The following is a 115,343-nucleotide window of genomic DNA, read 5'->3' on the forward strand; positions in this document are numbered from 1 at the left end:
TTCGTGGCGATTGTGGCGCGTGTGCCCGTCCGCACCTCCAGCGAGTCGGTAAACTGCGCGCGGATAGCGGAGAAGGGCAGGAGTAAAGATATGGTTATTGCGATACCTGCCGGTTTCATAAATTGAGTATTCCTTATGTGGCAAGTTAACGCGCATACGGTTTGGCGCAGGCTACTTAAATCAGTATAAAACCACGCCAACAGCGATAAAAGGGTACTTATGGGAGGAAGGGGCGCTTAAACATCTTTACTGCCGTACTTTCTTGCAATCGTATAATACAATGGAGGAATGAACTTCCGCATCCACCACAGCCACTTTTCTTCTCCGGCAATCACCACATGCTTCCGCTGCCGTGAGATGGCTTGTATTATTTTACGGGCACAGGTTGCGGCAGGGATACCTTTCTCCTGTCCCTCATCCATCTGGCCATGCCGCGCACCATTACCATGAAGGGCATTAAGGGAAAGATTAGTGCGCACACGGCCCGGACTGATAATCGTTATACTAAAACCGGGAATATCATGTTCTGTCTGCAGGGATTCAAAATACCCCATGGCAGCATGTTTTGCAGCGGAATACGCAGTACGGCGCGGAACACCCATCAGGCCCGCCATGCTTCCGGTCACTACTACCTGTCCTCCGCCATTTTCACGAAAATGAGGAATAATTGCCTGCGTCAGTAAAACCGGTGCATAAAAATCAAGCTCCATTATCCGGCGCAGCACAGCTTCTGACGTAGCCTCCGCTGTAGCCCGCTGGCCAATACCGGCGTTGTTTATCAGGATATCAATTTTACCATATTCCGAAATAGCAGCCTGTACCAGATCGTGGAACGGTCCTGCGGAAAGATCTGCCGGTAAAACCGCAGCAGGCCCTGTGCATTGAGACTTTACCTGCTGAAGTGCATTTTCGTTCCGGGAAGTGAGGATCAACCGCGCGCCTGAGGCAGAAAGCTGTAATGCCAGCGCTTCACCAATTCCGGAAGAAGCACCCGTGATCCAGATGACTTTATCGCGGAAGTAATTCATATGACGAAAGGTATACTTTTTTAAGAACCTTTTCCTACTTTGGGTACATGAAACGTCTTTTTTGTATCATAACCGGCTGCCTAGGATGGGTGCACGCGGTAACTGCCCAGATAGATCCTGCTGCCCTTCAGCAGTGGCGCGACCGAAAATATTCCATGTTCATCCACTTTGGCGTATACAGTAAGCTGGGTGGCGTATGGGAAAACAAGCAGATCAGCCGTGGCCTCAGTGAACAGATCCGCGCACATGCCGCAGGATTATATAGCGATGCCTATGAAGAAGTGGCACAGGGCTTTAATCCCGACCGCTGGAACCCCGACAGCATCGCATCGCTCGCTAAGCGCGCAGGTATGGGCTCTGTAGTTATTACCTCCAAACATCACGATGGCTTCGCCCTGTGGGATTGTGCGTTTACGAAGTTCGATATCATGGATGCCACTCCTTACAAAAGGGATATCCTGAAGGAACTGTCTGACGCCTGCCGCCGCCAGGGCATCGCTTTCGGTTTATACTTTTCACTGATCGACTGGCATTTCCCTCCGGCCATGCCCATCTCCGGTCACAACTCAGACTCCATCACTCCTGCACACCACACTTACAACATGCAGCAGATGACGGAACTGCTGACAAAATATGGCCCTGTATCCGAACTATGGTTCGATATGGGACAGATGACCCGGCAGCAAAGTGAAGAGATGCGTGCGCTGGTGCATAAACTACAACCCAATTGCCTCATCGGCAGCCGTATCGGTAACAACCAGGGCGATTTCACCGTGATGGGCGATAACCAGGAACCCGACTACATCATTGGCGTACCCTGGCAAAGCCCCGCTTCTTTTTTCCATGAAACCTGGGGCTACCGTTCCTGGCAGGAGCGCGGAGACATCAATGCAAAGATCCGGGAGAAACTGACGAGCCTCGTAAAAGTTGCTTCGCGGGGTGGCAACTTCCTGCTGAACATAGGGCCCCGTGGCGATGGTACTGTTGTGGAGTTCGAACGGGATGTATTACTCACCATTGGCCAGTGGCTGAATCAGCACCGCGATGCTATTTATGGTACAGCCCCCGATCCCTTCCATGTTGCATTTGACTGGGGCAGCATCACCAGCAGGAATAACAAATTGTATCTCCACCTGATGAACCGGCCCGCTAACAACGCCATCCTCCTGCCCGGCCTGAAAGGCAACGTAACAATGGCACAATTGATGGGCAAGGGAACTAAATTGAAATACACAGCGGGGAAAGACGGACTGCAGATTCAGCTGCCAGAAAACCTCGACATGAGCGGGCTGTTCCAGGTAATTGAATTGACATTGCCCAACGGGTATACCGTGCCGCCGGCCAACATCCGTGCGCTTACCCCGGGCCTTACGCTGGATAATTCCAATGCGTTCCCCTACTTCAGCAATGCCACTATCGATTACAATACCAATTTCACCAGTACAATTAAAAATGCCTGGGCATTGGAGCCACAAAGGAGCGGCACAAACCGCCCCACTCTCACGTATTCAAAAGAAGAGCAGGGCCGTACCATCGACCTCCAGCTGGGCAGCACCTCAACCGCGGTACGTCTGGAAGGAGGAAAGGCGGTGCAGCTGAATAATGATATCGCCAGTCTGCAAACGGGCCCTATCCATGTGCTGGGACCATTGTATTCAGGTGTTGGCGGAACACATGGTTCCCTCACGGATGTAGACCTGTCCAAGCCCTGGCCGCGTCAGGATGGCAAGCGCTGGACGGCACACCCCGAATGGAAGAACGGTACGCAATATTCCCTGGAGGCACAGCGCCCTGCAGGGGCCATGACGGCGCATTACCTGTTGCAGGAAATTACTGCACCCACCGCCCGTAACGTGCTCGTTAAGATCACCAGCGGCGATGCCATCATGGTGTTCCTGAACGGGAAACAACTGCTGCTGCAGAATAACCCTCTGCGCGAACCCCGGATGGATCATTACATATTGTTGCCATTACAGGCAGGCAAAAACCAGCTCAGTGTGAAACTGTTCAATTACTTCCTGAACGCTGTTCCCTTCAATATTGATTTCAATGTGCCGCAGGAAGTGTATCAGCTTACGTTGCCGGAAGTACGCCTGCAGAAAGGAACTTACTTCCCTGTAAGCTGGCAACTGCACAACCCTTCCACACCACACGATGAAATGGGGTTGCCAAACCTGAAACTGACGTTTGAATAAATAAAATGAAGTGATAAAAAAGGCCTGTGCAGTAATGCCAGGCCTTTTATTTTTGCGTGTGATTTACAGACTATATTACCAGCTGAGCCAGCTTTTCTCCATACCTACATAAAGGCCGTCATCCCGCCGCTCAATAGGGTAGGTTTTTAAGTAAAACCCTTCCCCGCTGGAATTGTATCCGTTCCGAAGACTGAACTTATAGCGATGCAGGGGGCATACCACATTCCCGCGTTCATCGAGAAACCCGTCTGACATGATGCCTCCTGCATGGGGGCATTTATGTGCAAAAGCAAACAACTCGCCACCGTGCCGCGCCACGCAGATCTTCTTTCCGTTTACTTCCTGCTGGGTAATCTGTGATTCTCCCGCCACCGGATCGTCCGCATCCGCCAGCCGGTACCAGTTATATTGCTTCGCCATTAAAAGAAGAATTCGGTTTTGTAAGGGAAACGCTCCCTGTAAAGCTCCACTACCTTCTCCATGATTGTTTTCCGCAGCTCTTCGATGTTACGGCGTTCGGTAGCGGAAATAAACACACAGTTTCCATGTGTGCGGTGCTGCCAGCTTTCTTTCAGCTGATTGAGCATATCAGTTTTCACATCTTCCGTCAGCCATTCGTCGAAGGTCTGCGTTTCGTACAGGTCCATTTTATTGAAGATGAGAATAGTGGGCTTGTCGAGCGATTTCAGCTCGGTCAGCGTTCTGTTCACTACTTCAATCTGATCTTCATACTTGGGATGGCTGATATCCACCACATGCATGAGGATGTCGCTTTCGCGTACCTCATCGAGGGTAGACTTGAAGCTTTCCACCAGGTGGTGCGGCAACTTACGGATGAAACCTACGGTATCGCTGAGGAGGAAGGGTGTTTGCTCGAACACAACTTTGCGGGTGGTGGTATCGAGGGTAGCAAACAGTTTGTTCTCCGCGAACACATCGCTTTTGCTGAGCAGGTTCATGATGGTGCTTTTCCCCACGTTGGTATAGCCAACGAGGGCAACACGGATGTATTCACCACGCTCCTTCCGCTGGGTGAGGGATTGCTTATCGATTTCGGCAAGGCGCTTCCGGAGGAGGGCGATCTTGTCTTTTACGATACGACGGTCTGTCTCGATCTCAGTTTCACCCGGTCCCCTCATCCCGATACCGCCTTTCTGGCGTTCCAGGTGGGTCCACATACCCCGGAGGCGGGGCAGGATGTATTGATACTGGGCCAGCTCTACCTGCACCTTAGCCTGGGCTGTGCGGGCACGCCGTGCGAATATATCGAGGATGAGATCGCTCCGGTCAATAACCTTCACTTTCAGCTCTTTCTGGATATTGGAGATCTGTGAGCCGGTAAGCTCGTCATCGAAAATAACCAGCTGGATGTCTTTCCCGGCCACGTACTGCCGTACCTCTTCCAGCTTGCCTTTCCCGATAAAGGTGGCCCTGTCGGGGTGGGGCAGCCTTTGGGTAAAGCGCTTCACTGCCGTGGCTCCGGCAGTTTCCGCCAGAAATGCCAGCTCGTCCAGGTATTCCTGTACCTGGGGTTCCGATTGCTCTTTGTGGATCAGTCCGATCAGCACTGCCCTTTCGTCCTGGGCTACTGCCTGTGTTTTATCTATCAATGTTCTTGCAGAATTTGTGCAAAGTTAATGAATTAGCCCGGCGTCCGGCATGAGGCCAAATTTTCCTACATTTATGCCTCACCACAACAAAATCTGAACCAATGCGTAAAACATTCCTGTTAGCAGGTATTTTATTCATTCAACAAGGCATGGCACAGCAAACAATGACGCCCGAGCTGCTCTGGAAGCTCGGCAGGGTAAGCGGGGAAACAGTGCTGGAAGACGGAACGGTTATTTTCGGCGTGTCCCGTTTTAACCTCGCAAACAATAAAAGCGAACGCAACCTTTATGCCCTCCCGGTTACGGGCGGCGCTCCCCGGCAGCTTACTTCAGCCCCCGGAGGCGAATCTTTCGTGAAAGCCCTCCCCGGCGGCCGTATCCTTTACAGCCATAAAGGCCAGCTCTGGGAAATGGAGAAAGACGGAGCCAATCCCGTACAGAGAACGCATGTTGAAGGCAGTATAGCCAATGCCCGCATCTCTCCGGATGGTAAGCATATCCTGTTTTCCCGGGAGGTGGAAATGGAAAAAGTGCTGGCGAAAGATAAATACACCGATCTCCCCAAGGCTAACGCCCATATCTATACCAATCTGAACTACCGCCACTGGGATACCTGGGAAGACGGGAAGTATAACCACGTATTCTACGCGGATTTCGACCCTGCTACCGGCAACATCGGTACCCCGGTGGATATTATGGCCGGAGAACCGTTCGACTGCCCGCAGATGCCTTTCGGCGGTGCGGAAGACTTTATCTGGAGCCCCGATGGCAGCCAGATCATCTATGTATGCAAGAAAAAACACGGCCGTGAATATGCCGTAAGCACCAATACAGACATCTACCGTTATACGCTGGCTTCGCAAAAAACCGAAAACCTGTCTGAGGGCATGGCCGGGTACGATGTAGCCCCCCAGTTCAGCTCCGATGGCAAAAAGCTCCTGTGGCAGAGCATGGCTAATGACGGCTTTGAAGCGGATAAGAACGATGTAATAGTGCTGGACATCGCTTCCGGCAAAAAAAGCAATCTTACTGCAAACTGGGATGGTACCGTAGCATCCGCCCGTTTTGCGGCCGATGGTAAAACCATTCATTTCCTCGCTGTAGCCAAAGGCACAGAGCAACTCTTTACCGTACCTGTTGCAGGTGGTACCGTGAAGCAGCTCACCAAAGGGCAGCACGATATCAACGGTTTTGTGGGCCAGCACGGGCAAACGCTGGTGGTTACCCGAACCGATATGAACCATGCGGCCGAATTATTCACCGTGAACCTGAAAGATGGCGCGGTTGCTCCGCTTACACAGGTTAACAGCGACATTTACGGCAGCCTCAAAATGAGCAAAGTATCCGAACGCTGGATCAAAACTACAGATGGGAAAGACATGCTGGCATGGGTGATTTACCCGCCAGACTTTGACCCGAATAAAAAGTACCCCACACTCCTTTACTGCCAGGGAGGCCCGCAAAGCGCCCTCAGCCAGTATTACTCTTTCCGCTGGAACTTCCAGCTGATGGCTGCGCAGGGGTACATTGTAATAGCGCCCAACCGGCGTGGTATGCCCGGCCATGGTGTGAAATGGAATGCCGATATCAGCAAAGACTGGGGCGGCCAGCCCATCCGCGATTACCTCTCGGCAATCGACGATCTTTCCAAAGAATCCTATGTGGATAAAGCACGCCTTGGCGCAGTGGGAGCCAGCTATGGCGGATATTCCGTATTCATGCTGGCAGGGGTACACGAAAAAAGATTCAAATCCTTCATTGCGCACGACGGGCTGTTCGACCTCCGGAGCTGGTACGGCACCACGGAAGAGCTGTGGTTCGCCAACTGGGATATCGGCGCCTATTTCGATAATGCCAACGCCAAATCCTACGAGCAATTCAACCCCAGCAACTTCGTGAACAAGTGGGATGCCCCTATTATGATCGTGCAGGGCGGTATAGACTTCCGCGTAGGCATCGAGCAGGGCCTGCAGGCATTTCAGGCCGCGCAACTGAAAGGTATCAAAAGCAAGCTGGTGTACTTCCCTGAAGAAAACCACTGGGTATTGGGCGCACAAAATGCCATTACCTGGCAGCGCGAATTTTTCAGCTGGCTGAAAGAAACTTTGTAGAATAGTCAAACAATACAGCGGTCCTCCGGGGCCGCTGTTCTCATTTTTATCGCAAAAAACCATTCCATGTTCAACTCCTTACTGTACGAGGTTCACCAAAACATCGCTACCATTACCCTTAACCGTCCGGATGTTTATAACGCTTTTAACGACGAGCTCAGTTATGAATTGCAGGATGCCCTGAAGCAGGCAGACAAAGATGCTTCCGTACGCGCCGTGGTGCTTACCGGGGCTGGCAAAGCCTTTAGCAGCGGACAGGATCTGAAAGCCGCAATGGGGGCAGACGGGAAGCCCCGAAACCTGGGCGATTCCCTGCATAAGCGGTACAATCCCATCATCCGCGCCATCCGGAATATGCCCAAGCCGGTTATTTGCCGGCTGAATGGTGTGGCTGCCGGGGCCGGATGCTCGCTGGCACTTGCCTGCGATGTGATCATTGCTTCTGACCAGGCCTCTATGATAGAGATATTTATCAACATCGCGCTGGTGCTCGATTCCGGCTCTTCTTACTTTCTGCCACGGGCCGTGGGCTACCACCGTGCTTTTGAGCTGGCTACCAAAGCCACGAAGCTGACCGCCGCAGAAGCGAAGGAAATGGGCCTCCTCACCAAAGTGGTGCCCGCTGCTGAGCTGGATGCTGCCGTGGCGGCAGAAGCGGAATTTTACGCCAATGCCCCTACGAAAGCCATTGCCCTCATGAAAAAAATGCTGACCAAAGGCATGACCGAAAACCTGGATGCCGTACTCGAATATGAGGCATACTGTCAGGAAATCGCCGGAAATACGACCGATAACAAGGAAGGAGTAACCGCATTCCTTGAAAAGCGGAAACCGGTGTTTACGGGTAAATAAATACAACTGAGCTTCTCCACTATCAAAATAAAGGCCCCTACAATGGGGCCTTTTTGCTAAAATTCTACCTGGTTCCTTCATCGAACCTTCTACAATCCTTCTACCAACCTTCTACCAAACACCATCAAACCCCAGCAAAATCAAGGGTTCGATGAAGGATAGTAGAAGGTTGGTAGAAGGATGGCAGGTCAATTAATTGATTATAAACGCATTGTGATATAAAGAAAAAGACACATAAGACAACTGCTCTGATAGTAAATTAACTCAAACAATAAACTGTCGTTTGTTCCTGGCAGTTAATGTGGAAGTATAAGAAACACAGGGGGTAAAAACGATCAGGCATGAAAAAGGGCTGTCTCCAACATTAGAGACAGCCCTTATTGAAATATCTGATATCCGCCGGGATCTTAGAGGCCGCTGAGGGCAAGACCGATAGAGTAAGGTCTTACATCCAGGTTAGTGGCGTCTTTGAAGAGGGGGTTTAAGTTCATGGTGCCGAAAAGGGCGAAGTTACCGTACCCGATGCGTGCGGTACCAGCAAAGCGCCAGGGGTTGAAGAAGCGGCGGTTTTGTTCCTTGATGGTATTCTTTTCGCCGCCCAGGGTATTTTTCCCTTTGGTATGTGCATTCACCAGCATCCCTACACGGGCACCGATGGAAGCTTTGAACCCGGTGTTCGCGTTCTCGGAATTCTGGCGGTAGCGGAACTCGAGGGGAATTTCCAGGAAGTTGGTGGCTACTTTGTATTTTTTGTATGCTTCTGTTTTCACAAAGCGTACGGCGCTGGAGTTACCATTGCTCATATCAATCGCCTGATCGTCCAGGAAAATGCTGCTGGTGGAGAACCCAAGGCCCGCAGCTACACTGAAATGCTCTTTGGTAATAGGCATATCGTACATCAACGCGATGTTGAAACCACGGGATAACCCTTTCGTTTTCACGCTGTCCGGCGCGGAAGCCCAACCATCATAAGAAATACCGATCACCAGAAAGTCCCGGCTCTGCTTAACCTTGTTCACAGGCAACCCGGCCATATTCTGCGCAAACAGCGTTGCGGAAGACGCGAGAAAACCCAGCGTAAAAAGTAATTTTTTCATAATATGTTTAAATGCTTGGCAAAAAGAATATCTAGCAAATTTAATGGAATGCAAATAAATCAAATGGTTAAAATATTGCAAAAAAATACATGGTTCCCGGCTTGAATTCCGTAACGTTTATTTTCTGTAAATTGTAAAGATAGATGACCGTCAACCTAAAACATTAGATGTGTCGACCCCTTATACGCCCGATTTAACGCCCGTCTGATTGAAAATACCTTTCGCCAACGCGTAAGAAAAGAGCCAATTCATGAAAAGAATCAGTAGCCCCGTAATCATCGTATTTGTGGCCGCCATTGTGTCCGTAGCCTGGTTTACCTGGAGTGCATGGATGTCTGACACCGATTCCCGGCATACGAACGCCAGTATAAGGCAAACATCGGAAAAGATCCGTCTGCTGGAGCAGATAGCTTTCCAGACACGCGCCCTCGAATCGGCCGTTCGCGGATATGTAATTACGGGAGACACCGGGTTTCTTGGCCGGGAAGATTTGTCTGAAGCCCGTATGCGTGCCCCTGTAGAGAGCCTGGCCATCCTCACGGCCGGCGATGCTGAAGCTACCGCACAAGTAGATTCATTACGTACCGCGGTTTACGAAAGGATGGTTTTCAGCCATTATATCGTACGTACCGCCCGCGAATCTTCCGTGATGGCCGGCGCCATGATTCAATCACGCGTGCCCGTTAAAGCCGATCCTCTCAGCCTGCTTACCAGCCGCATGCTTAATACCCAATATGAGCAACTGGAAGCACTTACCGGTCCCGGCTGGTACGACCGGCTGCCTTTCCTGCTTTCCATAGGCGGTGGCATCGTTATCGTATTAATTCTAACCGGAGGCCTTTTCGGTATCATGCGCAATGTCCGTAAAACCAGGGAGGCTGATGCCATCCTCCGTGCCAGTGAAGAAAAATACCGCCAGTTAATCGAAGATGCGGGGGTTACTTTATTCACCTCTAACCGTGGCGGGTATTTTACCTACGTAAACTCCAAAGCCCTTGACCTCACAGGCTATACGCCCAAGGAACTGGAAAACAAACATTTCACTCATCTCCTTGATTTTCCTGAACAGCAGGAACTGGGGGCATTTTATATGAACCAGGCTTTTGACGGAGACCGGGAAACCACAAAACGCTTTCCTATTCGCCGCAAAAACGGAGAAAAGAGATGGGTGGAACAGCATGTGGTACTGCTCCGGAAAAACGGGATATTCAGTGGCTACCAGTGTATCGTGAAGGATATTACCTTCGAAAAGCAGAAAGAAGACGAGCTGAAGAAAGCGCAGAAAGAAATGGAAACCCTCCATGAAAGGTTCGAATCAGTGCTTTCCAACACACCGGATATCATTTTCATCAAAGATACTGCCGGCCGTTATGTACTGGTCAACAAGCGCTTCCAGACCACTTTTGCCATCCTCCCGGAACAGATACTCGGCCGTACCGACCGCGACTTCCCGGATAAGCTGAGCGCAGAAACCAGTCAGGAAACGGACAGGAAGGTGCTGTTAAAAGAAGAAATGGTGGAAGTGGAAGACATGATCGTTATCAATGGAGAAAACCGCTACTTCCACATCGCTAAATTTCCCCTCCGCGATCCGAATGGGCGTGTTTACGGGCTTTGCGGGGTGGCTACCGATATTTCACAGCGCATCATCCGCGAACACGAATTGATTGACGCACGCAGGAAAGCCGAAACCGCACACGGCAGAATGGAACATTTCATGGCCAACATGAGCCATGAGTTGCGCACACCACTCAATGGCATACTGGGCTTTACCAATCTGCTCAGCGAACAAAGCCTCATACCCGAGCAAAAGGAATACGTGAAGGATATTATGGACTCCGCACAAAACCTGCTTGTGCTGGTAAATTCCCTGCTCGATTTCTCCAGTATCCGCGCCGGGAAGCTGCACCTGGAGAAATCTACCTTCGACCCCACCGGGGTTATCCGGCAAACTGTAGATCAGTATGGTATTCGGGCCAGCGAAAAAGGCCTGCGGCTGGAATGCGAAATGGAAGAGACCCTAAAGGTTCCTTTGCTGGGAGACCCTACGCGACTGCAGCAAATCCTCCATCACCTGATCGATAATGCTATTAAGTTCACCGATCAGGGAGCCGTTAAACTGGCCGTAAAAACTGCAGGAACGCAAAATCAGAACGTTACCCTCCGCTTCTCCGTATCTGATACCGGCATTGGCATCCCCGAAAATATGAAAGACAAAGTAGGTCAGGTATTCACACAGCTCGATGAAGGCGACCTCCGTAAATACGGTGGCATCGGCCTGGGGCTTGCGCTCACCCGGGAACTTATTGCGCTTCATAATGGAACTATCGATGTGCTCGACAATCCCGGTGGTGGCACCCTTATAGAGTTCTCCATTTCCTACCCGCTTGATGTGCCGGAAACCATCGCAGAAACGTTACCTCCGGTAACTGATGGACTGCTACTTCCACCACTCTCGGGTAAGCTTATTTTGCTGGCGGAAGATAATCTGCTGAATCAGAAACTAGCCCTCCGCACACTCAGCAGCGCCGGCGCTACAGCAGATCTGGCGGAAACAGGGGCCGAAGCAGTGGCCATGTACCGCCAAAAACCTTACGACTGCATCCTGATGGATATACAAATGCCTGTAATGGACGGGCTGGAAGCCACCCGCATCATTCGCGAAGCAGGTTCCCCCATTCCTATCATCGCGCTCACCGCCTGCGCATTAAAAGGCGACCGTGAGCGGTGCCTGCTGGCCGGCATGAACGATTACTTATCCAAGCCATTTATACCTAAAGATCTGTTCCAGCGTATTCTGGAAGTTATCGGAGAACGGTACACTGATGCAGCCCCCTTTATCAGCGAACCATGGGAAGAGCCTCTGCAGCCTTACCGGGTAGATCTCCGGTACCTGAAAAGCGTGGCAGAAAACGACCGTGAATATTTACTGGAAGTACTGCAGTCGTTCATTGACCGAACCGCAGGTATGCTGGATAACCTGCTTATGTCTGCCATTAGCGGGGAATGGGACGATGTCAGCCGCCACGCCAGCCTGCTGAGAAGCAGCCTTATGGTGGTACGCATTCATCCGCTCAGCGATATCGTTCTTCAGATAGAACAGGATGCGCGCTCACGTTCGCAGCTGGACATGATACTGCCCAACATTCATTTAGCCATAAATCAATACAAGGAGGCCCAGGCAGTACTGGAAGATGAAATCAGGAAGCTTTAAGCTTTGGGGAGGCTGAACCAGAAGTGGCTGCCGCGGCCGGGTTCACTTTCCACGCCTATACGGCCGTTCTGGGCTTCAATAAACTCACGGGCTATCGCCAGGCCCAGCCCTGTGCCTTTTTCGCCCTCAGCTTCCGGCACACGAAAGAAACGTTCGAATATCTTTTCCCGGAAAGTAGCGTCTATTCCTTTACCATAATCGCGGACAGAGAAGCGCCAGGAATGCCCTTCGTCACTAACCGTCATATCCACTTTACTTTTGGGCGGGGAATAGCGGATAGCGTTGGTAAGGAGGTTTACCAGGACCCAGGCGCTTTTTTCTGCATCCGCCAGCACGGGGGCAGCGTTCTCCGGTATTACCACATTTATTTCCACCTCTTTCCCCGAAGCCTGCCTGGATACTGTTTCCATGGCATAACGTAATATATCAGCAGGCGATACCGGCTGCACCTGCAGCGGAATATTGCCGCTTTCGGCACGGGAAAAATCGAGCAGTTCACTAACCATACGTATCATCCGGCGATTATCTTCCCGTATACCTTCCACCAGTTCCCGCTGTTCGGCAGAAAGGGGGCCGGTGCGGGCATCGTCCAGCAGCTTGAGGCTGAGATCCGTAGCGGCAAGCGGGGTTTTCAGTTCGTGGGAGATGGTAGCAATGAAATGTGTTTTGGCGAGATCCTGCTCTTTGAATGCGGTGATGTTCCGCAGTACGATAATGTGCCCTATGATTTCACTGTTGTAAACGATATCGGCAGATTCTCTGAGAAAGAAGTTTTCCTTGCCTTCCGAAACGATTTTAACGGGAGCAGGATTTTTGTCGTGGAGCAAATGGCGGAGCAGGTCATTATGACGAGCCGCCTCATCTGCCGGTTTACCCACCAGCGAAGCTTCGGGGAGGCTCAGGAGCTGAAGGGCTTCCGCGTTAGCAAAGAGGATGATGTTTTTATTATCAAACCCGATGGTGGCATCTTTCAGGCTGCTGATCACCGCTTCGGCACGTTGCTTTTCGAATAAGATGCGGGCCAGATTGCTATGCTCATACTCGTTTAGCCGCCGCGCCATAATATTGAATGCTTCTGCCAATTCACCGAACTCATCTCCGGAGCGGAAGTGCAGCCTTTGCTCATACTTCCTGTCTGCTATCTGCCGGATACCTTCCGTTAGTTCATGAATAGGGTTGGCAATATATCCCGGGAAATTATACACGAAAACGATGCCCAGTAAAAAACAGAGCCCGCTGATGATGGCGATGTACATTAATGCCTTATCTGCCGCTTTACGGGTTTTGTCCTGTTTGGACACGATGGCTTTCATGTTTACATCCATAATACCGGCAAGGCTTTCGCGCATGGCTGGCAGCTGTGCCGTATCTCCATTCCGGAAAGCATTGAACTGGCTGCGCAGGCTTTGGGTATAAATGGCTTCCCCCGGCTCAGTCACATTCTTCTCCTGATTTACCAGGGCGGATTCGAAGTTTCGCCGCACAGAATCGCCCTGCTGCCAGTGTTCCGCGGCGCGCAACATAATGCCTGCATATTCCACAGACTCGTAGTTATCTTCCAGAATGGCGGCGGCAGCGCGGTTTACTTTGTTCAGGTAATAATATCCCAGCACACCTACCAGGAGGAGCATGGCGAAGAGGAATAGCACCCCGGCCGCGATTTTCGTTTTTAGCCTAAGCCTTGTCATGACAAAATCACCAGGTCTGTTTCGTGAGCGGATAAAGTTTTCAACAACTGGTTAAAGATATTGGTTCTCAGTAAGATCCCGAAAAGTGAAATATGGGGTTTGCCGATACAAACGGTCGTAATGTCTTTTTCCTTCGCAATATCCATAATAGCTTCTGCCACATTGGAATGTTGCACCTGTATTACTTCGGCCCCCAGTTCCGTGGCCAGCTTAAGGTTGTTGATAAGATGCCGCTGCACGGCCAGATTAATACGGCCGGTACTTTCCTTAGGGGTTTGAACGTACAGTACATACCAATCGCCATGGTAATATGCGGCAAGGCGGGCCGTTTTGCGGATCACTTTCTTCGCCACTTCTTCGTTAGAGGAAATACAGGCCAAAAAGCGCTCATGCCGCATCTGCCGGTTGCGCGGCACTTCAGTCACTACCTTCCTTTCTACCTGGGAAGCCACCTCCTTCAGGGCCAGCTCCCGGAGCTGCAGGATCTTTTCGGACTGAAAGAAGTTAGTCAGGGCCGTTTCTACTTTCCCTTTATCGTATATCTTCCCTTCTTTCAGGCGCGTGATAAGCTCATCGGCCGTAAGGTCTATATTCACTACTTCGTCAGCAATCTGGAGCATACTGTCGGGAACACGCTCATGTACATCCACCCCGGTAATTACTTTCACCTGGGAGTTGATGCTTTCCATATGCTGTATGTTGACGGCGGAAATGACATTGATCCCGGCCTGGAGCAACTCCAGCACATCCTGCCAGCGCTTTTCATTACGTGACCCGGCTATGTTGGAATGGGCAAGCTCATCCACCACTACCCATTCAGGCGAAAGGAGAAGGATGGCGTTGAGGTCCATTTCATCCAGCAGCTTTCCTTTGTAAAAGGTTTGCCGCCGCGGAATGATGGGTAATCCGGCTACAAGGGCTTCAGTTTCCTTCCTGCCATGCGTTTCAATATACCCGATCTGGATATTAACGCCATTGCGCAGCATGGCATGCGCCTCCTGCAGCATGCGGTACGACTTCCCCACACCGGCACTCATACCGATGTATATCTTGAATTTACCCCTTCCCGGATGCCCGGGATGCTGGATTTGTCGTGCCATGATAGAAAAGTGCGGAACCTCTGAGGGCTCCGCCTTGAATTTTTAAAATGAAAGCGCCAGCGATGTGGCGATGGAAAAGTTTTCTTTCCGGGCGGTTTCGCCTTTGGTAAATATCTCGTCTTTGCTATTGTACATTTTGCCTTCCAGCCTGAACATGACCTGGCTTACGGGAGATATATCAAGGTTCAGTGAGTAACCGCTGGTACGGAAGCCGTTTGGTGTACCGGTGGAAACGATCACGCCATCAGCATCATTGTAATATTCGTAACGGCCGGCCATCGCGATCTTATCAGTGAAGGCGTACCGGGCGATGAGGATAGGTGCATACCATGCATTCATACCATCCTGCCCTTTTACTTTCTTTTCCGCACCGATATCGAACCCGGCAATAAGGCTGAATTTACTTGTGATGCCGAACGTACCGTAAAGGTCGCTGAAATAACGCATCTGGCGAACGGAATCGGGCTTATCGTTACCGCCGAATGTGCTCCAGTTGAGGGTTACCTTACTATTTGGTTTGAAGGTAACCTGCGTTCCGAAGGCAGGCGTCTGGTTACCATCCGGGCGTTTGATGCGCTGCCAGCCATTGAGGTACATGGCTGCAAACGACCATTTATCATTTGGCGCCCAGCTGATTTTAGCACCGGCTTCGTAGTAAGGCGAGTTTTCTGCCATAAGGCTGCGGGTAAGGGTATAGCAGTCTTTCCCGATTGCACTTTCAAAACCAATATGAGAAGGCATGATACCGGCATCTACCCAGAGGTTCTTCCCGATACGAACACCTACATTGGCTTCGTATACATAGCGCAGCAATTCCTGCTCGGAAGCCAGGTTATACTGAGCATAGGTACCTGCCATGAGTCCAACGTTTCCCCGCACGCGGTCGGTCGAATAATTGACTTTCAACAGCGCCAGGTTCAGGTTCAGTTCATTGTGGCGGTTGTGGCTGTACAGGAACCCGGGGCGCTGGTGGCCTTCAGGCTGATTGAAATCGTACGCATAATAGGCTTCGGCATAGCCGGAAAATGTGAGCTTCGGCTGCTCTTTGGCAGGCGCCTCCTGTGCGGAAGCCTGCATGCAGGCCATGGCGGCTACTGCAAAAAGGGAGATTCTTTTCATGAGATTATTGTCGGAAAAATTTGTACTTGAAAGTCCTGTTCCGGGTGCGCCTACCGGCGTTGATGCACCGGCACGGCGCGAAAATGGAACAGTAAGGGTTTCCACAGGCATAGGTTGAGGGCTATTTTATTTCGTCCAAAGCTAAATTTAATTTCAACACGTTTACAGTAGCCGGTCCAAACATTCCTGCAAGTGGAGCCTTCGTTTGTTCGTTTACGAGATCACGCAGTTTTTGTTCAGGGATGTTGCGCAGCTTTGCGATACGGGGTACCTGAATGAGTGCCCCTTCGGGAGAAAGGTGCGGATCGAGGCCGCTCCCGGAAGCGGTTACCAGCTCCGCCGGAATATCGGACCGCTTTACGCCGGGGTTATGTACAAGAAAGGTATCGATCCTGTCTTTCACCACCTGCAGGTAATCAGGGTTGGATGGCCCCTTGTTAGACCCTCCTGAGCCTGCGGAATTATATCCCACCGCGCTGGGCCGGGACTGGAAATAGTTATCACCCGTAAACTGCTGTCCTACATTGGCGTAGCCCACTACAAGACCATTCTTCTCAATGGTTACACCGTCTCCCTTACCAGGCGCCATTTTCGCGATGCCCGCGATCATCAGGGGGTATATGCCGGCAGTGAGCAGTACCAGTACGAGGGTCAGTTTCAATGCCGGGAAAAAATATCGTTTCATGTTCTGTTCAGTTTAAAAGAATAATGCAACTACCATATCTATCAGCTTGATGCCAATGAAAGGCACCACCACACCGCCAAGTCCATAGATCACCAGATTCCTGCGCAGCAATGCGCTGGCTCCTATAGGCTTGTATGCCACCCCGCGCAATGCCAGCGGTATCAGGAGGGGGATGATGATGGCATTGAAGATCACCGCACTGAGGATGGCCGTTTCCGGGCTGTGGAGGTTCATGATATTGATGCCCTGTAACGCCGGTACCGACAGGATGAAAAGCGCCGGAACGATCGCGAAATACTTGGCCACATCGTTAGCGATGGAAAAAGTGGTAAGTGTACCGCGCGTCATGAGCAACTGCTTCCCGATCTCCACGATCTCAATGAGCTTGGTAGGGTCGTTGTCGAGGTCCACCATGTTACCCGCTTCCTTCGCGGCCTGTGTGCCGCTGTTCATGGCCACGCCTACATCGGCCTGCGCAAGAGCCGGGGCATCATTCGTACCGTCGCCCATCATGGCCACCAGCCTGCCTGACTGTTGCTCTTTGCGGATGTAGGCCATTTTGTCTTCTGGCTTCGCTTCCGCTATAAAGTCATCCACACCGGCTTTATCCGCGATGAATTTGGCCGTTAGGGGGTTATCGCCCGTTACCATCACCGTTTTAACGCCCATTCTGCGGAGCCTTTCAAAGCGTTCGCTGATACCGGGCTTGATGATATCCTGCAGTTCAATAACACCTGTTACTTTATCGTTGACAGACACTACCAGTGGTGTACCCCCGTTCCCGGAGATCTTCTTCACCATCTCCGCCGTATCTGCCGGGAAATCGTTCCCGGCTTTGGCGCTCAGGTTGCGGATGGCATCAAAGGCTCCTTTGCGGATGCGGGTACCGTTGCTCATATTGATGCCGCTGCTGCGGGTCTCTGCCGTGAAAGGCACCAGCTGCGCACCGTTCAGGCTCAGGCTAGAGGATACTTCCCTGCCGGCCAGCTCCACGATGGATTTACCTTCAGGCGTTTCATCGGCCAGTGAACCCAATACGCTGTAACGGATGAACTCTGCCGTATCGTAACCATTAGTGGGGTAGAAGTTGGTAGCCTTTCGGTTACCGATGGTGATGGTTCCGGTTTTATCCAGTAGCAGCACATCCACGTCTCCTGCAGTTTCTACTGCCTTACCGGATTTGGTGATCACGTTGGCACGAAGGGCACGGTCCATCCCCGCGATACCGATGGCAGACAGTAGTCCGCCGATGGTAGTGGGGATCAGGCAAACAAACAGGGAGATGAAGGCCGCGATGGTGATGGGCGTTTGTGCAAAGTCTGCGAAGGGTTTCAGCGTCACACATACGATGATGAATACGAGGGTGAAGCTGGCCAGCAGGATGGTGAGCGCTATTTCGTTGGGCGTTTTTTGCCGCGAGGCGCCTTCTACCAGTGCAATCATTTTATCGAGGAAGGATTCTCCCGCGCCGGCGCTTACCCGCACCACAATACGGTCGCTCAGTACTTTGGTACCCCCTACCACGGAGCTTTTATCGCCGCCGGCCTCCCGGATAACGGGGGCACTTTCTCCGGTGATGGCAGACTCATCGATGCTCGCCAAACCCTTCACAATCTCTCCATCGGCAGGGATCACATCGCCGGGTTCGCAAACGAACAGGTCGCCTTTATGGAGTTGGGAGCTGGGTACTACTTTTATTTCATCTGTGAAGATTTCGCCAACTGCCAGCACCTTCTTAGCCGGGGTATCTTCCCTTGTTTTGCGAAGGCTCTCGGCCTGTGCTTTACCACGTGCCTCGGCAATGGCTTCGGCGAAGTTGCCAAAGAGAACGGTGAGCAGTAATACGATAAACACCGTGAGGTTGTATCCAAACGAGCCTTGAGAGGCATCGTTACTGAAGGCGGTGTAAAGAGTTACGATCAGCATCACCAGCGTACCCAGCTCCACCGTAAACATAACGGGGTTGCGGATCAGGAGGCGAGGGTTCAGTTTCACGAAGGATTGCGAGAGGGCTACCTTCACCAGATCGGCCGGAAACAGTTTATTATCTTTTGTTTTCATTTTCTTAAGCATTTGCTTTCGTTAGTACAGGGAAAAATATTCCGCGATGGGGCCGAGGGCCAGGGCAGGGAAGAAAGCCAGCGCGGCAATGATGACGATAACGGCGAAGGTCATAATACCGAAAGTGGCCGTATCCGTCCGCAGTGTACCTGCAGATTCGGGTACGTGTTTCTTCGAAGCCAGAATACCTGCTATTGCTACCGGACCGATTATGGGGAGGAACCTGGACAGGATCAGTACAAAACCGGTGCTTACGTTCCAGAAAATGTTGTTATCCGTCAGTCCTTCGAACCCTGAACCGTTATTGGCAGCGGCAGAGGTGTATTCGTACAGCATTTCCGAGAATCCGTGGTAACCGGGGTTATTCAGCCAGGCGCCCGGCTGGGTAGCCCATCCCGCACCCCATCCATGTGCAATGGCAAATGATGAAAGCGCAGTACCGGCCAGTATCAGAAACGGATGCAGCAAGGCTATGATCGCAGCGATTTTCATTTCGCGCGCTTCTACTTTATGGCCCATGAATTCGGGCGTGCGGCCTACCATAAGTCCGGAGATGAACACGGCAATGATGATGAAGATGAAGTAATTGAGAATACCCACACCACAACCACCGTAGAAGCAGTTGGTCATCATAGCGATCAGTTGCATCATGCCGGTCATGGGCATGGTACTGTCATGGAATCCATTTACAGAGCCGGTGGACACAATGGTAGTGATGGTACTCCAATATGCAGTAGCAGTGGGTCCGAACCGGACTTCCTTGCCCTCCATGGCACCCGTTGCCTGGGAAATACCCATTTGTGAAATAGCCGGGTTACCTCCAACTTCGGATATAATGGTTGGGATCAGTAGTGCCAGCATACCGGCGGTCATCACACCAAATATGACGTAAGCGAATTTCTTGCGCTGAATGAAAAACCCGAGTGCAAAAACCATTGCGATGGGAATAATCAGCTGTGCAATAGCTTCGGTCATATTGGTGAGGTAATCCGGATTTTCCAGCGGGTGGATGCTGTTAGCGCCAAACCAACCGCCACCATTGGTGCCGAGGTGCTTGATCGCAATCATTCCTGCTGCCGGCCCGCGGGATACCTGTACGGTATCGCCCTGTAAGGTTACGATCGTGTCTTTCCCCGCAAAGCTGGCCGGTGTACCACGAAATGCCAGAATACCGGCGATCACGATACAGATGGGAAGTAATATGCGGGTGGTGGTTTTAAGGAGGTGATCCCAGAAGTTGCCCAGCTGTGAAGTGGTTTTCTGGCGAAGCGCTTTAAATACCGCTACCAGCGCTGCAATACCCGTAGCTGCGCTTACGAACTGTAGGAATGTAATGACAAACAGTTGCGTGAAATACGTTACCCCGGATTCGCCGGAATAGTGCTGCAGGTTGCAGTTTACCAGGAAGCTGATTGCCGTGTTGAAGGCCAGATCAGGAGTTTGACCTACGTTTTGGTCAGGGTTAAGGGGGAGTTTGTCCTGGAAAATCAGGAGAAAGAAAGCATACACGAACCACAGCATATTGATGGTCAGTAAGGCTTTCAGGTGCTGCTTCCAGTTCATTTCCTCTCTCGGGTCTATACCGCAGAACCGGAAAATCCCGCGTTCCAGTGGCCCCATAAAATCCAGGAGCGTCCGCTGTCCCGCAAAAACTTTTGCGATATAGCGGCCGAGGGGAAATGCAATCAGGAGGGTGATGGCATAAGTGGCAATAATGCCTAAAAGTTCGGTGTTCATGTAAGAGAATTATTAACTCAGAATTTTTCAGGTTTCAGCAACACGTAAACCATGTAGCAGAAAACCAGCAGGGATAAAATGAAGAGTGCGTTCATCATGGCTTTGCGTTTTAAATCTTGTCGAAATAATCTACCGATGCAAAAAACAGCCAGAAGCAAATGAGCCCGGCCAGCAGTAACAGAAGGATCAGCATTGTGTATTGTTTAAGATGAATTGACGACGCACGTTTTGCAGGGATACGGGCAGCAGTGATTTTACGGGAGCGTTCAACAAAGGAGACAGGCCGTATAAAAACACCGACTCAATAGCATTGCGCAACAGATGGCTGCCATTTTTGTACAATACGCCGGCCATAGAAAAGCACTTCCGGATTTCGGGAAGCTCTTCGTTGCGGATCATCCGCCGGGTATAAGCTGTAAATGCCTGGATAATTTTTGCCGGCGCCCCTATACGATCGGCCTCCGTTTGGAGACCGGGGATCTGTTGCGCCAGCAGGAGATGGATTTTAGCATCCGGTAACATGATAAGTGATTTTGCACTCTGTAAACCAGCAGGATGCCAAACATTACAAACCCATCATAAGCGCATCATTTTCAATAAAATAAGAAACCGGCACACCTTTTCAGACGTGCCGGCACCATGCAAAAACGGAAGGGTTGTTTGCAGAAACAGGGTATAACCCGGTTAGCGGATATTATATTCTTTGATCTTGTTATACAGGGTGGTAAGCCCGATCTGAAGCATTTCTGCTGCCCGGGTTTTGTTACCATTCACGGCCTGCAATACCCTGGCAATGTGTTTCTTTTCCATATCTGCGAGGCTTAGCGGGGCAGGGCCATCCGCTTCTGTATGGGAAAATTCAAGGGGAAGCATGTCAGTATCCAGCTCCGGCCCGTCGGCAAGGATCACAGCCCGTTCGATTACATTGCGAAGCTCCCGGATGTTGCCGCGCCAGTGGTGGTGCTGGAGCGCTTCGCGGAAAGCAGGCGTCATACCCGTGATGCGCTTATTATTCTTCGGACTGAGCGTGGTAAGGAAATACTCTGCAAGGAGGGGAACGTCCTGCCGGCGATCGTTCAGGGATGGCAGTTGGATCTGGAAGGCGGACAGCCGGTAATAGAGATCAGCCCGGAAAGTCCCTTTTTCGGATTCCTGTTCCAGGTTACGGTTAGTAGCGGCAATGATGCGGATATCTACTTTCACGGGTTTAGCATCCCCTACTTTATAGAATTCCCTTGTTTCCAGCACACGCAACAGCTTAGCCTGCAGATCGAGCGCCATTTCCCCGATCTCATCGAGGAAAATGGTTCCGGTATGCGCTTCTTCCAGAAATCCTTTCTTGTCTTTAACCGCTCCGGTAAAGGCGCCGGCCTTATGGCCAAACAGTTCGCTTTCGAGTATTTCTTTCCCGAATGCGCTACAGTTTACAGCTACAAAAGGCTGTGCGGAGCGCGCGCTGGCCCGGTGTATGGCCTGTGCGAATACTTCCTTTCCCGATCCGGTTTCACCCAGCAGCAGCACGGTGGCATCGGTAGCAGAAACTTTACGGGCCAGGTTCACCGCCTCGAGTATGCGGGGAGATTTACCGATGATCTGGCTGAAATCATGCTTGCCTCCCAGCTTTTCTTCCAGCGAGCGCACGCGTGATTGCAGGCGGGCTTTATCCATCGCCTTACTTACCAGTGGCAGGATGCGGTTATTGTCATCACCTTTGGTAAGGTAATCGAATGCCCCGTTCTTGATTGCCTGCACCCCATCTGCGATATTGCCATATGCGGTTAAGACGAGGATTTCGGTATCGGGGTAAGCAGATTTCAATTGTTGGGTAAGCTCCACGCCATTGGCATCCGGGAGCTTTACGTCGGAAAGCACTACATGCACTTCGGATTTCTCCATGACTTTGCGGGCCGACCGGGCATCCGGGGCTTCAAGGATAGTATAACCTTCCAATGCCAGCAGCCGGGCAAGCAGTTTCCGCAGTTGTGCTTCATCATCAATGATAAGGATCGTTCCCTGGGTCATGGGAGCAAATGTAGCGCAAAAAAACCGGGTCAGGCATTCAGCCCTTCCCGGTTCGTTCCCGTAAATAGATGGGTATTGCCTTAACCGGCATTCTCCGTTTGCTGATTTCTTTTCACGGCAATGGCGCCAATAAGAGCACCCAAAACGCCGAGGGTAATATTTGCGAACAGGACGTTGGTTACCATAAAAATCCAGAATCCCTGCCGCGTTTGTATACTGTATTCATTGATGCGTGCCTCTTCAGTAGCAGTATTCAATACCGCCGGATCAGTAGGCACTGTTACCAGGTGGAATAATAGTGTAACCGTGGCTATCATGATCGTAGCCAATACTGCCGTGATCAGCCCGGTAAGCCCCAGCTGGTATAATGAGGCACTTCCACCGAGGGCACCATTGGCATGTATTACTGTGAGCATTACACCAATAAAAATGATACCACTGATAATGTAACCGGTCCAGAGGTCAGAGAACCAGTGCGTGAGGTAAAAAACGCCGGCCAATCCTATACAAATGGCCGTAATGATGAAGGCGTATACCCAAACCAGCCTGAAAATTGAACGTTCGGCTTTTGCCATAGCTTTGCGGATTTGGTGAACAATAGCCGTTTCCGGCTTTTTCTGTATTCTTTCATCCAATTGGCATGCCATTGCAATATTTTCAACAATAAAAAACGGGCAGAAACCTTTATCTACTGCCGTTTTAGCTATTCTCCGGTTACTTTCAGGATAGCTTTCAGGTCGTTCTTTTCATTGAGGATATTGCCCCACAGGTCGCCCTTTTTGTCCAGTCTCTTCCCGATGTTGCCCATGTGAAAATCCGTCATCTTCAATTTCTTATTCACCTCTTTCCACTCCAGCGGGGCTGATACAGTTGCGCCGGGTTTAGGGCGTACCGAATACGGAGATGCGATCGTCTGCCCTTTTGAATTCTGCAGAAAATCGATATAAACTTTCTTCTTCCGTGAAGCTTTGGCCCGAACCACACTCGTTGTTTCGGGAAGCAGGGTATTCACTTCCCGCGCCACAAACTCTGCAAACAGCCTGCAGGTGTCATAAGGATGTTTAGCCCCGGTTGGAATGTAAATATGCAGCCCCCGCGATCCGGAAGTTTTTACAAATGAATTAATACCCCGCTCCTCCAGCACTTTCCTTACCGTATTTGCGGTATCCACCACATGTTCAAAAGCAATATTATCCGGATCGAGATCAATCACAATGAAATCCGGATGATCCGGTTTCCGGAGCCTCGACAGCCAGGGGTTGATCTCTATACATCCGAGATTTACCATCCAGGCAAGTGTAGCAGCATTGTTGCATACCAGATAGTCGATCATCCTGTCGGTTGAATCGGAGTAAACCTCCGTGGTTTTTAACCAGGAAGGGATGGTTTTAACATCGAGATCCTTCTGATAAAATGCCTGCCCCGAAATGCCGTTGGGGAACCGGTGCAAACTCAATGGCCGGTCTTTGAGATGGGGGAGAATATAATCCGCTACAGAGAGGTAATAATCTACCAGCTGGCCTTTCGTGATCTTTTCTGCCGGCCAGTAAAGCTTTTGCTGATTGGTGAGCGTAACGTTTTTGCCGTTGAGGCTGATCGTCTTCTCCTTATCGGATGAATCGGGCGGGGGGGATGCTTGCTTTGATGGGCCGGACTTTTTCATGTTAACTGTTTTTGTTGCAGGCGCATGTTTAGGGTTTTCCCGGGTTACGGATTTTGCGGGTTTATCGTCGCGCAGGGCTATGAAAATGGGCTGGCGGAGATGGCCATCGTTCGTCCATTCTGCGAACTTCACTTCACAAACAAGTTGCGGCTTTAGCCATGTAACTGGTGTATTGGTTTTAATTTTTGATGCGAAAGGCGATTTATCAGTTTCCAGCTGCTGCAATCTGGTATGCAGGGTTTTCAATCCGGTGTCATTAAAGCCTCCGCCACAATGCCCTATATATTGGAGCTTATCCTTTTCATATACCCCGAGGATGAGAGCACCGATGTTCTTGCGGCTTCCCCTTGGCGCGGTGTAACCGCAGATAACGGCTTCCTGACGGTTGAGCACTTTCACCTTAAGCCAGTTGAGCGACCTGGCACCTTCAGCATAAGTACTCTCCCCATTCTTCGCAATTACACCCTCCCAGCCGGCCTTTTTGGCCTTTTGGAACTGCTGTATGCCTTTCTCCTCTACGTGCCCGGAAAACCGCACCGCAGGGTCATCCAGGCGCATTACGATTTCTTTCAGCAATTCTTTCCTTTCGAGGAGTGTCAGATCTTCCAGCGGGTGCCCGTCGAGGTAGAGTAAATCGAACACCATGTAGGTTAAATTACCTTTCTGCGTGGTTTTGTAATTCTGAAGGGCCTGGAAATCCGACTTTCCACCTGTACCGGGAACGATGATTTCTCCATCCAGCACTACGTTGTGGGGAATCTTCGCTACAGCATCTACAATGGGGGCATATACTTCATTGAAAGACAACTTATTACGGGAAAGCAACTGTATCTCCCCATTCTTTACCCGGGCAATAGCACGGTATCCATCCCATTTATTTTCAAATATCCAACCGGGGCGGTCGAATGGTGCGTCTACAAGCGTAGCAAGCATAGGCTTGTAGAATTCCTTCATCCGCTCACTTTCCGGGGCTTTTTTTTTGACTGTAGGGGTTGATTTTGTGGCTTTCTTAGGCGTTGCTGTCTTTTTAACGGTAGTTTTCTTTGGACCGGCGGCCTTCTTTACGGAGGTTGCAGCATCAGGTTTTACATTATGCGGGCCTTTACCTTTATTTATGATCGTTTTAGGGGTATGCTCCTCACTATCGTAAGCATCGTGAACCGCATACTTATCGTTATGCTTGATGAGCAGCCAGGCATTCTCTTCCTTACCGCCACGCATTTTAACGAGGGCAAATTCTCCTTTAAGCTTCTTCCCATGGAGAACCACTTTCAGGCTGCCGGATTTCCATTCAGCCAATGCTGCTTTATCAAACGGTTTCCCATTACTTTCCAGTAACTCATAAGTGCCTTTATCCCAGATGTAGACATATCCCGCACCATAATTGCCCGGCGGAATTTCCCCCTGGAAATCTTTGTAGTCATAAGGGTGGTCTTCTACTTCCATGGCCAGCCGCTTGTCTGCCGGATTGAGTGATGGCCCCTTAGGCACGGCCCAGCTTTTCAGCACACCGTCCATTTCCAGCCTGAAATCGTAGTGGAGGCGTGTGGCATGATGCCGTTGAATCACGAAGATGTGCTTCGTTCCTGCTGCTTTGCCGGAAACCGGCTCGCTCGTTTTTTTGAAGTCTCTTTTCTTCTTATACTGCTGAAGGGTCATGATACACGCTTTTTAGGTCCAAGGCTGGCTTTCAGTTGTTCGAAAAGATCCGTACTCTTTGTACCGGTAACTTTCATCTTCTTCACCACCGCACGTTTACCGGCAGCTTTAGCTTTGATGATCCGCAGCAGTTCTTCCCGGTAAGTGTCTTTGTATGCTGTAATATCGAAGTCTTCCGTGTAGCTTTCAACCAGCTTTACTGCCATATCCAGTTCCTTTTTAGGAATGGTCGTACTATCGGGTAGTTTCAGCTCATCGGCCTCCCGCACTTCTTCCCCGAACCGGAGGCGGTGGAGCATGAGGTAGTCGCCATTTGCGCGAACTATCGACAAATGTTCCTGTGTACGAAGTACGAAAAGCGCCACCCCAACTTTACGGGTCTTTTCCAACGTTTTTAACAACAATTGATAAGCTTTGCCGCCTCCTTTATCTGGCTCGATGAAGTATGCAGTTTCGAAATACACGGCATCGATCTGGTCGGTTCCGGTAAATGACGATATTTCGATGATCTTGCTTTTCTTGGGGCTTGCATCTTCATAGTCATGCTCATCGAGCACAATGTATTTGTCGTTGTAATTATAGGCTTTAACAATGTTCTCCCATGCTACTTCCTTCCCTGTTTTCTCGCTTATGCGCTGGAAACGGATTTTGGAATGGTCTTTCTTATCCAGCATATCCAGGTCGAGGCGGCTTTCCTGGATAGCGCTGTATAATTTAACGGGAATGTTAACGAGGCCGAAGCCTATGCTGCCTGTCCATATAGCTCTCATAACGGATAGTGTTTAGTTCTACAGTACAACAATCATTATACCATGGTAGTTGCATAAAAAAACCGTTCCGGGAACGGAACGGCCTTGTTTCTTCATATGCATAACTATCGGGGGAATTTGTTCAAATGAGATTTGATCGCTTTAAAAACCTTCCGCCAACAATCAGGCCATTTTTTTTCGCAGTGGCATAGCTTTTGGGTTTCATCAGTAAACAAATACGACTTTTATGGAAAACCTTAGAACAGATAAACCCGGCGAAATGAATACCCTCTCTCAGGTAATGGCTAAGCTTCATTCGAAAGGCTATGACAATGAGTTTAAAATGAGTGACCATGGCAGAATGCAGCCTGTAGATGGTGATGAAATCTATAATCCTGATGATCTTATGATTATCAAGACTTACCGATTCGAAGGCGAATCCGACCCTTCAGACAATTCAGTGTTGTACCTGCTGGAAGACAAGAATGGCAAGAAAGGGTATGTCATAGACGCCTATGGGGTATATACATCGCATGACGAAGCAGGATTCGATGAATTCCTGCAGAAGATACCGGTCGAAGATCGTGAAGAACAACAGATCTTCGGCGGGCTGTGATGGATGATTTTATGAAAGAAACGGCGGTACCTGTTATGGGTTCCGCCGTTTTTGTGTATGATGGTCCTTCAGGATTTTCAATAGTAGTTTTTCATCCACATTCCGTCCGGTGTACTGCCCCATTTCGCCCCTTTCGAACAGGTCGGTAATTGCGGGGTGGACGTAGTACTTTTTACACACTGCGCGGGTATTCCCCAGTTTCCGGGCTACCTGGTCCAATACTTCCACGACTTTTCGTTTACCCTCCGCAGCAGATGCTGCCGTTTCGCAACCTGCCAGCAGATGTAAGGCTTCTATGGTTCCGGCCCATGTCCGAAGATCTTTACAGGTAAATTCTTGTCCGGTGATATTTTTAAGATAATCATTGAGCGCGCCGGAGTCGAGGCTTTTCACCTCATTGTTTTCGTAATACTGGAAAAGCTCCTGTCCCGGGATATCGCGCACTTTGCGGAGAAGCCTGGCAAGAGCGGCATGCCTCAGCTCTATTTTGTGCTCAACGCCTTTTTTACCTTTAAATCTGAATAGCGCCGAATGGCCGTTAAACTGTACATGCCTGTTGCGGAGGGTTGTAAGTCCGTACGATTGATACTTCTTCTCATACTCAGCATTTCCAACGCGCATAAGTGTTTCCTCCATCACCCGCATAGCGATGGCGCACACTCTTGGCAGGTCCAGCTCCTTACGCCGCAGATCATTTGTTACCTGCCGCCTGATTTTAGGGAGTAATTTCCCAAATTCCAGCAGGCGGTAAAACTTAGTTTCATTACGGATTGCAGCCCAGCGGGTGTGGTAGCGGTATTGCCGGCGACCCATGGCATCATTTCCAGTGGCTTGTAAATGACCGTTTGCATACGGACAGACCCATACGTTCTCCCAGGCAGGCGGGAGCACCAGGCCACGGATGCGTTCCAGTACGGCTTCATCCGTAATGCGCTTCCCCGAAGCATCCGTATAATAGAAATTACTGCCTTTACGCATGCGGGTAATTCCCGGCGATCCCGGGTGTACGTAGCGAAGTTTTGCAGCTTGTGCCACTGCCGGCGCATCAGCCGTTAACAATTTCTCCTCCATTGGGGTGTAATATTTGACCTGTTATATAGCTCGCTTCTTCAGATGCCAGAAACACATAACACCCCGCCACTTCCCTGGGCTCTCCGGCGCGCTTAAGCGGCGTATCAGAACCAAAGTTGGCGACATGGTCGGGGGGAAATGTGGCAGGGATCAGCGGGGTCCAAATGGGGCCGGGGGCTACCCCGTTCACACGAATCCCCTTATCTGCCAGCATCGATGACAGTGAGCGGGTAAAAGAAACTATTGCGCCTTTGGTTGCGGCATAATCAACCAGGTGTGCACTGCCACGGTAGGCGGTTACTGAAGTGGTGTTGATGATACTGCTTCCCCGGGCCATATGCGGAAGGGCATAGCGGGTGAGGTAAAATTGCGGGAATATATTGACGGAAAACGTTTTTAACAGCTGTTTTGCGGTTATCTCACCTATCGACTTCTGAGGATACTGCACGGCAGCATTATTAATGAGTATATCGATACGGCCGAATTTCTTCACTGTAAGTTTTACGATTTTCTCGCAATGCTTTTCCCTGCTGATGTCTCCGGGAATAAGAAGTGCTTCACGCCCCCGTTCCATTACGCCCTGTGCAGTGGCCTTTGCATCTGCTGTTTCATCGAGGTAGGCAATGGCAACATCCGCTCCCTGCGCGGCAAAAGCCAGGGCTATGGCGCGTCCTATACCACTATCGCCCCCGGTAATGAGGGCTACCTTATCCTGCAGCCTGCCACCCGGAGCAGCTTTGGGAGCGGCTTCCGGCAACGGCTTCATTTTATGTTCCATCCCCGGCTGCCTGAGCTGCCGCTGCGGCGGACGAAGGGTTCTCTTCCTGCTGGACTTTTGCATACACTGAATGTTCGGTCAAAAAAAAGGCTGCTGCACTTTCATGCAGCAGCCTTGTATCGCTGGTGAATTAATCTTCCGCCAGCGCTTCCTCATTCACTTTCGATTCTGCGATCTGAGTGAGGAGGGAATCTGCTTCTTTTTCTTCGCTGAGCGTTTGTTCGAGTATTCCGGCCGCCTCAGAATGGCCCATTTTATTTGCGAGCGTGCGGAGGCTGCCATAAGTCGCAATTTCGTAATGCTCTACTTTCTGCGCGGCAATGATCAGGCCTGCATCAAGTACGGAAGAGGGATCTTCTTCACTGATAAGCTCCTGTGCTTCTGCAACAAGGCCTTCCATGGCTTCGCATTTTTTACCAACGGCACGTGTGCCCATTAATTCAAAAATCTCTTCCAGTCTGCTTACATGGCCTTTAGTGGTTTCGAGGTGATCTGCGAAGGCATCCACCAATTCCGCAGTTGAAGCGGCTTTAGCCATTTTGGGGAGTGCCTTCACAAGGTGCTTTTCAGCCCAGTAGATGTCTTTCAGCTCGTCCATGAATAACTTATGGAAAGGGGAATTTTCCATCCCGCTGCCATTGCCGCGCGAAGCGGAAGTACGTGCAGCCGGAGTTGATTTCTTCGTAGTGCCGTTACTGCGGCTACTGCCATTCGATTTAGCAGCGCTGCCGCCGCGGATCGTTTTGGTGTTCTTCGTTGCCATAATGTGTGTAGGTTTTTACTATTTGTTAGGAAAAGGAAATCGATCCCTTTTGTCAATAATACTTTGATCCTTATCCTCGCGCTGGCCAATGATGTCGGGGGATTGCTCTTCAACATCGTTGTTCTCCTCGCTCTCGGGGATGTCAGGCTTGTCCTGATGTGGCCCTTTTTCAGGTTTTCCCTGTGGTTGTCCCTTTTCGGGTTTATCCTGTCGGGGTCCCTGCTCTGGTTCTGATTGCGGATCACTTGGTTTGCGGTCGATCTCTCTTTTAGGGATCTCTTTTGGAATATCAGGGTTTTGCTTATCGGGCTCCTGGCCCAGGCCTGGTTTTGGCTGGCCACCACCCTGCCCTCTGTTTTCGTCCGGAGCCTGCGGCCCGGGCGGAGTTGGATTGGGACGGGTATTCTTATCGTTCTCGTTTTTCATGCCTGGATGTTTTTAAGGTTTACGATCTTTCTTTTAACTATCCAAACAACATTCCAACCAGAGGCATATGATTTGCGTAACAGGGCTGGAACAACAATATTAACTGCTACAGGAAATACGATCAGATACCGACACTGCAGTTTGAATCAGGGGGTTTTCGTAATTTGGGGGATGTACCGGCCGGAAAACTGCGGCTTTCCTCCGATGCCCATGTAGAAGGGAGTTTTCAGTATGGGGAAAATCTTGCACATCCAAAACCGGCATCCATAAACAGTTTGAAGGAAATGCATATTAGCATACATAAGAAAATACGGGTGGGATTTTTTATCGCTTTCACTGCAATTATCGGTGCAAGCGTTGTATCGTACCTCATCGCCAAAAATCTCATGCACAATGCTTCCCGCCTGCAACATGCGGTAGAAGTATCCAAGCGCCTGGAGCACATCTCCAGGCACCTGAAAGATGCTGAGGCTGCCATCAGGGGGTTCAATATCACCCATCAGCAGGAGTTCCTCCATCCCAGCATGACCGAGCGAAGCAACCTGATTGAAAAAGAATACCGGAAACTTCGTCAGATCATCGACGATCCCCCGCAACAGAGAAATCTTGACACCCTCAAGCAATTACTGGACATCAAATACGGGCAACTCGTTACTGGCGCCACTGACCCTAACCAGGAAATATCCGTAAAGGAAGGAGAAATGGCTATGGACCTCATAGATCGGAAAATGCAGGATATGATTGATATTGAGGAGGTTCAGCTAACTGAAAAGTCGCGGTTGTTCCAGTTTTTCTCTAATCTGTGGATTCCGGTTGTTTTCATCATTTCACTGATCGCCATCATAATCGGCATATATTCTTATGTAACCCTCAACCGGGAATTCCGCCTCCAGCTCCATATTGAGTCGAGGATGCGAAGTTATCAGCGTGAGTTACAGGAAAACATCAACCTCCTCAACAAATCCAACCAGGAACTCGAACAGTTCGCCTACGTTGCTTCTCACGATCTGCAGGAACCCCTGCGGAAAATATCCACTTTCTCCGACCGGCTTCTCCTCAAATACCGTGATGAGATCCCGCCGGAAGCAGGACAGCTGATCGACCGGATGGTATCAGCAGTAGGCCGGATGCGGGTACTCATTAATGATCTGCTCATTTTCTCCCGAGCAGGTCGCATCACCCCCGATACCATCGCTCAGGTAGATCTCAACGAACTCCTCCGCGATGTACTGGGTGATCTTGAAGTGTCGTTGCAGGAAAAAAAGGGGACTGTTCAGCAGGACCAGCTCCCCGTTATCGAGGGCATTGATACCGGGCTACACCAGCTGTTCCAGAACATCCTCTCCAACAGCATCAAATTCGCCGACCCTGAGCGGCCGCTGGAAATTTCCATCACCGGCCAGATACTTTCCGGAAAAGATGCCGGCGTACCCAGCGAAAAGAAGGCAGATGAAAAATATATCCGCATCCGCGTACAGGATAACGGCATTGGATTCGATCAGGCCTATGCCGATCGCATCTTCCTGATATTCCAGCGCCTCCATGGCGTCAGCGAATATAAAGGCACAGGCATAGGACTGGCTATCTGCAAAAAAATCGCGGAAGCCCACCAGGGTTATATTTCTGCAGAAAGCATCCCTGGTGAAGGTGCCACATTTATTATTACCCTTCCGCTTAAACAATTAAGGGAAGATTGATTTTTTTGAGCATGTTTCTTGCTGATAAGCAGAAATACTATGAACCATAATATGAAAGAATCCCGCAAACGCATCCTGATGGTAGACGATGATGAAGATGATTTCTTCCTTGTTTCTACTGTACTGCAGGATGTAGCTCCCGACCAATATGACCTGACCTGGGCTTCTACCTATGATAAAGCACTTGAGGCCATCGGCCGCAAGGAACATGATCTTTACCTGGTGGATTACCGCCTGGGGATGCATACGGGTATTGATATACTGCGGCATTTCCAGGAAATCGGATACGAGGCTCCCGTTATCATGCTCACCGGCAAAGGAGATTACGCAATCGATAATGAGGCGATGATTGCCGGGGCTACCGATTACCTTGTAAAAGGGGATATTACCGGTCCTGAGCTGGAACGCGCTATCCGTTACGGCATTACTGAGTTTAAACACCTGCGGGCTATCGCAGAAAACGAGCGAAAGTACTTTGGGATATTCGAAAAAAGTCACGATATCATTATCCTGGCTAATTGCGACATGAATATCATCGACGCAAATCCCAATGCCCGGAAAAAAATACAATACTCCCGCGAAGAGCTGTTGGTAATGAACATGAAAGATCTGTTCTTCCAGGAATCGGATGCGAAACGGTTTTTCGAAGAAATCTGTACTGAAGCCGCTATTGTTCAACAGGAATTCACTTTCCGTGATAAATCAGGAAAGAAGCTTTCCGTTCTCGTAAATGCTAATAAGCTGGACGAGCAGCTGGGTACGTTTCTTTGTGTGGCAGAAGATATTACAGATAAAAAGCGGGAGGAACTGGAGAAAAGGCAGCAGGAGAAGTTCGTAATTTCCGGCCGCATCGCCCGTGTAATCGCACATGAGGTCCGCAATCCGCTCACCAATATCATTCTCGCCGTAGGGCAATTCAGGCAGGAAGAAGTACCTGACCCTGACGATACCAATCTTTACCTTGATATAATTGAAAGAAACTGTACCCGTATCAATCAACTGGTCACGGAGTTACTGCAATCTACCCGCATGATGGAATTGCATCTGCAGGATCACAACCTGAATGATTTGACCGGCAGTTCTCTGGCACTGGCAACTGACCGCCTTCAACTCAATGGTATCAGGTTAAATCTGGAACTAACTGATGAAACTATAATGCTGACTGCAGATGAGGAAAAAATACAGATTGCCCTGCTGAATATCTTCATTAATGCCATTGAAGCCATGACTCCCGGAAAAGGCGTTCTTACCATCAGTACCTACCGGGAAGGCAAAGCAGCCATTATTCGCATACAGGATAACGGTATGGGGATTCCTGAAGAAAACAAGGCCCGCCTGTTCGACCCCTTCTTCACCTCTAAAACGAAGGGTACCGGCCTGGGGCTTACATCTACCCAAAACATTATTATTAATCACAAAGGGCATATCCAGGTGGAAAGCGCCATGGGAGAAGGCACTACTTTCATTATTACCTTACCTGCCAATTAAACCTGCTTACCACGACTTTACCTGCTTTTCCCCATTACGACTGATTGTGGTAAATGAAGTTTTAAAGCCCGTCAACCAGCGCGCCTTATATATTTTGGCGCCCGGCAACCGTATGATGGTATTGCCCTTCAGATCCTGCACCTCATCGGTCCACCACTGTTCTTTAGGTAATGTGACAATTTTCGGAAAGCCTTCCGGGGCTTCAGAAATGCTCTTTATGTTACGGACAGTTTTGCCGGATATGGGGTGGAAGGAATTATCTTTTATGTGAAACTCCAGCAAAGTATCTACTGTGGTGAGATAGAAAATGTCCTGCCTGGAGCCATATATCATATCATGTGCACCATGCCCCGGAATCTGAACTGAACCCGCCGGCACCAGATCTGCCACATCTTTCCGCTTATCTTCCCTGTAATCATACAGGAAAATCTTATCAGAGCCGGCAATGTAGAACCTGTAATCATAGAAATTGACAGCATGGCCATCAGGCACTTTAAAGGTCTTACGGGGGCGTTTAGGGCGGTATAATGATGTAGTGTCGTATCTGAATACCGTAGACTGATTGCCGGTACTGGAGGCTACCACAAGGGTATTTCCCGGCGCAATGTCCAGCGAATGTGGATTGCCGCCTACGGAATCGTACCAGAGCGTTTTCGCATCACTCAGCCTGATAATTGCAACTCCGCCACCGGAAGCACATGTGAGAATGTACTTACAATCTCGGGAAACTTTCACTTCGCTGGGGTTACGAAACCATTTACGGTGCGCTTCCGGGATATCGGCCGCACGCCATTCGCGGATCAATTCTCCTGATGGAACCAGCATCAGCATAATACGATGTTCCGACTGGTCGGTGACCAACATGGGATAGTTTGCCGGATGTAAGTGAAGGGCAAGAAAAATAAAGATGGCATTCATGGATTGAATTAACGCAAAAAGCAGGGAAAATGGAAATGTAATACCATTTACTCCTGCTTTTCACTGAAGTGGGGCGCTAAATATTTTTTATGCAGCCCTTCCGCGGATAATATTGATAAGAATGGCAATGATGGCCAGCACCAATAAAGCATGAATCAGACCACCGGCGGAGTATACGAAGAAACCAAGCAGCCAGCCAATAATCAGTATTACTGCGATGAGATACAATAAGGAGTTCATATCATGATTGTTTTTGGTTCATAATTATAGATGTAAAATTCATGCCAGCGCGTAAACAACTGTGGGAGAAGCGGATGGATGAGAATTGTGCCCCGATATATGTAGACGCGTTTCCCCAAGAGGGGCGCCTTGTCAGCAAATCATCTGCACTCTCCCCTGAAAACCGGCATGGCAGCCTTTTTGGATGTTACTTACTGAACTTTAGTATTACATCACTATAAACAAAAAAGAGTAATCATGGAACATGCTACAAAAATTGCGGCCATAATAGAGGATCTCGTGAAGATCAATAACGACCGGATAGAAGGATATGAAAAAGCTGCCACTCAAACCGCCGAAGGCGATCTGAAGCAACTTTTCGAAACGATGATAGCCGACAGCAGGCAAAACGCAACTGAGCTGAATACATATCTCCGTGATCTTGGGGAAGAACGCGAAAGCGATTCCACATTTGCCGGGAAACTTTACCGTACCTGGATGGATGTAAAAGTTACATTTGGAGGTGGTGACCGCCGCGCAATCCTTGCCACCTGTGAATATGGTGAAGATGCTGCCCAAAAGTCATATAATACGGCGCTGGAGCAAGATTTCCTGCCTGCAGACATCCGCCTCATTATTTCTAATCAACGCGCGCAGCTTCGCCGCTCCCACGATCAGATACGCCACCTGCGTGACCTGGAAACAGTTAATAAAAGCTAGTATCATAAACTCTTGATACAAATAGAAAGTCCCGGCTGATGTAGCCGGGACTTTTCGTTTATGAGCAGGATGATCAAAATTTGGTGTACAAACAGGGATGAATGAAATTACAATGGATCAATCTATGACAATTCAAGAATCTTTGCTTTTAAAGGGCTGTCCCGCACCAGATGGAGCAGGACAGCCTGGCAAGCTTTACGGTTTTAATGATGCTTTAACTGCATTTTAAAACCAATCGAAGCTGCCAATAACTAAAACAACAGCTATGATAAAAGTATAATCCGAATTAGTGCTATAGTTCGTCGATCAACTTTTTCACTTCTTCTTTCGTTTTTCCGAGTTTTTGCTGAAGTTTCCCCAGCAGCTCGTCTTCTTTTCCTTCGGTGTAAGTCAGATCATCGTCTGTCAAATCACCATACTGTTGTTTCAACTTGCCTTTGATTTCATTCCAGGCGCCTTTCAACTGTAAAGAATTCATACGATAGCTTTTTATAATGAAGTAAATGACTCTGCTGAATATGGAACAATTACTATACCACCGGCCAGACCGGCGGCAAGGCACAGAAAATGATCGGATTGATGGCCATTTTGGGGAAAATTGAATTAATTTTCGTGGAGGAATTTCCACAGACATGCTTGTTGGAACAGGTAAAATGATCCGGCAAACAGTTTGCAGCATTAAAGAATATAAAAGACAATAACATCCGGTCGAAACGTAAGAATGGCAAGCGTTTTTCCGGTATTTAAAATCGGAGCCATGGGAGATTTGATATTAATAATAGACGACGAACCGGATATTTGTCAACTTTTACAGCTAAGCCTGACAAAACACGGATTTAAAGTGAAGTATGTACATGCGTTGAAAGACGGCTTACAGTTTCTCCGGCAACAGAAGCCTGATATTCTGTTCCTCGACATACATTTACCCGATGGTTCGGGGCTCGACATTCTGCCTCAGATAAAGGCGGAGTATCCTGATTTACCTGTGATATCCATTAGTGCTTATGACAATGGCATGGAAAAACAAAAAGCCCTGACTTCGGGTGCGGCACATTTTCTACCTAAGCCTTTTAATGTTGGCGAATTGACAGACATCCTGTTTAATATGAAGAAAAACGGTGTGATTCCGCATATGCATAATTAGTAGTAAATTTAACATCCGTCCAACATATTCATTATGAAGCGAATCCTCATTGTTGATGATGAAATAAACATTTGTACCCTGCTTAGCAAATTCCTGAGCAAGCATGGCTTTAAGACAGACAGTACCATGACAGGCGCACAAGCCCTGAAAATGCTGAAAGAAACTCCTTACGACCTGATACTCTGCGATTACCGCCTGAAAGATACCGACGGTGCGCAACTGCTCAGCGACATCCGTACGCTAAGCCCGCAAACTGTTGTAATCATTATTACAGGTTATTCTGACGTGCGGATAGCAGTAGATATGGTTAAAAACGGCGCGTACGACTATATTTCCAAACCTTTATATCCGGATGAGATCCTGGCCCTTGTCCACAAGGCGCTGGAGCACCCGGGAACAGCCACTATTAAACCGGCAGCAGCACCTGCCGCCGAAGCTTCTGCCGAGACTGTGCAACCCGCTTACCGCCCACAGCCTTCTGGGGGCACCCAAAACGGTGACCAGTATGTTTATGGTGAAAGTGAACCTTCCCGTCAACTGATCCGTGAACTGACCCTTGTGGCGCCTACCGACTATAGTGTTATTATTTTCGGAGAAACGGGTACCGGTAAAGAATCAGTGGCTCACCTGATTCACGATCACAGCAGCCGTAAAAGCCAGCCTTTCGTACCCATCGATTGCGGCGCACTCTCCCGTGAACTGGCAGCCAGCGAACTGTTCGGTCACGAAAAAGGCTCTTTCACCGGTGCTATCGGTACTAAAATCGGCGCATTCGAACAGGCCCATGGAGGCACCATATTCCTTGATGAAATTGCCAATCTCCCATATGATGTTCAGGTAGCCCTGCTCCGCGTAATACAGGAAAAACAGATCCGCCGGGTAGGCAGTATGAAAGAAATCGGTGTAGATGTGCGGTTGATCGTAGCTTCCAACGAAAACCTGTTCGAAGCCGTGCAGAAAGGCAAGTTCCGGGAAGATCTTTTCCACCGTTTCAATGAATTCACCATCCATATCCCGCCGCTGCGCGACCGGGGTGACGATTTGCAGTCTTTCGTGGGTGCCTTCCTCGCACAGTCTGGCAAGGAACTCAACAAACCCGAAGCCGCACTTAGCCCTGAAGTATGGGAATGCTTCAAGAACTACGACTGGCCTGGCAATATACGCGAACTGAAAAACGTGATCCGCCGCGCCAGCCTCCTGACGCCAGCCGGCAAGGAGATCTCCATGGCTGCCCTTCCCCTCGAAATGAAAGCAGGGAAAATGCTCCGCCAACCGGCATCTGCCATTTCCACTGACGGGATAGCTGAAGATCAGACAGATATGCCTAACCTCCCCCAGCTGGATGACAATGATCTGAAATCCGTTGCCCTTAAAGCAGAGTATAATAAGATTATCAATGTGCTCAAGGAAGTGAAGTATAACAAGACTAAAGCAGCCCAACTTCTGAATATAGACCGTAAAACCCTCTATAATAAACTGCGCCTGCTGAACATTAATTACTAATCGTTACTGTATGGACAAAAAGGAAGTCAAAAAAGTGCCGGCATTTGAAAGATTTGCCGGCAAAGCTGTTTCCGCTACCGGCAGCCCCTGGGCGTTCGTTATTGCATTTCTCGTGATCCTGGTATGGGCTATAACAGGCCCGCTTTTCGGGTTTTCCGACACCTGGCAGCTTGTCATTAACACAGGTACCACTATCATAACCTTTCTCATGGTTTTCATTATTCAGAAAACCCAGAATAAAGACTCCAAATCCATTCAGCTGAAACTCAATGAGTTGATCGCCTGTACCAAAACTGCCAGTAACCGCCTCATCGATATTGAGGAATTATCAGAACAGGAACTTAATACACTGCATACTTTTTATACCAAGCTGGCGGAGGACACAAAGATCCACCTCGATATCCGGAAATCTCATTCCATTGAGGAGGCTATCGAGAATAGTAAAGGCAAGCTGAAACAAGTCTAAACTAGCGGTTCAGTTCCTGCAGCAGATCACTGATGTTGAGGCGATGCGTGTACATAGTAAAATCTCCGTTTTCATCTTTGGGCCATTGTTCGCGTGGCCGGTCCCAATATAATTCCAGTCCGTTCTGATCCGGATCGTTAAGATACAGGGCTTCAGAAACGCCATGATCCGCAAAACCGGTAAATGCAACCCCGGCTGCGGTGAGCCTTTTATAGATCTCAGCCAGATCCTTACGTGTAGGATACAGGATTGCAACGTGATAAAGACCCGCAGCATTCTCCGGAGCGGGCGGCATGCCTTTGCTATGCCAGGTGTTCAGACCAATGTGATGATGATAGCCGCCGGCAGAAATGAAAGCTGCCTGGTCGCCAAACTTCGTCATCAGTTCAAAACCCAGTAATCCGCAATAAAAATCGAGGGAACGCTGAAGGTCAGAAACCTTCAGATGCACATGGCCTATGGTAGTGGCCGCTGGTACGGTATAACTCATGTAAAGCTGGTTCGTTTTAGCACAAAGATAAACGGATCCCTCCTGCAAACGGCTTGTGTTTGTCCGCTGATATGCCGCCAGCGCTCAGGATCCGCTTTGTACATTATAAGATGACCAAAGGGCTGATTATGCCTATAGATGCACGGTAATTATCCGTGTTTGCCATACCGAGATTCGATTTGGCATAGTCTGTATACACATACATTCTACCGATAAATGTCCCGAATACTTTGAGATTCAGGTTTTTAAATGGATACACTTCCACTCCGGGAATATATCCCCATGCCGTGCGCAGCTTATTGGTACTGTTATTTGCAGGCAGATTTGTACCTCCGGGCTTCCAGTATGCATCATCCATCATTCCCACGAAAAAGAGGTTAACCTTACCGGAAAGATGCCAGTCCAGCCTTACCCAATGGCTCATATATCGGGCACGCCTGGCTGTTTTAATACCAACGTTATCGGTAAACCCGGATATGATGCCTTTGCGGTCCAGCGATTCGCGGCTCCATTTGAAATCGTACTGGATCTGAAACATACCGGTTTTGAACTGGTTGCCCAACGCCAGGTAATTCATGTATTCACTATCCGCTTCACGAAACAGGGAATACGACCACAAAGTGCTGAATTTCCCAAAATTACCCCGCCAGTTAAAAACTCCCGCAAAAGGGAATCTTGCCTCCCTGATCCCCGGCAATGCCGTTGTATCATACAGCTCATGGAAGCTGGCGGTACGGCTGTTCAGCACCTGCAGGGTAAACTGGTTCTCCTTATCGGGCAACATGTAAGAAACTCCGGCGCCTACAAGGAAATTATCTGCGTATTCGATGATATCAGAATACTCGTAATTCTCAATAGGGTTGGCGTCAAACTCAAAGCCTCCCCAGTCTGCACACAGTTTACCTGCATAAATACTCCAGCTTTCATTAGGGTCGAAGCGCAGAAATGCCAGGTCGGTACTCCGGCTGATATTATCGATCGATTGCGGAACAACGCCCCGGGTGTACCTGTCGCGGAAGCGGAAGTACACTTTATCATGTACTTTCCCCCGGATCTCGAGCCTGAACTGGTTCATTACGAAGCGGGAACGCTGATAGGTTCCTTCATCGAATTCGTTCTGGAACGACATCTGCATGTTTGCGATCACATCGATATTAGACAGCAGTGTTTGCTTACTGACAGGTATCAGTGGCTGGTTGAGCACAGCGGAATCGTCCGTCTGCCGCTCATGCGTCTGCGCCAGTAACGCGGCGGGAAATGTCAGTAACAACCACAGGAGAGTACTGCACTTTCTCATACAAGAAAATTTAGGGTTCTACCAGAATAGGTGGGCAAACAGGAACCCCGCGGCTACGCTCCCCGAAACGGCAACAAGCCCCGGTATCATAAAACTATGATTGATGAGATATTTACCGATATGGGTACTTCCGGTACGATCGAAGTTGATGGCTGCGAGCAGTGTAGGGTAGCCCGGTAAAACGAAATCGCCGTTTGTTGCAGGGAACATGGCCACCAGGTTCTGTGGTGCGATTCCCAACAACACACCCAATGGCATGAGTGCCTTGGTGGTGGCAGCCTGGCTGAATAAGAGCATGCTCAGGATGAATAACGCGATTGCGAAGGTCCATGGCGCAGCTTTCACCATATCTCCCAGAGCGCCTTCTATGGCTACGGTATTGGCTTCCATAAAAGTGGCACTCATCCACACTACCCCGAATATAGAAACCACTGCCTGAGCCCCTGCGGTAAACAGGCTGGCCTTGGCTACATCAGAAGTATCGGTTTTGGTGAACAAAAGCATCAAAGCTGCAGCAGCCAGCATCACCAGTTCAATCACTGCGGCCATTTTGATGGTGCCGTTAGCATTTACGGAAAGATTGGGGGATCCGGGCTGAAACGTTGGGAGCATTCCGGGGAAGGCGCCTACCAGCACGATCAGGAGCACCGCAATGCCAAAGATGATAACGGAAATCTTTGCCCCGGGTTTCAGGGGCGAATTATCAGAAGCCGAATGTTCGTCGAGCTCACGGGCAAACTCCGGATCTTTCATTTTCTCTAAAAACACAGGGTCATTCTCCAGCTCTTTACCTTTCTTCCAAACTACCGCCACACCTGCAAGGATACCAACCAGACACGCGGGGATACAGACCTTCAGGATTTGAACCATTTCAATCTGACCGGCAAGTATGGTGATCATAGCAGCCGTAGCAGCAGAAATCGGGCTGGCAGTGATCCCCAGATGCGAGGCTACCACTGATATACTGAGGGGCCTTTCGGGCCGGATGCGCTTTTTAGTGGCTACTTCCGAAATGATCGGCAGGAGTGAATAAGTGATGTGCGCCGTTCCTGCAAACACGGTAAAGAAAAAGGTTACCAGCGGCCCCAGCAATGTAATCATGGATGGTTTGCTGCGGAGGATCTTTTCGGCGATCCGCACGAGATAATCCATCCCGCCTGCCGCCTGCATGGTGGCAGCGGTAGATACCACGGCAAGAATAATGAGCATTACATCGATGGGCGGCTCAGCAGGCCGCATGCGGAATACGAAGAGGTAAACGGCCAGTGCCACCATACCCATCACACCCAGGCCTATGCCTTTCATACGGGCGCCTATGAGAATGGCTACAAGGAGAATGGCAAATTGAATCCAGATCATGTTTTCGTTTTACGTTGATGTATAAAGGGAGAGGATTGACTAGTATTCGAAAAACATTTCCTGGATCTTCTTCGGGTCTTTCGTTTTCAGTAATGCCAGCTGCAGCAATATGCGCGCTTTCTGGGGATTGAGATCATCGGCAGCAATGGTGCCCAGCGCAGCATCGTCTGTTTCTGCGTTCATCAGCACACGGCCACTTCCGGTACGGGAGGAGCGCACTACCATCACACCCTTACGCGTGATTTCCTTCACCTTAGCTTCTACCGTTGGGTACAGGTTGCCATTACCTACCCCGGCTATCACGATGCCCTGCACATGATCTTTCACCAGTGCATCTACCAGCACAGGATTCGTATTCGCGTACCCGTACAAGATATCTACTTTTGGTAAAGTTTTTACGTTGGTGACATCAAATTCGGTCTGATTTGTATGCTTGCGGATGATGCGGTGGTAGAACTCCACTTTTCCATCCATTACCACGCCCAGCGGACCGGTATTGGGAGCCTGAAACGTAGCCACATTGGTGGTGTTGGTTTTGGTAACGTCGCGGGCGGAGAAGATGAAATCGTTCATGGCCACGAGTACCCCACGGTCTGCAGAGGCCTTATTGGCCGCTACAACGATGCCGTTGTAAAGGTTCAGCGGCCCGTCGGCGGAAAGAGCCGTTGCGGACCGCATTGCTCCCACCAGCACTACGGGCTTTGTGGTTTTAACTGTCAGCTGAAGGAAAAAGCCGGTTTCCCCTTCCGTGTCGGTACCATGGGTAATTACAATCCCGTCCACATCATCACGTTTTCCCAGTTCATTGATGCGATTGGCAAGTTTCAGCCATACACTGTCGTGCATAGCCTGACTGCCTACGCTGGCCACCTGTTCACCCCGCAAATTTGCAATCTTTCTGGCTTCGGGTACTGCATTCAGTAGATCATCGATCGGCAGCTTTCCCGCTGTGTATGCAGTTCCTACGCTGGATTCTCCTGCCCCGGCAATCGTTCCGCCTGTTGCCAGTATTACAATATTGGGGAGGCGGGCGCTCTGGCCGCGGGCAGGGTTTAACATCCAGCAGGTGCTTGCCAGCAATAGGAATAATAGTTTTTTCATAAGCACAATCTCATTAACTGTTAATGAATTTTGGTCGTATCAGATTCTCGAACTGAAATATCTCGTCCCATTTCTCCTGCGTTACCAGCTTCTTTTCCTTTACGGCGATATCATGTACAGACTTCCCTGTTTCCAGCGCTTCGCGTGCTATGCTTGCAGATTGTTCATAGCCGATGATCGGGTTGAGCTGTGTTACGATGCCGATGCTTTGCATCACCATTTCCTGGGTGTGCTTCGCATTGGCAGTGATACCGTCTACACACTTCTCACGGAGTGTATTGCATGCGTTTGTCATGTAAGTAATGGATGTGAAAAGTGCAAAGCCGATGGCTGGCTCCATTACATTCAGTTGCAGCTGTCCTGCTTCAGCCGCCATGGTCAGCGTAAGATCTGCCCCGATCACATAAAACGCCGTCTGGTTCACTACTTCCGGAATTACCGGATTCACTTTCCCGGGCATGATCGATGAGCCGGGCTGCATAGGGGGCAGGTTGATCTCGTTGAGGCCGCAGCGCGGACCCGAAGAAAGTAGGCGTAGATCATTACATATTTTGGATATCTTAACTGCCGTACGCTTCAGCACGCCTGATAATTGTACATAGGCGCCGGTATCATAAGTAGCTTCTATGAGATCGCCCGCCAGCACGAGGTCGAGACCGGTAATCTTAGCGAGATGCTTTGTTACCAGTTCCGCATAGCCTTCGGGAGCATTTACGCCGGTACCAATGGCCGTGGCGCCCATATTGATTTCAGAAATGAGGCGCTTGCTCTCTTCCACACGCGCCAGCTCTTCACGGATATTTGTAGCAAATGCCCTGAACTCGTCGCCCATACTCATGGGTACGGCATCCTGCAGTTGTGTGCGGCCCATTTTAAGTACCTGCCTGAATTCTTCCCCTTTCTTATCAAAGGAATCTGCCAGGGCTGCGAGGCTTTGTTTATACGACGACAGTTTATTGATCAATGCAATCCGGAAAGCGGTAGGGTATGCGTCGTTGGTGGATTGTGAGCAATTCACATGATTATTGGGGTGACAAAACTCGTAATCGCCTTTCTGTTTACCCATCATTTCGAGCGCCACATTGGCGATCACTTCATTGGCATTCATGTTCACACTGGTGCCGGCACCGCCCTGTATAAGGTCGGTGATGAACTGGGAATTGAATTCTCCGCTGGCCACCCTGTCACTGGCCTTACCAATGAAGTCAGCAATATTTTTATCCAGCGCGCCCAGTTCAGCATTTGCGATTGCAGCGCCCTTCTTAACATAAGCGAGTGCCTGAACAAAAAGCGGCTCAGTATTCAGCGGGATACCGGTAATATGAAAATTCTCGATTGCCCTGAGCGTTTGGATTCCATAATAAACATCGGACGGGATCTCACGTTCGCCCAGGAAGTCATGTTCTCTGCGTTGTGCCATAATAGAGGGATTGAGGGTGTTGTGCAAAATTCATTTTCATTAAAACAGTGCTGCGGCAGAATTTGTTTAAGACCGGAGAATGAACAATTTGGAACGTTCCGCATTACATAAGTACATCCAACCTTAAACCGGCAATATGAGTAAGACGGGTCATCTCTCCCTCTCCGCCGCCATATCCATGGGGATCGGCGCCATGATCGGCGCAGGCATATTCGCTTTGCTGGGTCAAACCGGCGCCATTGTGGGTTCTGCTACCTGGCTATCGTTCCTTATCGCAGGCGGTATTACCATACTTTGCGGTTATTCATTTGCAAGGCTTGGTGCCCGCTACCCATCGAATGGCGGGGTACTCGAATACCTGGTACAGGCCTATGGTGTTAATCTGTACTCCGGCGGCATGGGTATATTTTATTATGTTAGTATGATTGTACTATCGGCCGTGGTGGCTAAATCATTCGGAGCTTATGCAGCCGTACTGATGGGGCATGGCGGATCGGGCTGGGTACAGAACCTCACTGCCGCAGGTATCGTGGCTGCGCTGGTAGTCCTCAACTTCATCAGTATTTCGGCATTCGCCAGGGTGGAGAAAATCTTCGTGGCCATAAAGCTCACTGTATTGTTTGGCTTCGCTATTCTGGGCTTTTATACCATCCGGCCGGAAAACCTGGTATTCCCCGATCCCTTACCACCTGGGAGCATTCTGAGCAGCGTGGCCGTCACCTTCTTTGCCTATACAGGATTCAATGTAATCAACGGTGCTGTGGAACATATTCAAAACCCTGAGAAAACATTGCCCAGAGCGATCATGACTACTATTCTCCTGGTCACCTGCGTATACATTGTACTGGCCATTGTCGTATTCGGCAATCTTACAGCCGGCCAGGTAGTGGCCGCCAAAGAAACCGCCTTGGCGGAAGCGGCCCGTCCCATGCTGGGAAATACCGGTTTCGTGATCGTGTCTGTCGCCGCATTGGTATCAAGTATCACTGCAATTAATGCCAACCTTTTCTCTACAGGAAATAATGCCTATGTAATGGCCGCTTACGGTACGCTGCCCAAAACCTTCGAAAAGCACCTCTGGGGAAGGGGTACCGAAGGACTTGCCATAACAGGCGTTTGTATCATCGCACTAATTATGCTATTTGATTTATCCGTCATCGCATCGCTTGGCGGTATGGCCATGCTGCTCTGCTACAGTGCCGTTAACATCGGGCACCTCCGGGTACTGAAAGAAACGAAGGCCAAACCCTGGATCGCCTGGCTGGCGGCCATTGTGAGCTGCGGAACGGTAGTTCTCGTAATAATCGTGGATGCTGCCAGTGCGCCTATGCAATTGCTGGTAACCGCGCTATTCCTCGTTTTCTCTTTTGTGGCTGAATGGATTATTCGTAAAACCACCGGACGGAAAGTGAAGCCCAATATCGCTTATCCTAAAAAAGAGGTAAAATGACAGGTAGCTATCTCGGATTCGCGGCAGCAGTTTTTATGGGGTTCTTCTCAATCGTTAATCCTATAGCCAATGTGCCAGTGTTCCTTGATCTCACGGATTACATGACACCGGCACAGCGCAAGCAGATTGCGTTCAAATCCGTTCTGGTAGCGTTTATTATCATTGTCATTTTCAGTATCGCCGGCAATACTATTTTCCGGCTGCTCAATATTTCACTTCCCGCACTCCGCATTACAGGGGGAGTGTTACTTTTTGTGATCGGCTACAGGATGATCCTGGAAGAAAAACCGCATCCCGAGAAAAGAATCGATACTAAAGAAGGCGACCCGGGGATCTCTGTGGCGGTTACCCCACTGGCCATGCCCCTCATGGCTGGCCCCGGCACCATTACTACCGCCATGAACTACGCTGCATCAACCAATACCATGCATACGCTCATCGTGATCGGAGTATATGGGTTGTTGTGCTATATCGCGTACCTGCTCTTTTTATCGGGCGGACATATCGTAAGAATATTGGGGAATAATACCATGATGGTGATCACCAAAATGATGGGACTCATTCTGGCTGTACTAGGTGTGCAGATGTTACTGGAAGGTATCAATGAAGGCATCCGGATCGGAGGCCGCTAAATAAGTACCGTTTGTGCAGCACGGCTTTGCTGCTGTTGCTCCAGGCGGATCTTTTCCCGCTCCTGCTGCCGGTCTTCCACCTGGCGGTATTTAAAGTAAAAGAAGATGGCTAAGAAGAGAAAGGCTTTGAATAAAAGGAACGACGCAATGAAGATCCATTTCCAGACACGGTGTACCGTGATATACTGGTTCTGGTTGGGCGCTATATTGATGAAAGTATAGTTCGGTTTTTTCTCCTCCTTTTCTGCATTGGTATCAGCCCAGTCTAATGGCTGAAGAGCGCGGGAACGAAGGGCAACAGGAGGTTGCACCGCTTCTTCGTTCAGCAGTTTGTGAATGATGCGCTCCACTTCATCCCTTTCAGTTTCCAGTTCCGGATACTCGCGCAAAAGCTTCCTCATCTCCGCGTTTTCGTCGGGAGAAGAAAGTCCGAGTACGTAACTTTCAACCATTCCATTATCTATATAATTCCTGATATCCATTGGATGGAATATAAAAACGTTTTAGCGCTGGAGAAATCTCACTCCCATGTCTGCCGTTAAACCTTGCCACATCTGCATAAACCGGAGGTTTCCCCGCGATTAATCATGTAAGAACAATTACAGGGACGGCTTTGTTTTTTTTCGAAACTTTCAAATCTGAAAATCCACTTTTCTCAATAGGGCGAATGCATCTTACCAGTTAATCGGCCGTCCGCTGGAGGACGGCACTTAAAAATCGATGACTACGAAAATAAGTATAAATCATCGTAACTAGCTCAATACGCCCAATTTTACCATTTTCGTGTGAATCGTTAATTAACTAAAAAATGCCACCACGCTTCCTGACTAGTTAAAATAATACCTTGAAATAGAAGAATTCCAGGGGTTGCAGGAGTTCAGTTCAACGCAATCTTTTGACATGCAATATATTAGTCCAATTACACTTCTGTATTTGGCAATCATTCACCCCAGGGGCATATTTTTGCCAGGACCCGTTATTCAATGATTATCAATCCTGAAAACTCCAACTGAAGATGTACCCAAAAGGAAGATGGGGTACTGTTAACAGCCATCCATGTCAGGACTATTTACTGCCAGGCCTGTTTCTTTACACTTTACGCACGTGCAATTATTAACGTTAACGCGGCCGATCCGGATTTTCCGTTCATCAGAAAAAGTAAAAGTACGTAGCCTCCTGCGCCCCCTCCTTATTCACAAACTATCCGTACTTTTCAGGCATGAAACGGACCGCCTTCCTGTTGATAGCCATACTGCTGCCCGCCTTTGTTACAGCACAGCGTGCATTGGTATTACAAACCGATTTTGGCACGAAAGATGGCGCCGTGGCCGCTATGAAAGGTGTGGCATTCGGCGTGTCTCCCGCTATGCCGGTATTCGATCTCACACACGAAATCCCCCCTTACAACATCTGGGAAGCAGCCTACCGCCTTTATCAGACTGCAACCTACTGGCCGGCAGGAACCGTATTTGTTTCCGTAATCGATCCCGGAGTGGGGTCCAATCGCAAATCAGTGGTACTGCTCACCAAAAGCGGGCACTATTTCGTTACTCCCGACAATGGTACGCTCACACTTGTTGCGGAGCATCTCGGCATCGAAGCACTGCGCGAAATAGATGAGTCGCGAAACCGGCTGCCCGGCTCCGGAAACTCCTATACTTTTCACGGCCGCGATGTTTATGCCTATACAGGTGCCCGCCTTGCAGCAGGTAAAATACCTTTCGACTCCGTAGGTCCGCTCCTGACCGGTGCCGTGGTTGCCATACCTTATAAGAAGGCGCAGGTTAGCAATAACAAAGCATCCGGCAACATTCCCATCCTCGATGTTCAGTATGGAAACGTATGGACCAACATCGGAGAAAAAGAACTCGCTGCTTTAGGCATTCGCTACGGCGATCGTATTAAGATTTCCATCTACCACGAAAACCTTTTTAAACACCAGAGTGTAATACCCTTCGTCACTACTTTTTCTGCGGTACAGCCCGGATTCGCGCTGGCATACTACAATAGTCTTATGCAGCTTTCGTTTGCCGTAAATGAAGACAGCTTTTCCGGTAAATACCAGATTGGGAGCGGGCCGGGATGGAGGGTAGAAATAGAGAAATTTAAATAACCGGAATGACAAACGAATTAAAAATACAGCAATCGGAAACGCGCATCTTTAAAGCCGTATTTCCCAACACCACCAACCATTACGACACACTCTTCGGCGGCACAGCCATGCAACTGATGGACGAAGTAGCCTTCATCACCGCTACCCGTTACGCACGCAAGCGAATGGTAACCGTATCTTCCGACAAGATCGATTTTAAAAAGCCCATCCCCGCCGGTACGATCGTGGAACTGATCGGCCGCGTGGTAAGCACCGGCAATACCAGTCTTCAGGTATTGGTGGAGATATTTGTGGAAGAAATGTACTCCGATGAAAGATACCGCGCCATCAGCGGCAGCTTCACCTTCGTAGCGATCGATGAGTACAAGCGCCCCGTTCCACTGGAAGCCTAATTCAGCTTACGGAATACATAAGGCGTACTTTCCACGAACCCGGCCACCCGAACAGTAACCGAGGCTACTTTATCTTTCTCAATGGTAAAAGACGTTTCCTTGATACCGTACATCGGAATGTTATAGAAACACACGAACTGGTCTGTTTTATGAGGGAGCAGTGTGCCAATCAGAGAACGGTGATGTTCGAAGCGCATCTTCAAGGTATCTTTTTCCAGCCGGATGCTCATCTTACCATATACCGGATGTTCGTAGTTACCTGCGAATGCGGTAAGCGGTACCGGTAATTTCGGTTTGGCGGCGATCTCTTTATTTATCTTTTCCAGACTCGCCTTAATGTGCTGTGTGTTTTCCCTGTCGTCGCTGAGCGAGGCGCTGGTGTAATTGCGGAAAGGGAGCTGGAGGAAGACATCGGTGAGCTCGTTGGTGAGGTCGTTATAGAAATTGTTGCTTTCCGTGTTGGTGAGTACCACAATACCGAGGTTCTCTTCCGGCAGCAGGCGAACCGCGGTAACGAAACCGTTGACGCCGCCCTGGTGCTCTACGATCAGGCGGCCATCATACGAAAAGGTAAACCAGCCAAGGCCATACAGGCTGAACTGCCTGCGGTTGAAGGGATGCCCCCATTCCCCAAGGCTCGAATGCGGCAAACGGGTTTCTGCAATTGCGTCTTTAGAGAGTATTTCCTTCCCTTCGTAATATCCGTTAGAGAGGAGCGCCTTCACCCAATGCGTCATATCGGCTACTGAAGAGCCGATGCTCCCTGCGGGTGCCAGATTATCGATCATACCATAGGGTACTTTCCTCAGCTCACCGAGAAATACGGAATGCGCCGCCGCAATGTTCTTCACTTTTGGAATATCGGCCGAGAGGGCGATGGTATTGCGCATCCCTAATGGTTCGAATATCCGCTCTTTCAAAAACTCCGCCCATGTTTTGCCCGTTACCCGGGGAATGATCTCACCCGCTGCAAGGAAGCCTGCATTACAATAGCCCCAGGTAGTTCTGAATCCGAAAGACGGTTCGAGGCGGCCCAGCTTTTCGAGTACCTGCGCAGAGGTAAGGTCGGTATCAAAAAACATGAAATCTCCCTGAAAGGTGTGGAAACCGAGCCGGTGGGAGAGCAGGTCGCGGATTATTGCATGTTCTGCAACCCAGGCATCGTGCAATTTGAACTGTGGAAGGTATTTCCGAACAGGATCATCCAGTTGGAGATTACCATCAGCCTGCAGCTGCGCCAGTGCCGTGGCGGTAAATGCCTTGGAATTGGAGCCGATCATGAACATGGTATTGGTATCCACTTTCTCCGGTTTACCCATTTCCCTGACCCCGTAAGCCTTCATTAAAACCGTTTTACCATCCTTCACAACAGCCACCGACACACCGGGGATCTTCCATTCCTCCATGGCTTTAATTATGTAGTTGTCAAGACTGTCTCGCAGAAAAGTTTCTGTTCGCTGCTGGCCGGCCGCCTCTAAAACCAGGACCGAGAAGATTAGGGATAAGAAGTGTTTCATGTTTTCTTGTTTGCGGTGTTCACTGCAATTCTGTCACACAGAAAAGCAATTTCTATATGTAAATAGGGTCAAATCACCCGATTCTCAATTTTTCGCGAAAATACGCAAATTGAAATCTTCACGTTTTGTACTCCTAAGACGATCCGGAAGGGTAAAAGATACAGGTTGCAGGAAAAAATGATATGTCAATTTAACATGATATGGAAGCCGGGTTATACGGCTTCTTCACTCTTGGGATAGTCGAAGAAGAGGAACTTTTTAGGGGCGCGGTCGAAATCCTCCCAGCGTTCTGTGTCAGCAGAGATGGCAAAAACTCCTGCTGTGGGAACGTTATCGATTCGGATTTCTTCTGTCAGGTAATTAGCGAAATCGGTGATGCCGGGGTTATGAGCAAAGATGGCAACGGTATTAAAATCATCATCGATGCGGGTGATGATCTTCAGAAAAGTGGAGGCATAGCAGAGGTACAACTCTTCTTCCAGCAAAATGGCTTCGCGGGGATAATTCCATTCTTTCGCCATAATGCGTGCGGTGGTGCGGGCTCTTTTGGCAGGGCTCGAGATAACCAGGTCCGGCGGTATACCGCGGGATAGTAGCCTTACAGCCATCTCCGGCGCGTTCTGCTTACCACGTTTGTTGAGGGGCCGGTCAAAATCATCCATATCCGGATCGTTCCAGCTGGATTTTGCGTGGCGGATCAATAACAATGTTTTCATATACATTGTAAGTAATTGACTACAAACACTTATCCTAAAATAATGCTTTTTGGCACAAAACACGCCAATTAAAGGAAATTTAACACAGCCAGCCACGGTAAAGACCACACGAAGCATTGAAAATCAAAGGGCCGGAACGCTTATCGCGCGTTCCGGCCCTTTTAAATATCGGTGATTCCGATCGGGATTAATAACCCCTTTCGTTCTTTCCTTCCATATAGTTCATGAATGCCTTGTTCACCACGCGGTTACCACCTGGGGTGGGATAGTCGCCGGTAAAGTACCAGTCGCCCAGGTTGTTCGGACAGCTGGCGTGCAGGCTTTCGATGTTTTGATAGATCACCTCTACTTTAGCAGAGATATTGGCAGGGGTAATAATTTCCGCGATTTTGGCGGATATCTGCTCAGGTGTGAAGGGTTTGTATACATTCTTCACCACATTCTGGGCATTGAGGGTATTGGTACGTTCCAGCTCTTTAGCGAGGCCGTATGCTTCCTGCAGGATGTATTCCTTGCCTTGCTCACGGATAAGCGCAATGGCTGCCTGGAAGGCCACAAACTCGCCCATCTTGCTCATATCGATACCGTAGCAGTCCGGGTAACGAATCTGCGGTGCGGAAGACATAACGATGATGCGTTTGGGACCTAAGCGGTCAAGCATTTTAATGATGCTTTCGCGGAGAGTAGTACCACGCACGATGGAGTCATCGATTACCACCAGCGTGTCGGTACCCGGCCTTACAGTACCATAGGTGATATCGTAAACGTGCTGTACCATTTCATTCCTGCTGGAATCTTCTGTGATGAAGGTCCGCATTTTCACGTCCTTGATGGCGATCTTATCGATCCGGACGCGGCGGTTCACCATTTCCTGCAGCTTTTCCTCATCAAAGTCTTTCCCCCAGCTCATGATCCTTTCCACCTTAATCTTGTTCAGATAGTCTTCCAGGCCCTTGATAAGGCCATAAAAGGCAACTTCTGCGGTGTTGGGTATGAAGGAGAAGATGGTATTGCGAAGGTCGTTATCGATGGCTTTAAGAACGGTTTCAGAGAGGTGATACCCCAGTGCATGACGTTCTTTATAGATTTTTTCGTCGTTACCGCGGGAGAAGTAGATGCGTTCGAATGAACATGCACGGCGCTCACGGGCAGGTATGATCTCTTCGATGGAATAATCCCCATTCTCTTTTACGATCAGGGCGTTCCCGGGCATCAGTTCCATTACTTCATTTTCCCCTACGTTGAAGGTAGTGCGGATAGCGGCCCGCTCGGATGCGGTCACGATCACTTCGTCGTTGATGTAGTAATAGGAAGGACGGATACCGTGGGGGTCACGGATCACGAAGGAATCTCCTGAGCCGAGGATGCCACCAACATGGTAGCCGCCGTCGAACATGGAGAATGCCTGTTTGAGGATATTTTTCACATCCAGCCCGTTCTGACGCGCTTCATCTTCTTTGCAGAGGAAGTGGTGTACCACTTCGAGCATGGCTGCCAGATCGCTGTTCTTATGTGTTTCGCCCGGGGTCACTTTAGAGAAGTTGAACAACTCGTCTACGTTAACCAGGTTGAAGTTACCTGCCATGGCAAGGTTACGGGCGGGGATGGTGTTGTATCTTACAAAGGGATGGCAGAGGTCAACGTTGTTTTTACCCTGCGTTGCGTAGCGGAGGTGCCCCAACAGCAGCTCGCCCAGGAAGCGGACGTGCCCTTTCATAAGGCCGGGGTACTTGGTAATTTCGGGTTGATACTTCTCTATCTCAGCTACTTCGTCACGGATTTTGCCGAATACATCGCCAATCGGCTGCGGCTGAGCGCTCCGGATGCGGTGCATAAAAGGCACCCCGGGCTCGGTGTGTAATTTTACAGTGGCCAGGCCTGCGCCGTCTTGCCCACGGTTATGCTGTTTTTCCATGAGAAGGTACAGCTTATTCAGGCCGTAGAAAACCGTTCCGTATTGCTGTTGGTAATAACTGAATGGTTTCCTTAATCTTATGAATGCCAGACCGCATTCATGCTTAATCGCATCACTCATGCTGTAAAATTGAAGTCGCAAAGTTACGCTTAAATTTCCAAACGGCCGCATCCTCCAAAACACCCCGAAAACCCGCAACTCATCCGCATTCCGGCCCAAATGCATACCCCGCTTCCACTTCAGCGGAAAGCAAAAAAAATCCCGGCGCGGGTGGCGCCGGGATCGTATTATAAATTGCGGTATTCCTATTTGCTTGCGATCACGCTGTTGGCAGCCGACCACTTCGAAACGTTGTCGCAGCTCTTATACTCGTCTTCCACATGCACATAGAAAGTAGGCACTTTGTCCACCAGCCATTTGCTGAGGGCGTGGGCCTGTTTTTCCTGGAGCGTGCGCTGCTGAATGCGGGAGTAATCATCACGCAGGTTCTCGCGGTGAGGTTCCGTACGTGTTTTCAGATACACAAGGCGAACACCTTTACGCCCCTGCTCGTCGGTATACTCAATGGGCTTGGTAACGCCACCGGGCTTCAGGGAGTCGATCAGCATAACGATATCTTTGGTAGAAGGGTCGTTCAGCTGGTCAACGGTAATGAAGGTGCTGTTAGTCATCGGGTTAGTGAGCATACCACCGCTGAACTTAGCCATGGGATCGTCACTGTATTTCGCAACTGCTTCCCCGAAATTGGTTTTACCGGCAATGATGTTGGCGCGGATAGTATCCAGTTTCTGAATAGCGTTGGTAATCTCGGTATTGAGTACGTTCGGTTTGATGAGGATGTGCTGCACGGTTACGTTGTCGCCCGCGCGCTTGATCATCTTTATCAGGTGATATCCGAACTGTGATTTCACGGGGTTCGACATTTCACCTTCGCGGAGCCTGAAGCTGGCGGAGAGGAACTCGGGGTCCCAGTTTTTGTCGTAACGGTTAAGGGGGTAGATACCGCCGTTCTCACGCACCGCGGGGTCTTCAGAATACAGGCTGGCGTAAGTGCCGAACTCGCCTTCTTTCTTTTCCACTTTGGTACGGAGGTCCATCAGCTTATCGTACGCATACTTATCCATTTCGCGGCTGGCCTTGGGCAGGATAATGAGCTGGCCGATTTCCAGTTCTGATTCGTAGAACGGGAGGCTGTCCTGCGGTATTTTTTCGAAGTTGCTGCGCACTTCGGTAGGCGTAACTTTCACGGAGTTTACGATCTTGTCGCGCATGGCTTTGGCGAGCATATTCTCACGAATAGCGTCGCGGAAGCGTTCGCGGAGCTGGTAGATGGTATAACCGGTAACTTTCGTCATGTTTTCGCGGCCGTTGTAGCGCTGTTCGGCCCAGCGGATCTGGGATTCGATACGGCCTTCCACGTCGGATTCTGAGATGGGCAGGGAGTCGCGCTCAGCCTGAAGCACCAGAATTTTCTGCGCAATAATCTGTTCGATGGCTGCACAGGAGGCGTTGGGAGGAAGGGGCGTGCCTTCGAGGGCCTGCTGCTGCATGTCTACCAGTGCCGATTCGATATCGGACTGAAGCACAATCTTTTCCCCAACTTTGGCGACAATTTTGTCGGCCACGATCTTCTTCTGCTGGGCTACTGCTACCTGGAAAAGGAACATCGCGCCAAAGGAAGATATGACAAATTTCTTCATATAAATGTTACTGTCTTCTCAAAGTAACTGATAAAAAATTAGCCGCACAAAGACGGCTAATGTATTTAACAAAAATTTCGGGATTGCGGCGGGCGTTTAAGCCCGCCGCAACTGGATTCTAGAGGGTACGTTTAACTTCCACTTCTTCAAAGCCTTCAACGATGTCGCCGACTTTAAGATCGCTGTAGTTTTTGATGGAGAGACCGCATTCCATACCGGAAACGACTTCTTTCACATCATCTTTATAGCGTTTCAGTGACTGCAGTTCGCCTGTGTGGACAACGATACCGTCGCGAACCAGGTTTATGCGCGAATTGCGGAAGAGTTTGCCATCGAGTACGAAACAGCCTGCAACCGTAGCCTTGTCGAATTTGTAGGTTTCGCGGATTTCCACGTTCGCGGTAACCTTTTTCTCGATTTTGGGTTCCAGCATCCCTTCCATCGCGGATTTGAGCTCGTCGATGGCGTCGTAGATGATGGAGTAGGTGCGGATTTCGATATTCTCTTTTTCTGCCAGGCGGGCCGCATTGAGCGACGGGCGTACCTGGAAGCCGATAACAAGTGCGTCGGAGGCAGTAGCGAGGAGTACGTCTGATTCTGTGATCTGACCTACGCCTTTCAGTACCACGCTTACTACGATCTCTTCTGTAGAAAGTTTCTGCAGGGAGTCGGAGAGTGCTTCCACCGAACCGTCCACGTCGCCCTTGATGATGAGGTTCAGCTGCTTGAAGTTGCCAAGTGCAAGGCGGCGGCCGATCTCGTCGAGGGTAATGTGTTTCTTGGTACGGATACCCTGTTCACGGACGATCTGTGCTCTGCGGTTGGCCAGGTCTTTCGCTTCAGACTCATCTTCATACATTCTGAATTTCTCACCTGCCTGCGGTGCACCGTTAAGGCCGAGGAGCTGCACGGGAGCGGATGGGCCTACTTTCTCAACGCGTTGTCCGCGTTCGTTGAACATAGCCTTGATCTTACCGAAGTGCGAGCCGGACACGATGGTGTCGCCCTGGCTGAGTGAGCCGTTCTGCACCAATACGGTGGTAACGTAACCACGGCCCTTATCGAGGGTGGCTTCGATTACTGTACCGGAAGCTTCGCGGTTCGGATTCGCTTTCAGGTCGAGCAGTTCGGCTTCCAGCAGGATTTTCTCCAGCAGGACGTCGATATTCATGCCGCTTTTGGCGGAAATTTCCTGGCTTTGGTATTTACCACCCCAGTCTTCCACAAGGAGGTTCAGCTGAGCCAGCTGTTCCTTGATCTTTTCAGGGTTGGCACCGTCTTTATCCACTTTGTTGATAGCGAATACCATCGGCAGGCCTGCAGCCTGAGAGTGGGAGATCGCTTCACGCGTTTGAGGCATAATGGCGTCATCTGCCGCGATCACGATCACGGCGATGTCAGCAACCTTGGCACCACGGGCACGCATCGCGGTAAACGCTTCGTGACCAGGGGTATCGAGGAAGGTAACTTTCTTACCGGTAGCGGTGGTTACCTGGTAGGCTCCGATGTGCTGGGTGATACCACCTGCCTCACCGGCTACTACGTTGGCGTTACGGATATAATCGAGCAGGGAGGTCTTACCGTGGTCTACGTGACCCATGATGGTCACGATAGGAGCGCGCGGTTCCAGATCTTCCGGTGCATCTTCGATTTCGTCTTCGTCATCATCTGTAGCGTCGTCGATTCCGATGAATTCCACTTCATATCCGAATTCTCCGGATACCAGTTCGATTACTTCGGCGTCGAGGCGCTGGTTGATAGATACCATGATGCCGAGACCCATACATTTCGAGATCACTTCGGCGAAGCTCACATCCATGAGGGTGGCAAGTTCGCTTACGGAAAGGAACTCGGTAACCTGCAGCTTGTTGCCGTCGGCCCTGTTCTGCGCCTCGCGTTCTGCCATTTCATGGCGTTTATCGCGGCGGCGGCTGGCCTTGGTGTTTTTACCACCACGGGTGTTACCACCCAGTTTAGCCATTGTTTCCTTGATCTTATTCTGGATCTCGTTTTTATCGATTTCACGATCCTGAGGTCCGCGGGGTGCTCCCTGGCCGAAGTTACCCTGGCCCGGGCGCGGATTGTTACGGTTGTTGGGGCCGCGGTTGCCGCCAGGACCACCAGGTCCGCGGTTACCATGCGGTCCGCCACCGGGACCTCTGTTACCCTGGTATCCGGTTCCGGTTCCGGGGCCACGGTTACCCTGCTGGTTGCCGCCGGGGCCTCTGTTACCCTGGTGGCCACCCGGGCCGCCCGGACCACGTGTGCCCTGCTGGTTACCGCCGGGGCCGCCCTGCTGGCCGGGACCACGGTTACCCTGAGCACCTTCACGGGCGAATTCGCCTGGTTTGATGGGCTCGGGTTTCTTTTCTATAACGATGCGCTTGCGCTTACGTTTCTCGTCTTTATTGAAGCCTTTGTTATCGCGGCGGTCCTGAGACACGGGGAGTTCGATCTTCCCGATTACTTTGGGGCCGGAGAGCCTGGTGGCCTGGATATTCTCGATAACGGAACCGCCCTCATCTCCACCGTTTTCGGCGGGGGCTGCAGGAGCGGCAGGAGTAGCGGCTTCCGCTGCGGGAGCGGGGGCAGGTGCTGCTTCTTTCACTGGTTTGGGTTCCGGTTTCGGTTCAGGTTTAGGCTCGGGTTTGGCTTCTGCTGCGGGCTTAGGCTGTGGCTGAGGTTGAGGCTCCGGTTTAACTTCGGCGGCAGGCTTTTCAGGCTGCGGTGCCGGCTGTTGAACGGGGGCTTCTTCTTTCACGGCTTTAGGCTCGGGGGCGGGGGCAGGAGCTGTTTCAGCTTTAGGCTCGGGAGCGGGCTGCGGCTTGGGAGCTGGTTTAGCTTCTGCTGCGGGCGCTGCTTCCTGTGGAGCGGGGGCTGGCTTATCTTCCTGCTGCTCGGGTTTCGCAGCTTTTTTGCGGTTGGCGGGACTGAGGGCGTCGAGATCGATGGTTCCCATTACACGGGGACCATTAATTTTCGGAGATTCCGGTTTAACGACCTCTTCCTCTTTCGCAGCAGGGGGCTCGGGAGCTTTTTCCTGTGGTGCAGGAGCCGGTTCGGGCTTAGGCTCGGGTTTGGCTTCTGCTGCGGGTTTGGGTTGGGGAGCGGGTTCGGGCTGAGGGGCAGGTTGCTCTGCACGGGCCTCTGGCTGAGGCGCCGCTTTGGGGGCGGGCTCAGGCTGGGGTGCGGGTTCAGGTTTGGATGCGGGCGCTTCCTCCTTCTTTTTGGTGGTGGCGTCTGCTTCCTCCTTTTTCTTCGCTGCCAGCTCTGCATCTTCCTTCTCCTTCTTCTTGGCTGCGTCTAACACCGTTCCTTTCGGCAAAGCGATCTGGTCGCTTTTTCGCTTGTTGGCCTTATCCTGTTGGAACTCCTGCTGCAGTGCATGGTACATCTGGGCTGTGAGACGGGCGTTGGGAGAACCGAATCCATCCATATCATAGCCTTTATTGCCGAGGAAATCGATCAGCGTTTCCTTGCCAATATTGAATTCCTTGGCTGCGGCCAGCAATCTCGGTGTGTTGTTTGTTACTTCAGGCATATCGTTTTCTCGTCCTTCCCGTTTAATCCCCACCAACCGGCGGAGCAAATCTTTTAACATTTTAACAATAACTCAAATATCTCTGCAATCAAAAAAGCCAACCCTATGGGAAGGGGTAGCGGAAGGCTTATTCTTTTTCAAATTCTTCCTGGAGAATCCTTCTCACTTCTGTTACGGTCTCCTCTTCAAGGTCGGAGCGGCGTACCAGTTCTTCCGAAGTAAGGTCCAGAACGCTGCGGGCAGTATCACAACCGATACGCTTCAGCTCATCGATCACCCAGGCTTCGATTTCGTCTGCAAATTCTTCCAGGTCGATATCGAATTCTGTTTGTTCCTGCTCTTCGTCACGGAATACGTCGATTTCGTAACCGGTCAGCTCGCAGGCAAGTTTGATGTTAACGCCTTTTTTACCGATGGCCAGTGATACCTGGTCGGGTTTGAGGTAAACGGAGGCGTACTTGTTCTCGTTATCCACTTCCATCCGGCTGATGCGTGCAGGCGTGAGGGCGCGCTGAATCAGCAGCTGAATGTTGGCGGTATAGTTGATGATGTCAATGTTCTCATTACGGAGCTCACGCACAATGCCGTGAATCCGGCTTCCTTTCATACCCACGCAGGCGCCTACGGGGTCGATACGGTCGTCATAGGATTCCACGGCAACTTTGGCTCTTTCGCCCGGCTCGCGTACGATCTTTTTGATCACGATAAGCCCGTCGAAAATTTCCGGAACCTCGATTTCGAGGAGTTTGGCCAGGAAGGAGGGATGTGTTCTGGAAAGGATAATCAGCGGGGAGTTATTTTTCAGCTCCACTTTCTTCACAACCGCTCTCACATTTTCTCCTTTCTTGAAATAATCCGTCGGTATCTGCTCGGATTTAGGCAATATTAACTCATTCCCTTCATCATCCAATAATAAAACTTCTTTTTTCCACACCTGGTAAACTTCCCCTGTCACAATCTCACCCACACGGTCTCCATACTTTTTAACAAGGATGTTCTTCTTCAGGTCACCGATACGGGCAGTCAGCGTCTGCTTCGCTGCCAGGATGGCGCGGCGGCCAAAATCCAGGATCTCCACTTCTTCGTACAGCTCTTCTCCCACCTGGTAATCCGGCTCAATCAGAATGGCTTCAGAATAAGGCACCTGCGCATTCTCGTCTTCCACAGTACCATCTTCAACGATAGTACGGCGGCGGAGAATCTCAAGGTCACCTTTTTCAGTATTTACAATCACGTCAAAGTTCTCATCTGAGCCATATTTCTTCCGCAACAGCGTCTTAAACACATCTTCCAGCACCTTCATCAACGTGGGCCGGTCGATATTCTCGGCCTCCTTGAACTCGGTGAATGACTCAATCAGGTTAATACTAGCCATGTTATATATAATTTTAAAACACGATGCACACCTTTGTGTGCTTGATTTCAGTTAAAGGAATGTTTGATGTCTTGATCTCTTTCTTTTTCCCGATGGTTTCCTCCAGCGTCAGCTCTGTTTCGGTGGCAGCCAGCAGCTTACCTTCCTTCACAGTACCCTCCAGCATAGTTACCTCCACCTTCCGGCCCACGTTTTTCACAAACTGACGATGCGTCTTCAACGGCTCATCGAGCCCCGGAGACGACACTTCCAGTGAAAAATCGTTGTCGGGAAATATGCCGGCTGTCTCCAGATGAGGATACAGTTGCCGGTTAAGCGACACCAGTTTATCGATAGACGCGCCGCTGTCTGCATCCACGTAAATCTTTACATTGTTGGTAGGCTTGATCCTGATTTCAACTACAAAATACTCGGGCTTATCTGCCAGCAGAGCGTCGAGGAACTCCCGGATGCGCGCTATCACTTGTTCATTTGCCATACAAAATAGAAGAAGGGGACTCTCATCGTCCCCTTCATTTGAATCATTTATCCGCTACAAAATTAGCATTTATTTTCATTTCAAAAACTATTTCTTTCCGGCTACCCTCCCCCAAATCCAATCCCAGTCACATTATCTATATTTGTAATTGGTTATACCCGGCAATTGCCGTAACTTGAATTCTCATGATTTCCCGGATTCAGCCCGAATTAGCCGTATGGGCGGGAGGGCTTATTTTACTCGCCTGTATGGACCCGCACGCTTCCCTTCCCAGCCTCTGCGTCTGGCGCTGGATAGGCTTTGACGGTTGCCCGGGCTGTGGCCTGGGGCATGCCATCTCCCACCTTTTCCACGGCCAGTGGCAGGAAAGCTGGGAAAGCCATAAACTCGGAGTACCCGTGGTGGCAGTACTGCTCTGGCGCATCGGCCAGTTAGCCAAAATTCAATATCATTCTTTAAAACATGGATAGTTACTATTACGCAGCCCTCCCGGGCATCGACCACGAAGAGCTCGTATGGCTCGAGGAGCTGACCAAAAAATTTGATCCCGAAACCCGGAAAAAGTTCCTGTTCCTCTACCAGGCGCGCCGTAAAGACCCGCAAACCATCCTCATCACCTGCCTGATCGGCCTCGTTGGCCCCAACGGCATCCACCGCTTCCTGCTCGATCAGATCCTGCTGGGCATCCTGTATGTAATTACACTGGGCTTCTGCCTCATCGGCACCATCGTGGACGCCATTAATTACCGCAAGCTCACCTGGGAATATAATAAGCAGGCCAGCCTGGAGGTTGCCGCCATGCTCAGCAGAACATGGACAGAGCGTTAAAAAAATCCTAAAATGAGGCAAAAAAAGAGGGTATCTGCTATCTTTGCAGCATGTCTTTTGTAAAATTAGTCATCTACATCCTCGCGGGATGGTTTTTATATAAGCTGATCTTTCAATTTATCATTCCCGTATACCGCGGCACCAAACAGGTGCGCCGTCAGATGCGCGACATGCAGGACGCCATGCGCCAGCAGTTCGAGCAACAGCAGCGTTATCAGCAAGGCCAGCAACAACAGCAGGCCCAGCCGCAATCGCCTCCCATTTCCCATGAGCCGGCCCGTAAGCGGGACGATGGCGATTACATCGAGTTCGAGGAAGTAAAGTAATCCTTACCCTTTCGGTTTAAAAATATCGAGTATGGTAGCGGGCGCCTGCAGGTGGATCGACCGGATGCCCAGTGCCTGTGCTGCTTCCACATTCGGAAGGGTATCATCGATGAAGAGGGTATGCTCCGGCTTCAGCCCGTTTTCCTCCAGCACCATCTGCCATGCTTCCGGCTCCGGTTTGCGACAGCCCATGATGTGAGAATAGTAGGTTCTGTCAAAAAATGCGGCCAGTGAAGGAATGCCGCGCTCTTTTTCCAGTATTTTATTAAATGCAGCCATGTGGATGGCATTGGTATTGCTCAGCAGGAACAGATCGTAATGATTCCGGAGCTGCTGCAGCACCTGCAGCCGGGCCACCGGGTAATCCAGCAGCATGGCATTCCAGGCTGCAATGATCTGCTCGTCCGAAACCCCTTCCGGCAGCACACCTTTCAGTTTGTGGACGAACTCCGCTTCCGAAACCCGGCCGGTTTCGAGATCTTCGAAAAGCGAATCGGCGTGCATTTGTGAGTAATGCTTCCCGAAATCCTCCACGCCAAGCGCTTCAAAAGCACGGCTGGTACGGTTATAGTCGATATTGAGGATGACCCCGCCGAGGTCAAAAATGATGTGTCTTATTCCTTGCATGGCAGAACAAATGTACGCGACACATCAAAAATTTGTGACAATGAAGAAAAAATATTTACTTTTGCCGTCCCCTTGAAAGAAGGGAACCCATCAAAGTTTGTTGATAAATTCTTTGTCCTTAACCGGACCGGTCCTATAGCTCAGTTGGTTAGAGCATCTGACTCATAATCAGGGGGTCCCTGGTTCAAGCCCAGGTGGGACCACCTCCACAAACAAAAAGCGCTACACATGTGGCGCTTTTTTCGTTTGTTACAAATCCGCTGCCATTATATGGCAAATTATCTGAATACAAAACTATTTGAGATATTAGCGTTCACATCATGCTACCCTGAATTCCAGGAAATGTTAATGCTGGTAATTAATCCCTTTTTAACAGTACCTTTAATTTGTAATGACGGAAACCGCATACGCGTAATCCCTTTCTTTAACTCCAATAATCTGCCCTTATGAAAAACAGCGTTCTCCCCGTTGTAATCTGTTCTTTCGTTGCATTTTCCTATTGCAAAAAGAAAGACAATGATCCTCCAACTCAGCCACCAGCTCCGGTTGTTACCGGTATTGCTCCCGGACAAGCCAGTGCCGGGTCAGACATCATGATAAAAGGTAAAGGATTCGGAACTTCCATTTCCGGGGTGACTGTTAAAATTAATAACCAAAGCTCCACCGTAAAGCTGGCGAACGATTCGGTATTGATTGTAACGCTTCCAAACAACGCTTTACCAGGCTATCTCATTATATCGAATGCAAATGGCGCGGATACTTCTGCGAACGAATACCCGGTGTCCTCCAATACCTTTGCCAACAAAAGGCTTAAAGAATACATGGAAGGTGAATACTGGTTTACTTTTGTTTACGACGGTACCGGGAAGCTGGTTACCCGGAACCAAAAATGGCGTAACCCAATCAATCACTTATTCTTTGACAGAAGCGTTTCCAATTATACTTATAACGGCGCAGGACAGATCGCCAGTGAAACTTATTCATGGCTGGAAGCTCCGGTTTATACGAAACGGATTGAGTATGTCTATACCAATAATGTAATGACCGGCGACAAGGTATTTGATGTGAATATGACCGATCCCGCAAACCCCGTGTCTACCCTCACTGCCACTCACGATTATGTATTAATGGGTCGCCAGCTCTTACACGCCAAAACAAAAAATGCAACGGGAGCACTAGTGTCTGAAGACAATTATTCTTACGAATATATCAATGGAAAGATTAAAGTTACCCGGCAGATCATTCCTGTTGCCGGCACTCCCTCAACAGAAATATATATGCAGTTCCTGTATATTCCGGACCCTCAGCTGGCAATGGTTCCTTCTCAACCAGGCCCCAGCTACTTTATGGCAGAAACTGCCACCTTTTCCGCAACTCCAATCCTGGATTATTTCCGTGAACAGGTAGTAGCTATCGCTAATATACCTACGCTTGTCAGAACTAAATTCGTCAATAACAACAACCGGCTACAACATACTACTTATACGTACGAAGCCATTCCATAATAGGACTATCGATACTTAAAAAAGAGCGCCGCATTTGTGGCACTCTTTTTATTTGCACACTGGGTTATGATTATTCGAATCAGATTGTTCAGCGGTAACTGCAGGTTTCGAAAACTTCTAAGCCTGATCATAGGGGCTTTCGAAAATATCCAACTCCAATTCGATTGCGGAAATCCCGGAAGGCGGAGGTGCGCTCTTCGCAACCAACACACATATTTGCCATGCTACTTTCCCACACAATAATCCCACTGTTATCAGCCTTTTTATCCCCGCCATTCTCAATCTCCACCCGATGTTCCCCCTTTGCACCCATGAATACTACAGTCTGCCACCATCTTCAACGCCCACTGCAAATCCTCTGATCCTAAATTAGAAGTATACACACCTGCTTACTCAGGCCCTAAATGATCTTCAATTGCCTTAAAACCATAATACACAATCACTTCACCATACCCACACCCGCTGTAAGCTTTTAAAACCTCCCGACTTACTTTATATTTCGAATCATTACACACTGCGGCATTAATGCTTTGAAATCCGAAAATGAAACTCTATCTTCCATTGATTCCCGGAACCTGTGCACCCGTTACCCTTATTCCACGATTTTTCTTACCCTGATAAACATTCCACATGAAAAGAATCCTTTTTCCCGTCTGCATTTTGCTGACCCTTTGCTTCCATGCTTCCGCCAGTACTCCTGCCCGGCAGCTCCCGAATCCTTTTAACGACCTCGGCAGCTACATCGAAGCCGTAAAAATGCCCGCCGCCTCCGGTATCTGGATCGCCGTAGGCAGCTTTCAGACCGCCAGCTATTACCAGATAGATGCTGTTGGCGGGTTCTCCGATTTCCAGATCCCGTACCCCATCGGCAGCGGGCAATACGTTGGTGAATTCACTTCCCGGTCAGACACCCTGTCTATGGAGATCTCCGGCTCCGGTGTAGCCGACGCCGTGATATATATGCATGGCGGAGAAGTGACCCGGCAAACCATCACATCGCCCGGCACTTATTACTTCGATGTTTCTATCTATCCCTACCCCGATGCCTGGATCCGCATGGATCTGGAACCTACGCAGTGCTATACCTGCCTCGTTAAGAAGTAAAAAAAGAAAACCGGCGATGTGCCGGTTTTCTTTTTACATGGAAGCCTGTGCTTCGTGAAACATTTCTGCCTGTATACCGGGCCTCAGACTGTTGGCCCAGTTAGTCAGTATCCTGATCTGCGCTTCATCCAGCCGGGCATCGCCATGTGTAATAAGGTACGACCATAGCGGCATTTCATGATCCTCCAGCTGCTCCGTCGTTTCTTCCAGCTTATGATCCTGCCGCTTGAGCGGGTAACTCAGGAACTCTGAAAAGTTGAGCTTCCGCTTACCATCGCGCACGTGCTTATCCATCCACCAGGCCACGGGCTGCACATTGGCATACCACGGGTACTGCGTGTTGTTGGAATGGCAATCGTTGCAGCTGCGCTGAAGAATGGTCTGTACGTTTTCAGGAATGGGGTACTTTCTGGAAATATCATTGTCCGAAACTGCGGCAGACAAATTCCTCTGCGGACGGAAAAACTGAATAATAACAAACAAAATGAGCAAACCGACTAAAATACGCTTCCAGGTCATATGACAGATTTTGGTGACAAATACATCAGAAGTTGATCGCCCCTCTCCCCGACGCGGCCAGGTAGGCATCTTTGAGCGTTTCCGAGAAAGTTGGGTGCGCGTAGGAGATTTTGCCCAGCTCTATATCCGTCAGCTCAAACTCCATTGCGGTTACCGCCTGCGTGATGAGATCCGCGGCACGCGCTCCAATTATGTGAACCCCCAGGATTTCGCCGTATTTCGGATCAGACAGTACTTTGGAAAACCCGTCCAGATCATCGGAGGCACGGGCCCTGCCACTGGCCATAAAGGGAAACTTTCCTTTGTTGTATGGGATATTCTTCTCCTTCAGCTGCTCTTCCGTATACCCAACACCTGCCACTTCCGGCCAGGTGTATACTACCGACGGGATGCAGTTGTAATTGATGTGATGCGATTTACCATGTATGGTTTCGGCCACCATCACCCCTTCATCTTCTGCCTTATGCGCCAGCATGGCACCTTTCACAACATCACCTATCGCATATATGCCGGCCTCTGCAGTTTGCAGCTTTTCATCGGTTTCAATCCTCCCGCGCTCGTCTGTCTTCACCCCGGTATTTTCCAATCCCAGTCCTTCCGTATACGGACGGCGCCCCACTGCCACAAGGCAATACTCAGCATTAACAGTCACTTCCTTGCCGGATGGGTCTGCATAAGTGGTGGTAACATCCTTTCCGTTATTCACTGCCGATTTCACGGCGCAGCCGGTCAGTATTTCGATCCCCGATTTTGTAAGCAGCTTCTGCAATTCCTTCCCAAGCTCGCTATCCATGGTAGGGATGAGGCTTTTCGCATATTCAAGTATCGTAACTTTTACTCCAATCCGGTGGAAGATGGAAGCCATTTCCACCCCAATTACCCCGCCGCCGATGATGGTCATCGTTTTCGGCATTTCCTGCAGGTATAACGCCTCGGTAGAGGTAATGATGCGCTGCTTATCGATCGTAATGCCGGGCAGGGCAGATGGCTTAGAGCCGGTGGCGATGATGATGTTCTTCCCTGTTAGCTCCACCGTTTTACCATCGGCCTGCTGCACGGTTACTTTCTTTCCTTTTCCCATGGTGCCCAGCCCGTAGAATGTCTGGATCTTGTTCTTCTTCATGAGGAAAACCAGTCCATCGTTATTCTGCTTCACCACATGCCGGTTTCGGGCTACCATTTCTCCGAAGTTTATTTCCACCCCTTTTACCTGTATACCCTGCTTGGCGACTTTATGGGAAATGATATCGTAATTCTCCGAACTGTCGAGCATCGCCTTGGAGGGGATACATCCCACATTGGTACAGGTGCCGCCCAGCACAGGATACTTTTCTATGATGGCACAGGTACTGCCCAGTTGCGCGGCACGGATGGCAGCGGTATAGCCCCCCGGCCCGGAACCAATAACAATAACGTCGAAGTTGTTTTCCATGATGTCTGGTTTTAGCGTTCAAATATTACAAACGAACGAATGTATTGTTTTGACAGGCCACCGGCAATGGACATCTCCCGGCGGTTGCTGTACAAATCACGGGAGGGCATAAAAAAGGCGCCCCTTGCAGGGCGCCTTTCATAAAATTGAAGCTTATCGGGGCAGAGTAGCCGCTAACGGCTTAAACTTTTTACTGCCAACCCGGGTTTTGTGGTAACAGTTTCGGATTGAGGGTCAGTTCGTTCGTAGGCAACGGCAGGAGGTAATCCCTGTCTGTCCGGAACTTATAACCATTGGCCATTGTAGCAATGTTTTTGAACAGCTCGATATACCCTTGTGCATCCACTGGGTAAGAGCTGAGCTGGTTGGCGGGCACCAGGGTAGTCCACTGGTCTTTCTTCGCACCTTTGGGCTTTTTGCCTACGATCAGTTCATCAGCAGCTGCCCAGCGGAAGATGTCATCCTTCCGGAAGCCTTCGCAGGCCAGCTCTACCCTTCTTTCGCGGCGTACTTCATTGATTACAGGACTAAGGGCCGGGAACTCCCAGTTGGGATCGGTCACAATAGCGCTCAGCACCAGCGGGGGCATACCCACACGGCCCCGCAGCTTATTGATGGTGGCATCCACATCAGCCTGGGTAAGCGTTCCCAATTCGGCCTTAGCTTCTGCAAAGTTCAGGAGCAGTTCTGCATAGCGGAAGTAAATTACCGCCGTGATACCGAGGTTACCCGCGTTCTGCTGGTTATAGTCGGTAGCATGCCCTTTATACACCTGGTAGCCGGTAGCGGGCTTGCCTTCGTTTGCCTGTTCGAAAGACGGTACTTTGAAAATATTATTGGGTGCGCCCTGCGGCTGGTTGCTGGTGATAATATGCTCCCCGTCAGGTACATACATGGTTTGGGAAAGGCGCGGGTCGCGGTTGGCCACTACGCGGATCAGGGAATCATCGCCCCGGTACAGCGGACTGATGGCAATGGGAGCACCATCGGTACACAGATATGCGTCTACCAGCGTTTTGGTAAGGCCGCGGCCTGCACCGCTGGAGGTATAGCGGTGCCAGTTGTGATGGAGGCCCAGCGCCACGTCGAACTTACGCCAGAACATCACTTCCTTACTGCCACCATGATCGGCCTGGTTAAAGATGCGCCAGTAACCATTGGGCGCACCCACGTTATCGAGGCCGAAAAGGCCTCCCGTCATTACAGCCTGCGCTGCCGCTGCTGCTTTCTCGAAGTATTTGGTGCCGTTAGACCCTGCAACACCGAAGGGAGTACCGGCGTGGTACTTTTCCCAGCTGCCTTCAAACAATGCCACCCTTGCCTGGAAAGCCAGTGCTACTTCCTTATTGATCCGCGATGCCTGTGCGGCGGATTTTGAAGGCAGGTATTCAATTGCCTTGTCCAGATCGCTGAGAATGGAATCTGCCACCTGGTTCCTGGGCAGGCGGGCACCAAACAGGATTGTGGTATCGGTAAGCGTAAGGGGCTTACTGATCCAGGGCAGTGCGCCGAAGTTTTTCATCAGCGTGTAATACATCATAGCGCGGAAGAAGAGGGCTTCACCAACATAGGGCTTCACGTTATCCCAGCTGTCCTGCACCTTGCCGTAATTGGCGAGGAAGTAATTGGCATTGCGAATGATGCCCCACGTCCAGTCGCCACTGGTGGCAGGTACGGTTCGTTCACCATTCAGCATACCGTTAACACCCATGCTAATCATGTTATCGCTGCCCTGATCAGCATCCAGTCCATAGATACCAATGGTTCCGAAGCCTCCCAGCCCGTAGTGGGGCAGCAGTGTGGTGTTATTGTAGAAGTTGTTGACGTACAGCTTCATGTCGTTCGTGCTTTTCCAGAATTCCGCTTCGCTGATGCTTGTTTCAGGCGCGCGCTCCAGGAAATCTTTCGTGCAGGACGTTAGCGCCGTCAACGCCAGGGCCATCATCCCGATGATATTTTTCAGTTGCATTGTCTTCATTTTTTTTGCTTAGAAACTAACATTCAGACCAAGTGAATAGGTACGCTGCAGCGGGTAGATTTTAGCATCGCCGATAGACAGTTCGGGGTCCATCGTTTTCACCAGTTTGGTAAAAGTGGCCAGGTTCTCCACACTGGCATACAGCCGCACTTTCTGTGCTTTGATACGGCGGATCAGGTCGTTAGGCAGGGTGTAACCCAGCTGCACGTTTTTGATACGCAGGTAAGAAGCATCCTGCAGGTATTTGGTCTGCGTCTGGGTGTTTTTCCCGTTTTCCCCGCTCATATAAAATTTCGGGAAATAGCCGTCCGGGTTGGTAGGCGACCAGCGGTCGCGGTGTACCGAGAAGGGAGAGCTTTGCCATTCGTCGCCGGTTACACCCCAGAAGTAGTTAGAGCCTACCCAGGCATCGCGTTTAGCAATTCCCTGCAGGAAAACGTATACATCAAACCCTTTCCAGCTGGCCTCGCCGATGAAGCTGTAAGCATAACGGGGAGTGGTGTTGCCGATAATGCTGCGGTCGCCGGTATTGGCAAGTGTGTTGTTCCCCCAGTCGATAACACCATCACCGTTAAGGTCGGCATACTTGATATCGCCTGCAGTCCAGTTAGCGGCCGACAGTTTATTCTGCCGCGGGCTCTTGGATTCTTCGTCGTCGGTTTTGAAATAACCAAGGGTGGTATAGCCCCAGATATTACCCATTTGTTCTCCGGAATACCAAGATGTGATCAGGTTAGTGGGGTTGGGGTATTTGAGTACTTTACCGCGGTAATCGCTCACTACGCCGCGCAGGCGGTAGTTCACCTCACCTACACGGTCGGCCCAGTTAATCATCAGTTCCCATCCGCGTGTTTCGATATCGGTATTGTTGGCAGAAGGTACGCCGGTGCCGAGTACGGAAGGCAGTACCTGCGAAGGTCCTGCAAAGTTATTGGCCTTGCGGATGTACCAGTCGAACGTTGTGGTCAGTTTATTATCAATGAAAGATGCATCTACGCCCAGGTTAAGGGAGGTAGTGGTTACCCAGGTAAGGCCGGTATTCACCAGGCCGGGCATGGTTACCATTGCCTGCTGTGCGCCGCCGAAGAGCCAGTTGGTACCTGTAGGGCGTGTAGTACCGAGGCTGGGGTAGAAGGGATAGTAGTTGGGATTGCCCGGATCGGGATCAATGAACGACTGATCGCCCAGCGAGCCGTAAGAACCTCTCAGTTTGAAAGAAGTAATGGCTTTGCTCAGTGGCTGCCAGAAATCTTCGCGGTGCAGGTTCCAGCCTGCAGAAATGCCGGGGTAGAATTTCCAGCGCACATCATTGAGGAAGCGGGAAGTACCATCGTACCGGCCATTCAGCTCCAGCAGATATTTATCATCGAAGGAATAGTTTACCCTTCCGAAAAACCCTTCCACTGCCAGCTTCCGTACGAAATCGGAGATGGAGGGGCTTACGCCGTAAGCGAGGTTAAGTGCGGGAATATTATCGGAATACAGCTGGCTGTTGCTGGCGCCGAAGGAGGTGTAAGAAGTAAGCTCCTTGATATAACCGCCCAGTACTTTGAAATTGTGCTTGCCGAGGCTCCGTTCATAGCTTGTAAAGGCGTTGATAACGTGGTGCTCGCTGTTAATGTCTGAACGGGAGAAGCCATTGGGGAAAGTACCGCCTATGTTTCCTGTTGTACCATCGGGGAGGTATTGCAGCACCGTTTTGGTGTGGTTGGTTTCGCCCTGGCGGAAGCCGTCGAAGGTATAGTTAGCCGTAACATTCCAGCCTTTTGCCAGTTTGAATACAAATTCACCGGTAAGGAAAGATCCGTCTTTCACCCGGTTGAGGCGGCCACCATTGAGGTGCAGCAGCACGTCGCTGGTTTCAGAGTATTGGCCATCGGGGTTAAAGAGAGGAACGGTGGGCCATTTGCGGGCCATCTGGTGCATATAGTTACCACCGGTCCTGTTACCATAGGTATTGGGAGAATTGAATACTTCGCGGGTGAGGGAGCTGCGGAGGTTGATGGTCATCCAGTCGGTAAGCTCACTGCTCATATTGGCACGTACGTTGAAACGTTTGTATTTATCGTCTCCAAAGTTGTACATACCGGCACGGTCGTTATAACCAAGGCCGATGTAGTAGGTGGATTTGTTGCCGCCACCTGTTACGCCTACGTTATGCTGCTGGCTGAAGGCCACGTCTTTAAAGTAGATCTTGAACCAGTCGTTGTTCGCATTACCACCTGTCCACGATTGCCAGTTGTTGGCCGTGGGGGATTTGATGGTTTCATCTTTCATAGCGCCGGACTGGTAATCCTTAATCCGCTGGATGGTAGCATCATCAAATGCTTTTGCACGGTTGGCATTTACGAACGACTCGTTATACAATTCCGCAAACTCGAGAGAATTGAGCATGCTGGGCATGTTGATGGGGGTGGCCCAGCTGAGGTTGTTGTTATAGGTGATCCTTGGCGCAGCACCTCTTTTACCCTGTTTGGTAGTGATCAGCAGGGCGCCGTAAGGAGCGCTGGAACCGTAGATGGCTGCGGAGGCCGCGTCTTTAATGATGGAAATGCTTTCGATATCGCTGGGGTTAATGGCGTTGAGGTCCCCACCCGGCACACCGTCTACTACAATCAGCGGGGCACCTGTAGTTCCCATACCTGTATATCCGCGGATGTTGATGTTCTGTGTTGCATTGGGCGCGCCGCCTGCTGTGGTGGAGGTAATGTTGAGGTTACCCACCATACCCTGCAGTGCCTGGGAGATGCGGGTAACAGGACGGTTCTCCATCTCTTTCCCGTTTACCTGGTCTACCGCACCGGTGAGGTTGGCTTTCTTCTGTGCACCATAGCCTACTACCACTACTTCATCGAGCTTGCTGTTATCTACTACCAGGGCAATGGATAAACTGCTTCGCCCGTCCAGCGGCACATCTTTGGAAGTATAGCCGGTAAACCGGAACTCCAGGATGGCGCTTTTAGGCACATTCCGGAGGCGGAAAATGCCATGAATATCAGCGGCAATGCCCTGCGTGGTTCCCTTTACGAGAACGGTAGCCCCGATGAGGGGTTCGCCGGTATCATCGGTTACCTTACCGGTAACTTCAGGGATGATGGAGGTATCTGCCGCAGGGAAATACCGCAGTACGGGCAATGGTTGCCTGCGCAGCACGATGTTCTTTTCCACGATCTCGAATTCCAGTCCTGTATTCTCCAGCACCATTTCGAGCGCCTGCTTCAGCGGCACATTATTCAGCCATACGTCGGCCTTCTGATGAGGGCCAATCAGCTTATCGTCGTAAAGGAACAGATGCCCGCTCTGCTTCCTGATCTCTTTGAACACTTTGCGCAGCGGCGCTTTGTTCATGACCAGGGAAATGTTTTGCGGCAAAGCATCGCCGCTAACATGTAAAAATCCAATGAGGAGCATAAAAGCGGTCATTCTCATAACCTTCCAGATTTTGGTTGTGGCATGCCCGCGCCTGTACGGAACATGTCCATTCAATTTCAAATGCATAAATTTGCAATGTTTGGGTGTTGTTTAATGAATCGCAGCAAATGATGATTTAGGTGATACCCGAGCGAATTAAAGTCGGGGGTGTTACCAGCACCTCCGGCTTCTTTATCGGGAATTGCGTACGTTACGTTTTCATGTGGATGGATTTTAGTTGGTGAAAATATCTCCCCTTGCCGCAGGCGCGAAGCCGCAGCTTATATAGATTTGGTCTTATCATGCAATAGTTCTTCATCGCTGCAGGATGGCGTCTGCAGCACTCATGTCTGGTTGTTGGTGACTTTTTTTCTTTACGTAATAATGATCAGCTTTCTGGCCTCTATTCTGAATTGTAAACCTGTTGCTTTCAGCACTGTTAGGACTTGTGACAGACTATAATTTCGATATACTGCTCCATTTAATTTCATATCTGATGGCCGGCCCTGGTATTCGATTTCCACATCGTACCAGCGTGCCAGCTGCCGCATCACGGAATGCAGATCGGCATCCTGGAAAATGAACAATCCATTCTTCCATGCCAGCACTTCTTCCACATCCACTTCATTCACCTGCAATGCGCTCCCTTCCGTTACCGTGGCCTGCTGGCCAGGCTGCAACTGCTTCGCTCCGCCATTCCCCTTCACAATAACTGCTCCCTGCACCAGTGTGGCGTTCACTTCTTTTTCATCTTTATAGGCCATTACGTTGAAGCTGGTTCCCAATACATCCACCGTAGTCTGGCTGGCCTTTACCCGGAAAGGCTTCTTCGCATCTTTCTCTACTTCAAAAAAGGCTTCTCCCGTCAGTTCCACTTCCCGCATATCGCCACTGAAGGTGGTGGGGTAAGTAAGGGCCGATTCGGCGTTCATCCACACCTTCGTACCGTCGGACAGGATTACCTTGAACTGGCCGCCTCTTGGGGTGCGCAGGGTATTGAAAGCAGTGGCGCCTCCGCTACCGGCATTGCCGTCATAACTGAGCTGTCCGCCTGCTGACCTGATACTGGCATCGCCCTGGGTGGGGATAACGATAGCCCCCGAGCTGTCTAATTCCATCACAGAACCATCGGCCAGTGTGAGCAGGGCTTTATTACTCCCCGGCAGTACTTCGGCCACAGGCATTCCGGATGGCGCATCAGTACCGTTGTTCTTTAATGCTCTCATGGCAAAAAAAGCGGATATACCACCAATCAGTACTGCCGCTGCGGCAGCTCTGTAACGCCAGGATCCTACCACCCGCATCCATCCCCGCTTTTCGGCAGGGGGTTGCATCAGGGCTTCCAGCACATCGTCCTGCACCAGCTGGTCGAACCTGCCGGAGGCAGCCGCTTCGGCAAAAGCCGCTTCTTCCCGCCTTGATAACCTGCCCGTTTTATACCGGGATAGCAGTTTTAAGAAATCCTGTTCTGTCATTTTCGTGGCATTCACTTTTACGCCTTTGAGATAAAGACATTTGAAAATAAGGGTCGGACTATTCTGTCAGAAAAAATATTTTACCACCCCATCAGCAGCCCGAGAGCGGCAGCAATGGTGGTATGTAAATGCTGGAGGAGGTACAGCCGGATGGATTGGAGTGCCTGAGACATATGGTTCTTCACCGTAAACCGCGATATCCTGAGTTCATGGGCTATTTCTTCGTAGCTCATGCCTTTTTCACGGGCCAGCTGGTAAATGCGTTTCCGCTGTGGAGGTAAACTATCGATCGCTGTATGGAGAAGGTGCTCACATTCGCGGTTGCGTACACGGTAATCGGTATCGCTGCCGGCGGTTTCTGTGGCGTACAGCAGATCTTTATGGACAGCCATTTCGTGCGCTGCCTTCTTAAAACGGTTGAAGATAAGATTGCGGGCAATAATGAAGAGGTAGTTCCGCATATCACGGACTTCGGAAAGTTTATCCCTGTTCTCCCAAAGTTTCCTGAAAACGTCCTGCACGATTTCACGTGACGCGTCCCGGTCTTTGACATATACGGACGCGACCTGCAGAATGTGGGCTTCATAGCGGTGATACAAGGTAGTGAATGCATGTTCATCACCCTCCGCTATTTGACGCAACAACTCAAGATCCTGGTTGATCCATAACATGTTATTGTCCACTGCTACTGTTTTCGATGGTTATTGGGTACCATGGTACCGAAAGTAATATTACAGAATTAAGCGGAATACGTCCTGAGCGTATTTTAACAAATTGTACCAGTATTTTAGCGCTGCCTATCTGAAATGCCCGCCCCGGCACCACATCAGTTATGTATGAGCCGGGGCGGATTATGCATTATTTCCCGTTTAAGAGCGGGAAAATGGGTGATTCTATATGTGCTTCCGCCATCTTTTCCCGCATCGCCTGAACGATTGCAGGGTTGTTGGCGGCTACGTTGTTCTTCTCAGCAGGGTCTTTTTCGAGATTATACAGCTCCACCGGGGCATCAGGGTTCTTCCTGATATCGAGGCGTACGCCTTTCCATTTACCCATCCTCACTGCCTGCCGTCCGCCGCTTTCATGGAACTCCCAGTACAGGTAATCATGCTTTTGCTGGCGGCCTTTGCCGGAAAGAGCGGGAAGGAAGGAAATACCATCGGTATGCCGCGGTGCGGGGGCACCGGTTATTTCCACAAAGGTGGGCAGTACATCCCAGAAAGCACCCGTGTGGCGGGAGGTGGTGCCGGGCTTTACTTTCCCGTTCCATTGCACGATAAAGGGCGTTTTAATACCGCCTTCATACAGATCGCGCTTGGCGCCTCTGAGGCCGCCGCTGCTGTTGAAGAAAGGAATATCCGCCCCGCCTTCGAAGTGCGCACCATTATCGCTCGTGAATATGATGATGGTATTATCCATCAGGTTCAGCTCAGTAAGTTTCGCAATCACCTGGCCCACGTAAGCATCCATCCGCGACACCATACCTGCATACGTGGCACGGGGCTTATCTACAGATGCATACCCCGGTACGGTGGCTCCCGGTCCATAACCGTTTCCTTTATGCGGCGTTTCAGGGAACTTGCCGTCATACATTTTAAACCATTCATCATCAGGACCCTGCAGCTCTGCATGTGGCAGCACAACCGGGATGAACAGGAAGAAAGGCTTCCCCTTATTCTCATCAATAAAATCCAGCGCTTTCTGCTGAATCAGCGCCGGTGCGTAATGTACTTTATTGGTGAGGTCATTCCCCTCCAGCACTACCTTCTGATCGTTATCCCACAGATGGGTGGGGTAATACCGGTGCGACTGCCGCTGGCAGTTATACCCGAAGAATTTATCGAAGCCCTTACGGTCAGGCGCCCCTGTGGTACCTACCATGCCCAGCCCCCACTTGCCAAAGGCTCCTGTGGTATAACCGGCCTGCTGCAGCAGCGATGCCATACTCTGAACTGTATCTGCCAGGGGCTCCTGGCCTTCGGGCTGTATTTCTTTGTTGCCACGGATGTAGGTATGCCCTGTATGCTGGCCGGTAATGAGGCTGGAGCGCGATGGTGCGCATACAGAGGTACCGGCGTAAAAGGAAGTGAAACGCATTCCGTTTTTCGCCATCCGGTCGATGTTAGGCGTTTTGATCTTTTGCTGTCCGTATACCCCGAGGTCGCCATATCCGAGATCATCTGCCAGGATAAACACGATGTTGGGCTTCCGCTGCTGTGCCATAGTGATAGTGGCCATCACCAGCATTCCCGCTGTCAGAAAGTGTTTTTTCATGTCGATAAGATAAAAAAAAGGCCGGTTAAATGGATAACCGGCCATGAAGAAATCAGTTTGTTACTTCCACCCGGTGTTCTGATCCAGCTTAGGATTCAGCACCCGCTGGTTGGATGGGATGGGGTAGAGATAGTAATATTCAGGCCATGTTCCGGGAGGCACACCTTCGTAGGCGATGTAACCTTCCGTGGCATTGTTGAGAATGGGAATCTTCGCATCCGCAGCCACATCCGTACCTTTCTTAATCCACCGGCCCAGTTTCTGTGCCATGGCGTATTCCATCTTTTTCCAACGGCGCAGGTCATCGAACCGGAAGCCTTCACCCATCAGTTCTACCGCACGTTCCCGGCGAATCTCCCAGAGCAGCGGTTCTACCGCAGCATCGCGCTGAGGGTCGTTAGGGATAGCGGCTACCTGCAGTGGAGCAACGGCTCCACGGGTGCGCAGTTTATTAATCGTAGCATCGGCTATTGACTGGTTGAACTCGCCCAGTTCATACTTCGCTTCCGCATAATTCAACAGAACCTCTCCCATTCTGAAAATGGGTGCGTCGTTGATATCCTGGTTCTGAATCCTTGCGATCTTATTGCTGAACTTACTGAAGCGGTAACCCGTATAGGTTACACAGAAAGGCTGGCCCAGCGTGTAATCCACATAATGCGGCTCCTGGCGCAGTACGATGCCCTGCCAGTTGAGGGTAGGGAGCGTTTTCCGCTTTTCATTGGAGATGTTTTGCATGGTATCGATATACTCCCTGTCTGCAGGATCGGCCGTGAGTGTGAAGTCGTAGCTGGGGTGTACGGTATTCACTTTATAAGGCGGCGGAGTGGTGAAATACAACCTGCGGTCGCGGGAGCGGAATTCGGTGAAGGGAGATTTATCACCCTGGAACTGTGGGCTGGTCCACCGGGTTTGCCCGTCGCGCATAAGGTACATGTCTGCCGCTTTCTTTGTGAGGTCCCAGCGGCCGGAGGAGTTACGTCCCAGCGAAGCGAGGGAGTGCGTCACCTGCCCGATCTCATAGCGCCTGTATAGCAGGATGCCCTGCACACCGGCCAGTGATTCGCTGTTGAAATCATCGTCGTAGCCGGGGGCCAGCGAAGGGAAGCTGGTCATCAGTTTTTGTGCCGCTGCAGCGCTGGCAGTGAAGTAAGGCTTAGGATCGCCCAGCTGGTGGTATTTCCTCCAGGCGCCTTCCATCACACCAAAGCGGGAAATGAAAGCCCTTACTACATGCACATCCACGGTATTCTCACCATCACCATCCGCTTTAATATTCGCTTCCGCCCATTGCAGCTCTTCGAGGAGCTTATCCGTGATCTGGGAACGTGGTGCGCGGGGGGCGTTGAGCAATTCGGCATCTGTGTCTGACAATGGTTTTTCGATGTAAGGCACCCCACCGAATTTGTTTACCAGCTGGTAATAATTGTAGGCCCTGAAGAAAAGACCCACAGCCCGCCAATGTTTACGGTCAGCCTCTGTGAGGTTCGTAGCATTGTCTATATTGGCCAGCATGATATTCACATTTCGGATACGGGCGTAGCCATTTGTATAGTCTTCACTTTCGGCAGGGATGGTCATACGCTGCCAGATCCAGTCGGAGATACCATTGGGATTCGCGTTAAGGAACAGGTCGGTATTATATTCCGAATTCACGGTAGCACCGGCGTAACCGGGGAACACTTCATAAAAGTTCCAGGCGTATGTTTTGAAGTTCTGGTAATTGGTGAAAGTGTATGTTTCGGTAAGCTCATCTCTTGGCTGCAGGTCCAGGAAATCTTTACATCCCTGAAGCATGAGTGTGGCGAAGCAACCGGCTATGATATATCGTTGAAAGTTCATGTTGTCAGTTTTTTGGATCAGAAGGAAAGGTTCATGCCGAAGCTGTATTTCTTCAGGGAAGGGTATATACCGCCTTCCGCGATGTTACTGGCATCACCTTCCATGCCTTTTGGCAGATGGTCGAAGAGGAACAGGTTTTCGCCGGAAGCGAAAATGCGCAGCCCTTCGATCTTAGCTTTGGCGAGTATGTGACGGGGCACGCTGTAGGCGAGGGTCACGTTCTTCACACGCAGGTAAGCGCCGTTCTGTAAATACTTCGTCTGCACATTGCGGCTGGTTGCGGTATTGCCGCTGCCGTTGGCATATACCCGCGGGTAATATCCGTTGGTACGGTTAGGCGTCCAGTAGTCGAGGTTGTGCTTATAAATAGTGCTGAACTGATCCTGGTAGGGCCAGAAGAGACGGGTGCCCATCCACAGATCCCTTTTCCCCACTCCCTGCAGGAAGAAGTTGAGATCGAAGTTTTTATACGATGCATTACCAAACATCCCGAACTGGTAGCGGCGGGTAGCGTTACCGATGATCTTACGGTCGCCCGGATCGGCCAGCGTTCCGTTACCACTGAAGATGATACCATCACCATTCAGATCGGCATACCGGATATCTCCGGGATTAGGAGCGATGCTTTTAAAGAAGGGTATCCCGGGAAGCAGTTTGCCTCCGGTGAGGTTGGCGTTGAGCGATCCTTTCTCAAAATCGTCTATGGTATAAAACCCATCAGTCACATATCCCCAGATCTCGTTGATCTTCTGGCCGGCGTAAAAGCTGGAGATAAGGCCGCCGGGGTTGTGATATCGAGTAATATGCGTCTGGTTGTCGGACACATTCAGGCCAAAGCCGTAGGTGAATTCACCGATCTTATCGCCCCAGCTGATTTCCAGTTCCCAGCCTTTCGTTTCCAGATCGGCTACGTTCTGGTTAGGTGCCTTAATGCCCAATGGAGCAGGAAGCGCTGCGCCAGGAGCCAACATGCCCAATGTTTTGCGGTTGTAAATATCGAACGTAATGCCAAGGCGGTTATTCAGCAGCATAAAGTCCACACCACCATTCAGCGTTTGCACGCGCTCCCAGGTAAGGCGGCCGCTGGGCAATGTGGGAGCCCCCAATGACGACGCACGCACGCCATTCTCATCTACCCAGCCAGAGAGGCCCGGCTGCATGCCGGGGAAGTAAGGGAAATCATCATCTACATTCTGATTCCCGATCTCCCCGAACGAACCACGCATTTTGAATTGCTGCACTGTGTTCTTCGCGAATACCATGAATTTCTCTTCCATCACATTCCAACCTGCAGATACGGAAGGGAAGAAACCGAAGCGGTCGCCCGGAGGGAATTTGCTGGACCCGTCGTACCGGCCATTCAGTTCCAGCAGGTATTTGCCTTTGTAATCATAGTTGATACGCCCGAAATAACCCAGCACCGCATACTGAGGATATGCATCCGTTGAATTGGCAGGACCGGAAGAACCTGATAAGGTAGGCACAAAGGCAGACAGCTGGTTTTCGCGGTAGGTAGTAAGGCTGTCTCCTTTATCGATTTCCATATTCGTACCGGCAATAGCTTTCAGGTTATGGCCCCCCGATAATGCCGCAGTATATGTACCATACAGGTTAAATGCGTGGTGGTTGGCCTGCGCTAGACTGCGGGTGAACCGCGAGTTGGTAAAGAACGCTTTTACATCGTAAGTACTGGGATCGATGTAATCGTTCACCAGGCGCGTATTGTATCTGTTATCCGTGTTTTTGTAGAATGTGTATTCCGCATCAACCCGGAAGTTTTTAACGGGGGTATATTCCAGTTTACCGAACAGGCGGATGTTTTCCAGCTTCCCTACATTCGCCGCTTCCAAACGTGCCACATTATTAGGCGTGCTGTAAGGCAGCTTCCGGCCATTGTTGGCAACAGCTTCGCCAATGGGAACGAACGATGCCAGCGTAATGGCATTGTAGAACAGATCGCTCAGTGCCGAAGGTGTTTTACGATGATCGTTCCGGTAAAAGACGCTTACGGAAGAGCGGAGCTTTGAAGTAAGATCGGTAGTGAGGTTAGCGTTGAAGTTATACCGGTTAAGCTTGTCGTTCCCGGAAACCATAATCCCGTCTTCCCCGGAATAGCCACCAGAAACGCGGTAGGTCGATTTTTCTGAACCTCCCGAATAGGAGAAGTTGTGCTGCTGCTCCATACCTCCTTTAAACAGCGCACCATACAGGTCCTGCTCTGCGAGGGGGTAATGCAGGCCGTTGAGGATGGCTTCGCCGGAGGGATATTTGCCCGGATCCTGTTCGTATTCTTTCAGATAACCCAGCCATTTATCCACGTCCTGTCCGCTCCAGTAACTGGTGGTACCGAAATCTTTCAGCGACTGCACCATTTCCATGGGTGTGGCTTTTACGGGGAGGGAAGCAGGTTTGCTCCAGGTGAAGTTATTCGAGTAGTTGAAGCGCGGGGGAGAATTCCGCTTTCCTTTTTTAGTTGTGATAAGGATAACGCCAAAAGCTGCGCGGGCGCCGTAAATAGAAGACGCGGCCGCATCTTTCAGCACGGTGATGTTCTCGATATCTTTCGGGTTCACATCATCTATCGCCATCGGGACGTTATCTACCAGTACCAGCGGACCGCCGCCGTTGATGGAAGCATAGCCGCGGAGGTTAACGGTAGCACCGCTTCCCGGCTGCCCCGATCCGAAAGTGATTTGTAATCCCGGAACGGCGCCCTGCAATGCCTGAGCGGTTCCGCTTACCGGCCGGCTGCCCAGTACTTCATCCATACTAACGGTGCTTACGGCACCGGTGAGGTTGGCTTTCTTCTGAGTGCCAAATCCAACCACTACGATTTCGCTCAGTGCAGCCTGATCGTCTTTCAGCACAATGCGCATTTCTCCGGAAGCCACTTTTACTTCCTGCGTGGCAAAGCCCATAGAGCGGATGATGAGGGTAGCGGTATCGCTTTTCACGCGGAGGGTAAAGCGGCCGGTGCCATCGGTTACGGTACCGTTGCCGGTACCGCGTTCCTGGATAGATGCACCGGGAACGGGATCGCCATTGGCGGCCGCCACTACACCGGTCACGGTCATTTCTTTTGCCTGTGGCATAATGGAGATCATGCTGGTTACCTGTGGCTTCATGCTGATGAGGATCATATTGCCCTCCAGTTTGTAGGTAAGCGGCTGCCCGCTGAAAATTTGTGCCAGCGCATGTTCCAGCGTCGCGTTTTTGAGGCGTACGGTAACCGTGCCCGCCTTCTCCAGTGCCTCGTTGCTATATAGCATCTGGAAGCCCGATTGCTGGCGAATAGAAGCTAATACCGATTTAAGTGAGGCCTCTTCAGCCTGTATGGTGATCTTTTGCGAATAAGCAGCATTCGAAACCTGCATCAGGACCACCGTTAGCATCAGGATGGTCAGTTTCATAACCCTTAATAGTTTTGGTTGTAGTGTGAATAAAGGGGAGCCCTTCCCGGGAAGGCACAATAATCCCCCGTAATGCATGTTTAAAGTCATACATTTGTTTTGTTAGGTGATGGAATTCGTTTTTAACTGAACGTGATAAATATTGCCTGGCACCGGCCGGTCACGCTGCAACGTGGCCGGTCTTGCATTATGGCCGATTCATTTTTACTGCATAGGCGGCTTTAGTTTTTTACTTAACGTGAATGGTATTTTGGCTGACTTCAAATTTTACATTGCCCGTAATCTCCAGCATATCCAAAGCGGCAGACAGCGGTACATTCCTCGGTATGGTACCGGTATAGCGGATACGCGGCAGGCGATCCATATCGGCCTGTACATCGTACCACCTGGCCAGCTGCCTGATTACGTCTGACAAGTAAGTATCATTAAAAACAAAGTATCCGTTCTTCCATGCCGCAGCGGCCGAAACGTCGGCAGGACCTGTAACCAGCTCCCCTGTTTTGCCATTGAGGCTGCTTTGCTCGCCGGGTGCTAGGCGGGCGGTACGCTGCCCTGCGGTTACTTCCACACTGCCTTCCAGCAGGGAAGTTCTGGCAAAGGGTTCATCGGGATAAGACTGTACGTTGAAGTGCGTACCGAGTACTTTCACCCGCTGGGAATGCGCCTGCACCACAAAAGGCTTCTTTTTATCGGCCGCCACTTCGAAATACCCTTCTCCCGTGAGCTCCACCAACCGCTCACTTCCATCGAACGCTGCGGGGAACCTTAACGACGAGGCCGCATTCAGCCATACCCGCGTACCATCGGGCAGCAGGAGGCGGAATTGCCCGCCACGGGGTGTGGATAGTGTATTCCAGGCAGGCGCGCCACTAGTATTCCCTGAACCGGGCTGTGCTTCATACACCACTTCGCCCGAAGCGGTTTTTGTAATTTTGATATTGCCCTGGCTGGCCACATCGCCGGCCTTTACATCGTCCAGCGGAATACGGCGGCCATCTGCAAGGGTAAGGAAAGCACTGTTGCTACCCGGCGCAATGTGCTGTCGGGCGGGTGGTGCTTCCACCAGCGGACCGGCATCTTTCCCCCCATACATCCACACACCGGCCGCAATGGCCAGGGCAACGGCTGCCGCGGCAGATATTTTCAGCCACAGTAACCTGCGTACAGGAGCAGGTGCCGTTCTGCGACGGATGCCTGCCAGCAGTGCTTCTTCGTCCGGGAAAGCGGGTACATCCCCTCCGGAACTGAGCAGTGCGTCGTAATAGGCGTTGAACCGGACGATCTCTTCGTCCGTAGCGGAACCATCTGTAACTCTGGCTGATAATGCTATAAAATCTTCTTTGCGCATAGGCGGTGCTTATACTATCGGCACCCCGCAAAGCATCATCCCCCAAAAGCGGGGCAAATATTTTTTTACAGGAAAAGTACCATCCAGGCCCCCAGTGCGCCCAGCCTCATCCGCAGGCGCTTCAGGGCTATGGTGATCTGGTTCTCCACCGTTTTCTCTGAGATGCCCAGGCGGGCGGCGATTTCCTTATTGGAGAGGTATTCGAAGCGGGAGAGGTAAAATATATCGCGGCAGCGGCCGGGCAGCTCATCGGTAAACTGGGCAATAATTACCCGCAGCTCCTTCAGCTCAAGGGTCAGTTCTTCCCCACCTTCGGGGATCTGCAGCTTTTCCACTTCATCGAAAAACCGGGCACGCACTTTTTCCCGGCGGATGTAATTGGCGACTTTATAGCGTACGGCCATGGCGAGGTACCCTCCCAGAGACGATACCTGCATCGCTTCGCGCTTTTCCCAGCACCATACAAAAATGTCCTGTACAATGTCTGTACTGGCAGCTTCGTCGTGAAGGATAAGGTAAGCGGTGCGGTACATATCTTTCCAATGGCGGCGATAGATCTCCTCGAAGGCCTGGCGGTTGCCGGCCCTGAGTTGTTCAAGCAGTTCACTGTCCGTATACGTTAAATATGCTCCCATGTCGCCAGCGCAATGCTCACGAAAGTAGAACTTTCGGGCATAAAATGAAAACCCCGGTGCCAAAAGGCCCCGGGGGAATACTGCGAGTATGCGTTATGAGAAAAAGTGAACTACTTCCTGACCTCCGCCCACACGTATCCGTTCGCCGGAATAGTGATGGTCACAAAGGCATTTTGCCTGCTGTCAAGCATATACTTCCGTGGAGCAGCGCCCATCACCGTAATGGTTGCCACATCCTTCAGGCCTGTATAATAGAGCGGAAGTTTGATGGTACGGGTTAAAGGCTCCGGCAGGGGATTGTATAACATGGCAAAGCCGCAGGTATCCAGCCGGTGGTTTACGTGGAGAATACCATCCCAGTCGCGCCCGTCGGGCCGGCGGAGGTGTACGATGTCTGAATGGAGGATAGCGCGGCGGGATTTGTAGAAGGCCACCATCTTCTTCACCATCGCCTTCGTTTCTTCCGTATCAAACAACCGGGGGCCCCGGTAAATAGCCTGTACCCCAGCACCCAGGAGGTTGGCCATGCGGCGCTCGTAATGGCCCAGGTGCTCGTGCAGCGGCTCAATAGTAGCTGCTGCCCCGCCGCCATGGTATTGCGTCAGCGGTACAAACATCCAGCCCATGGAAGGCGTTTTCTGCCAGGTACCGTCGTAGATGTTCTGCCGCTCAATCACTTCCTGGAACTCCCGCGGCAGCGACCAGTTCGTTTCCACATACCCCATCGCGGTTTTACTGCTGCCCGAGAGGAAGAACCAGTCGGGTACATTAAGGTAAATCCCTTCACCGCGGCACCATTTGTAAAAAGCATGTATCCTTTCCCACTGGGTCCATTGGGAATCGTGGTACCCTTTATGGAAAGCGTGTTCTGTGGAAGCACAGGCATCACCGGGATAAGCGCCGTCGTTTTCAAAAACGTTCATGCCGGTGGTATTAAAATAAGTTTTCAGTGTCCGGAAGTATTCATCGCCCCAATGGGTACTGAGACAGGGTGTTTTCCCGAAGTGGGCGCCGTTTTGCGGATTAGTGGCCGGCTGGCCGGTACGCTCGCTGATGATCAGGTTCTCCGGTTTGCCTCCGCGGCTTGCCAGGAGGGAATAGCCGCCAAGGGCCACCCCTTTGCTGCGGGCATAATCCCCGAGCATTTTCATGCGTTCCAGGTAAGCGGCATCTTTCTGTTCGATGTTGAACCCGCTCCCGAATGTCATGATTACCATTTCGAAGCCTGCTTCGGCACATTGGTCGATGGCCAGTTTAACGGCATCGGTTTCTGCGCTGCGCACGTGCATAAACATGGGATTCTCCTGCGTCCAGGGGGCCATGGCACGCCAGAAGCGCATTTCTGCAAGGCCTCGCCGCTCATCGTCAGTAGCATCGCGGAGCATTTCGAAAGCCCTGAACGATTCCCATTCCTGACCGGGAGCCAGTGTAACATCCGGCCCGAAAGGCGGCGTACATTCAACCCGTGCGGGTTTGTATTGCCCATAATACCGGATACCGGTTTTCTCATATTCCGGATGGTCGTGCACCCATCGCACGCCGGGGTTATCTTTCATCGCCTCCATATCGCCGCCCATGGCGTAGTCGGTTACAACAAACAGTTGCGTGAACCGGTCTATGTAATCGCGCGGGGCATCGGTCTGGGTTTCTTTCTGCGGCGATTCCTTCCTGCCGAGGATGCGGTATTCCCTTGGGGAGCCGGCGTCTACCTTTGGCGCGGTTTCTACCAGTGCCAGTATTTCCGATTTAAACCGTTCGAGGCGCAATGGCTGGCGACTGTTGTTCACCAGCCGCATCCATTTACTCATCACGGGCATGCCGTCGTAAAGCTCATATACTACCTCAAGGGCCACGCCTTTCAGGGCAGCCGGGCCCTCGTACCGGAAAGTGATCCGCCTGCCGGGAGCGGGCCAGGGAAGGTCTTCCGTGAGCCATGCTTTATTTCGCTTCCAGGGAAACCGGGCCTGCGTGGGGCCGGTTTCAAACCCGCGGTAACGGAATCCTGTAGTGTCTGCCGTCATATTGTCGATGGCCGCAGCAGTAAGGAAGTTCTGCACCGGCTGCCCCTGCAGGCCGCCTATTGCCCATGTTTTCCCGTCTATCACCAGCTCTGCTTCCGGCCGTACAGCCCGCAGTTCCTGCTGGCCGGTCATCCCGTTTTCAAGCCCTACAGTAGCACAGCCTGCCCCTACGCGGAAAGTGCGGGCCATGAGGCCATTGGTCAGTACAATATCTTTTCCTGATTTGTAAACGCCAGCTTTGTTCTTCCCGCTTTCCAGCATCCAGTCGCCACGCATTTCCTGTTTAACCGGAAGTACGGGCAGCTGTTGAGCAACAATGCTCATGGGTGCGAAACCCACGAGCATTGTCATCATTACACGTTGTCTATTCATCAATCTATGTTGTGCACATTTGGAATTTCTGATTACCAGCCGGGGTTTTGCACCAGGTTCGTCTCCACGTTGATCTGGCCTTGTGGCAGTGGCACGTAATACATTTCCGGACGGAAGAAGCGCTTCTCCGCTTCGATCTTTTCATACAGCCAGTTGCCTGCGCTTCCCGTGATCTTGGTAGCATAGAAAGGCATACCTCCGGGGGAGCCTTCGAATTGGTCAGCAGTTTTTGTACGACGGTTGTCCCAGAACCGGTGCCCTTCGAAGCACAGCTCTATCCGGCGCTCGTTGAGGATGAAGGCACGCATCTGTGCTTTATCGGCTGTTACGGGGATACCATAATTACCATCAGCACCCGCTGCAATTCCCGCACGGCGGCGTATATCACGGATGGGCTGGAACACAGCCTCCGTAGGTGCGGCCGCAATCTCGTTCTCTGCTTCCGCCAGGTTCAGTAATATCTCTGCATATCGGATAAGCGGATAATTATGCTCGGTACTGCCCTGGTTGCCTGTTACGTTTTCATCCAGCATCTTGCGTACATATGCACCGAAGCGGGTGGCATAGCCATTGGGGTCGGAACCCATGCCATCGTTAGGCGCCATGAAATAAGTGCTGATGGCAGAGTAGGTGCCGCTGTTGTTCCTCCAAACAGTACCATTGGTTAAGATGGAATACCTGAACCGTGGCTCGCGCCCTGCATACGGATCCTTCTCATCGTACCCGGAAGCCGGATCGGTGATGGGCAAACCATTGGCCATAGGGAATGCATCCACCATTGTTTGAGTTGGGAACACAAAAGAAACGTTGCTCTGCGGTGCGCGGGATTTCGGCAGGAACAGGAACTCCAGCGAACGCCCCGGTGCATTCATAAAGCAGAAAATCATTTCATTATTTACACGTGTAAGGAAGGTTTTGTAGTAACCATATCCCGGCTGTGAATTGTCTGTATACAAACTGTATTTGTTCAGATTGATCACTGCCTGTGCCGCATCTCTCGCCAGCACCCAGCGGTTAGCATCCTTAGGCGATTGCACGAAAGCCTTCGCCGCTTCGAAACCGGATAATGTGGAAATGCCTTCACCATTATACAGCGGACTGGCAGCATACAACAGAATGCGCGACTTCAGCGCCAGGCAGGCTCCTTTGGTAGCACGGCCATAGTCCTGCGATTCATGATCAAACGGGAGCAGCACAGCGGCGTCGTCGAGGCTTTTCAGCATGTAATCCACCACATCCTGATAAGAATTGCGCGGCAGGTTCAGCTCATCGGTAAGCTGCAGCAGGGGCACTATAGGCACACCGCCGTATGTACGCCACAGCAAGAAGTAGTACCAAGTACGCAGGAACTTCGCTTCGCCCTCCGTCCGGTCTTTCAGACCTTTACTGAGCGGTACCACCGGTAACTTGGACAGGTAACGGTTTGCGCGGCGGATGTTGGCGTAACAGTCGTTCCACATGCCATTAAACGGACAGTTTGCCGGCGTAAACGAACCATTGTTATACATCACTCCTGCCTGTCCCGAGCCTGTGTACGACACTTCTCCATTATCGGTACACACATCCGTTGGCACACCGAGGTAGTTCACAGGCAGGGAACTGTGCTGCACCTGTGTGTACATCCTGTTGAGGAAGTTCATGGTACGGGCACTGTCGGCAAATACGGTTTCTTCATTAAGATCGCTCGGCACTTTTGCGTCCAGGAAGTCAGACGATTTCTTACAGCCTGTTACCGCTATCAGCAGCACTGCGGCATAGCCTGCATATTTTCGAATCAACATTGTTGTCAGCATTTCAGGTTAGAAATTGATTTGAATACCTGCGTTGATAATCCGCTGGATGGGATAATTCGCATTACCATCGGGCCGCTCAGGGTCCCACTGGGCATACAGGTCACTCATCTTCGACCAGGTAAACAGGTTGTAGGTATTGGCGTAAATGCGCGCACCTTCCAGCCTTACCAGTTGCGCAACGGAGCGAGGCAGGCGGTAAGCCAGCTCCACGTTCTTTATACGCAGGTAATCGCCGCGGCGCAGCCAGAAGGTAGACATAGACCCGTTGCTTTGTGCCGTGGTGGCAGCCAGCGAATAGAACTTCGCATCATTGCCTTTACCCGGCACCCAGCGCTCCTGGTGAATAGGCAGCAGGTTCGATTGGAATGGTGCTGAGGCCTGCCCTTCAAACTTCACACTATACAGCGCCGCGCCCTGCAGCAGTATGCTCATATCAAACTGTTTCCAGGAAAGTGAAAGTGTAAATCCATACTGGATCTGTGGCACGCGGGAGTAACCAATGGGCACCTGGTCGTTGTTATCGATCTTTCCATCGCCATTGATGTCTTTAAACTTAAGCGCTCCGGGGATGAGTGTACCTGCAGGGTTGGCACTGGTATCGATATCCCGCTGATTCTGATAAAAGCCATCCCAGATGTAACCGAAAGGCTGATCTATGGGGCGGCCCGTACGGCGGAGGTGCGGATAACGGGGTTCCGGCTCATCGCGCTCCACCACTTTACCTTTCTGGAAAGAGAATACGCCGGTGATTCCGTAACCCCAGTCGCCCTTACGGTCGTTGAAGTTCAGCTCCAGTTCCAGCCCGCGCGTTTGCACCTTGCCGAGGTTAACCGGCGGCAGGCCTACACCCACTATGGTAGGTACGGAGCGGGTAGTTAAGATGTCGTAACGGAAACGGTCGAAGTATTCGAGGGTAACGCCCAGCCGGCCTTCAAACATTGCAGCATCCAGGCCAATGTTCCACTTACGGTCTTTCTCCCAGGTTACATTATCATTGCCCAGCGTTCCTTCGATAATACCGGGAAAAGAGGTGGATACTTCACCGAAATAAACAGTCCCGTTGCTTTGATACACCTGCTCATACACGTAACTGTTGGTACCCACATCGTCGGTTCCCGTTAAGCCGATAGACCCGCGAAGCTTCAGGCTGCTGATGGCTTTGATGTTGTTTTTAAAGAATGGTTCGTCGCTGATGTTCCAGCCTGCCGATGCCGCGGGGAACCATGCATAACGCTGGCTGCCTTTGAAACGGTCGGAACCATTGTAAGCGCCGCTTAACTCCAGCAGGTACTTACGGTCGTAGTTATAAGTCACCTTTCCGGTGAAGCCCCTTTCCGCATAAATTACTTTCTCATCCGCACCGGCACTGTTGCTGCCACGATGGTGACTGGCAGAATTCAGCAGGCCCATGAGGGTAAATCCATGCTTCTTAATATTCCGCACATAATCTACCTGCAGGATGTTGGTAAAGTCATGGTTTACCAGTCCTAATGTTCCTCCGCGGCTGGGAGGGTCCAGTTTGGTAACACCCTGGTCGCGCGGCTCATACAGGTCGTTCACCACATCGTACCGGTACGAGGGGAAGTTGCCCCGGGTAAGGCTGCGGGTATGTTTGTTATCGTTATTATATCCCAGCAGGAAGCGCGCGGAAAGGCCCGGCGTAATGAAATCCAGCTGCTGGTTGATGCTCATGTTGGTGTAGATCTTATTGGTATAGTCCCGGTTGTAACCCATATAGGTCAGCAGCCCCACCGGGTTGCGGAACAGGGTAGATCCTCCTGCCCCCAGCGTACCGTTCTTATTATAAATAGGATAAGCATACGGAGGCAGGTTCTGGAAAGCACTGATGGCGCTGTACAGATCACTGGTTCCGTTCGGACTGTTCACCTCATTGAAGTTGCCTGACGCACTCACTTTAATGAGCGTGGTTTTGGTAACATTCATATCGAGGTTGGAGCGGAAAGAATAGCGCTTGAGATAATAGTTAGCATTATATCCCTGCGATTTACTGAAATCTTTAAAGATGCCGTTCTGGTAATCGTACCCGAAAGAGGTAAAGTATTTTACTCGTTCCGTTCCGCCGGAGATATCGATTTTATTGCGGTTCTGATATGAGCTTTTCTTCAGCACTTCTTCATACCAGTTTACATCAGGGTATAGGTAAGGATCGGAGCCGGTACGGTACCCTTCGAGGGCAGCATCGGAGAGGAAGCCGGGCTCCTGCACCACAGGGTCTTTCCCTTCGTTCATCCAGGCTTCGCGGCGCAGCAGGGCCGACTCGTAAGAGTTGAGAAATTTAGGCAGCGCCGTAGGCATTTGCATACCGTGCTCTGTAAGGAAGTTCACCTTTGCCGGGCCGGTTTTACCACGCTTGGTAGTTATGAGTATAACGCCATTTGCACCTTTGATACCATATACCGATGTAGAGGCCGCATCTTTCAACACGGAAATAGTTTCTACTTCGTTTACGTCCATTGTTCCCAACACATCGTACCCCACTTCAATGTCGTCCATAATAATCATGGGGCGGTTATTGCCGTTGAAACTTCCCTGTCCTCTTACGTAGATGTTTCCAAGATCAGCACCGGGTTGCCCGCTGGTTTGAAGGCTGGTAACACCGGAAAGTCTTCCTGTAAGCGCGTTACCGAGGGTAGGTGAAGAGCTTTTGCTCAGCTCGGTACCTTTCACACTCGATACGGAAGAGGTCATGCTCTTTTTTGATTGCCGGCCATAGCCTACCACCACCGCTTCGTTGATGTCGATAGAACGGCGTTCGAGCCGGATGTTAAGCACGTCGCCGGAAGGTACTTTTACCTGGTTGGCGAGGTAGCTCATATGTGAAACGAGCAGGATGCCGCTATTGCTTTTGAGGCGTAGTTCAAACTTCCCGGTAAGGTCTGTCACCGTTCCGTTCTGCGTGTCCTTTTCCTGGACGGTGGCATTTACCACCGGTTCGTTATTGGCATTCACAACAGTGCCTTTCAGCACCTTTCCGCTTTGCGCCATTAGCTGTGCGCTGCAGAGTGAAAGGATAAATATGAATAAAGCGATCCGCTTCATAGTTTTCGGTTTTTAGGAAGATTACCAGTTGGGATTTTGGCCGAGTGCGGGTGTTTTCTGCACTTCGAGCAGCGGTATGGGATAGCGGTACATCCGCCGCGCATCGAAGGATACCGTTTGGATAGGCACACGCTCATAAGTAAGCGCACCATTAGCCGCTTTGGTGATCTTCATGCCGTGAAGGGAACCGCTGAGTACCGTTTCCGCTATTTTCCACCGGCGTATATCCCAGAAGCGCTGTTCTTCAAAAGCCATTTCCGTTCTTCTCTCATTGCGGATAAACGTGCGCATCACGGTTTTATCAGTAATAGCGGGGATGCCGTATTTACCATCGGCACCAGCTTCGATCCCAGCGCGTTTACGGATGTCGGTAAGCAGCTGAAACACGCGTGCCACAGGGCCTTGTGCTTCGTTTAGTGCCTCCGCACAGTCGAGCATCGTTTGCCCATACCGGAAAATCGGGAAGTTGTGGTTGGCATTGGAATAAGATGATGCACTGCCGGAAGAGGTCATGAACTTGCGCATGTAATAGCCGGTGCGCGTAGCAGCAATACCATTACCCGGTTTATCTCTCCCGCCTTCAAAAGTTTCAATGGGGCGGCCCAGCCAGCTCATGCCATTGTGGAAAACAGTCAGGTAAAAACGAGGGTCACGGTCTTTATATGGATTGGCCGGATCATAGCCGGATGCCGGGTCACTGATCGGCAAGCCCGACTTCATAGGGAAAGCATCCACCAGCTCCTGGGTAGGACTGGTAATACCACGCCCGCCACGCTGGTAACCGATAGGCTCGTTCTGGCGCTCTACATTGGAGTTAGCCGCCGTCTGGTAAGCCAATATAATTTCCGGGCTGTTGCGTGTGAGGAAAACGTTACCGAAATTAGCCTCCAGCCGGTGGTACGGACTGGCCAGCACTTCTTCCGCAGCATCCGCCGCAGTTTGCCATTGAGCCGTAGTAGCCGAGGGGTTCATATACGGACTGGCAGCATACAGCAAAGTTTTCGCCTTCAGTGCCAATACCGCAGCTTTGGTAATACGGCCCAGATCTACATCATAATATAATTGCGGACGCACGAGATCTTTAATAGCATCACATTCCTTCACGATATAATCTGCCACTTCCTCCGCAGCGTTTCGCGGCAGGTTAAAATTATCGGAGGTTTGCAATACACGGTCGCCCAGCAGCACTGCCCCTCCATAACGTTTATAGAGTTCGAAGTAGCTGATGGCGCGCAGGAAGCGGGCTTCCGCTTTCCAGTATTTGTTCAGCGAATCGGCCACGGGCACCACGTCTATATTGGCGAGGAAAATATTTGCCTTCCGGATGAGCATGTACTGGCGTGCCCAGGCGTCGTCTGGGTTAAAACCATTGGTTATTCTTCCGGTTTTAAAAAATTCGATGGTTGAATTTACTTCAGACGACATGCCATCGTCTGACCCGGCATCCAGCACATCATTACCAATACGGTTGAAACCCTGGGGTAGGCTTGAATACATATCGGTGAGGTAAGCGTTGGCACGCTGGCCCAGGGGATCGGTACGGTCGAAAACATATTCTTCCGTCAGCAACTCCAGCGGCCCATCTTCCAGCGATTTCTGGCAGGCGGAAAAGCCCAGCGCCACACAGGCCAGGCCCATCCATATATATTGACTGTTCCTTTTCATCATGATTGTTGGCTTTGGCGGTTAAAATTTGATGTTGATGCCGGCGTTGAACACGCGCATGTTGGGATACCCCAGCGAGTAAGATTCCGGATCCAGATCTTTCAGCTTCGTAGAAGTAAGCAGGTTATACCCGGTCACAAATACACGCGCCTCTTTCAGCCTCACCGACTTCAGCCATGCCTGCTGGAAAGTATATCCCAGCTGGAGGTTCTTGAGGCGGAAGTAATCCGCGTTTTTGATCCAGAAGGATGAAGGAGCGTGGTTATTAGGATTAGGGCCTGCAGAAAGGCGGGGGTATTCTGCAGTTGCAGCGGTTTCAGGCGTCCAGCGTTGGAGGTGATGACCGAATACAGGAGTACCAAGGCCCTGGAACTCCCAGTAACTGCTGCGCCCTAAATTAATAGTGCGGTTCTGCGTGCCATAGAATACGGCGTTCAGATCAAAACCTTTCCATGCCAGCCCCAGCTGCATGCCATAATAATATACAGGCTTCAACCGGTCGATCTGTACCTGGTCATCAGCATCAATCAGTCCATCCCCATTCTGGTCTTTAAACTTCAGGTCTCCGGGAACTGCGGTGTATCCTGTAACAGTGGGAGCTTTTGCGGTGATGTCTGCTTCGGTCATATACCCGATCGTTTCATATCCAAAAGGAACACCTACAGGTTTACCCGTCCGTTCCAGCCAGGGGTATGGCCTGCCTATCTCGTCCTGGAAAAGCACTTTCGATTGTTCGGAATACAGGTTGGCGGTAATATTATAATGCAGGCTACCTGCATTGTTGCGGTAACCGGCATAGGCTTCAAACCCGCGATACTCATTGCGCCCGAGGTTCATCACCGGCCAGGTGTTACCCAGCAGTGCAGAGCTGCGCCCCGGAGCCTGAATCAGGTCTACAAAGCGGTGGATGAAGTAATCGGCTCCCAGTTGCAGATGTCCGTTGAAAAAGCTGCCATCGATCCCTGCATTGAATTTCTTTCCTATTTCCCAATCGCGCCGCGGGTTCACAAGACTGCCTTCTGCAACACCACCCGTACCCACGGGTGAAACACCGAAAGTATATCCTGCTGTTCCTGAATAAGACTGGTTATAAGCAAAGTAACCCGCATTGGCATTGGCGGTATAGCCATAAGCGAGGCGGGGCTTCAGCGCGGTAATAATATTATTGCTGCCGATCAGGCCGGAGCGCATCACATCCCAGGCTACGGAACCGGATGGGAGAAACACACGGCGCGTGGCAGAAGGCAGGTAGTTATAACTGGCCCACATGGCGTTCAACTGTACATAGAATTGTTCTTTCCAATTGTAATCGCCTCGCGCACCATACTGCCACATTTCTGCAGGCAGCTCCATGCCGTTGGTATTCTGATCGCGATGCGCAAGCAGCAGGGCAGATATATTATGCTGCCCAAGGGATTTATCGTACCCCAGCATAAACTGTGTAAACAACTGGCGGTTCACCTGCGCTACATCGGGATTCTTCTGCTGTGCGCTTACATCGCCGAACTTCTGGTAAGTAGTATCTCCCGCTGCATCGATGTTCATTTTAAATACAGGGAAGTTCTTGGCGAAATTCACCGTCTCGAAATAAGATGAGTAGAACGATACATTAGCCGCTGCATACAAACCTTTGGTAATGAATGGCAGATACCGTTTCACCCTGCCGTCTACCGCCAGGTTCCTCGTACTGTTGGTACGGTAACCGCCCCGGTTCAGCTGCGCGAAAATATTGTTGCGGTAATCACTGTTGCCACCCAGCGAACCGTCCGGGTTGAAGATCGGGTAGGCATTGGGCGGAGTACTGGCCATATTAAAGAAGGTAGAGCTGGTGAAGAAGCCGGGCTCCTGCGAATTGCCGAGGTTCCCCAGTACGTTAAGCCCCACTTCGGTATCACGGTCAAGCTGAATATCCAGTCCGGCTGTGAGGTTGTAACGCTTGTAATTGGCATTGGTGCTATAGGTGTTAGACCCGTCGGTTTTAAAAATCCCCGCCTGGTCCAGGTAACTTACCGATGCGAAGTAGGATGCCTTCTGCGTTCCGCCGCGCATATTGAGGTTGATGCGGGCAATGGGAGTGGAGCGTTTCAGCACCTCATCGTACCAGTTTACATCGGGGTACCGGTAAGGATCGCTGTGTGTGCGGTAAGCTTCCAGTTCCTGGTCGGAATAAAGCGGCGCACGCCCGTCGTTACGCAGCGCTTCATTATAGAGCGTGGCGTAATCGTAAGAGTTGAGGACGTTTGGCAATTGCGTTGGGTCCTGAACACCATATTGCGCCGTGAAGGAAACAACGGGCGGCGCATTCAGCCCCCGCTTGGTTTTAATGAGTAAAAGGCCTCCCTGTGCGCGGGCGCCATACAGCGCCGTGGCTGCCGCATCTTTCAGAACCGTTACCGATTCAATGTCGTTCAGGTCAATGTCTGTGTAATTACGCGGAACGCCATTCAGAAGAATGGTAGGCGTTTGACCGCGCAGACTGAAGAGCCCTGCATCCAACCCCGGCTGGCCGGTACTCTGGAGGAGGTACAGCCCGGGAAACCTTCCGGAAAGACTGTTGGTGACATCTGCTACCGGCGCCTGATTCAATACGGAGCCGGAAACAGAGTAACCGGACAGGGTGGCGGTGTGCCGGAGCAGAAGGTCGGCCGTGTCGCGGTGAATGACGCCGGCGGGCGGAAAAAGGGTATCTGTCCTTCCGCCATCATAGGCATAGGCGGCCGTGCAAAATCCCATACCTGCCAGGCAGCATAGCGTAATGCTTTTCATGTTTACCATTGTTAAGTGTTCTTGCCTTGATTAGTTAAAGCGGATGCAAGTGAAGTCGTCCTACATTTCAATCGATTTCAGAGAAGCGGCTGAAAGGAAATTCTGGTTGATTAGCGATTGGAATTGTCCCCTGTCGTTGTGGAATAATGATCGTTGCTGGTTGACTACATACGTCCGGTTGCTGCAGGTAAATTTATCCCTGTGCAGCGGGGAGGATACCGGTGAGATTGCTCAAAAACCCCGGTTGAATGTTACTTCCGGTTATCTTGATGGGCATTGCATGCGTGGGGTTTAATATTCTTATTGGACTGAAGGTGAATTGCTTAACCTTTCCAAAGTCAAAAAACTATCAAATTGAGTGAAAATTGGAATGGGGGTATGAAGAAGCAGTGCGAATGATTAATTTAGGCCAACTATGATCATACTTATTCAATCGAAAGACAGGGTTGGACTGGTGGCCGATGTATCGGCAATTCTGGCAAAAGCGGGGCTGAACATCGTATCGCTCCGGGAATTTGTGGATAAGTCAGACAACAGGTTTTTCATGCGGATAGCAGCGGAAAATGAAACCGACGCTGCCGCCCTCGAAGCATCCATCCGGGAGGTATTGCCTGCCGAAGCCCTGGTAAGTATTAACCCACGGCCCGATAAAAAGATTGTGGTGCTGGTGACCCGGGAGTACCACTGCCTGGCAGACATACTCGTCCGCAATCAGTTCAACACCCTGGGGGCAACGGTGCAATGCGTGATCGGCAACCATCCCCACCTTGAAAACATCTGCAAGCGCTTCAATATACCCTTCCACCTTATTTCCCATGAGGAGGGCGACAAGTCGCATTTCGAAACCCGTATCCGGGAGCTGATAGACGTGGAGGCACCGGATTATATCGTGCTGGCGAAGTTCATGCGCATACTAAGCCCCGAATTTGTGGCGGCCTATCCGGAGCGGATCATCAATATCCACCATTCCTTTCTCCCGGCTTTTGCAGGCGGGCACCCGTACCGGCAGGCTTTTGAAAGGGGCGTGAAGCTGATAGGGGCTACTTCGCACTTTGTAACCAACGAGCTGGATGAGGGGCCCATTATCGCACAGCAGGTAATCCCCGTCAACCATACTTATACCGCCAGCGATATGATGAAGGCAGGCAAGGAGATTGAAACCTCTGTTCTGGCACGTGCCCTTCAACTGGTTTTCAGTGACCGCGTGTTCGTTTATCACAATAAAACCGTGGTTTTCGAATAACAACTTCCGTCAACGGTGTTTACCAAATTGTCTGAGAAATTTCATTCCCGGCTAACATTATGTTAATCAGAACATCCATCTCAAATTCCATGCTATTATTTCTGCCATTTCGCTGAAATCCTTTATGACTAATGGTTTCAGCAAACAGCAGTTTTGCAAAACTTACTGACACCCTACTGCCATCCTTCAGTGATCCTTCAGTGGTGTTCAGTGGTGGCACAGGTTTGAGGGTGTTTGACTGAAGGTTCACTGAAGGTTCACTGAAGGATCACTGAAGGATCACTGAAGGATGAGGTTGCTAAGAGCACAAAAAAAGGCCGGATTACTCCGGCCTGCCGTTTTACACGGTTTCTGCAGCTGTGTTAAAAAAGTACCCGCCACACCATCCTCCGGCAGCGATGGCGGAAACTGCGGGAAGGACGGGGGCGGGGTTGGAAAGGGATAATGTTTTAAGCTAACACCCTGTCTGAAGGAATACTATTGCTCCGGGAAGGGTGCTGTCGGCAGATCAGGAATTTCTGCAGTTATATCTTTACCGTCCTTGTCATATAACTTCCTGCTCCCGTCAGGCATTGTTACGATGCTCACCTCACTTACGAGGTAACGCTTTGCTTCCTTTACATCATTAGCCGGTATTTCTGACGGCAGCTTTGAAGATGTTTTGAGCTTTTGGGACGGAAAAGTATCGGGGGCAATCTGCTGTACCTTCACCGGGCGGGGAATGATCGTATCCTTCACTATTACAGGCGGTTTAAACTTCACCTTCGGCATGGTATCTTTCACTATTTTAGGAGGCGCGAATTTCACCATGGGCTTTTCATCCTGCTTAACCAGTTTCGGTTTCTCTACCTGCTGGTCCTTCTTTACCACCGGAGGAGCAAACTGAACCTGCGGCTTTTGCTTTGCCGGTTGTTTCTTTTTCGCGGCTTCCTGCACCTGCTTTTTCCGGTATGCATCATATTCAGCCATGGTCATTTCCTTCTTATTCCCTGCTGTAGGATCGGCAAGGATGAGTTTCTCTTCCTTTATGGGCGCTTTGGTTTGTTTCGCCTGTTCCTTAACGGTAGCTTCCGGCTGATGTTTGACAGTTCCGGATGCCTGAGAGGAGGAGTTTTGGGCGGACGCGGTGCTGCCAAGCAGCAGGGCGGCCATGATCACAGGAATTTGTACATGCATAACGGGAGGATTTAAGAGTAAGATGCTTTACACCCCGGTTTCCATAAAATCCGGCAAGGAAATTTCTCCCGGCAGCGTTATCTTTGTCGGCTATGGAGGCAATCGTGCAACAAATAGAAGCTTATAAGCAGGAAATTGCGGCTTTCCGCCCGGAAAATGCGGAGCAGCTGGAGCAATACCGTATCAAATTCCTCGGCACCAAAGGGATTGTAAAGGCCCTTTTCGGGGAAATGAAAAACGTTCCCAACGAGGGTAAAAAAGAGTTCGGCCAGGTGCTGAACGCCTTTAAGCTGGCCGCAGAAGCTAAGTATGCGGAATTTGAGCAACTGAAAGATGAAGCCGGCGGCGCTGCCGACCAGCTGGATCTTACCCTGCCCGGTGAGCCTCACCGCCTGGGTACCCGCCATCCTATCAGCATCGTCCGCAACAAAGCCATCCGCATATTTGAACGGCTGGGCTTCACCATTGCGGAAGGACCGGAAATCGAAAACGACTGGCACAACTTCACGGCGCTCAACCTCGACGAGAACCACCCCGCCCGCGATATGCAGGACACCTTTTATGTTCACAACAACCCCGACTGGCTGTTGCGTACCCACACTTCCTCCGTTCAGGTGAGAGTGATGGAAGAAGGGAAGCTCCCCATCCGCATCATCTGCCCGGGCCGTGTATACCGTAACGAAACCATCTCCGCCCGCGCACACTGCTTCTTCCACCAGATAGAAGGCCTGTATGTGGCAGAAAACGTTTCGTTCGCCGACCTGAAGCAGACACTGTACTACTTCGTACAGGAGTTCTTCGGTGAAAACTTTAAGATCCGCTTCCGCCCCTCTTTCTTCCCGTTCACGGAGCCCAGTGCAGAGATGGACATCTCCTGCCTCATCTGCGGCGGTGAAGGCTGTAATGTATGTAAACACAGCGGATGGGTAGAAATTCTCGGTTGTGGCATGGTGCATCCGCAGGTATTAGAAAATTGCGGTATCGATTCTTCCAGATACACCGGCTTCGCATTCGGTATGGGCATCGAAAGGCTCACCATGCTGAAGTACCAGATTAAAGATCTCCGTTTATTCTCAGAAAACGATCTGCGCTTCCTGAAACAATTCCAGGGCGCACGTTAACATATCGCAACGCGGCCGTCCCACTCCGGGGCGGCCGTTTTTCTTTCCGCTACGCTCCCCAAAACGATCTTCCTTATGCAAACCGTTTCCGACATCAAACAGATAGCCGTTTGCGGCGCCGGCACCATGGGTGCAGGCATTGCCCTCGTAGCTGCAACAGCGGGCTTTCCCACCCTGCTATTCGACGTTAAAGCCGAAGCAGTGGATGCAGGTATCGGCATGATCCGCAAGAACCTGGAGAAAGCTGTAGAGAAAGAGAAAATGAATCCGGAAGATAAGGATGCCGCACTCCGGCGCCTGACGCCCTGCCTCAATATTTCTGATTGCAAAGCCGATGTCATCATCGAGGCTATTGTAGAAAAGATACCGGTGAAAGTGGGGCTCTTCCGCGAACTGGCCCTCCACAATTCCCCGCAAACCATCTTCGCCACCAATACCTCCTCACTTTCCGTATCCGCCATTGCAGCGGAAATACCTCATCCTGAAAGAGTGGGCGGCATGCATTTCTTCAACCCCGCACATCTTATGGCGCTCGTGGAAGTGATCAGCGGAGCACAAACTTCCTCCACCGTTACCCAATTGCTTTACGACCTCGTGAAGCATATGGGTAAAACACCCGTGCATGTAAAAGATGCCCCCGGCTTTATCGTAAACCGCGTAGCAAGGCACTACTATCTCGAAGCCATGGAGATCGCATCTTCCGGCGTGGCAGATATCGCTGTCGCAGACCGGTTGCTGGAAGCAGCAGGCTTCAGAATGGGGCCCTTTGCACTGATGGACCTCATCGGCAACGATGTTAACTACGCCGTTACCCGATCGCTCTACGAAGCGTTTCAGGAAGCACCCCGCTTCCGCCCCGGTGCCATGCAGGCGGAGCTTGTGGAGAAAGGCGACCTGGGCCGCAAAACCGGCAAAGGTTTTTACAAGTATTGATTTACATTTGTGCCTTCAATCACAATACTTTCGAAATGATCCTTGTCACAGGCGGAACGGGTTTATTGGGTAGTTATCTGCTGCGGGCGTTGGTGAAAGCCGGTAAACCGGTGCGCGCCCTCTACCGCAGCCGCATACCCGATCAGATCAAAGACATCGCCGACAGGGTGGAATGGGTGCAGGGCGACATACTGGATGTTTGTGCCCTTGAAGATGCATTTGCCGGTGTCACGGAAGTATATCACTGCGCAGCCATCGTTTCCTTCGAACCCGGACAGCGCAATGCCATGATGAAGACAAACATCGAAGGCACCGCTAACGTCGTGAACCTGGCTATTGATACAGGCGTCAGGAAGATCGTGCACGTAAGCTCCATCGCTGCACTCGGCCGCGCAAGGCAGCGCGATAACATCACCGAAAACGCGCAGTGGGAAGAAAGTAAGAACAACAGCAAATACGCTGTCAGCAAGCACCTCGGCGAAATGGAAATATGGCGCGGCATCGCAGAAGGACTGAATGCAGTGATCGTAAACCCATCTATTATTCTGGGCAGCGGATTCTGGCACGATGGTTCCGGTAAGCTGCTTGCAAATGCCTGGAAAGAGTTCCCGTATTATACAGAAGGAGTGAATGGTTTCGTGGATGTGGAAGATGTGGCGGAAGTGATGATTCAACTCATGGAAAGCCCCATTACTGCACAGCGTTTTATTCTGAATGGCGATAACTGGCCCTACCGGCAGCTCTTCAATGAAATGGCCCGCCACCTCGGCAAAAAGCCCCCTCACATTGCCACCAAACCCTGGATGGCGGAGGTAGTATGGCGGCTGGAAAAGATCCGCGGAATGTTCACGGGCAAGCGCCCTCTCCTCACGCGGGAAACTGCCCGCACCGCTCAACTGAAAGTTTACTACAGCAATCAAAAGATACAGGAAGCGCTCCCCGGTTTCCGGTTCAGGCCACTGCAGGAAACGATCGAAACCATTTCCCGCAACTTCCTCCTCAGCAAACAACAGGGAGCCTCCTGAAGATAACTTTTATTGCGGCCTGAACAGCAGGCCCAGCATCGTAGCTGCCAGCGTTTCGCGCAGGGCAGGGTCCAATTCTTTCTGTAACCAGGCGCGCGGCTCTTTACCTGTCAGCAATGCCGCCACGGGGATACCCTTCAGCTGAAACTCATAACAAATCTTATCCGCACTGTTCACAGCACTATAACGGTTATGTGCCGTTACCTTCAGTTCATCTGCCGCAGAGCGGAGGATGCCGATAGGTTTATTGTCGTTCAGTTCAAGGAAGGCAATGTTCCTTTTCAGGATCAGCTCCCAGCTCTTGAGCGGGTCTGCTGCATTAGCGCCAACATGTATGTACCAGAGCGGTGCATCGTTGCCAATTACGGGGAACCAGCCTGGGAAGCTGCGAGAAGAGAATGTAATTCGTGGTGTGCTCAGCACCTGCACGGGCAGTTGCGACCCGGCGTTCTTACCTGTAAAGTAAAAAGCGTCGGAAACATTCTTCCATTGCTTAGCCGGCGAGCCGGATTGAACACCATTGGTACGGGAAGAAGTGGAGTATTCACCGAGAGAGATGGTTTTGGCAGAAAACCAGCCGTCGTCGGTTTTAACTGCCAGCTCGTTGGCGGAAGAATACAGCCCGGGGGCTTTGGATGTTTTAGTAACACCGCAACCTGCCATTAGAAGGAGGCAGGTTGCAGCGATGCCGGTGAGGGACTTTATCATGTCTTTTACGATTAACCTTTAAGTTTTGCCCACATCTCGGGGATACGTTTGATCCAGGCGAGTTCTTTCATTTTGGTACGTGCTTCTTCCACGGGAGAGCCAAAGTATACTTTGCCGCCTTCGATGGAATCTTTCACGCCGCTGCCAGCGTAAACAACTGCACCTTTACCGATGGTGAGATCTTTGTTAACGCCAACCTGTCCCCAGAGGATCACATTGTCTTCGATAATAGCTTTACCGCCTACGCCAACCTGGGCGGCGAAGAGGCAGTTACGGCCGATCACGGTTCCGTGACCGATGTGGATCATGTTATCGAATTTAGTTCCGCGGCCGATGATGGTATCGCCACTTACGCCTTTATCGATGGTGCAGAGGGCGCCTATTTCCACATCGCTTTCGATGATAACGCGGCCGCAGCTTTCCAGTTTATCCCACATCACTTCGCGGGCAGCCCTTTTCTTGAAGTAAAAGGCATCTGCCCCGATAACGGTCCCGGAATGGATGATAACGTTATCCCCGATCTCTGTATGGTCGTAAATAACAACGTTGGGGTGAATGATGCAGTTGCTGCCGATGGTTACATGGTGGCCAACCACTGCGCCGTGGGAAATGATGGTACCTTCCCCGATCACCGCACTGTCGCTCACGGCTTTATTCTGCGGCTCGTAAGGGCGGAAGCGCTTCACAAGACTTACGTATGCAGAGAAAGGATCGTCGGTAACCAGGATGGCTTTCCCGGGGGGAACTTCCACTTCCTTGTTGATGATGATGATGGTGGCAGGAGACGAGAGGCAGGCGTTGTAGTACTTCTCAAAATCCACAAACGAGATATCGCCAGGCGTAACCTTGTGAATCTCGTTGATGCCCGTTGCCAGCAGCGCTTCATTGCCTGCAAGCTTCGCGCCCGTGAGCGCTGCTATTTCTTTTACCGGTATCGGTGTATCAAACTTCATATGAACGTCGTTAAATCGAAGCAAAGTTAGGGGGCGTTATCCACAATTTTTTTTTGCTTGTGAATAAAATTTCTTGTAAAATTTTTCTTTTGTGATGAAATTCTTTTTAATATTGTGTAGGGAATATTATTTCCCTGTACTTACTAACCCATTCACATAACAAGAAAGTCTGATTGTTCACGCAGTCAGACTTTTTTAATTTAGTCTGAAACCCCTCGCTGCACTACGTTTCATCAATCCACTCTTCATTCACTACATACATCGCAATGCATTGCAAGGCGCTTAAAATTGCTTTTGAGGCCGCAGTGGGTAGTTAGTCGGCCTGACAGCTTTTCGTTCGATTTTGGCTTTTTAAATGGCTTTAGGAGGAGAAAGTTCGGGATATGAGGGAATCAATCCTGCAGGTTTGCCATTTTTATGAGTTGCTGCAAGCGGAGAATGCGGATTTTTTTGCCTGCAAGGTCTATCACTTTCTCTTTTTTGAATTCTGAGAGCAAACGGATGGCAGATTCGGTAGCCGTACCTACCAGGTTGGCAATCTCTTCCCGGGAAAGCATCACGTTAATCGTTTGCTCATCTTCTTCCAGCCCGTAAGTTTCCTTCAGGGTGAGCAATGTTTCAGCGAGGCGCTCACGTACGGGCTTCTGTGCAAGGTGTGTAATTTTCTGCTCTGCCCTGCGCAACTCACTGGAGAGTATCTGCATCATGCGCAACGCAAGTGTTGGATCTTTTTGCAGCAGCCCGAGGAAAACATCGCGCGGTATGAAACACACCGCACTGTCTTCCAGCACGGTAGCTGTTGCGGTATATGGTTCGTTGCTAATGAGCGCCTTATATCCGATCAGATCGCCCGGCTTCACAAGGCGCACTATCTGCTCACGCCCCTCGTCTCCGCTGTGCGATAACTTTACTTTACCGGAATTCACGAAAAAGATGCCGTAAGGGTGACCGCCTTCCTGGAAAATATCCTGTCCTTTACGGTAGATCCTGCAGGTTTTGGCGTTGGAAATCTCTTCCACATGTTCAGGCGTGGCGGCGGATAACATCTCGCCCAGAAATTTGCCACAGTAAGGGCAGGGAGTTTGATCGCTTAACATGTCATATGCTATAAAATCGCTAAGGATGCGGCAAAATTACTAATTTACAGGCCCTTAACCAAAGCAGTTGCAGTGAACCCGAGCTATTTTACCGTTTACAAGCCTTACCAGGTGTTAACCCGTTTCGGGAAAGAAGATGGCAAAGCCGTGTTGTCGGACTTCTTCCAGGTTCCGAAAGATGTGTATCCGGTTGGCCGGCTCGACTATGATAGCGAAGGGCTTTTAATCCTCACCAACGATAAGTCGCTCAACCATCGCTTACTGCATCCTTCACAGGCGCATGAGCGGGAGTACTGGGTGCAGGTAGACGGTGCAGTTACTCCCGAAGCCATCCGCCAGCTCGAAGCAGGAGTTACCATTACGATAGACGGTAAGCCTTTCCGTACAAAGCCCGCCAAAGCATCTTTGTTCGATACTCCGCCGGAGGTGCCGGACCGCAATCCGCCCATCCGTTTCCGGCAGCATATACCTGCTCCGTGGATACGCCTTGTGCTGAGTGAAGGGAAGAACCGGCAGGTGCGTAAAATGACTGCGGCAGTAGGCTTCCCCACGTTGAGGCTGATCCGTTACCGCATAGGCCGCCTCGATATCCGCGGTATGCTCCCCGGCGATATGGTAACGCATACCCAAAAGGAAATCGAAGCCGCACTGTTCCGCTAACACGTTGGCCTCCCGGCCGAAATATGACAATAATTGACTAGGTTTGTCACATTAAACAGATAATATGCTGAAATCCATGACCGGCTTCGGCCGCGCGGAGGTAACCCGGGGAGAAACAACCATTGTCGCGGAGATCAAATCGCTCAATGGCAAGCAGTTTGAAGTAAACCTCAAGCTGTCCCCCTTGCTGAAACCCTACGAATTCGATATCCGCAACATCCTCCAGCAGGAGTTGCTGCGTGGCACCCTTGATGCCACGATCAACATCAAACAAAATGGCGCAACACGCCCCGTGGTCATCAACACCGAACTGGCACGTTATTACCACGAAGCCATTTCCGGTATGGCCCGCGACCTCGCCATCCCTCAGGAAGATATGCTTAACGTGCTCATGAAGCTCCCCGAAGTAGTGTCTCCCGCATCCGAACAGATCACCGAAAACGAATGGAACGAAGTTGCCACCATCGTCCGTAAAGCCGTTGCAGAAATGGACGCGCACCGTATGGACGAAGGCATCATGCTGGAGAAAGATCTCCTTCTTCGTATCGATAATATCCTCCTCTATACCGAGAAGGTCCGCGAACTGGACCCGCTCCGTAAAGACAAAGTGCGCACCCGCCTCGAAACACTCCTTGCCGAATATGTTGGTAAAGAGAATGTAGACGGTAACCGCATGGAGCAGGAACTTATTTTCTATTTGGAAAAGCTCGACATCTCCGAAGAACTGGTGCGCCTGCAGAACCACTGCCGCTACTTCAAGGAAATCCTCAATGAAGCAGAATCCGCCAAAGGTAAAAAACTGGGCTTCGTGCTCCAGGAAATCGGCCGCGAGATCAACACTACCGGTTCCAAAGCAAACGATGCCGGCATCCAGCAATGGGTGGTGATGATGAAAGATGAGCTGGAAAAAGCCAAAGAGCAGGTCCTCAACGTACTCTAATCAAGCATATGACCCGCAAGACGATATCTCGCTCCGCCTGCCTCGCATTCAGCCTGTTCGCATTCGCGTGCAAGCCTCCGAAGCTGGATACTTACGAAAAGAACAGGGACATCCCGCAATCCAGCTGGGAATCGTCTCTCAAACCAACATACGAAGTAACGCTTAACAACGAAGACACGGCGTACTTCTACAACCTGTACGTAAACGTCCGCCACACAGACGCCTATCCGTACAACAACCTCTGGCTCATCGTCAGCACGCAACTGCCGGGCGACAGCCTTCCGCAATCCCGGAGAGTGGAACTGCCTTTAGCCGACAGCTACGGTAAATGGCTGGGCAACGGGCTCGATGATATTTTCGAGCACCGTATTCCCATCCAGCAAAACGCCATTCTCCCAAGGACAGGAACATACCGTTTTACATTCGAGCAAAATATGCGACAGGACCCGCTGCCTAATATTATGAGCGTGGGGCTGCGCGTGGAAAAAACCGCTCCGCGGAAATAGCGCATGAAAAAATCATCGTCTGCACTGCAAGGTAAAAAGGTGATCTCCGGCATTTATGTTTTTGTGCTGGTTTATACCGTGCTGCAACTGGTATGGTGGGGTGTTCTGCTGCATCAGCAGTCTAAACAGATCGCGCATTATGAGCAAATGGAGCTTACACACCGTATGCACCAGCTCAGCGAACCTTCCGAGTTTATGCAGCAGATGCAGCGCCTGCACCATGAGGAACGTATGCGTACGCTGAAGTACATCGGCGAAGGCACCATCTTCCTTATCATCATCCTCGCCGGCGCCTCACTGGTTTACCGGGCGGTATGGAAGCAGATGCGGCTTCAGCAGCAACAGCAGAACTTCATGATGGCCGTTACGCATGAACTGAAAAGCCCCATCGCCATCGCGAAGCTCAACCTGGAAACACTCCTTAAGCACCGCCTCGATGAAGAGAAACAGCGCCGCCTGCTCGATGCCACCATCCGGGAAACGAACCGGCTCGATCAGCTTTGTAACAACATCCTGCTGGCTTCCCAGTTCGAACATGAGAAATCCCAGCCCTTCCTGGAACCGCTGGACTTCAGCCAGGTACTGACACAGGCGCTTAATGAGCTGCGCGACAGGATACACAGTCACGACATTGTGTCAGATATAGAACCGGGGATAGGACTAGAGGCGGATAAGTTCATGATCACCCTTATGCTGAACAACCTGGTGGAGAATGCAGTCAAATACGCCCCCAAGGGAACGGAGATAGTAGTGAGCCTCCATATGGAGCAAAACGACCTGCTAATGAGGGTTTCCGATCAGGGAGAAGGTATTCCGCAGGAAGAAAAGGGAAAGATATTCATGAAGTTTTACCGCATCGGTAACGAAAACACGCGGAAGTCGAAAGGCTCAGGCCTGGGGCTTTACCTCACCCGGAAGATCGTGGAGCAGCACGGGGGAACCATCGCCGTGAATGACAACTTGCCGAAAGGCACGTGTTTTGAGATCAGGTGGCAGGATTATTCCCCTCAAACTGTATAAAATTAACCGGTTGTACGTAATTTTAGGCTATAACCGGAAAAAGTAATTTACCGTTCACCATTCACCCAATGCATTTATGAAGGAAGCGACGAAAGCATCAATTTTGCTGGTAGAAGACGAAGAGAACCTGCAGGAAGCATTAAAACTCAACCTGGAGCTGGAAGGTTATGAGGTTACGGCGGTAGATAACGGCACCAGCGCCCTTAAAGCCGTTAAGAACGAATATTTCGACCTGATCATCCTCGATATCATGCTGCCCGAGATGGACGGCCTGGCCGTGTGTGAGAATATCCGTATACAGAACAACGAAGTACCCATCCTCTTCCTCAGTGCTAAAAACAGCAGCGCCGACCGTGTGCTCGGGCTTAAGAAAGGGGGAGACGACTATATGACCAAGCCTTTCAACCTCGAAGAACTCCTGCTGAGGGTAGAAAAGCTGATCGTCAAAAACAAAAAGATACAGGATAAAGACAGCGTGCCCAACGTTTACCGCTTCGGTAATAATATGATCGATTTCGCTGCGCAGGAATGTGTGGGGAAAGACGGGAAGCATCACGAACTGTCGAAGAAAGAAACCATGCTCCTGAAGCTCCTTATAGAGAACAAGGGCGAAGTGGTGACCCGCGAAAAGATCCTCCAGGTAGTTTGGGGTTACAACGTATATCCCACCACCCGTACCATTGATAACTTCATCCTCAATTTCCGTAAGTATTTCGAGGAAGACAGCCGCAATTCCCGCTACTTCCACTCCGTTCGCGGGGTAGGGTACAAGTTCACTGACGGCTGATAAAACCCTTCCGCCACATTTCCCCGCAGGGCTGCCGATTTTCCGGTGCCTCCTGCCAGCTATTACTTCCTTCTTTTCCGGTGGCAAGCCGCTGTTTATATTTGAACGGCTTAGGAATCAGATATGATTAACCCCGTACTTGCCACGGTTCAATCGCATGCTTATCCAACGGTTCCCGCGCCGGAACCAGCTGTTTTTCCGGGTACCGCTGCTTTGCTGATTATCCTTTTCTTCCTTACAGGTGCCCTCGTTGCGGGCGCATTCTGGTGGCGGGAAAGAAGGATACGGCGGCGTATGGAACAACAGTTCGACCTTCAGGGGGGAAAAGCATCTATTGAACTCCATACCATCCAGACGCAGATGAACCCACACTTCATCTACAACAGTCTGAATGCCATCCACAGCTTCGTACTTTCCTCCAGTACGGATCTCGCTTCATCGTACCTCACACGGTTCAGCCGCCTGATGCGCATGACCATGGAACACAGCAGCCGGGAATGGATCACCCTTGAAGAAGATCTCGAAACCCTCGACCTGTACCTCCAGCTCGAATCCCTCCGCTTCGAAGGGCAATTCGATTACGACATCCATATGCTGCCCAACAGTCCTCCCCCTTCCGTACTCATCCCCCCGTTCCTCATCCAGCCATATGTACAAAACGCCATCTGGAACCGCCTCCTCCAAAGGGAGGAAGGGAAAGGGTTCATCCGGATCGAAGTAGGGCGGAATAATGAAGGAATGTATGTACGGCTGGAAGATAATGGCGTAGCCCGGCACAGTGCCTTTCACCAGCACCAGCAAAAAACACCTGCCATCGCAGTGGCCGGAGAGCGCCTTCACTGGATCAACCACCGCTATCATACCCATGCCAACATCACTACCGGCCACCAATACGATGAGCATCACCAGCGTACCGGTACCTATACCCTCATCCGCCTGCCCGATGTCAGATACGACGAGGTGATGCACGAAGAGCGGAATTTTAAGTAAATTTGATTACCTCTAAGTCAACCATATACCCGAAGCCATATCACCCCCAATGAGAACGATCATTATCGACGACGAAGAGCACTGCCGTGATGTGTTGCGTATGCAACTCAACCGCTACTGTCCGCAGCTCAGCATCCTCACCACCTGTGGTTCTGCAGAAGAAGGCCGCGCTGCCATAGAGCAACTTCAGCCCGACCTGGTTTTCCTCGACATCGAGATGCCTGACATGGATGGTTTTTGCCTCCTTGAACATTGCACCTGGCGCCACTTCTCCGTCATCTTCACCACCGCCCACGACCGCTATGCCCTGAAGGCCATCCGCCACAGCGCGCTCGACTTCCTGCTGAAACCCATTGATAAAGACGACCTGCTGGCCGCAGTCAGTAAAGCATCGGAAAAGCAAACCGCTACCAGCTCTCAGGCCGACACCATTTTACGCCTTCTCCGCGAACAGATGCCACAGTTCGAACGCGTTGCGCTCCCCACATTCGACGGCCTGCGCATGATACCCGTGAAAGATGTATTGTATTGCGAATCGGAAGGCAGTTATACCTGCGTACATCTTGTTCAGCAACCCAAACCCGTTATGATCTGTCGGTCACTGAAAGAAGTGGATGATATTCTCCGCGATAAAGGATTCTTCCGCGTGCACAACAGCTTTATCGTGAACCTCGCCCATATGTTCAAATACATAAAGGGCGATGGTGGCGATATCGTGATGGCCGACGGCCGGAGCGTGCCGCTGGCACGCAACCGTAAGCAGGAGTTCCTGGAAAAAATAGAGAAGTTATAAACGCCTGAGTTCGTTCACCGGCACCCAGCCCGTTTTCCCGTCAGACAGTTGTACTTTACCAAACTGGCTGGTGGCATCGAGCACTTTCACTTTCATACCTTCCTTCAGTTCAAAGAGGTCTTTGGCGCCATCGTCAGGAGCAGACTTTGCTTTCACTGCATCGTGCATCACAATGGCATCGCTGCTGTTGAAAGACTGGCTGTGCGTCCACGCCGCCATGGAAAAGTAACCGATAAGAATGATGCCGGAAACCACGAGGCCCAAGCGGATGTATTTTTTGCCCGGTACGGGAAAGAAGAAGTATGCGATGATTAAAATGGATAATACCCAGCACCATACAATGCTCCAGTTGGCCCAGCCCGCCGGCGTATGGAGTTGCTGCCATTGCAGCCACCACCTTTCAAAGAAAAGCAGGGGAAGTGTTTCCACATTGCTGCCTACTTTCTGATTGGCAAGGGCGAGGTTATGTTCAATTGCCGCATCGCCCGGTTGCAGGCGCAGCGCTTTCTCGAAACTGAAAACGGCCATTCCCGTTTGGTTGGATTTATAGTACGCGTTACCCGCATTGAAGTAAAGATCGGCTACGAGATATCCTGAGTCGATCAGCTGCTGGTATTTTGCAGCAGCTTCACTGAACTGCTGTTGTTCATAGAGGCGGTTACCTTCTGCGAACAGTGCCGGGCTCTGCGCTTTGGCGGCAGTACCGGCAAGGAGGATGAGGAGAAAGAGGCGGGCACAGTAGGAGATAAATGGTTGCATATGGCTGTTTTTCCGGCGGATTACGCCCGTCCTTTGATTTCGTTTTCAATATTGGTAATCACTTCTACGGCCTCCTGATAAGCTCCCTGGCGCAGCGCTACGGAATCGCCCGGGGCATAGAGCGCCTGCTCACAACGGTCGGCCAACGCAAAGAGTTGCTCTTTAGCACTTTCGCTCAGGTGCAGCTTCGTCAGCTTTTCGTCTACCCGCTGCTTCGACATTTCTGCCATGGGAATGCGCAGTTTATGCCCGAGGTACCCCCACAATGCGCGGGATGTTTCTTCATAAAATGCTTTGTCTTTCCCTTCTTTCAGATAGCGGGCTGCCAGTTCAAGGCGCTTCAGTGCTACTTTATTGGCATGCCGGTGGCGGAGCAGTGCGGCGTTGTTATTGATATAGTTTTCGCGGCGGCGGTAATAAGCCACACCTGCAATGGCCAGCAACGGTAACAGGAATAATATCCAGAACAAAGGCTTACCGAAAAAGAAGGGGCGTTGCTTACTCCAGCTTGCTCCGCCGGTGCGGATACCGGCAAGGTCTGTTTGCCCGCTGAAATCTGCTTTCTCCTTCTTCAATTCCTTACCCTGTATCACATGTACTTCAAACGGCTCGGACTGCAATGTTTTATATGCTTTCGCAGCAGGATCGAAGTAGGAGAACTCTACGGGCGGCAGTTTATAATCGCCCTTCTGCTGCGGCATGAGTGCATACTGGAAAGTGCGGCTGCCGCTGAGGGGGTTGCTGTTCTTTTCGATATTGTCAGTTACGGTAGGATCGTATTTTTCGAAGGCCGGCGGAATGCTTAACGGTGGTGCATTGAGCAGGTTCACATTACCGCGCCCGGTGATGGCTACTTTAAGCGACAGCGCATCGTCGGTACTCAGCTGGTTTTTATCGAGTGAGGCATTCAGGGAGAACTGTCCAACCGCACCATTAAAGCTTGCCGGACGGCCCTCTGCGGGCAGGGGTTTCACCTGCACTTTCACTACGGGGCTTTGGATACGATAAGGCACTACTTCATATTCGGTTTGCCCGAAGAAAGGATCGTCTGCAAAGAAATCATCGAGCGCATCGCGGCCGAAAGGATCATTGGTTGCAGCGCGCTTCCGCTGACCAACCTTTACGAAATGCACCTGGTTATCAACTTCCGCAGGGTCCAGCTCCAGCTCACCCGATTGGAGGGGGAAAAGGAGGGTTTTACGGATCACGAATACGTTGAAAGGAACACCATTCACCATCTCTTCCGTAGGCCGCGGCGGATTGGGAATTTCCATATCCTTTGCGGAGAACCCTTTAAACGCCGGTACTTTTGTTACGCTGGAGTTAGTGGGCAGGCGGGTATAGAGTTTATAGGTGGCAGTGATTTGTTCGCCTTCGTAAACATTGGTTTTATCAACATCCACCCGCACAAACACATTCTTCTTCAACTGCTCTTTCGCATCTTCACCATTACGCAATACGCCGGGTTGAGATTCTCCGGGTATACGCCGTTGCGGGAAGGCCTGTTGCGGTTGTTGTTGCTGTTGCTGCGGGAGGCGTTGCTGGCCGGCACGGGTTACCTCCACACTGACAGGATTACTGCGTACGGTTTTACCATCTACCCGGGCTATGGCGCCCTGGAAAGTAAAATTCCCCGGCTGTAGAGCCGCCAGGGTATAGGAATAGGCACGGTATGTGGTAACACGCCCATTGTCGTTAGACATCCCATCAGTGATACTGGGACCTTGTACAATTTCAAACCCTTTGAAAGCAGGTGGTTTAAAGTCGCTGAGGTTGGTGGGATTGATGAGCGTAAACTGTATATGCAGGTACTCGTCCTGCGCGATCACATTGGTGTTTACCTGAGCCGTGAAACGGAACTCCTGGGCGCTGGCGCCTGCCGCCGTCATCATTGCGGCAATGAGCAAAACGATACTTTTTCTTAAACTGGCGATATAAACCTTCATCTATAACAAATTTAACCAATGCCGCAGCGGACTGTGCCGGGAGCAAGTTAAAAGTAAGTTAAAAAAACCGCTTGAAATTAGCCACTGCAAAGGATTTCGGGGTCAAAGCAGCGTTTATCCGAGATCGCCCAGCTGGGGGCGCATGATAATTTCTTCTATAACTGCCTGTGCGCTGAGGTGATAGGCCGCCCAGATCATAGACGCCACATCGGCAGGCTCCATTAAACGGTCTTCCGGCCCGTCGAACCCTTCCCAGGATGCCGTAAGTACCGGACCGGGGCTAACGGAAGTAACCTTCACTCCGTGGGGCTTCATTTCTTCCCGTAAATTCTTCGAAAAACCGAGCAGTGCAAATTTGGTGATGCTGTACGACCCTCCGTTGGGGTATGCCTTATGGCTGGCCGTGGAGCACAAATTGAAAACATGCCCTTTCTTTGCGGCTTTCATTGCCGGGATGAAGGCACGGGTAAGGTGATAGGCGCTGTACAGGTTCACGGCCATCATCTTTTCGAGATGCCCGTCTTCTTCCTCATGAACTGCACCCGGCACAAAAATACCTGCGTTATTCACCAGAATGGCGGGGGTATCGCCGAATTCCTTTTGCACATCTGCAGCAAACTTCAGCACTGCCTGCTTATCACCCATATCTACCGGCAGGGCCAGTACTTTTACTCCGGGACTTTGCTGCCTGATGGCAGCGGCAGTTTCCTCCAGCGTTGCCGCATTCCGTGCGCAGATCGCCACATCAAAACCTTCTGCCGCCAGCTTCTCCGCTACCGCTTTCCCGATGCCCTTACTGGCGCCTGTAATGATTGCAAACATACCGTTCGTATTGTTTTAGTGCCCCAAAATAAGGGAAAAATGGATTTGTCGTACCTTTGCCCTTCACTACAGTTAGCCAACGCACGGAGCCATGATAAGATACAAACATATTTTTTTCGACCTGGACCATACGCTCTGGGATTTTGAGACCAACTCCAATGCCACCATGGCGGAGCTTTACGAAGAACATAACCTCTCCGGCAGAGGCATCCCTTCTTACGACGAATTCTTCTCCGTATACTCGGCTATCAACGAAAAATTGTGGGACCGCTTCCGCAAGGGATATATTAACCGCAACGAACTGCGCATCAAACGGTTTACACAAACCTTCCTTGATTTTAAGCTGTGTGACGATGCGCTTTGCCAAACCCTGAGCGAGCGCTTCCTTGTTATACTCCCCACCAAAACCGCTCTCTTCCCCGGTGCCATCGAAGTACTGGATTACCTGAAGGAGAAACAATATCCCCTCCACCTGATTACAAATGGGTTTGAGGAAACGCAGAAATTAAAGCTGGAGCATTCGGGAATCGGGCATTACTTCACACATATCGTTACTTCAGAAAGTGCGGGTTCCCTGAAGCCGCACCGGGCTATTTTCGATTATGCGCTTCAGCTGTCCAACACTACGGCGGCAGAAAGCATTATGATCGGGGATACGCTGGAAGTGGATATTCTCGGGGCGCAGCAGATAGGTATGGACCAGGTGTATTTTGCACCGGGCGATGTGCAGGCCGGCGTTTCTCCCACATATACCATTAAGAGCCTTGCGGAACTGAAAAGCATCCTGTAGGTACATAAAAAATCCCGGTAACAATTGCTACCGGGACTTCCCAATATTAATGGCTGCAAATTAACTTTTTACGGCGGCTGCTTTCTTCTTGGCAGCCGTTTTCACCGCTTCCGTTCTGGAAGGCATCGGCATACAGCAGGATTTGCCTTTGGCCGTAGTTTCTTCCTTGCAGCATGATGCTTCGCTACCCTTATTGCAGGCTTCCTCTTTTTTAGCGGGAGCCTTCTTTTTTGCCGCAGGCTTTTCCTGGGCGATAACCGGGCCGGCGAGCAGCGCTACTGCGGAGAGCATGAGAAAAAATTGCTTCATTGCGGTGTTTTTGTGTAATTGAAGATACGTTTTCCCTTTTGAAAAGAAACGTTAAAATCAGCTGAGGGTAGCGATAATGGTTTGCCCGCCACGAACGATCTGTTCTTTCTCCACATTTACCTTAGTACCAACAGGCAGGTAAATATCCACACGGGAACCGAATTTGATAAAGCCCATCTCGGTGTTCTGCTTCACGTCCATACCCGGTTTCAGGTAGTTCACGATACGGCGGGCAAGGGCTCCGGCGATCTGGCGCACCAGGATGTCGGTTTTGCCGTTTCCGATTACAACAGTATGGCGCTCATTTTCCGTAGAGGCTTTAGGGTGCCATGCCACGAGGTATTTACCGGGATGGTATTGGCTCAGTTTAACGGAACCGCTGATAGGGTTACGGTTCACGTGCACATTGGCAGGGCTCATGAAGATAGACACCTGCAGGCGCTTGTCTTTAAAATATTCCGGTTCGTACACGTCTTCGATCACTACGATCTTACCGTCTGCCGGGGCGATCACGAGTGTTTCATCGAACTTCATGTCTCTTGAAGGGAGGCGGAAGAAGGATACGATGAACAGGAAAAACACGATGGAAATGCCAAGCAGCGTCCAGCACAGCACCGGCGAATCGTACAGGAAAAAGAACACTGCGATGTTGAGCAGCGCCAGTACGGCAAAGGTTAGGGCTATGGTAGCGGTGCCCTCACGATGGATCGTCATGATTCAGTAGATTTTTATCTGGCCCTTTAATAAGGCGGTACGAAGGTATGAAGAAAAATAATTATCAGAAGAAGAGCCTCATGTAGATCCATGCGATAGGTGCGGCTACCAGCAGGGAGTCGAACCGGTCGAGGAAGCCACCGTGCCCCGGCATGATGCTTCCGGAATCCTTAACACCTGCCAGCCTTTTCAGCCTGGACTCCAGCAGGTCTCCCGCCGTACCGAAGATGGCGGCGATGGCCGCGAAAGCGATCCAATGCTGCAACGGCATCCATTCATGCCCCCAAAAGTAACCGAATACGCCCGCTGCAGCCACGGCAAGGATCATCCCGCCTACCGTTCCTTCAATGGTTTTTTTCGGGGAAATAGCCGGGGCGAAAGGGGTACGCCCGATGAGGGAACCCACGATATAAGCCATGGTATCGTTGATCCAGATACAGCAGATCAGGGTGAGCGGGTACATCCAGATATAGACCTGGCCAAACCCGGGAACCACGTCAACGGTAAAGCTCATGTCTACCAGCATCCCGAAGGGCACGGTAACATACAACAGTCCCAGCAGCGAATACCCGATGGATTTGAGGGAAAAATCTTTCCCCATAAGGATCTCGCCCAGCGGCATAACGAGCAGGAATATGAACGTGAGCACCCAGCCGATTTCTCCCAGCGAAAGCCCGTCATATTCGAACCTGTCGCCGGCAATAGCCATCATGAGGGCACAACCGGCAATCAGCACTCCGTTCCGGTGCCAGGCGGAAATTTCCGTGTAGTCAGCATCAATATGGCGGACCAGGCTGGCATATTCCTTTAGCGCAAAGAAGTTTACAAGAAAAAACAGGAGAAAGAAGGATAGGGGTGACCATAAGATGCCTCCCAGCATAATGGCCACGAAAAACAGGGCGGTAATGGTCCGCGTAATAAAAGTCTTCATGCGATGATTTAAAGTGGAACCGGTTCCAGATGGCCGGTTAATCTATTTTACCCGGCTCGGGTCGGCTTTCTGCAATGAGTTGTTTGGCTTTTTCCTCATTGTCTATATGTACATATACTTCATCCATTCCGGGAAGCATGGTTACAAAGGAGGAGTCCTGGCGGTTCACGATCACGGCGTCTATCTCGTTTTCGGCGAGCATGCCACGGATGATCTCTGCTTCGTAAGCGATGTTGCTATGGTATACTTTTACCCAGTCTTTTTCCATGATACTAGTTTTTAAGTTCTGTTTCCGCCGTTCGCCAGTTGTACCCTGCCTGTTTGGCTCTTTCTCCCAGCCTCCAGATGAGGAGCCCGGTAATAACGGCACTGAATATGGCGAGATAGAAAGGCACCTGCTCTTCTGCAGCGGGGTCCCTGCTGATCATTTTGCTCTGGTAAAGATAAAACAATACCACCTGCATGCCATTGTTGATGAAGTGCCCGGCGATGGCCAGCCAGAGGTTTCCTGTTACCAGGAATACCGCGCCGATCACGAATCCGAGTATAACACGGGGCAGGAAGGTGAGGAATTGCATGTGGATGGCGGAAAAGATGAGGGCGGTGATCAATACGGCCACCCAGCCATTGCGCACCATCTTTTGTACGATACGCTGGAGGCATCCCCGGAAAAACACTTCTTCGGCAATGGCCGGCAGCAGTGCCATCAGGAGGAGGTTTTTGAACATGGTCCAGGAATCGGGCATCTGCAGCATGATTTTGGTCTGCCTTTCCGCCATTTTCTCCATGTCGTGGAAACGCTGCGGTAGACCGGCCAGTTTATTCCATTCTGCG

At 50.8% G+C, this 115,343-nt stretch carries 97 protein-coding genes and 1 tRNA gene (2 of these 98 cut by a window edge); 33 read left to right on the forward strand and 65 right to left on the reverse strand.

The genetic code is table 11. The annotated features are described in order from the left end of the window. Window positions 1–119, reverse strand: partial view of a capsule assembly Wzi family protein gene (locus DEV76_RS04460; RefSeq protein WP_109695558.1) — the 5' end (the start) only. Its footprint begins 1,327 nt before the window's first position; the window shows 119 of its 1,446 coding nt (coding positions 1–119); its start codon is at window positions 117–119; the stop codon falls past the left edge of the window. 117 nt (window positions 120–236) lie between these two features. Continuing rightward, entirely contained in the window at window positions 237–1,028 is a 792-nt protein-coding gene (locus DEV76_RS04465) for an SDR family oxidoreductase (RefSeq protein WP_109695560.1), read from the reverse strand. Between the two features lie 47 nt (window positions 1,029–1,075). Between DEV76_RS04465 and DEV76_RS04470 the strand changes: the two genes are divergently transcribed. Next, entirely contained in the window at window positions 1,076–3,223 is a 2,148-nt protein-coding gene (locus DEV76_RS04470) for an alpha-L-fucosidase (protein ID WP_109695562.1), read from the forward strand. Between the two features lie 75 nt (window positions 3,224–3,298). Here the strand turns inward: DEV76_RS04470 and DEV76_RS04475 are convergent, their stop codons facing one another. Then, window positions 3,299–3,643 (reverse strand): Rieske (2Fe-2S) protein, encoded by a 345-nt coding sequence (locus tag DEV76_RS04475; RefSeq protein WP_109695564.1) that lies wholly within the window; start codon window positions 3,641–3,643, stop codon window positions 3,299–3,301. Then, window positions 3,643–4,833 carry a GTPase HflX gene (gene hflX / locus DEV76_RS04480; RefSeq protein WP_109695565.1) on the reverse strand — a complete coding sequence of 397 codons (1,191 nt, stop codon included), beginning with the start codon at window positions 4,831–4,833 and terminating at the stop codon, window positions 3,643–3,645. Before hflX ends, DEV76_RS04475 begins: the two co-directional genes overlap by 1 nt. A 101-nt stretch (window positions 4,834–4,934) precedes the next feature. On the opposite strand from hflX, the gene DEV76_RS04485 reads away from it, so the two are divergent. Beyond that, window positions 4,935–6,944 carry a S9 family peptidase gene (locus DEV76_RS04485; RefSeq protein ID WP_109695567.1) on the forward strand — a complete coding sequence of 670 codons (2,010 nt, stop codon included), beginning with the start codon at window positions 4,935–4,937 and terminating at the stop codon, window positions 6,942–6,944. 66 nt (window positions 6,945–7,010) lie between these two features. Continuing rightward, a complete protein-coding gene (locus tag DEV76_RS04490) occupies window positions 7,011–7,796 on the forward strand; it encodes an enoyl-CoA hydratase-related protein (protein ID WP_109695568.1) in 786 nt (261 codons plus the stop codon). Between the two features lie 407 nt (window positions 7,797–8,203). Here DEV76_RS04490 and DEV76_RS04495 read toward each other — a convergent pair whose 3' ends face one another. Next, entirely contained in the window at window positions 8,204–8,893 is a 690-nt protein-coding gene (locus tag DEV76_RS04495; protein ID WP_109695570.1) for a porin family protein, read from the reverse strand. Window positions 8,894–9,143: 250 nt separating this feature from the next. Between DEV76_RS04495 and DEV76_RS04500 the strand changes: the two genes are divergently transcribed. Then, on the forward strand, window positions 9,144–12,107 hold the full coding sequence (locus DEV76_RS04500; RefSeq protein WP_109695572.1) for a PAS domain S-box protein: 2,964 nt from the start codon (window positions 9,144–9,146) through the stop codon (window positions 12,105–12,107). Here DEV76_RS04500 and DEV76_RS04505 read toward each other — a convergent pair. The 11 genes from DEV76_RS04505 to ku all read right to left on the reverse strand — a co-directional run bounded on the left by DEV76_RS04505 (window position 12,104) and on the right by ku (window position 26,611). Then, complete coding sequence (locus DEV76_RS04505) at window positions 12,104–13,756, reverse strand: ATP-binding protein (protein WP_232826877.1); 1,653 nt, start codon at window positions 13,754–13,756, stop codon at window positions 12,104–12,106. The genes DEV76_RS04500 and DEV76_RS04505 overlap by 4 nt on opposite strands. 35 nt (window positions 13,757–13,791) lie before the next feature. Next, the gene (locus DEV76_RS04510; RefSeq protein WP_109695576.1) at window positions 13,792–14,895 is read right to left on the reverse strand and encodes a universal stress protein; all 1,104 of its coding nucleotides are present in this window, start codon (window positions 14,893–14,895) and stop codon (window positions 13,792–13,794) included. A 42-nt stretch (window positions 14,896–14,937) separates the two neighbouring features. Next, a complete protein-coding gene (locus tag DEV76_RS04515; protein WP_109696640.1) occupies window positions 14,938–16,014 on the reverse strand; it encodes a porin in 1,077 nt (358 codons plus the stop codon). A gap of 121 nt (window positions 16,015–16,135) precedes the next feature. Beyond that, window positions 16,136–16,699, reverse strand: coding sequence for a K(+)-transporting ATPase subunit C (locus tag DEV76_RS04520; protein WP_109695578.1), 564 nt, complete (start codon window positions 16,697–16,699; stop codon window positions 16,136–16,138). A gap of 12 nt (window positions 16,700–16,711) precedes the next feature. Beyond that, a complete protein-coding gene (gene kdpB, locus DEV76_RS04525) occupies window positions 16,712–18,760 on the reverse strand; it encodes a potassium-transporting ATPase subunit KdpB (RefSeq protein ID WP_109696642.1) in 2,049 nt (682 codons plus the stop codon). Between the two features lie 21 nt (window positions 18,761–18,781). Next, window positions 18,782–20,497 (reverse strand): potassium-transporting ATPase subunit KdpA, encoded by a 1,716-nt coding sequence (kdpA, locus tag DEV76_RS04530; RefSeq protein ID WP_109695579.1) that lies wholly within the window; start codon window positions 20,495–20,497, stop codon window positions 18,782–18,784. Window positions 20,498–20,683: 186 nt separating this feature from the next. After that, complete coding sequence (locus tag DEV76_RS04540) at window positions 20,684–21,019, reverse strand: DUF7674 family protein (protein ID WP_109695583.1); 336 nt, start codon at window positions 21,017–21,019, stop codon at window positions 20,684–20,686. A 162-nt stretch (window positions 21,020–21,181) separates the two neighbouring features. Further along, window positions 21,182–22,519 (reverse strand): sigma-54-dependent transcriptional regulator, encoded by a 1,338-nt coding sequence (locus DEV76_RS04545; protein WP_109695585.1) that lies wholly within the window; start codon window positions 22,517–22,519, stop codon window positions 21,182–21,184. A gap of 80 nt (window positions 22,520–22,599) precedes the next feature. After that, entirely contained in the window at window positions 22,600–23,094 is a 495-nt protein-coding gene (locus DEV76_RS04550; RefSeq protein WP_157962716.1) for a hypothetical protein, read from the reverse strand. A 128-nt stretch (window positions 23,095–23,222) separates the two neighbouring features. Next, window positions 23,223–25,841, reverse strand: coding sequence for a DNA ligase D (gene ligD / locus DEV76_RS04555; protein WP_109695589.1), 2,619 nt, complete (start codon window positions 25,839–25,841; stop codon window positions 23,223–23,225). After that, entirely contained in the window at window positions 25,838–26,611 is a 774-nt protein-coding gene (ku, locus tag DEV76_RS04560) for a non-homologous end joining protein Ku (RefSeq protein ID WP_109695591.1), read from the reverse strand. The genes ligD and ku overlap by 4 nt, the downstream gene beginning before the upstream one ends. A gap of 226 nt (window positions 26,612–26,837) precedes the next feature. Between ku and DEV76_RS04565 the strand changes: the two genes are divergently transcribed. Further along, a complete protein-coding gene (locus DEV76_RS04565; RefSeq protein ID WP_109695593.1) occupies window positions 26,838–27,206 on the forward strand; it encodes a hypothetical protein in 369 nt (122 codons plus the stop codon). A gap of 33 nt (window positions 27,207–27,239) precedes the next feature. Here DEV76_RS04565 and DEV76_RS04570 read toward each other — a convergent pair whose 3' ends face one another. The 4 genes from DEV76_RS04570 to DEV76_RS04585 all read right to left on the reverse strand — a co-directional run bounded on the left by DEV76_RS04570 (window position 27,240) and on the right by DEV76_RS04585 (window position 30,244). After that, complete coding sequence (locus tag DEV76_RS04570; RefSeq protein WP_109695595.1) at window positions 27,240–28,277, reverse strand: DNA topoisomerase IB; 1,038 nt, start codon at window positions 28,275–28,277, stop codon at window positions 27,240–27,242. Further along, window positions 28,252–29,118, reverse strand: a complete 867-nt coding sequence (locus DEV76_RS04575) for an SDR family oxidoreductase (protein WP_109695597.1) — start codon at window positions 29,116–29,118, stop codon at window positions 28,252–28,254. The genes DEV76_RS04570 and DEV76_RS04575 overlap by 26 nt, the downstream gene beginning before the upstream one ends. 67 nt (window positions 29,119–29,185) lie before the next feature. Continuing rightward, window positions 29,186–29,818: a YciE/YciF ferroxidase family protein gene (locus tag DEV76_RS04580; protein WP_109695599.1), complete on the reverse strand. Its 633-nt coding sequence runs from the start codon at window positions 29,816–29,818 to the stop codon at window positions 29,186–29,188. Between the two features lie 18 nt (window positions 29,819–29,836). Next, window positions 29,837–30,244 carry a hypothetical protein gene (locus tag DEV76_RS04585; protein ID WP_109695601.1) on the reverse strand — a complete coding sequence of 136 codons (408 nt, stop codon included), beginning with the start codon at window positions 30,242–30,244 and terminating at the stop codon, window positions 29,837–29,839. Window positions 30,245–30,528: 284 nt separating this feature from the next. Here DEV76_RS04585 and DEV76_RS04590 point away from each other — a divergent pair, with 284 nt between their 5' ends. Both DEV76_RS04590 and DEV76_RS04595 read left to right on the forward strand, forming a co-directional pair. Further along, window positions 30,529–31,941: a sensor histidine kinase gene (locus DEV76_RS04590; protein WP_157962717.1), complete on the forward strand. Its 1,413-nt coding sequence runs from the start codon at window positions 30,529–30,531 to the stop codon at window positions 31,939–31,941. A gap of 39 nt (window positions 31,942–31,980) precedes the next feature. After that, entirely contained in the window at window positions 31,981–33,429 is a 1,449-nt protein-coding gene (locus tag DEV76_RS04595) for a hybrid sensor histidine kinase/response regulator (RefSeq protein WP_109695604.1), read from the forward strand. Window positions 33,430–33,435: 6 nt separating this feature from the next. Here DEV76_RS04595 and DEV76_RS04600 read toward each other — a convergent pair whose 3' ends face one another. Both DEV76_RS04600 and DEV76_RS04605 read right to left on the reverse strand, forming a co-directional pair. Further along, window positions 33,436–34,347, reverse strand: coding sequence for a DUF6528 family protein (locus tag DEV76_RS04600; protein WP_109695606.1), 912 nt, complete (start codon window positions 34,345–34,347; stop codon window positions 33,436–33,438). A gap of 87 nt (window positions 34,348–34,434) precedes the next feature. After that, complete coding sequence (locus DEV76_RS04605; protein WP_109695608.1) at window positions 34,435–34,587, reverse strand: lmo0937 family membrane protein; 153 nt, start codon at window positions 34,585–34,587, stop codon at window positions 34,435–34,437. Window positions 34,588–34,824: 237 nt separating this feature from the next. On the opposite strand from DEV76_RS04605, the gene DEV76_RS04610 reads away from it, so the two are divergent. After that, complete coding sequence (locus DEV76_RS04610) at window positions 34,825–35,286, forward strand: PA2169 family four-helix-bundle protein (protein ID WP_109695610.1); 462 nt, start codon at window positions 34,825–34,827, stop codon at window positions 35,284–35,286. A gap of 292 nt (window positions 35,287–35,578) precedes the next feature. Here DEV76_RS04610 and DEV76_RS04615 read toward each other — a convergent pair whose 3' ends face one another. Further along, window positions 35,579–35,764 (reverse strand): CsbD family protein, encoded by a 186-nt coding sequence (locus tag DEV76_RS04615; RefSeq protein WP_109695612.1) that lies wholly within the window; start codon window positions 35,762–35,764, stop codon window positions 35,579–35,581. Window positions 35,765–36,007: 243 nt separating this feature from the next. On the opposite strand from DEV76_RS04615, the gene DEV76_RS04620 reads away from it, so the two are divergent. From DEV76_RS04620 to DEV76_RS04630, 3 genes are read left to right on the forward strand one after another with little or no spacing between them, the layout of a single operon-like run. Next, entirely contained in the window at window positions 36,008–36,430 is a 423-nt protein-coding gene (locus DEV76_RS04620) for a response regulator transcription factor (protein WP_109695614.1), read from the forward strand. A 33-nt stretch (window positions 36,431–36,463) separates the two neighbouring features. Further along, a complete protein-coding gene (locus tag DEV76_RS04625; RefSeq protein ID WP_109695616.1) occupies window positions 36,464–37,933 on the forward strand; it encodes a sigma-54-dependent transcriptional regulator in 1,470 nt (489 codons plus the stop codon). 10 nt (window positions 37,934–37,943) lie between these two features. Then, window positions 37,944–38,399 (forward strand): low affinity iron permease family protein, encoded by a 456-nt coding sequence (locus DEV76_RS04630; protein WP_109695618.1) that lies wholly within the window; start codon window positions 37,944–37,946, stop codon window positions 38,397–38,399. Window position 38,400: 1 nt separating this feature from the next. Here DEV76_RS04630 and DEV76_RS04635 read toward each other — a convergent pair whose 3' ends face one another. The 5 genes from DEV76_RS04635 to aspA all read right to left on the reverse strand — a co-directional run bounded on the left by DEV76_RS04635 (window position 38,401) and on the right by aspA (window position 44,066). Then, window positions 38,401–38,889, reverse strand: a complete 489-nt coding sequence (locus tag DEV76_RS04635) for a VOC family protein (RefSeq protein ID WP_109695620.1) — start codon at window positions 38,887–38,889, stop codon at window positions 38,401–38,403. A gap of 103 nt (window positions 38,890–38,992) precedes the next feature. Beyond that, window positions 38,993–40,186, reverse strand: a complete 1,194-nt coding sequence (locus tag DEV76_RS04640) for a porin (protein WP_109695622.1) — start codon at window positions 40,184–40,186, stop codon at window positions 38,993–38,995. An 18-nt stretch (window positions 40,187–40,204) separates the two neighbouring features. After that, a complete protein-coding gene (locus DEV76_RS04645) occupies window positions 40,205–41,545 on the reverse strand; it encodes an anaerobic C4-dicarboxylate transporter family protein (RefSeq protein ID WP_109695624.1) in 1,341 nt (446 codons plus the stop codon). A gap of 39 nt (window positions 41,546–41,584) precedes the next feature. Beyond that, window positions 41,585–42,646: a type II asparaginase gene (locus tag DEV76_RS04650; protein ID WP_109695625.1), complete on the reverse strand. Its 1,062-nt coding sequence runs from the start codon at window positions 42,644–42,646 to the stop codon at window positions 41,585–41,587. 13 nt (window positions 42,647–42,659) lie between these two features. Then, window positions 42,660–44,066 (reverse strand): aspartate ammonia-lyase, encoded by a 1,407-nt coding sequence (gene aspA, locus DEV76_RS04655; protein WP_198651940.1) that lies wholly within the window; start codon window positions 44,064–44,066, stop codon window positions 42,660–42,662. A 136-nt stretch (window positions 44,067–44,202) separates the two neighbouring features. Here aspA and DEV76_RS04660 point away from each other — a divergent pair, with 136 nt between their 5' ends. Continuing rightward, window positions 44,203–45,516, forward strand: a complete 1,314-nt coding sequence (locus DEV76_RS04660; protein ID WP_109695627.1) for an APC family permease — start codon at window positions 44,203–44,205, stop codon at window positions 45,514–45,516. Continuing rightward, window positions 45,513–46,148: a MarC family protein gene (locus DEV76_RS04665; RefSeq protein ID WP_109695629.1), complete on the forward strand. Its 636-nt coding sequence runs from the start codon at window positions 45,513–45,515 to the stop codon at window positions 46,146–46,148. Before DEV76_RS04660 ends, DEV76_RS04665 begins: the two co-directional genes overlap by 4 nt. Here the strand turns inward: DEV76_RS04665 and DEV76_RS04670 are convergent. After that, window positions 46,145–46,630, reverse strand: coding sequence for a hypothetical protein (locus DEV76_RS04670; RefSeq protein WP_109695631.1), 486 nt, complete (start codon window positions 46,628–46,630; stop codon window positions 46,145–46,147). The genes DEV76_RS04665 and DEV76_RS04670 overlap by 4 nt on opposite strands. Before the next feature lie 737 nt (window positions 46,631–47,367). Between DEV76_RS04670 and DEV76_RS04675 the strand changes: the two genes are divergently transcribed. After that, the gene (locus tag DEV76_RS04675) at window positions 47,368–48,261 is read left to right on the forward strand and encodes an SAM hydrolase/SAM-dependent halogenase family protein (protein ID WP_109695633.1); all 894 of its coding nucleotides are present in this window, start codon (window positions 47,368–47,370) and stop codon (window positions 48,259–48,261) included. A 5-nt stretch (window positions 48,262–48,266) separates the two neighbouring features. After that, window positions 48,267–48,653: an acyl-CoA thioesterase gene (locus tag DEV76_RS04680; protein WP_109695635.1), complete on the forward strand. Its 387-nt coding sequence runs from the start codon at window positions 48,267–48,269 to the stop codon at window positions 48,651–48,653. On the opposite strand, the gene DEV76_RS04685 is transcribed toward DEV76_RS04680, so the two are convergent. The 7 genes from DEV76_RS04685 to DEV76_RS04715 form a co-directional block, all read right to left on the reverse strand. Next, window positions 48,650–50,170, reverse strand: coding sequence for a serine hydrolase (locus tag DEV76_RS04685; protein WP_109695637.1), 1,521 nt, complete (start codon window positions 50,168–50,170; stop codon window positions 48,650–48,652). The genes DEV76_RS04680 and DEV76_RS04685 overlap by 4 nt on opposite strands. Window positions 50,171–50,382: 212 nt before the next feature. Beyond that, window positions 50,383–50,886: a SixA phosphatase family protein gene (locus tag DEV76_RS04690; RefSeq protein WP_109696646.1), complete on the reverse strand. Its 504-nt coding sequence runs from the start codon at window positions 50,884–50,886 to the stop codon at window positions 50,383–50,385. A 187-nt stretch (window positions 50,887–51,073) separates the two neighbouring features. Then, window positions 51,074–52,921 (reverse strand): amidophosphoribosyltransferase, encoded by a 1,848-nt coding sequence (locus tag DEV76_RS04695; RefSeq protein WP_109695639.1) that lies wholly within the window; start codon window positions 52,919–52,921, stop codon window positions 51,074–51,076. 185 nt (window positions 52,922–53,106) lie between these two features. Next, window positions 53,107–54,501, reverse strand: coding sequence for a peptidylprolyl isomerase (locus tag DEV76_RS04700; protein WP_109695641.1), 1,395 nt, complete (start codon window positions 54,499–54,501; stop codon window positions 53,107–53,109). Window positions 54,502–54,619: 118 nt separating this feature from the next. Next, on the reverse strand, window positions 54,620–58,042 hold the full coding sequence (infB, locus tag DEV76_RS04705; protein WP_109696648.1) for a translation initiation factor IF-2: 3,423 nt from the start codon (window positions 58,040–58,042) through the stop codon (window positions 54,620–54,622). A 127-nt stretch (window positions 58,043–58,169) separates the two neighbouring features. After that, window positions 58,170–59,417 carry a transcription termination factor NusA gene (gene nusA, locus DEV76_RS04710; protein ID WP_109695643.1) on the reverse strand — a complete coding sequence of 416 codons (1,248 nt, stop codon included), beginning with the start codon at window positions 59,415–59,417 and terminating at the stop codon, window positions 58,170–58,172. Window positions 59,418–59,430: 13 nt separating this feature from the next. Continuing rightward, on the reverse strand, window positions 59,431–59,895 hold the full coding sequence (locus DEV76_RS04715; protein ID WP_109695645.1) for a ribosome maturation factor RimP: 465 nt from the start codon (window positions 59,893–59,895) through the stop codon (window positions 59,431–59,433). Window positions 59,896–60,080: 185 nt separating this feature from the next. Between DEV76_RS04715 and DEV76_RS04720 the strand changes: the two genes are divergently transcribed. From DEV76_RS04720 to DEV76_RS04730, 3 genes are read left to right on the forward strand one after another with little or no spacing between them, the layout of a single operon-like run. Next, entirely contained in the window at window positions 60,081–60,365 is a 285-nt protein-coding gene (locus tag DEV76_RS04720) for a DUF2752 domain-containing protein (protein WP_109695647.1), read from the forward strand. Further along, window positions 60,358–60,723 (forward strand): TM2 domain-containing protein, encoded by a 366-nt coding sequence (locus tag DEV76_RS04725; RefSeq protein WP_109695648.1) that lies wholly within the window; start codon window positions 60,358–60,360, stop codon window positions 60,721–60,723. Before DEV76_RS04720 ends, DEV76_RS04725 begins: the two co-directional genes overlap by 8 nt. Window positions 60,724–60,773: 50 nt before the next feature. Continuing rightward, window positions 60,774–61,049 carry a DUF4834 family protein gene (locus DEV76_RS04730; RefSeq protein WP_109695650.1) on the forward strand — a complete coding sequence of 92 codons (276 nt, stop codon included), beginning with the start codon at window positions 60,774–60,776 and terminating at the stop codon, window positions 61,047–61,049. Window positions 61,050–61,052: 3 nt separating this feature from the next. Here the strand turns inward: DEV76_RS04730 and DEV76_RS04735 are convergent, their stop codons facing one another. Next, a complete protein-coding gene (locus DEV76_RS04735; protein WP_109695652.1) occupies window positions 61,053–61,676 on the reverse strand; it encodes an HAD family hydrolase in 624 nt (207 codons plus the stop codon). 129 nt (window positions 61,677–61,805) lie between these two features. Here DEV76_RS04735 and DEV76_RS04740 point away from each other — a divergent pair. The 3 genes from DEV76_RS04740 (at window position 61,806) to DEV76_RS04750 (ending at window position 64,285) form a co-directional block, all read left to right on the forward strand. After that, window positions 61,806–61,879, forward strand: a tRNA-Ile gene (locus DEV76_RS04740). Window positions 61,880–62,122: 243 nt separating this feature from the next. Then, on the forward strand, window positions 62,123–63,181 hold the full coding sequence (locus DEV76_RS04745; RefSeq protein ID WP_109695654.1) for an IPT/TIG domain-containing protein: 1,059 nt from the start codon (window positions 62,123–62,125) through the stop codon (window positions 63,179–63,181). A 630-nt stretch (window positions 63,182–63,811) separates the two neighbouring features. Next, window positions 63,812–64,285 (forward strand): hypothetical protein, encoded by a 474-nt coding sequence (locus DEV76_RS04750; protein ID WP_109695656.1) that lies wholly within the window; start codon window positions 63,812–63,814, stop codon window positions 64,283–64,285. Between the two features lie 33 nt (window positions 64,286–64,318). Here DEV76_RS04750 and DEV76_RS04755 read toward each other — a convergent pair whose 3' ends face one another. From DEV76_RS04755 to DEV76_RS04830, 16 genes are all read right to left on the reverse strand, one after another. After that, window positions 64,319–64,804: a heme-binding domain-containing protein gene (locus DEV76_RS04755; RefSeq protein ID WP_109695658.1), complete on the reverse strand. Its 486-nt coding sequence runs from the start codon at window positions 64,802–64,804 to the stop codon at window positions 64,319–64,321. Between the two features lie 25 nt (window positions 64,805–64,829). After that, window positions 64,830–66,236 (reverse strand): dihydrolipoyl dehydrogenase, encoded by a 1,407-nt coding sequence (gene lpdA, locus DEV76_RS04760; RefSeq protein WP_109695660.1) that lies wholly within the window; start codon window positions 66,234–66,236, stop codon window positions 64,830–64,832. A 190-nt stretch (window positions 66,237–66,426) separates the two neighbouring features. Further along, window positions 66,427–68,205 (reverse strand): RagB/SusD family nutrient uptake outer membrane protein, encoded by a 1,779-nt coding sequence (locus DEV76_RS04765; RefSeq protein ID WP_198651941.1) that lies wholly within the window; start codon window positions 68,203–68,205, stop codon window positions 66,427–66,429. A gap of 18 nt (window positions 68,206–68,223) precedes the next feature. Further along, window positions 68,224–71,643 carry a TonB-dependent receptor gene (locus DEV76_RS04770; protein WP_198651942.1) on the reverse strand — a complete coding sequence of 1,140 codons (3,420 nt, stop codon included), beginning with the start codon at window positions 71,641–71,643 and terminating at the stop codon, window positions 68,224–68,226. A gap of 356 nt (window positions 71,644–71,999) precedes the next feature. Then, window positions 72,000–73,100, reverse strand: a complete 1,101-nt coding sequence (locus tag DEV76_RS04775; protein ID WP_109695666.1) for a FecR family protein — start codon at window positions 73,098–73,100, stop codon at window positions 72,000–72,002. Between the two features lie 80 nt (window positions 73,101–73,180). Then, window positions 73,181–73,771 carry an RNA polymerase sigma-70 factor gene (locus DEV76_RS04780; RefSeq protein ID WP_109695668.1) on the reverse strand — a complete coding sequence of 197 codons (591 nt, stop codon included), beginning with the start codon at window positions 73,769–73,771 and terminating at the stop codon, window positions 73,181–73,183. 187 nt (window positions 73,772–73,958) lie between these two features. Next, window positions 73,959–75,374 carry an arylsulfatase gene (locus tag DEV76_RS04785; RefSeq protein WP_109696649.1) on the reverse strand — a complete coding sequence of 472 codons (1,416 nt, stop codon included), beginning with the start codon at window positions 75,372–75,374 and terminating at the stop codon, window positions 73,959–73,961. A gap of 60 nt (window positions 75,375–75,434) precedes the next feature. After that, complete coding sequence (locus DEV76_RS04790; protein WP_109695670.1) at window positions 75,435–77,216, reverse strand: RagB/SusD family nutrient uptake outer membrane protein; 1,782 nt, start codon at window positions 77,214–77,216, stop codon at window positions 75,435–75,437. A gap of 17 nt (window positions 77,217–77,233) precedes the next feature. After that, window positions 77,234–80,626 carry a TonB-dependent receptor gene (locus DEV76_RS04795; RefSeq protein ID WP_198651943.1) on the reverse strand — a complete coding sequence of 1,131 codons (3,393 nt, stop codon included), beginning with the start codon at window positions 80,624–80,626 and terminating at the stop codon, window positions 77,234–77,236. A 229-nt stretch (window positions 80,627–80,855) separates the two neighbouring features. Next, window positions 80,856–81,974: a FecR family protein gene (locus DEV76_RS04800; protein WP_109695674.1), complete on the reverse strand. Its 1,119-nt coding sequence runs from the start codon at window positions 81,972–81,974 to the stop codon at window positions 80,856–80,858. Between the two features lie 65 nt (window positions 81,975–82,039). Further along, entirely contained in the window at window positions 82,040–82,609 is a 570-nt protein-coding gene (locus DEV76_RS04805; protein ID WP_109695676.1) for an RNA polymerase sigma factor, read from the reverse strand. Between the two features lie 110 nt (window positions 82,610–82,719). Further along, entirely contained in the window at window positions 82,720–85,002 is a 2,283-nt protein-coding gene (locus tag DEV76_RS04810; protein WP_198651944.1) for an alpha-galactosidase, read from the reverse strand. Window positions 85,003–85,034: 32 nt separating this feature from the next. Next, window positions 85,035–86,783 (reverse strand): RagB/SusD family nutrient uptake outer membrane protein, encoded by a 1,749-nt coding sequence (locus tag DEV76_RS04815; protein WP_198651945.1) that lies wholly within the window; start codon window positions 86,781–86,783, stop codon window positions 85,035–85,037. 18 nt (window positions 86,784–86,801) lie between these two features. Continuing rightward, a complete protein-coding gene (locus DEV76_RS04820) occupies window positions 86,802–89,855 on the reverse strand; it encodes a SusC/RagA family TonB-linked outer membrane protein (protein ID WP_109695680.1) in 3,054 nt (1,017 codons plus the stop codon). 21 nt (window positions 89,856–89,876) lie between these two features. Further along, window positions 89,877–91,523, reverse strand: coding sequence for a RagB/SusD family nutrient uptake outer membrane protein (locus DEV76_RS04825; RefSeq protein ID WP_109695682.1), 1,647 nt, complete (start codon window positions 91,521–91,523; stop codon window positions 89,877–89,879). Window positions 91,524–91,541: 18 nt separating this feature from the next. After that, window positions 91,542–94,286 carry a SusC/RagA family TonB-linked outer membrane protein gene (locus tag DEV76_RS04830; protein ID WP_157962719.1) on the reverse strand — a complete coding sequence of 915 codons (2,745 nt, stop codon included), beginning with the start codon at window positions 94,284–94,286 and terminating at the stop codon, window positions 91,542–91,544. Between the two features lie 415 nt (window positions 94,287–94,701). Here DEV76_RS04830 and purU point away from each other — a divergent pair, with 415 nt between their 5' ends. Beyond that, a complete protein-coding gene (gene purU / locus DEV76_RS04835) occupies window positions 94,702–95,529 on the forward strand; it encodes a formyltetrahydrofolate deformylase (protein ID WP_109695686.1) in 828 nt (275 codons plus the stop codon). Between the two features lie 477 nt (window positions 95,530–96,006). Here purU and DEV76_RS04840 read toward each other — a convergent pair whose 3' ends face one another. Further along, entirely contained in the window at window positions 96,007–96,705 is a 699-nt protein-coding gene (locus tag DEV76_RS04840; RefSeq protein ID WP_109695688.1) for a hypothetical protein, read from the reverse strand. A 92-nt stretch (window positions 96,706–96,797) separates the two neighbouring features. On the opposite strand from DEV76_RS04840, the gene pheS reads away from it, so the two are divergent. The 3 genes from pheS (at window position 96,798) to DEV76_RS04855 (ending at window position 99,784) form a co-directional block, all read left to right on the forward strand. Next, window positions 96,798–97,826: a phenylalanine--tRNA ligase subunit alpha gene (pheS, locus tag DEV76_RS04845; protein WP_109695690.1), complete on the forward strand. Its 1,029-nt coding sequence runs from the start codon at window positions 96,798–96,800 to the stop codon at window positions 97,824–97,826. 75 nt (window positions 97,827–97,901) lie between these two features. After that, window positions 97,902–98,759, forward strand: a complete 858-nt coding sequence (locus DEV76_RS04850; protein WP_109695692.1) for a 3-hydroxyacyl-CoA dehydrogenase NAD-binding domain-containing protein — start codon at window positions 97,902–97,904, stop codon at window positions 98,757–98,759. Window positions 98,760–98,794: 35 nt separating this feature from the next. After that, complete coding sequence (locus DEV76_RS04855; RefSeq protein ID WP_109696654.1) at window positions 98,795–99,784, forward strand: NAD-dependent epimerase/dehydratase family protein; 990 nt, start codon at window positions 98,795–98,797, stop codon at window positions 99,782–99,784. A 9-nt stretch (window positions 99,785–99,793) separates the two neighbouring features. Here the strand turns inward: DEV76_RS04855 and DEV76_RS04860 are convergent, their stop codons facing one another. From DEV76_RS04860 to DEV76_RS04870, 3 genes are all read right to left on the reverse strand, one after another. Next, window positions 99,794–100,492, reverse strand: a complete 699-nt coding sequence (locus tag DEV76_RS04860; RefSeq protein ID WP_109695694.1) for a hypothetical protein — start codon at window positions 100,490–100,492, stop codon at window positions 99,794–99,796. 11 nt (window positions 100,493–100,503) lie between these two features. Further along, window positions 100,504–101,445, reverse strand: a complete 942-nt coding sequence (locus tag DEV76_RS04865; RefSeq protein ID WP_109695696.1) for a UDP-3-O-(3-hydroxymyristoyl)glucosamine N-acyltransferase — start codon at window positions 101,443–101,445, stop codon at window positions 100,504–100,506. 392 nt (window positions 101,446–101,837) lie between these two features. Next, window positions 101,838–102,542, reverse strand: a complete 705-nt coding sequence (locus DEV76_RS04870) for a Crp/Fnr family transcriptional regulator (RefSeq protein ID WP_109695698.1) — start codon at window positions 102,540–102,542, stop codon at window positions 101,838–101,840. 72 nt (window positions 102,543–102,614) lie between these two features. Between DEV76_RS04870 and DEV76_RS04875 the strand changes: the two genes are divergently transcribed. The 7 genes from DEV76_RS04875 to DEV76_RS04905 all read left to right on the forward strand — a co-directional run bounded on the left by DEV76_RS04875 (window position 102,615) and on the right by DEV76_RS04905 (window position 108,238). Continuing rightward, on the forward strand, window positions 102,615–103,202 hold the full coding sequence (locus DEV76_RS04875) for a pseudouridine synthase (RefSeq protein ID WP_109695700.1): 588 nt from the start codon (window positions 102,615–102,617) through the stop codon (window positions 103,200–103,202). Between the two features lie 64 nt (window positions 103,203–103,266). Beyond that, window positions 103,267–104,142: a YicC/YloC family endoribonuclease gene (locus DEV76_RS04880; protein ID WP_109695702.1), complete on the forward strand. Its 876-nt coding sequence runs from the start codon at window positions 103,267–103,269 to the stop codon at window positions 104,140–104,142. Window positions 104,143–104,150: 8 nt separating this feature from the next. Continuing rightward, window positions 104,151–104,648, forward strand: a complete 498-nt coding sequence (locus DEV76_RS04885; protein WP_109695704.1) for a gliding motility lipoprotein GldH — start codon at window positions 104,151–104,153, stop codon at window positions 104,646–104,648. Between the two features lie 3 nt (window positions 104,649–104,651). After that, window positions 104,652–105,668, forward strand: a complete 1,017-nt coding sequence (locus DEV76_RS04890) for a sensor histidine kinase (RefSeq protein ID WP_109695706.1) — start codon at window positions 104,652–104,654, stop codon at window positions 105,666–105,668. 76 nt (window positions 105,669–105,744) lie between these two features. Next, window positions 105,745–106,455: a response regulator transcription factor gene (locus DEV76_RS04895; RefSeq protein ID WP_109695708.1), complete on the forward strand. Its 711-nt coding sequence runs from the start codon at window positions 105,745–105,747 to the stop codon at window positions 106,453–106,455. 213 nt (window positions 106,456–106,668) lie between these two features. Further along, window positions 106,669–107,445, forward strand: coding sequence for a sensor histidine kinase (locus DEV76_RS04900; protein WP_232826878.1), 777 nt, complete (start codon window positions 106,669–106,671; stop codon window positions 107,443–107,445). Window positions 107,446–107,494: 49 nt separating this feature from the next. Further along, complete coding sequence (locus tag DEV76_RS04905; protein WP_109695712.1) at window positions 107,495–108,238, forward strand: LytR/AlgR family response regulator transcription factor; 744 nt, start codon at window positions 107,495–107,497, stop codon at window positions 108,236–108,238. Here the strand turns inward: DEV76_RS04905 and DEV76_RS04910 are convergent. The 3 genes from DEV76_RS04910 to DEV76_RS04920 all read right to left on the reverse strand — a co-directional run bounded on the left by DEV76_RS04910 (window position 108,233) and on the right by DEV76_RS04920 (window position 111,765). Next, window positions 108,233–108,997, reverse strand: coding sequence for a tetratricopeptide repeat protein (locus DEV76_RS04910; protein WP_109695714.1), 765 nt, complete (start codon window positions 108,995–108,997; stop codon window positions 108,233–108,235). The two genes, DEV76_RS04905 and DEV76_RS04910, sit on opposite strands and share 6 nt — an antisense overlap. 20 nt (window positions 108,998–109,017) lie before the next feature. Next, entirely contained in the window at window positions 109,018–110,943 is a 1,926-nt protein-coding gene (locus tag DEV76_RS04915) for a BatD family protein (RefSeq protein ID WP_109695715.1), read from the reverse strand. Window positions 110,944–111,057: 114 nt separating this feature from the next. Then, window positions 111,058–111,765, reverse strand: a complete 708-nt coding sequence (locus tag DEV76_RS04920) for an SDR family oxidoreductase (protein ID WP_109695716.1) — start codon at window positions 111,763–111,765, stop codon at window positions 111,058–111,060. A gap of 91 nt (window positions 111,766–111,856) precedes the next feature. Between DEV76_RS04920 and DEV76_RS04925 the strand changes: the two genes are divergently transcribed. Beyond that, window positions 111,857–112,555, forward strand: coding sequence for a YjjG family noncanonical pyrimidine nucleotidase (locus DEV76_RS04925; protein WP_232826879.1), 699 nt, complete (start codon window positions 111,857–111,859; stop codon window positions 112,553–112,555). Window positions 112,556–112,615: 60 nt separating this feature from the next. Here DEV76_RS04925 and DEV76_RS04930 read toward each other — a convergent pair whose 3' ends face one another. The 5 genes from DEV76_RS04930 to DEV76_RS04950 all read right to left on the reverse strand — a co-directional run. Further along, window positions 112,616–112,864: a hypothetical protein gene (locus DEV76_RS04930; protein WP_109695718.1), complete on the reverse strand. Its 249-nt coding sequence runs from the start codon at window positions 112,862–112,864 to the stop codon at window positions 112,616–112,618. A 57-nt stretch (window positions 112,865–112,921) separates the two neighbouring features. After that, window positions 112,922–113,578, reverse strand: coding sequence for a phosphatidylserine decarboxylase family protein (locus tag DEV76_RS04935; protein WP_109695720.1), 657 nt, complete (start codon window positions 113,576–113,578; stop codon window positions 112,922–112,924). Window positions 113,579–113,642: 64 nt separating this feature from the next. Continuing rightward, complete coding sequence (locus DEV76_RS04940) at window positions 113,643–114,509, reverse strand: phosphatidate cytidylyltransferase (protein ID WP_109695722.1); 867 nt, start codon at window positions 114,507–114,509, stop codon at window positions 113,643–113,645. 37 nt (window positions 114,510–114,546) lie between these two features. Further along, complete coding sequence (locus DEV76_RS04945) at window positions 114,547–114,777, reverse strand: putative signal transducing protein (RefSeq protein ID WP_109695724.1); 231 nt, start codon at window positions 114,775–114,777, stop codon at window positions 114,547–114,549. A gap of 4 nt (window positions 114,778–114,781) precedes the next feature. Continuing rightward, window positions 114,782–115,343, reverse strand: partial view of a CPBP family intramembrane glutamic endopeptidase gene (locus DEV76_RS04950; RefSeq protein WP_109695726.1) — the 3' portion only. The gene runs 362 nt beyond the window's last position; 562 of the gene's 924 nt are visible here — the last part of the coding sequence; the start codon falls outside the window, past its right edge; it ends in the stop codon at window positions 114,782–114,784.

The organism is Chitinophaga deserti (assembly GCF_003149455.1).
In the GTDB taxonomy this organism is placed as follows: Bacteria; Bacteroidota; Bacteroidia; order Chitinophagales; family Chitinophagaceae; genus Chitinophaga; species Chitinophaga deserti.

Excerpts from the sequence above, each read along its gene's own strand:
- DEV76_RS04465 (WP_109695560.1), bottom strand. The coding sequence starts at position 1,028 with ATGAATTACTTCCGCGATAAAGTCATCTGGATCACGGGTGCTTCTTCC.
- DEV76_RS04470 (WP_109695562.1), top strand. The coding sequence starts at position 1,076 with ATGAAACGTCTTTTTTGTATCATAACCGGCTGCCTAGGATGGGTGCAC.
- DEV76_RS04475 (WP_109695564.1), bottom strand. The coding sequence starts at position 3,643 with ATGGCGAAGCAATATAACTGGTACCGGCTGGCGGATGCGGACGATCCG.
- DEV76_RS04485 (WP_109695567.1), top strand. The coding sequence starts at position 4,935 with ATGCGTAAAACATTCCTGTTAGCAGGTATTTTATTCATTCAACAAGGC.
- DEV76_RS04490 (WP_109695568.1), top strand. The coding sequence starts at position 7,011 with ATGTTCAACTCCTTACTGTACGAGGTTCACCAAAACATCGCTACCATT.
- DEV76_RS04495 (WP_109695570.1), bottom strand. The coding sequence starts at position 8,893 with ATGAAAAAATTACTTTTTACGCTGGGTTTTCTCGCGTCTTCCGCAACG.
- DEV76_RS04500 (WP_109695572.1), top strand. The coding sequence starts at position 9,144 with ATGAAAAGAATCAGTAGCCCCGTAATCATCGTATTTGTGGCCGCCATT.
- DEV76_RS04510 (WP_109695576.1), bottom strand. The coding sequence starts at position 14,895 with ATGGCACGACAAATCCAGCATCCCGGGCATCCGGGAAGGGGTAAATTC.
- DEV76_RS04515 (WP_109696640.1), bottom strand. The coding sequence starts at position 16,014 with ATGAAAAGAATCTCCCTTTTTGCAGTAGCCGCCATGGCCTGCATGCAG.
- DEV76_RS04520 (WP_109695578.1), bottom strand. The coding sequence starts at position 16,699 with ATGAAACGATATTTTTTCCCGGCATTGAAACTGACCCTCGTACTGGTA.
- kdpB (WP_109696642.1), bottom strand. The coding sequence starts at position 18,760 with ATGAAAACAAAAGATAATAAACTGTTTCCGGCCGATCTGGTGAAGGTA.
- kdpA (WP_109695579.1), bottom strand. The coding sequence starts at position 20,497 with ATGAACACCGAACTTTTAGGCATTATTGCCACTTATGCCATCACCCTC.
- DEV76_RS04540 (WP_109695583.1), bottom strand. The coding sequence starts at position 21,019 with ATGTTACCGGATGCTAAAATCCATCTCCTGCTGGCGCAACAGATCCCC.
- DEV76_RS04545 (WP_109695585.1), bottom strand. The coding sequence starts at position 22,519 with ATGACCCAGGGAACGATCCTTATCATTGATGATGAAGCACAACTGCGG.
- DEV76_RS04550 (WP_157962716.1), bottom strand. The coding sequence starts at position 23,094 with ATGGCAAAAGCCGAACGTTCAATTTTCAGGCTGGTTTGGGTATACGCC.
- ligD (WP_109695589.1), bottom strand. The coding sequence starts at position 25,841 with ATGACCCTTCAGCAGTATAAGAAGAAAAGAGACTTCAAAAAAACGAGC.
- ku (WP_109695591.1), bottom strand. The coding sequence starts at position 26,611 with ATGAGAGCTATATGGACAGGCAGCATAGGCTTCGGCCTCGTTAACATT.
- DEV76_RS04565 (WP_109695593.1), top strand. The coding sequence starts at position 26,838 with ATGGAAAACCTTAGAACAGATAAACCCGGCGAAATGAATACCCTCTCT.
- DEV76_RS04570 (WP_109695595.1), bottom strand. The coding sequence starts at position 28,277 with ATGGAGGAGAAATTGTTAACGGCTGATGCGCCGGCAGTGGCACAAGCT.
- DEV76_RS04575 (WP_109695597.1), bottom strand. The coding sequence starts at position 29,118 with ATGCAAAAGTCCAGCAGGAAGAGAACCCTTCGTCCGCCGCAGCGGCAG.
- DEV76_RS04580 (WP_109695599.1), bottom strand. The coding sequence starts at position 29,818 with ATGGCAACGAAGAACACCAAAACGATCCGCGGCGGCAGCGCTGCTAAA.
- DEV76_RS04585 (WP_109695601.1), bottom strand. The coding sequence starts at position 30,244 with ATGAAAAACGAGAACGATAAGAATACCCGTCCCAATCCAACTCCGCCC.
- DEV76_RS04590 (WP_157962717.1), top strand. The coding sequence starts at position 30,529 with ATGCATATTAGCATACATAAGAAAATACGGGTGGGATTTTTTATCGCT.
- DEV76_RS04595 (WP_109695604.1), top strand. The coding sequence starts at position 31,981 with ATGAACCATAATATGAAAGAATCCCGCAAACGCATCCTGATGGTAGAC.
- DEV76_RS04600 (WP_109695606.1), bottom strand. The coding sequence starts at position 34,347 with ATGAATGCCATCTTTATTTTTCTTGCCCTTCACTTACATCCGGCAAAC.
- DEV76_RS04605 (WP_109695608.1), bottom strand. The coding sequence starts at position 34,587 with ATGAACTCCTTATTGTATCTCATCGCAGTAATACTGATTATTGGCTGG.
- DEV76_RS04610 (WP_109695610.1), top strand. The coding sequence starts at position 34,825 with ATGGAACATGCTACAAAAATTGCGGCCATAATAGAGGATCTCGTGAAG.
- DEV76_RS04615 (WP_109695612.1), bottom strand. The coding sequence starts at position 35,764 with ATGAATTCTTTACAGTTGAAAGGCGCCTGGAATGAAATCAAAGGCAAG.
- DEV76_RS04620 (WP_109695614.1), top strand. The coding sequence starts at position 36,008 with ATGGCAAGCGTTTTTCCGGTATTTAAAATCGGAGCCATGGGAGATTTG.
- DEV76_RS04625 (WP_109695616.1), top strand. The coding sequence starts at position 36,464 with ATGAAGCGAATCCTCATTGTTGATGATGAAATAAACATTTGTACCCTG.
- DEV76_RS04630 (WP_109695618.1), top strand. The coding sequence starts at position 37,944 with ATGGACAAAAAGGAAGTCAAAAAAGTGCCGGCATTTGAAAGATTTGCC.
- DEV76_RS04635 (WP_109695620.1), bottom strand. The coding sequence starts at position 38,889 with ATGAGTTATACCGTACCAGCGGCCACTACCATAGGCCATGTGCATCTG.
- DEV76_RS04640 (WP_109695622.1), bottom strand. The coding sequence starts at position 40,186 with ATGAGAAAGTGCAGTACTCTCCTGTGGTTGTTACTGACATTTCCCGCC.
- DEV76_RS04645 (WP_109695624.1), bottom strand. The coding sequence starts at position 41,545 with ATGATCTGGATTCAATTTGCCATTCTCCTTGTAGCCATTCTCATAGGC.
- DEV76_RS04650 (WP_109695625.1), bottom strand. The coding sequence starts at position 42,646 with ATGAAAAAACTATTATTCCTATTGCTGGCAAGCACCTGCTGGATGTTA.
- aspA (WP_198651940.1), bottom strand. The coding sequence starts at position 44,066 with ATGGCACAACGCAGAGAACATGACTTCCTGGGCGAACGTGAGATCCCG.
- DEV76_RS04660 (WP_109695627.1), top strand. The coding sequence starts at position 44,203 with ATGAGTAAGACGGGTCATCTCTCCCTCTCCGCCGCCATATCCATGGGG.
- DEV76_RS04665 (WP_109695629.1), top strand. The coding sequence starts at position 45,513 with ATGACAGGTAGCTATCTCGGATTCGCGGCAGCAGTTTTTATGGGGTTC.
- DEV76_RS04670 (WP_109695631.1), bottom strand. The coding sequence starts at position 46,630 with ATGGATATCAGGAATTATATAGATAATGGAATGGTTGAAAGTTACGTA.
- DEV76_RS04675 (WP_109695633.1), top strand. The coding sequence starts at position 47,368 with ATGAAACGGACCGCCTTCCTGTTGATAGCCATACTGCTGCCCGCCTTT.
- DEV76_RS04680 (WP_109695635.1), top strand. The coding sequence starts at position 48,267 with ATGACAAACGAATTAAAAATACAGCAATCGGAAACGCGCATCTTTAAA.
- DEV76_RS04685 (WP_109695637.1), bottom strand. The coding sequence starts at position 50,170 with ATGAAACACTTCTTATCCCTAATCTTCTCGGTCCTGGTTTTAGAGGCG.
- DEV76_RS04690 (WP_109696646.1), bottom strand. The coding sequence starts at position 50,886 with ATGAAAACATTGTTATTGATCCGCCACGCAAAATCCAGCTGGAACGAT.
- DEV76_RS04695 (WP_109695639.1), bottom strand. The coding sequence starts at position 52,921 with ATGAGTGATGCGATTAAGCATGAATGCGGTCTGGCATTCATAAGATTA.
- DEV76_RS04700 (WP_109695641.1), bottom strand. The coding sequence starts at position 54,501 with ATGAAGAAATTTGTCATATCTTCCTTTGGCGCGATGTTCCTTTTCCAG.
- infB (WP_109696648.1), bottom strand. The coding sequence starts at position 58,042 with ATGCCTGAAGTAACAAACAACACACCGAGATTGCTGGCCGCAGCCAAG.
- nusA (WP_109695643.1), bottom strand. The coding sequence starts at position 59,417 with ATGGCTAGTATTAACCTGATTGAGTCATTCACCGAGTTCAAGGAGGCC.
- DEV76_RS04715 (WP_109695645.1), bottom strand. The coding sequence starts at position 59,895 with ATGGCAAATGAACAAGTGATAGCGCGCATCCGGGAGTTCCTCGACGCT.
- DEV76_RS04720 (WP_109695647.1), top strand. The coding sequence starts at position 60,081 with ATGATTTCCCGGATTCAGCCCGAATTAGCCGTATGGGCGGGAGGGCTT.
- DEV76_RS04725 (WP_109695648.1), top strand. The coding sequence starts at position 60,358 with ATGGATAGTTACTATTACGCAGCCCTCCCGGGCATCGACCACGAAGAG.
- DEV76_RS04730 (WP_109695650.1), top strand. The coding sequence starts at position 60,774 with ATGTCTTTTGTAAAATTAGTCATCTACATCCTCGCGGGATGGTTTTTA.
- DEV76_RS04735 (WP_109695652.1), bottom strand. The coding sequence starts at position 61,676 with ATGCAAGGAATAAGACACATCATTTTTGACCTCGGCGGGGTCATCCTC.
- DEV76_RS04745 (WP_109695654.1), top strand. The coding sequence starts at position 62,123 with ATGAAAAACAGCGTTCTCCCCGTTGTAATCTGTTCTTTCGTTGCATTT.
- DEV76_RS04750 (WP_109695656.1), top strand. The coding sequence starts at position 63,812 with ATGAAAAGAATCCTTTTTCCCGTCTGCATTTTGCTGACCCTTTGCTTC.
- DEV76_RS04755 (WP_109695658.1), bottom strand. The coding sequence starts at position 64,804 with ATGACCTGGAAGCGTATTTTAGTCGGTTTGCTCATTTTGTTTGTTATT.
- lpdA (WP_109695660.1), bottom strand. The coding sequence starts at position 66,236 with ATGGAAAACAACTTCGACGTTATTGTTATTGGTTCCGGGCCGGGGGGC.
- DEV76_RS04765 (WP_198651941.1), bottom strand. The coding sequence starts at position 68,205 with ATGCAACTGAAAAATATCATCGGGATGATGGCCCTGGCGTTGACGGCG.
- DEV76_RS04770 (WP_198651942.1), bottom strand. The coding sequence starts at position 71,643 with ATGAGAATGACCGCTTTTATGCTCCTCATTGGATTTTTACATGTTAGC.
- DEV76_RS04775 (WP_109695666.1), bottom strand. The coding sequence starts at position 73,100 with ATGACAGAACAGGATTTCTTAAAACTGCTATCCCGGTATAAAACGGGC.
- DEV76_RS04780 (WP_109695668.1), bottom strand. The coding sequence starts at position 73,771 with ATGTTATGGATCAACCAGGATCTTGAGTTGTTGCGTCAAATAGCGGAG.
- DEV76_RS04785 (WP_109696649.1), bottom strand. The coding sequence starts at position 75,374 with ATGAAAAAACACTTTCTGACAGCGGGAATGCTGGTGATGGCCACTATC.
- DEV76_RS04790 (WP_109695670.1), bottom strand. The coding sequence starts at position 77,216 with ATGAACTTTCAACGATATATCATAGCCGGTTGCTTCGCCACACTCATG.
- DEV76_RS04795 (WP_198651943.1), bottom strand. The coding sequence starts at position 80,626 with ATGAAACTGACCATCCTGATGCTAACGGTGGTCCTGATGCAGGTTTCG.
- DEV76_RS04800 (WP_109695674.1), bottom strand. The coding sequence starts at position 81,974 with ATGCGCAAAGAAGATTTTATAGCATTATCAGCCAGAGTTACAGATGGT.
- DEV76_RS04805 (WP_109695676.1), bottom strand. The coding sequence starts at position 82,609 with ATGGGAGCATATTTAACGTATACGGACAGTGAACTGCTTGAACAACTC.
- DEV76_RS04810 (WP_198651944.1), bottom strand. The coding sequence starts at position 85,002 with ATGAATAGACAACGTGTAATGATGACAATGCTCGTGGGTTTCGCACCC.
- DEV76_RS04815 (WP_198651945.1), bottom strand. The coding sequence starts at position 86,783 with ATGTTGATTCGAAAATATGCAGGCTATGCCGCAGTGCTGCTGATAGCG.
- DEV76_RS04820 (WP_109695680.1), bottom strand. The coding sequence starts at position 89,855 with ATGAAGCGGATCGCTTTATTCATATTTATCCTTTCACTCTGCAGCGCA.
- DEV76_RS04825 (WP_109695682.1), bottom strand. The coding sequence starts at position 91,523 with ATGATGAAAAGGAACAGTCAATATATATGGATGGGCCTGGCCTGTGTG.
- DEV76_RS04830 (WP_157962719.1), bottom strand. The coding sequence starts at position 94,286 with ATGAAAAGCATTACGCTATGCTGCCTGGCAGGTATGGGATTTTGCACG.
- purU (WP_109695686.1), top strand. The coding sequence starts at position 94,702 with ATGATCATACTTATTCAATCGAAAGACAGGGTTGGACTGGTGGCCGAT.
- DEV76_RS04840 (WP_109695688.1), bottom strand. The coding sequence starts at position 96,705 with ATGCATGTACAAATTCCTGTGATCATGGCCGCCCTGCTGCTTGGCAGC.
- pheS (WP_109695690.1), top strand. The coding sequence starts at position 96,798 with ATGGAGGCAATCGTGCAACAAATAGAAGCTTATAAGCAGGAAATTGCG.
- DEV76_RS04850 (WP_109695692.1), top strand. The coding sequence starts at position 97,902 with ATGCAAACCGTTTCCGACATCAAACAGATAGCCGTTTGCGGCGCCGGC.
- DEV76_RS04855 (WP_109696654.1), top strand. The coding sequence starts at position 98,795 with ATGATCCTTGTCACAGGCGGAACGGGTTTATTGGGTAGTTATCTGCTG.
- DEV76_RS04860 (WP_109695694.1), bottom strand. The coding sequence starts at position 100,492 with ATGATAAAGTCCCTCACCGGCATCGCTGCAACCTGCCTCCTTCTAATG.
- DEV76_RS04865 (WP_109695696.1), bottom strand. The coding sequence starts at position 101,445 with ATGAAGTTTGATACACCGATACCGGTAAAAGAAATAGCAGCGCTCACG.
- DEV76_RS04870 (WP_109695698.1), bottom strand. The coding sequence starts at position 102,542 with ATGTTAAGCGATCAAACTCCCTGCCCTTACTGTGGCAAATTTCTGGGC.
- DEV76_RS04880 (WP_109695702.1), top strand. The coding sequence starts at position 103,267 with ATGCTGAAATCCATGACCGGCTTCGGCCGCGCGGAGGTAACCCGGGGA.
- DEV76_RS04885 (WP_109695704.1), top strand. The coding sequence starts at position 104,151 with ATGACCCGCAAGACGATATCTCGCTCCGCCTGCCTCGCATTCAGCCTG.
- DEV76_RS04890 (WP_109695706.1), top strand. The coding sequence starts at position 104,652 with ATGAAAAAATCATCGTCTGCACTGCAAGGTAAAAAGGTGATCTCCGGC.
- DEV76_RS04895 (WP_109695708.1), top strand. The coding sequence starts at position 105,745 with ATGAAGGAAGCGACGAAAGCATCAATTTTGCTGGTAGAAGACGAAGAG.
- DEV76_RS04905 (WP_109695712.1), top strand. The coding sequence starts at position 107,495 with ATGAGAACGATCATTATCGACGACGAAGAGCACTGCCGTGATGTGTTG.
- DEV76_RS04910 (WP_109695714.1), bottom strand. The coding sequence starts at position 108,997 with ATGCAACCATTTATCTCCTACTGTGCCCGCCTCTTTCTCCTCATCCTC.
- DEV76_RS04915 (WP_109695715.1), bottom strand. The coding sequence starts at position 110,943 with ATGAAGGTTTATATCGCCAGTTTAAGAAAAAGTATCGTTTTGCTCATT.
- DEV76_RS04920 (WP_109695716.1), bottom strand. The coding sequence starts at position 111,765 with ATGTTTGCAATCATTACAGGCGCCAGTAAGGGCATCGGGAAAGCGGTA.
- DEV76_RS04925 (WP_232826879.1), top strand. The coding sequence starts at position 111,857 with ATGATAAGATACAAACATATTTTTTTCGACCTGGACCATACGCTCTGG.
- DEV76_RS04930 (WP_109695718.1), bottom strand. The coding sequence starts at position 112,864 with ATGAAGCAATTTTTTCTCATGCTCTCCGCAGTAGCGCTGCTCGCCGGC.
- DEV76_RS04935 (WP_109695720.1), bottom strand. The coding sequence starts at position 113,578 with ATGACGATCCATCGTGAGGGCACCGCTACCATAGCCCTAACCTTTGCC.
- DEV76_RS04940 (WP_109695722.1), bottom strand. The coding sequence starts at position 114,509 with ATGAAGACTTTTATTACGCGGACCATTACCGCCCTGTTTTTCGTGGCC.
- DEV76_RS04945 (WP_109695724.1), bottom strand. The coding sequence starts at position 114,777 with ATGGAAAAAGACTGGGTAAAAGTATACCATAGCAACATCGCTTACGAA.